Origin of the sequence: Paenibacillus sp. ACRRY (genome assembly GCF_022346995.1) — a bacterium.
Taxonomy (GTDB): Bacteria; Bacillota; Bacilli; order Paenibacillales; family Paenibacillaceae; genus Paenibacillus.
Window position 1 is genome coordinate 1 of the sequence record NZ_JAKRNM010000001.1, and the last position, 115,343, is coordinate 115,343.

Below are 115,343 nucleotides of genomic sequence, written 5' to 3' on the forward strand. Positions count from 1 at the left end.
AGATTTCCCAGTATGTAAGACCCCTTGAAGACGACGAGGTAGATAGGCTGGGGGTGGAAGTGCAGTAATGCATGGAGCTGACCAGTACTAATCGGTCGAGGGCTTATCCAAATTGCAGGTTGTAAGTCGCACGTTTCGTTTCGGATCTAGTTTTCAGAGAATAATCTCTGAGTGTAGCAGCATCGTTTGGTGGCGATAGCGGAGGGGTTCCACACGTACCCATCCCGAACACGACCGTTAAGCCCTCTAGCGCCGATGGTACTTGGACCGAAGGGTCCTGGGAGAGTAGGACGTTGCCAAGCGAAACCCTTTTGGGTGTTTTATAACTACATAATGTGGCGGCGTAGCTCAGCTGGCTAGAGCGTACGGTTCATACCCGTGAGGTCGGGGGTTCGATCCCCTCTGCCGCTACCAAAAAACGCCGGTGTAGCTCAACTGGTAGAGCAACTGACTTGTAATCAGTAGGTTGGGGGTTCAAGTCCTCTCGCCGGCACCATAATTTAATATGCGCGTGTGGCGGAATTGGCAGACGCACTAGACTTAGGATCTAGCGTCTTTGACGTGGGGGTTCAAGTCCCTCCACGCGCATCTCTGAATTGTCAGACAGGATTAAGAGAGTAAAGGACTAAGTACCTTTTTCACTCTTGATCCTGTCTTTTTATAATTAGAACTCTTGAGCCATTTCAAGGGTTTTTTCATGTTTTTATTTGCCCTGAAATGGGCTCCTGCAGAAATGGGCTCACGCATAAATGCCCAGGGCATAAGCTGGCGTTATAGGTTTTTACCTAAACCATGAGCGAAGGGCAGGCGTTAACTTTTGGCAACTTCTTATATGGATTATACGTTACCAACCACGCAGTTCACGTATGATGTGAACCAGAATCAATTGTTCAAAAAGGATGAAAATAACTACATCAATTCACTATCCATTAAACAATTAAATACATTGGGGAATGCGTCCCTGCTGGATATTTATTTGAGCACTGGTAACGTCGTTGAACCTCATATACATCAAAATGCAACAGAGCTGGTCTATTGCATCAGTGGTTCTGCTGTCGTTTCCCTGATCAATCCCTTTACCAACGAATTGTTAAACTTCCCCATTAACCCTGGCCAGGTAGCGAATGTTCCCCAAGGCTGGTGGCATTATGAAGTTGCGACAGTTGATCAGACTCACCTGCTGGCCATTTTCGATGCTCCGGTCCCAGAAGCGATATTTGGTTCAGACATTCTGCGTCTGACGCCTGCAAGTGTGCTGGCCCATACGTATTGTCTGGATGAGAACAAGGTTAAAGAGACTTTAGCTCCTATTCAAAAGACGGTATTCATTGGACCGCCTGCAGATTGTGCAACTCAAGTGTCACCAGCTGCTAATAACATGCCTAAACCGAACAGCCAGCCGAATGTGCAACCAAATGTCCAACCAAACATTCAGCCTTATGTACAGATGCAATACGCGCCAAGTCCGGAATATATTTACCCTGATCCAATGAATCCAACGTATGGGCAAAATCCAAATGCTGCTTATGTACCATCAGAGTCAGATTATATGCCGTACACTGTACAGCGTCCTATTATTGGTAACGGTTGGAGATACTAATTATCCCCCATAATTTTTTGAAATGAATGTCACAGATTCATCTGTTCATTTGTCTTCAGTATGTACACTATAATACGGAGGCGAATGATATGAGTTTGAGAATGAATTACAGAGCAGCGAATACGGGGGCTTTCAAGGCATTAATGGCCATGGAACAGTTTGTATCGGGTCAATTTGAAGATAAAGTTTTATATGAATTGTTAAAAATCAGAGTATCACAAATCAACGGCTGTGCTTTCTGTCTTGATATGCATGCCAAAGATCTGATGAAGCTTGGTGATTACGCAGATCATATCTTACTGCTTAGCGTTTGGCGCGAAGCTCCTTTATTTACGGAAAAAGAACGTGTTATGCTTGAACTGGCTGAAGCTGTGACCCGAATTTCTGAACAAGGGGTTCCATTGGAATTATACAATAAGGTCCGGAAATACTTTAGTGAAGCTGAACTGGTAGATCTGGTTATGGCGATCAATACCATTAACAACTGGAACCGAATTGCAATCACGACAGGCATGTATCCCGGCTGCTTTAATTAAACATTTCCAATAACCACTGCCAGAGGAGGCCTCCATATGAATCCTAATAAACTCACCACTGAACCGGAAGAGTCTTCTCTGGAAGTTGGTGAACTGTATCTCCGTTATAAAGCGTATGCTTTCTCCATTGCTTATCGAATGCTTGGGAGTGTAGTGGAGGCCGAGGATGTCGTACAGGACTGCTTTGCAGGGCTGCAAAGCAAATCTGACGAGGTTATCCGTAATCCCAAATCCTACATTGCCAAACTTGTAGTAAATCGGAGCCTGAATCTACTGAATTCAGCGCGCAATCAAAGAGAACATTATGTTGGTGAGTGGCTTCCTGAACCGATAGGCGATGCAGTGGATCTGCCTGAGCAAACCTATGAGCAGAAAGAAATGATCTCCTATGCCTATCTGGTACTGCTGGAACGTCTGACACCCGTGGAGCGGGCTGTATTTGTACTTCGTGAAGCCTTTCAATATGAGTACAGGGAGATTGCCGATTGGCTTGGCAAAACGGAGAGCAATTGTCGTCAGATTTTTAGTCGCGCCAGACGCAACCTGCCGGATCACCTTCCGGATAAAGACCAGACCACAGTAGATTATGCTACTAAAGAAAAATTGCTCGCGCGTTTTACTACTGCCTTTCTTGCTTATGACGTGACGGCCATGCTCGATCTGCTCTCTGAACAACCTGTATTTACTGCTGACGGTGGTGGGCGGGTACATACGGTGATGAGAACAATGAAGGTTCACAAGGGTGTCCTAGCTCTTCTGACTTCACGGCGTGTGCTTACCCGATTAAGGGAACGGGAGTGGGTGCCAACCATCATCAATGGAGAGGTTCAGGTTGCGCTTTTGAACAATGGTAAGGTAAGCGAGGTCATATGTCTACAACCCGACTTATCGGGACAACGAATTGACGGGGTCTATTTGGTCGTTAACCCAGATAAACTCAAGACAATTGCAGCAAGAAGTCATTGAACCAGAATGCAGAAATCCAACAATAATGATAATGAAAAAAGCGGCATGCTCCTGCAATAGGGACAGCCGCTTTTTCTGTTATACAAGATCAGATTCAAAAACAGATATAATGCTCTTACACGTGTTTCGTAGTGAAATCCGAATAGGTGTGAATTTGATTCTGGTTATGAGCGTGGTATGATTCTAATGTGGTGTTTGATGCCATTTCTAGGACGAGGATGGAAGCGATTATACGAAATTTCCGAAAATAAGTGGGGGAAGCTCTATTGAGACAGCTGAATTATTTTAAAGTTTTTATTTTCCTAAGCGTAGTTACTGTGGTGACAGTAGGACTGTACTTTGCAGCTGCTGATTGGCTGAATCAACGATATTACCGGTTTCTCATCTGGAATCTGTTTTTGGCCTGGATTCCTTTTGTCTTCTCTTTTATATCATATGGCTTCAGTACATCGAAGTGGAGAGCTGCTTCATGGCTTGCGGTGGCAAGTGGGCTCTTATGGTTATTGTTTTTCCCAAATGCGTCTTATATCGTAACGGATCTTGTTCATCTGACGGCGCGAAGCTCACGTTATTATGCTGGTAACGGTCTGGATTATAAGTACTGGTATGATCTGATTGTTTTGCTGATGTTTGTTTGGACAGGTCTGCTGCTTGGTTTTTTGTCCATGTATCAGCTTCAAGAAGTTATTTATCGGAAAATAGGAAATGTGGCATCGTGGGTCTTTGTAGTGGCGGGCTGTGCGTTGGGAAGTTACGGTGTATTGCTCGGAAGGGTCTACCGCCTTAATAGCTGGGATGCACTAACTAATCGTGATACGCTGTTTAACTTAATGATAGAAAGTATCAGTCGTCCATCGCTCGCGTTTTGCCTGTTTTTTGGCGTATTTATCCTTACGATCTATGTGACGCTGTATTATCTCGTTAATGCAAAATCAACAAATAAAAAGTGATGATTAACTGCCCGGGCTTTCGTCAGATGTCAAGAGAAAAGAATATACTCTGATTAATGTCGCTAATTTAGCGGCTTTTTTATTTTATCGGAAACATTCACCCAGAGAGCAGGATATTTTAGTGATAAAGAACAAACAAATCCATAAGAAATAGCGTTTATTAAATGATATCGTTTCTTAATAAAGCTATACTTGGGGAGTATGGGTTATTAAACTAAATGAGGTGAATATATGAAAAAGTTATTGTTAAATAACTTGTTTGTTTATTTGGGATTATTACTAATAATGGTCTTGGTCTTTATATTTGGGCTAAAATATCAACAATATTTACAGTTAGAAGCTCGCACGACGTATCAACCTCAAGCAAGTATTGTTTTTTCTGTTTTATTTCCAATGTTCTTTGGTGTATTACTTGGTTTGCTAAGATTATTTGATTTACTGCGAAAGCCTGGAGAATGGAAAATAAATTGGATTAAGCTCTGTATATTCGGCATACCTTCACTCTATGTCTCTTTATTTCCGCTGTTGTATTGGTCTGGTCTACCTATTTCTTATTATGATTTTCCCTTAGGTTATCTATTGATCACTTCTGGAACAACTCCTCATACCATTAGTGGCCTTATATTCGGTTTTTTATTATTTTACATCATCGAAAAAAAGATCATAGAAAGATAGAATTGGGAATATCTAAGTGGTGAGGAAAAGAGGAGAGCATGAAAAAAACAGACTGGTTTAAAATAATCTTAATATTCTCACTGCTCGGGAATTTGGCGTTTTTTCAAAATCATGAACGCGCAGGCAGGAAACAAGAAATTAAAAATGAATTATTGAATTCTTCCATTTACAGAGATCTAGCTCAACTAGAAGAGACGATTCAGTATCAAATCGAACATAATTGGCAAAATGAAACCCTTGTTACAGAGAAACTTGATGATGCCATTGATTCAATTCTCTTAAATCATGGATTGGAAGAAGACAATAATAAAGTTGATATGTTCTGGGAATTGTTCGAGTACTTGGATCAGTTCAAGTATAGTGAAGAACTTTTTGATGTGAGCTTAAACGATGAGCAACATGCTAATTTCATTTATTTAGGCGAGAAACTCCGTTCTAACGGGTGGAGCTTCGAAAAGGGGTTTGATTTAAAGTGGGATGTATTTGAGTCAAAAGTAAAGGGGCTTATAGCGGAATCATAATAGGATAGAGATAAGCTATAGAGTAAAGGTCTATATGGGGTGATATGGTGTTAAGGAAAGAAGCTATAAAGATAATCATAGAAAATGATATTACTAAACTTACTAGGGATGAACGTGAGGTTATGCTATGGAATTCTTGGGGAATCGATGAACATGACCCTGAGTTTCATCATTTTTCAAAAGAGTTGCAGGATGAACTATTAAGTTCAGGTGCACCAACAAATGATGTAATGGACATCCGTTATAATGAATTGTTAGTTAAGGTTACAGAAGGAAGTTTCTACGGAATGCCTAACGAATATTTATCTAAACTCGTCTCAGAAATCGTAGGAAGCCATATTGAGGTTGAAGGCTACGTAGAGAAATTATTACCCTGTCCCTGTTGTAATTACGAAACCTTGGAACAACGAGGGGAATATGATATCTGTCCAGTTTGCTTCTGGGAGGACGATGGTAACAATGTTCCAAGCAGGTATAGTGGACCCAACCATATGACCTTGTCAGAAGGTAGGAGTAATTACGAAAAGTATGGAGCTTGCTCTGAAAGAGGAGCTGAATTTGTAACTGCTAACCGATATGAAATTTATAACAAGGCTGATTAAGAAGGGATATTTTTTTGAAAAAACCAAGTCAGTAGGTGAATAATAAATGACGAATATAACGGATGTAGCACGTAAAGTGGAAGAAGTAATGAATTCTAATGATTTTTCAGGAGTAGTTTTGTTAAAACAAAACGGACAGACACTCTTGAATTTGAGCCGGGGATACGCGAATCGCAGCGATGAGCTTCTCAACCAGATCGATACCCGGTTTGGAATTGCTTCAGGGTGCAAAATCTTCACGGCAGTGAGCATATGTCAACTAATTGAACAGGGCAGGCTGTCATATGACACGAGGCTTGCAGAGGCATTAAATATTGATTTTCCTCTGTGGCATAAGGAGATTACCGTTCAACAACTTTTAACGCACACCTCAGGTATACCGGATTACTTTGACGAAGAGGTCATGGAGGATTTCGCTGAATTGTGGAAGGTGCTGCCCGTCTATTCCATGCGGAATGGGAGCGACTTTTTGCCGATGTTCCGGCATCTGCCGATGAAGTCAACTCCGGGTGGACGTTTCCACTATAATAATGCGGCATTTATCGTGTTAGGCTTAATTGTGGAAGAACAATCGGGACAAGCTTTCACGGATTATGTACAGGAACACATTTTTAAACGTTGCGGAATGACGAATTCCGGTTATTTTTTGACCGATCAGCTTCCACGAAACACAGCAATCGGATATATCGACATTGAGGATGGAACCTGGAACACCAACATATTCTCAATCCCAGTCAAGGGCGGGGCCGATGGTGGGGCATTTACAACAGCACCTGATATGATTCGTTTCTGGGATGGACTGTTAAAATATCAATTATTGAGTGAATCAACAACCCAACATTTGATTACACCTCATGTACATGAAGAAGGCGAGACTTACTATGGACAGGGTGTTTGGGTTGATCAAAAAGGTGAAGGGATTTTCAAAGTACATGTCATGGGATTTGATCCTGGCGTGTCGTTTATGTCTTCGGTATATCCGGAATATTCTACTCAACTAGTCGTACTTTCCAATAAGGAGTCAGGTCCATATCCTATAACACTTGCCATTGAAGAGACACTTTTTGAGTTGTAATAAAGTAAAATCAATGTACGCCAATAACCCCAACCGATCGGAGGGTATCCGGTCATGGTTGGGATTAAAATGTGTCTCACATAAACCGATAGATGCGGTCTACAATAGGCTAAGTAACTGTGGTGCGATCAATCTAGGGAAAACATCCAATGGAGGTTTTTCCTTTTTTCGTTTGTCGTTCGTCAGAACCGTAACAAGCTCCAGCTGAGGAACAATGTATACAAACTGACCGCCAAATCCACGAGCGTAATAATAGTCAAGTACAGCTTCGTTTCGGTCAGAGCTGTTAACGGAGGTGGACTCTGACACGGACGATGGTTTAGGTTCTCCACTAAAATCAGATGGTTCATCACTCTTGCAAGTATCGACCCACCAGTGCCAGCCGTAGCTTCCACGATTCGGTGGTGTTACAGCAATGAATGCTTCTGTAGAACGAGTAACCAGTTCACTTGACATCAAGCGCTCACCATGCCACTTGCCTTTCTGCAAAAAGAGCTGACCGAATTTCAGCAAATCATCGGGCAGCATCTTTAACCCGAAGCCTCCAGTATGCACACCCTGAGGATCACACTCCCACTGATACTCCGTAATCCCCAATGGACCAAACAAATATCGTTCTGCGAATCCAGCTACACTCATTCCAGTATGTTGCATAAGGATGGCCGCAAGGATTTGGGAGACTCCCGAATTGTATTCCATATGGGTTCCTGGTGTATGACTAAGACGTTGCTCCAAAGCAAAGTTTACCCAATGCTCCGTGCGTGTCATACGTGGAAACGAATTCTGTCCGCCAAACTCATCCCAGTTGAAACCGGCTGTCATGGTGAGCAGCTGCTCCAGGGTGATTTGCGGTTTCTGGGGGTCAGGATCTGAAGCCAGCGCCGGAAAAAAGGCAGAGAGTGGAGTAGATGCATCTGGCAGCCATCCATGATCCATAGCGATACAAATAAGTGCAGACAGCACGCTTTTGGTGCAAGAATTGACTTTGGCGATCTGACTTGCTGCGTCCTGATTGCGATAATGCTTGTATATGTTCTCACCTTGCATGCTAACGAGACAGCTTCGCAGATCCAATGGCGGAATCTGTTGTTGAAATATGGATTGTACGGATGAAGGATTCATAGTGTTCCTTTCTGAGGTTGTTTATAAAATAGGTGTTCATAATATTAGCATAGGAAAGTGCAGAGCTCAAATGTGGTAAAGGAGATAAGATCAGTTTAGGCAAAAAATATAGATTGAAGTTATAATAGAGTAGATCATTAAAAGTAGTTTTTTTATTAATATTAACCATTGGGAGGGTACACCTTTGTTCAAAATTGGAAGTCAAGGAACGTTTGAAACGCTGCCTGATTTCGCCATGGCGATCTATAAGGGAGATACTGCTGCTGTAGAAGAATCGATTAGCGAGGGTGTGGATTTGGAAGAATCGATCGCCCTCAGTAAATACATAGCTTTGACACCGCTAGAGCTTGCTTTGATCACCAATCAAAAGAAGATCGTAGAGTTATTCGTAGAGAACGGCGTCAATCTCAATATGAAAGGTAAGCCGGCTATTCTTACCGCAGCCCGATACGGAGGGGAAGAGGTCATCCGGTATCTGCATCAGAAGGGTGCGAAGTTGACTGGTTTAAACAAGGTGAAATCGAGTGCGTACGATGAAGCCTATTACGGCAACAAAAAGAATATAGCTGTGCTGAACGAGCTTGGACTGGATATTCGAAAATATGGTGGGAAAACATTGCGGACAGCAGTGTCTGACCATGATATGAAAACGATACAGTACTTGCTGGATGAAGGGGTAGACATTAACTATAATGAACCGGATATGGTGTACCCTTATAGAGCAACCCCGCTTACTGTCGCGGCTCGCAACAACAATATGAAGATGGTTCAATTTCTCGTGGAACAGGGTGCAGATGTGACCATTCAGGAAAAAGACGGGGAACGGGCATACACGATTGCGGTTAGTCAAAAAAATGACGAGATGGCTGATTACCTAAAGGCTCGAGAACCGAAGGAGTTCCATGATTTAAGCAACAAATTGCATGCGTTAAAGCCTTACAAGCTGCCAAAGGAACTTGTTCATTTTCTTAACGAAGGGCCACGGCGGGTGGAATTGCCGGATAACGAATCAGGTATTAAATATATAGACTTCTTTAGTCTACTAGACACTGTGGAGATGAAGATGGGAAGACAGAAACTGCTTCGTTTATCCGCCGATTTAGATCAATACTCCCATATTCATCTGGTCTGGAATCCCAGTAAAAAGCTCATTGGTTACGTTGATTTAGAACATCAGGAATATGCAAACCTCGGAACGTTTGATGCATTTATGGGAGAACCTGTACCATTTATCGAAGTGATTTTAAACTAGCAGACAATATGTATACTTTTCATAAAGGAATGACAATATTACATTTAAGCGTCTTTTGCATTCTACATGCCAAAAGGCGTTTTTTTTGCCTGGAGCAGATATAATTTTATTAGGAAAAATAACACGGGAAAAATGAACTATTTTGATGCGAAAAGAGGTTAGAAATGGTAAAATAGCAATGCTTAAACAAGAATTCCGTAGAATAATATATAGTCATTTAACTAGTTTGTTTAATAAATGAGATTTTAGAATCATAGTCTGATTGAGCTTTTGTAGTAATCATATACTGAAGTGAGGAATTGAACATGGCAATTATTGATGTAATTAAGTATGATGGTTCACCCGATGTTTTTGCCTGGAAGCATCCAGAGAATGAACTGGGAACATGGACCCAACTGATCGTGAATCAGTCACAACAAGCCATTCTTTTCAAGGATGGAAGGGCGCTAGATTTATTCGGTCCGGGGCGCCATACGTTGAGTACTGCCAATATCCCGATTTTAAACCGGATTGTTAACCTACCGTTCGGTGGGAAGTCACCTTTTGCAGCAGAAGTATGGTACATAAATCAAGTAAGCGCTCTGGATGTCAAATGGGGAACAGCGAATCCAATTCAGATTCAAGATCCCAAATATAACATTATCGTTCCTGTAAGGACCTTTGGACAGATGGGAATCAAGATTGCTGATTCACGCAAATTTCTGGTGAAGTTGGTAGGAACCTTGCCTGAATTTAACCAAATCAATTTGGTCAATTATTTCCGCGGGTTAATCATTATGAATATTAACTCCATGTTGTCTTCCTATTTAGTACATAGAAAAGTTAGTGTCTTGGAAATCAACGCCTATATCGCAGAAATATCCCGGCATTTTGCAGATACAATAGCTTCCACATTTGAAGAATTCGGCATCGAATTAATCAATCTGTATATTCATAATATCAATCTGCCTGAAGAGGATCCTTCGGTCATCCGGTTGAGGGAAGCATTGGCACGCAAAGCCGAGATGGATATTATCGGGTACACCTATCAGCAGGAACGTTCTTTCGACACGCTTGAAGGGGCAGCCAAAAATGAAGGAAGCATGCAGTCCGACATTATGGGTGCAGGGCTTGGTATGGGTATGGGGGTTGGTCTCGGAGGTTCTTTCAGCAGTGAAATGTCCCAAATGTCACGGGTAATGTCTACTACTGAAACGCCATCCATGCATATGTGCGAGCACTGCCACCATCCGAATCAGGAACAAGCCTCTTTTTGCAGTAAATGCGGTAAGTCTTTGAAAAAGGAAGCAGCATCAACGGAATGTAATAATTGTGGACATTCATTACAGAAGGGGACCAAATTCTGTCCTAATTGCGGTGACAAATATCATGCATGCCCTTCGTGCGGAGCAGATAATTCGGAGACCGCTGTAGAATGTATTCAATGTCATCAGCCCATGCCAAGTCCCTGCCCAAAATGTAGTCACATGAATTCTGGAAACACCAAATTTTGCGGCAATTGCGGTACCAGTCTGGCATTAAAATGCAGTCAATGTCAGCATGAGGTAAAACCGGGTCAGAAGTTCTGTCTGGATTGCGGACATAATCTGCAAGAGGGGGGACAGGTCTAGTGACTACGAAACAAAGTAATTTCCTGATTCTAAATGCAATCTATCTGATCTGTATCGTGGTAACCTCTGTCGTTTCATTCACGATATTTAATAATTCGGTTGGGTCGGTTGCATTTTGGATCAATCTGGTCGCTTCCTACGCCGCGATTACAGCTATCTGGATATATGTACGTTATATCATGAGGAATTTGGAACAGGTTAAGCGGTTTGTGCCTGGTTATACAGCATTGGGTGTAGTTGCAGTCATGTACCTTCTTTGCGTAGTCTTTTACTCTCTATTCACAAGCATAGCTCATCTTTCACTTCGCTTATTCACGTTAGCACATATCGTAACATTGGCGCTGGCATTGGTTCTGTGCGGCATTATTATGATTTATATACGAAATATGCAACGTCAGGAAGCAGGCGGGCAAACGAAAATGGTAACCCTGAAGCTAATCGAAAAAGCTCTTCAACAATTACATCATACGCTTGGAAATCCATCAACAGCAACCGTAGTTGAGCAGAGGAACGACGTGAAATCTCTCATCGAGCTCGTTAGATACAGTGATCCCATTACTCCAGATTCACTTACATATAACGATCACCAAATTTTGCTGGATATTGAATTAATGAATAGTGAACTTGCCAATCAGCATGCTTCCGGTGAAGGGGTTAACAGCGAGCGTCTTGCTGGGCAATTATCACAATTAAAACACCGGTTAACTGAACGAAATCAACAAATAATCGCTAGCAAATCATGAGTTTTCAGGAGGAAAAGCTATGAAGAAATTTTTTGGGATCATCTTAATTTTGATTTCATCGCTAACTATTCTTTTCTCGCTGTTTCTAGTATCAGAAGGCACGGATGTTGCCATCATTAGTACCATTATATTCTTTGTACCTGGTGTTATAGTGCTTGTAACGGGGATTAAAATGTGTAGTAAACCGAAATTTCACCCTCATGCTTATGGGGCTGATCCTTACCATAACGACTCCAATTATGAAGAGTATTACGAGGAAGAATATGATGAAGAGTATGAACAATATGAAGATGAGTTTGAGAAACCCCAGGAGGCTGTTTCGGTTAATTGCCCCGGATGTGGAGCTAAAGCAAAAGTATATCCAAATATGTCGACAGAATGTGAATATTGTGGAACGACAGTTCGAATATCCTGAACCTAGATATTCGATAACGATATGATTTAGTTCAAGTTACAATAGCAACACGGTTAGCTACACGAGTAATAACAGCTACACAAGCCACAACACCTATAATTTTAGCAACATGGATTTATCAAATATAGGAAATGATGGAGAAGCAGATAAAAAAGAAAAAGATGAAGAACCACAGGGACCAGTATCGGTGAATTGTCCAGGATGCGGGGCGAAAGCGAAAGTCTATCCTAAACAATCAACAGATTGTGAGTATTGTGGAACAACGCTGCGGGTATCTTGATCTGGCTTGACTGAAGTATAATTCAAGTCTCTAGGATAAAGTTTGCGTGCGCAAACCTAAAATAAAATATTATAGGCTTTCAAAAACGCCTCAGACCTCATTTTCATTCAGGTCGGGGGCGTTATTTATATTCAAGCCTGGGCTACAAGAGTGCTAGAAAAGCAGTCTTATCAGGGTACCCCTTGATCATGAACGATTCCGACAAGGGAGTGGTCCTGACCAATCTTTTCAAATACCAGACGCAGTGTGTGCCAATCTCTTTCGTCGGCATCTGAGCCGCCTTTAACATGGAATTCAACAAAATCATGATTGGCTTCAGGATATATTACGTGTATATTGCCGGGGTGAGCATTTTGGCCAAGAAGTACATTCACGGCGTTTTCGCCATCATGAATAAAGTCCTTGTTATACACATATTTAAGATGATAATCCGCATAGGTCATTTTGATTTTGTCCTCATCATAATCAGGTGCGATTCGCCATACGTATCTGGTGGGATCTTTCAGTAGATTGCTAATCTCGTCTGGTGTGAACACCAGATCATTTACTGGGTCAATGTTGGCAAAAGGGGAGAAGCGGACTCCATCCGCTGAAGCCCATGAAGCTACAGCCTCCATGTCTTTTTCTTGAAGAGCTTTAATAATGCTTGTGGATGCTTCGGTAACGGTCAGTGGCTGACCCTCCAAGGGGTCGCTTGACTTTTTGTTAGTTCGGGCTCCTTCTAATCCTGCTTCCTCCGCTGGATAGCTTCCCATCTGGATATTCTGTTGTTTCTGTATGGTCTCTGGGGTTTGAATCTCTGAACGCTTCTCAGGAGCTGAACTATAGGCTGCCAGAGCTAAAGTGACAATGATCCCTAGTGCGAGATATGTGACTGTATTCCACTTCAAATGATAACCCCACCTTTCCGTCCTTACTTGTTCTTACCCGCATATACGTCATGACTCACAAAAAAATACAGACAGACCAAGGAAGGACGTCATGCACAACTCCGTTTATAGCTGCATTATCTCTGTGCTCTGCGCATACATTACAATAATGAGATGTTCGCCCATAAGGAGGAAAAATTAGCATGATCAATCCGATTTTGCAAATCCCGAATATTCAGCTTGCGGGTGATTCCACTGCTGTACTGAATTATCAACGCGATCCGCGAAATTATGTTACGCAATTATTTGGAGAACAACTGCCAACCATTCAAAATGGCTTCTTCAATATACACATGAGCAAGGGGATTATAGTTCAGCCTCACTGGCATACCAACACGACAGAAATGATTGTTCTGATTAGTGGGGAGATTACAACTTCCGTGTTTGATCCCTTTGCCCGGAGGCGAATTAACTATCATTTGAAACCCGGCCAAGTCTCCATTTTCCCCAAAGGATGGTTCCACTGGTTTGTGGCAGATACGGACGATGTTCACTTGCTAACTATCTTCGATCAGCCGACGCCTGATATTGTGCTGGGAGCAGACTTCCTGGCTGCAACACCTCCTGAAGTAGCGCATAGAGCCTACTGCATTGACGAAGAAGCCTATGCCCAAGCGGTTGCATCCATACAAAATGATGCGATCTTGGGACCGCCAATCGGCTGTGTGGAGTCCGTTTCGGACCAAGTGAACCCAGCATCCAAAACCAAAGGATGACTTTAGTTTCATTTCAGCTCATGGCGAAGCCTGTGACCAGTACACGCGTCTGGTTGCGGGCTTTTGTTTTGCACAAATATACACAAGCAAGTTTCTTGGTTAATATAGATTTAACATGATTCATATATACGATTAAAGGAGGGGAGCATCCATGACAATGACGGATATGGCATTGCTAGAAACAGCAATGAGTTATGCGCCCATTTTGATGTTTGATCAGAACGAACCGTTTTATCCGGATCTGGTTGGTATTTCACTGTTAGAGAAACCTGGTCCTTCACCTTCATTTAGGCGGGAGATCCTTTTCCCGGTTGAGGCCGTACAATTTGTGATTGAGTATGCGATATGGTGGGATTATGAGATTGGGCACCTGTATGAAATGGAACATGTATGGATCTATGTAGGTCATGATGGAGAGGTAGTGGATTGTGAAGCCAGTTTTCACGGTAAAGTGCTGCGCGGGATGCTGAAGGATCGGGTAAATATGGTTGATCGTCACGTCTGCCTCTATTCGCAGCCAGGTAAGCACGCGTTCTCCCCGCTGCCTGTCGTGTTTGAGCTGCTGCCCGATTTGTATTCCGCTGCAGGTATCCAAGCCGGATGTGACGGCCTATTGGTAAACGACTTGTTCAAAAATGATTATGAGACTAATGAAATAATTAATGCCCGGGTACGGAAATATCTCCAGACAAAAGCCTTTGTGCCCGCAATGCAGTTCGAGGAGTATATACTTGGACCGGAAAAGTTTATGATATGGGACAAGTTATTTGAGACTATTCCACAGCGAATCAAGAGCCGTCTACTGGAACTGGAGCAAATGTACGGAGTGTAAAGAGAATGAAGCAGCGAAAAGTTTTTCACGAGTAAAAGTAGGTTTTTTAATTAGAGCAATATCAAGTCGTCAATAAACAAGTGCTTCTTGTTCCTAACCAGGAGTAGAAGCACTTGTTTGTGTTAAGGGAGTTATTTAACTTTTAAAAATAAGGTCCATAAATCGATTGGCTGCCAGGGAAATAGGCATATTCCGTTTGGTCATAATCCCCACATGTGAAGGGGGAAGAGGGACATCGAGCTGAATTTCAAACAGTGAACCTTCTTCCAGCTCCTTGGAGATAAACTCACGGGTTACATAGGAAATACCCAATCCCCGCCGTGCGAATTCAATGAGCAGATCCACGCTCCCGACCTCAATTTCAGGCTTCAGTGTGTAACCGTAGCTATTAAACAATTCCGTAATGGCCATCCGAACCCGGCTGTTCCGCGAGAAGAGAATAAGCTGGTGTTCAAGCAGCATATCCAGTGTCATGACTTTGTCCTTCAACTGGGCATAACGTTCGCCTGCGACGAAGCAATCCTTGAGCTGAATGCTTTCGCGGACCTCCAGCTGCGGATCAACAATCGGCATCCGTACAACACCGAGATCAATTTTGCCCTCTTTCAGAAAGGTAATGACTTCAGGCGTTGTCCCATGACTTAGATGCAGCTTAATGTTGGGATAGAGAGTATGGAATTCTTCCAGGTAGGCAAGCATGTAATGCTTGAACAAGGAGTCACTGCCGCCGATTCGAAGCTCTCCACTGTCGAGACTTTTCAATGCAGCCATTTTCTCTTCCGCAAGTGAGATTAGGATCTGGGATTGCTCAATATAGGAGTATAGGCTAACGCCTTCCTGAGTCAATGCCACTCCTTTGGAATTTCGATAAAACAACGTAAGGCCGAAACTCTCTTCCAGCTGCTTGATGGCATGGCTGACGCTGGGTTGGGTGATATAGAGTGCCTTGGCGGCTTGAGTCAAACTTCCGGTTTTGGCAGCCCAGTAAAAGACTTTATATAACTCATAATTTGTTGTCATAGATATTATCTATAGCTCCTGTGAAATATATTAATTACTTGTATGGCTATAAAACGTATTATAGTGTAACTACAGCAAAGAAACCAGAGTTACTTGGAAGGAGAACGGTGATATGGAACCAACGAGCATTATTTTATTTGGTGCTACTGGCGATTTAGCCAAAAGAAAAATATATCCTGCCTTATACAATTTATATATTGAGCAGAAACTTCCTGAAACCTTCTCACTGATTGGCCTGGGCCGTAGAGAATGGTCTGATGAATTTTTTCAGGCACAAGTTGAAAAGTCACTGAATGAATTCTCTAGACGCCAAGCGGATCCAGAACGTGTGAAGTCGTTCGTGCAGGCTTTTCGATACAATGTATTGAATATTAGCCATAAGGAAGATTATATACAGCTGTTAAAATTGGTTGAACAGAGAGAAGCAGAGCTGGGCATTCCGTCCAATCGCCTGTTCTATCTGTCTGTCGGACCAGAATTCTTCGAACCGATCGCAGAAAATATTCAAAGCAGCGGACTTGGATCCACCGATGGCTGGAAGCGCCTCGTGATTGAGAAACCGTTCGGTCATGATCTGCAATCGGCCCGTGATCTTAACCGCAAACTGAGTGAGGCGTTCACGGAAGAAGAGATCTATCGGATCGACCATTATCTTGGCAAACCGATGGTACAGCGTTTGGAAACCTTGCATCAGAGCAATCCGATCATGAAAGCATTATGGAACAACCGGTACATCTCCAACGTGCAAATCACAGCCAACGAGACTGTTGGTGTGGAGGAGCGTGCTTCCTATTATGATCATGTAGGAGCTGTGCGGGATATGTTCCAGAATCACATGCTGCAATTGCTCATGATGATGGCTATCCAGCTTCCATACAACAGCACGACCGAAAAGGTTGGACTGAAGAAAAAGCATATTATGGAATCGATCGAGCCGCTGCAGAAACAAAATGTGGGTGCCAACGTGATTCGTGGACAATATGCTGAAGGATCCATCCAAGGCAAAGCGGTGAGCGCGTATGCTGCCGAGCCGGGCGTTGCCGAAAATACAATGAACGATACATTTATTGCTGCGAAATTGCAGATTGATGACTTCTTCTGGCGCGGGGTTCCGTTCTATATCCGCACAGGTAAACGAATGAAGGAGAAATCAACACGTATCGTCATCGAATTCAAGGAACCGTCTGGTCAGTCAAATGCAGTGAAGAGCAATGGCTCCAAGCCGAATCTGCTTGTCATTGAAATGAGTCCTGATCAAAGCATGACGCTACAGCTCAATGCGAGTGACCCTCAGAACAAAGGGGAGTTCAAGCCGGTTCACATTGATTTGGCACCTGATCGGGGAGATCTTGCCGAAGCTTATGAGAACCTGATCCGTGATGCCCTTCAAGGGGATCCAACGTTCTTCGCTCATTGGGATGAAGTTGAATTGTCTTGGGCTTGGGTTCAACCGATCTTGGAGGCATTTGAGGAGAATCTGCTGCCACTTCATCTCTACCCTGCAGGTAGCTATGGTCCTGTGGAATCAGACGAGATGCTTGCTGTCGAAGGTCATCACTGGTGGTTTGATGAGCCGTCAGAACAATCTGCTGAAGATGTACTGGCTGCACCACTAGCTGTCAATTCAAACTTGTAATTCAAAACACAAATTAACTGGAGGGTTTTAACATGAAATTTTTCATCGATACAGCAAACTTGGAAGACATCAAAAAAGCATACAAAATCGGCGTCCTGTCTGGTGTAACAACTAACCCATCACTGGTAGCCAAAGAAGGCATTAAATTTGAAGATCGCATTGAGGAAATCTTGCGTGAAGTACCTGAAGTTGAATCCGTATCTGCAGAAGTAACACCGGATGCCCTTACAGCTGAAGAAATGATCGCTCAAGCGAACGAATTGATCAAAATCAACAATAACGACAAAAACATTACAATCAAGCTGCCTATGACACTTGCAGGGCTTGAAGCATGCCGTTACCTGACCAAAAAAGGCGTGAAAACGAACGTAACGTTGATCTTCACTGTGAATCAGGCCCTTTTGGCTGCACGTGCAGGTGCTACGTATGTATCTCCATTCCTCGGTCGTCTGGATGATATTTCGGAAGATGGCGTTCAATTGGTTGCCAAAGTAGCTGAATTGTTCCGTACACATAACCTGGATGCTCAAATTATCGCGGCTTCCGTAAGACATCCAGACCACGTTACACGTGTAGCGATGGCTGGAGCACATATTGCTACGGTTCCATTCTCTGTAATTGAACAAATTTCCAAACACCCACTGACAGATCAAGGCATGGATAAATTCGCAGCTGACTGGAAAAAAACAGTTCAATAAGGGTAACTTCCCGAATAGCGAATTCAATCAAACTAAACGTTTCTTATAAAACAAGGAGCATGGGGAGGACATAATGAGTAAACAACAGATTGGTGTTATTGGACTTGCAGTAATGGGCAAAAACTTGGCCCTTAATATTGAAAGTAAAGGATTTTCCGTATCGGTGTTCAACCGTTCCCCGGAGAAAACGAATGATCTTCTGAAAGAAGCTGAGGGTAAAAACCTGACTGGCGCGTTCTCCATTGAAGAGTTCGTGGCATCCCTGGAATCCCCACGCAAAATTCTGATCATGGTTCAAGCCGGTAAAGCGACTGATGCGACGATTGAACAATTGCTGCCTCATCTGGATGAGGGCGACATCATTATTGATGGAGGTAACGCCTACTTCCCTGACACGCAACGTCGCAGCAAAGAACTGGAAGAGAAAGGTTTCCGTTTCATTGGCGCTGGTGTATCCGGCGGTGAAGAAGGCGCATTGAAAGGCCCGGCAATCATGCCAGGTGGTCAAGAAAGTGCCTACGAACTGGTTGAACCGATTCTGACAGCGATCTCTGCTAAAGTTGGCGATGATGCCTGCTGCACGTACATCGGACCGGATGGTGCCGGACACTTCGTCAAAATGGTGCACAACGGTATTGAATACGGAGATATGCAGTTGATTGGTGAAGCGTATCACCTGCTCAAATCCGTACTGAATGTTTCCGTTGAGGAACTGCACGAAATCTTCACAGAGTGGAACCAAGGCGAATTGGACAGCTATCTGATCGAGATTACGGCGGATATCTTCTCCAAATACGATCCGGAAACCGGCAAACCAATGGTTGACGTTATTCTGGACGCGGCTGGACAAAAAGGAACAGGCAAATGGACAAGCCAAAGCGCGCTGGATCTCGGCGTACCATTGTCCATGATTACAGAATCCGTATTCTCCCGTTTCCTGTCCGCGATGAAGGACGAGCGTGTAGCTGCGAGCAAAATCCTGAACGGACCGAAGGCTGAAGCATTCTCCGGCGATAAAAAAGCGTTCATCGAGAGTGTACGCAAAGCATTGTTCGCAAGTAAAATCGTGTCCTACGCACAAGGCTTTGCCCAAATGCGTGCGGCTTCTGACGAGTATGGTTGGGATCTGAAATACGGTAACATCGCCATGATCTTCCGCGGCGGCTGCATTATCCGTTCGCAGTTCCTGCAAAACATCAAAGAAGCATATGACAAAGATGCAGAACTCAAAAACCTGCTTCTGGATCCATATTTCCAAAACATCGTGGAATCCTACCAGGATGCTTGGCGTGAAGTTGTAGCAGCTGCTGTAAAACAAGGTATTCCGGTACCTGGCTTCTCCAGCGCGCTTTCCTACTACGACAGCTACCGTACAGAGCGTTTGCCTGCAAACCTGCTGCAAGCGCAGCGTGACTACTTCGGTGCTCACACATTCAAACGTGTGGACAAAGAAGGTTCATTCCACTTTCAATGGATGGATACAAACGAGTAAGATATGTTGATTCAATGTACTGAATAGAACAAGCAAGCATGCTTGCATCGTTTAGGAGTGTTATACTCTAGGCGAATGCAGGCATGCTTTTTTATGTTAATAGGGACCCTATTATTCAATAGTATTGATTGCGAGTGGATGAAATTTAAGTATCCGCAAATTGTAATAAAATGTACGTATCTATGCTGGTGAAGGTGATGCCTCGACCCTGCAAACTGCGGTATACTGGTTCAGACAGACTACTCGTTTGTTAGGTGTAAATTCAGCAATCAACTTACTGACGTGGAGGTTAACCGGAGCATGTTCGTATTGGCAGGCATTTTGTTTTTGGTAGTATACGGTTTATTGGTGTTCTACATAGGCTGGAGCGGCTGGAGCTGGATGAAGCCCGTCGTGTCAGCCAGATTTCGATGGTTCTATATTGTTGCCCTAGCATTTCTTGCAGTTTCATTCATTCTGGCCCGGCTGTTTGGAAGTATATCCTTCTTAAGTGTAATTGGTTCTTACTGGCTTGCAATTTTTTCATTGCTGCTGCTGATCTTGCCAGTTATCCATTTAACCTTGTGGCTGCTCCGATTAACACGGATCCCCAGACATCACACGCAGAAGTGGGCGGGTGTAGTGACTTTGGTGCTACTTCTCTCTACGATGGCATACGGGATCTACAATGCGTATAGTCCGGTCGTCAGAGAGTACAGTATTCAGATTGATAAAAAGGTGGAAGGGATCGACAGTCTCAACATTGTTATGGCTGCAGACATGCATTTTGGACTTCTATCAGGACCGGCACATGCCAAACGCATGGTGGAGGAAATTAATGCTTTGAAGCCTGATCTGGTTCTCTATCCCGGTGACATTATCGATGACAATCTGGACATGTACCTGGGTAGTGGCATCGCAGATATTATCAGTGGTATCCAGGCGCCATACGGAGTCTACGCTTCATTGGGCAATCATGACAAATTCGACGGTCCGATTGAAGATCTGATTGCTGCGCTGGAGAAGAGCAATATGCAGGTTCTTTATGATGATAAAATCGTATTGGACGACAAAATTACCCTGATTGGACGTAAAGACAGAACGGAAGACGATCGTGCTGAAGTGGCAACGTTAATGCAGGATACCGACCTGAGCAAGCCGGTGCTGATGATGGATCACCAGCCGTATGATCTGGATATTGCGGAGCAGAATCATGTGGATCTGGTTGTGTCTGGTCACACCCACCGCGGCCAGATTGCACCAGCTCAGTTCATCACCCAGGCGATATACGAAAACGATTGGGGTTACTTGCAAAAAGGTTCGATGCACTCTATTGTGACCTCGGGTTATGGCTTCTGGGGACCGCCAATCCGCACGAGCAGTCGCTCAGAAATTGTTCAGATTCATGTGACATTCCAGCAATAATAGTAAAAGGCCCTTCAATTGAAGGGTCTTTCTTTATGGATGTCGTCTACTCTAAGCAAACCAAAACCATCTAACCTGTGTTTACATACTAGAGCTTATTTACTTCGGTATCTAGGATATTAACATACAATACTTCTAAGAAAGAGATGATCAGTTGAACACAAAAAGACATTCCCGAATACAAAAGCGATTAGTGCTCGTCATGGGTCTGATGTTGGTTATATTGGCCGGCTATTTCTACTGGATTAGAGACCAGACGCAGATTTCTGAGGTTGCTTTTGAGACGATTGAACTTGCTCAGGCACCATCTGAGGTCATGGAGGTAATTGAAGAACAAGCCAGAAAATTTGAAGTATTAGCTGCTGAGCATGAAGGGTGGATCTACGTCTATTATGGCATCGATGAAGGTGACTACAAGACAATAGACATGAACATATTGGATACATATGAGCATTATGTAGCACAGATTACCGTAAGAGATGCAGATAATGATCAGTGGATAAACAGCTACAAGCTCGTACGATTTAAATGTTTAGATAAAAAATCATTAATAACTGAAGTGACCGACAGAACCCAATTCGTAAGGCAAGTACACGTTGATAATTGAATATAGGTTTCACATCTCAAGTCGTTGGCAATACTTCTTAGGGTCTGTTCGTCTAATAGGTGAAATACCTGATATAAAGTGAAATTGCTAAGATTAAAGCCCTAATAAAAAGGATTTTTCTATCTAATAAATCGATGTAAATAAGACAGTGGTAGCATTTTTGGTTGACACCGTTTTCAGGTTGTGATAAATTATACCCGAGGCTTGTTACCGGTAATGCGGGCAAAACCACTATGGAAATGATTTTATTATTTCTATTTTGGTTTTGCCCTTTTTTAATCCTCAAAAAAAACGGGTGGTCCTAAATGATTATTAAACAGATATTTAATAACAATATTGTCAGTACCGTGGATGACAAAAATCAGGAACTGCTGATCCTCGGCCGGGGTATCGGGTTTAAGTTCAAAGTCGGTGATGAGATTGATGAGGAACGGATAGAGAAAGTGTTCCGTCTTCAGGATGCATCGATCTATGAGAAATTCAAGTCCATCGTCACTGAAGTGCCGATTGAAATTCTGCAGGCAACGGATGATATCGTAACGCTGGCGCGAACGCAACTGAATAAAACCATCAGTGACGGGATTTATGTCTCGTTGTCGGATCACATTCATTTTGCCGTCCAGCGTCTGGAAAAGGGCATGATTACGAGGAATCCGCTTTCCTGGGAAGTGCAGCACTTTTACAAGGCGGAGTATGATGTCGCCCGAGAAGCGCTCACGCTGCTCAAGGAAAGACTGGATATTGATTTTCCCAAAGATGAGATTTGCAATATTGCACTGCATTTCATTAATGCGGAAGTCAATGATTCCATGAATGATGTGACTCATCTCATGCAGCTGCTTCAGGAAATCATGAACATTATCAAATATCACTTCAATGTCGAATTGGATGAAGATAGCGTTAACTATTTCCGTTTTATCACACATTTGAAATATTTCTGCCAGAGAGTCATCACCCATTCAACGCATGATGATGCAGAGGAGTATTTATATGAGGTGGTTCGGAAAAACTATCCAGAAACCTTCAAATGTATTGGCAAGATCGAAACTTTTATCCATAAGAATTATCAATACGACATGACACACTCGGAACAGTTATATCTTACGCTCCATCTGGAGCGGTTAATGAAAACCAAGCGAGAAAATTAGATCTTAATTAAATATCCCATGGGCTTGTTACTGTTCAATCAGGCAATACCCGAATGAGATGGCGCGCACATGACGTGTCGTATTCGTTCGGGTATTTTTTATTGGAAAATACGAGGAGGAAAACATCATGAACCATCAAGAAACGGCGCAGGAAATTATCAAAGCCGTTGGGGGAACAAACAACATCAACTCGGTGTACCACTGTATTACCCGTCTTCGCTTTGAATTGAAAGACAATGACAAAGTGGATAACGGTACAATCAAGAAGCTGGATAAAGTCATGGGGACCAACATCTCCGGAGACCAATTCCAGGTCATTATTGGTAATGATGTACCAAAAGTGTTTGATGCGATGGTCAAAGAACATCCGGCACTGCAGCAGAGCCCGGAAAAGAAAGAGACCAAGTCGGACAACAAGAAAAATGTAATTCTTAAAATATTTGAAACGATTGCAGGGGTCTTTGCACCGATGCTGCCAGCGATCACCGCTGCAGGTATGCTCAAAGGTTTGCTTGCCCTGTTTGTATCTCTCGGCTGGATGTCGGCGGGTACGGACACCTATCGCATTCTCTCAGCCATCGGTGATGGCGTCTTCCATTACCTGCCACTGCTGATTGCAGTCAGTGCTGCTCGCAAGTTCGGCAGTAATCCGTTTGTTGCGATTGCGTTAGGTACGGCGTTGATGTATCCGGATATGAGCACGCTGCTCTCCAGCGGCGAATCCGTTGCTTTTATCGGCATCCCGGTAACGGCAGTAAGCTATGCATCATCGGTTATCCCGATCTTGCTGGCCGTATGGCTCATGTCCTATGTTGAGAAGTGGGTTGACCGCGTAATTCCAGCCGCTTTGAAGCTGCTGCTTGTTCCTTTGATTACTTTGCTTGTTATGGTTCCGGTTACGCTGATCGCGATCGGTCCATTGGGTACTTTCGTAGGTAATGGATTGTCTGGCGGTATTAACTGGCTGCTGAATGAAGGCGGATTGATTGCAGGTATCGTACTTGGCGGTGCAATGGCGCTGATTATTATGACAGGTATGCACTATGCGCTTGTTCCGATTATCCTGAGTAACATTGCTACACTTGGCTTTGATAAATTCTTGCCGCTGACGTATATCTCGAATATGGGTCAAGCCGGAGCAACGCTAGGCGTATTTTTCCGAGCAAAAGACAAAAAGCTCAAAACCGTTGCATTATCGACCAGCTTTACAGCCCTCATGGGTGTAACTGAACCGGCAATGTACGGGGTAAACATGAAATACAAAAAGCCATTTGCTGCAGCCATGATCGGTAGTGCTGTAGGTGGCGGATTCGCACTGGCCTTTGGAGCCAAAGCTTATGTACTTGCGGGTAACGGCGGACTTCCTGGACTGCCTTCCCTGATTGGACAAACGTTCTGGTATTCCCTGATTGGTATGATTCTTGCTTTCGTGGTAGGAGCGATTATGTCCACGGTATTTGGAATTAAGGAAGAAGAAGGAGACGCAGAAGCGCTTGCTCAATTCTCCCCTGGTGCTACTTCTACTCCAGCAGCAGCCCCTTCCAATGAGGCAGCAGCGGTGAACGTGGATGATATGGGTGCACCAACACCAACAAGTGATGCGACAGCTGTAGCTCCGATGACAGGAAAAGCGATTCCGCTGAAAGAAGTCAATGATCCAACGTTTGGCGATGAATTAATGGGTAAAGGTGTTGCATTTGTTCCAAGCGTGGGCGAGCTCGTATCTCCAGTAACAGGAATGGTTATGAATGTGTTCAAAACGAAACATGCGATCGTTGTCCGCAGTGATAACGGCATGGAACTCCTGATCCACGTGGGAATCAATACAGTCAAACTGCGCGGACAATATTTTGAATCCCATGTTGCTGCCGGAACTCGCGTACAGGCTGGAGACAAGCTGCTTTCCTTCGAACTCGATCAAATTGCGAAAGAATATGACATTACAACGGCCATGGTTGTTACTAACACGGCAGACTACAAAGACATTCAGCCAGTAAATTTGGGTGAGATCACGATGGGGCAAGAGGTATTGAAAGCCCAAATTTAATCTTAATCAACGAGAAGAGGAGAGATACGCATGATTAATCGACAAGGATTTCCGGAAGGTTTTCTGTGGGGCGGCGCCATTGCCGCCAATCAGGCTGAAGGTGGATTCGATGCAGGTGGCAAAGGCTGGTCCACGGCGGACATGGTTCCTTATTTTGAGAAAAAAGACTATACCAATCTAAGAGAGCTTATGCATGTGACGACTGCAACAGTTGAGAAAGCCATGTCCCACCACAGTGCGGAGGGTTATCCAAAACGCTACGGCATTGATTTTTATCACCGCTTCAAAGAGGACATAGCACTATTCGCTGAGCTTGGCTTCAAGACATTTCGTCTATCGATCAACTGGCCACGTATTTTCCCGAACGGTTATGATGCGGAACCTAATGAAGCAGGACTGCGCTTCTATGACGAAGTATTCGATGAACTGCGCAAGCACAACATTGAACCACTCGTAACACTTTCTCATTATGAAATGCCAATGGCACTGGTACTGAAATATAACGGCTGGGCTGGCCGGGAAGTCATAGGTCATTTTATGAGATATGCTGAAACGGTAATGTCCCGTTATAAAGACAAGGTTAAATATTGGCTGACGTTCAATGAAATCAACACAACCATCATTGAACCGTTCACAGGTGGAGGCATTATCGAAGACCGTGTGGACAATGTGATGCAGGCTTCGTATCAGGCGCTTCATCATCAATTCGTAGCCAGCAGTCTGGTTACGGAAAAAGCTCGTCAGATTAATCCGGAGTTCCGGATTGGCTGCATGCTTGCTCGCATGATTCACTACCCGGCTACTTCGAAACCGGAAGATGTATTACAGGCACAGATTGATAACCAACTGAATCTGCTGCATACCGATGTGCAGGTTCGCGGAAGTTACCCAACCTTCATGGCACGTTACTGGGCTGATCATGGAATTTCCATTGTCATGGAACCAGGCGATGAAGAACTGTTGAAAAAGCACACTGTCGATTTCATCTCGTTCAGTTATTACACCTCCTTGGTATCTGCTGTAAATCCAGAGGAATATGGAGTAACTGGAGGCAATCTGTACAGCACGATTAAAAACCCGAATCTGGAACGTACAGAATGGGGCTGGCAGCTTGACCCAATCGGACTCCGCGTAGTGCTCAAAGAGCTGTATGATCGTTATCAATTACCATTATTCGTCGTGGAGAACGGACTGGGTGCCAAGGATACGGTTGAGGCAGACGGTTCCATTAACGATGATTACCGGATTGACTACCTGAGAAAACATATTACGCAAATGAAGGAAGCCGTTATGGATGGTGTGGACCTCATGGGTTACACAAACTGGGGGGCGATCGACATCATCAGTGCATCTACCTCCGAGATGTCCAAGCGTTATGGCGTAATCTACGTCGATCAGGACGACAATGGACAAGGTACATTGGACCGTTATAAGAAAAAAAGCTTTGGCTGGTATCAAAAAGTCATTGCTTCCAACGGTGAAGATTTGGCTTAATTCAAATTGGCAGCCCCAGGCGCAGCAGAAGAGCGGCGCAGGGGGCGCCTTTTTTTTGGCCCAAAGAAGGAGATTGTAAAAAGAATAGCTTCATGACACCCGGGGTGATATACTGTGTTCGTACTGGGGAGGGATAACATGAAGAAACCAATTATTGCTGTAGACATGGATGATACGATCTGTCATCTGGTCCGGCGAGCCATTTATCACAACAACATCAACTTCCCAACCCATCCGCTGCGTTATGAGGATATGACTCATTGGGATACGTCTCACTTGCGTCATCCGGAGAGCACTCACGATGTTTTTTATGGTCGGCCGGGACTATTTGAGGAATTGGAGCTGTATGACGAGTACGTTGTGGACGAAATGCAGAAGCTGAATGAAGCTTATGATGTTATTATTGTGACGGCAGCAGACCCGAAGACGGTGGTGGAAAAGTGGAACTGGCTTCAACGCCATATGCCCTTTATCACGGCGGAGCAGTTTATCACATGCAAACGGAAAAATCTGATTAACTTTGACTTGTTAATTGATGACGGAGCACATAATTTAATTCCGGCTTGGAAAGAGGGAAAGAAAGTCATTTGTATCCCTCATCCGTGGAATGGGAGTGAGCGGGAACAGTATCCGTTTCCCTTGATGTCCAGTTGGAAAGGTGCCAAGGCGTACATAGATGATTTGTTTGAGACTGCAAGGGGCTAGACAACGTACCAAAAGGAAGGTCCAGGACTTCAGCTTCTGGACTTTTTACGGTACGTCAGCGGAGTTTCCCCTGTAATTCGTTTGAAGATGGTGTAGAATGTATCAACATCCCGATATCCGACAAGCTCAGCGATGAGACTAACTTTATGCTGTGAACTCTTCAGGAGTTCACAGCTTTTTTGTATGCGCAGGTGCTGCAGGTAAGAGCTGAACGTCTGTCCCGTATAGCTCAAGAACATGCGGCCAATTTGCTTTTCGCTCCAACCTGATCGGTGAGATAGATCACTCATGCGAATGCGCATGCCCAGATGCTGATCCAGATATTGAAGGATGTAATCAAAATCAGAAGAGGGCCCTTGTTCACCGTGCTTTTTCTGATGCAGCAGTCTGTAGGTCGTTACGATAAGCTGGGAGACGAGTGTGAATAACATACTGGAAGAACCGATTCCCGCAACTGAGGTTTCGCGGTAGAGCTTCACCATCAATTCTTCGATCTGTCGATTCTGATCACCAATAGATACATAAGAGATCTCATTGTTGGCCAAATCGATCAGGTGGTTTCGAATGTCCTCTTCCTGAATGGTGACGGACAGTTTATGTATCAGCTCTGTATGGAACAGACAGTTGTATATGATGAGCGGATGCTCTGAGATATTGGAGGATGATGGACGAAATACATGGGGAACGCCAACCGGAATGACAAACAGCATGCCTTTTTGAACCGGGACAATGTCCTGATCAATGTGATGGAAACCCGCGCCTTCCGCAACATAACTGTATTCCAGGAAATCATGGGCATGGAAAGGCAGGTTGAAGTCCTCGGTACATCTATTCACAAAGAGCTGCAGATCGGAGTTAAAGAAGAGTTCACTTTTTAACAGATGCACAGACGAATTCATGTCTTAACCTCCTTATAGTCATGGCCGAATTACCGGGTTAAACAGTCCTCATTACCGGGTATTTCCTTGAACGGGATCAGTATAATTATAGCGTAAGCCTGTGTTGGAAACCAAGATGGAAAGGAATGTTTATCCCATGTTGACCATCAATCATCTGCGTTGCGAGTATAAAGTAAATCCGATTGGACTGGATGTCAAGTCACCCAGATTAAGCTGGCAATTGCAGTCGGACCAGCGAAACTGTGTTCAATCAGCCTATCAAATTCAATTGTCTCTAACGGATGGCCATGAACAGACCGAATGGGATTCCGGGAAAGTAATCTCCGATCAGTCCATCCATGTGGAACTCGCTGATTGGGAGCCTCAGGCACGAACCCGTTATTATTATCGCATTCGAGTCTGGGACGCTGCTGAAGAGCAATCTGCCTGGTCAGAAACAGCCTTTTTCGAAATGGGACTGATGCTGATGGACAGTAGAAATGCTTGGCAGGCTGATTGGATTACCTCAAGTCCCGAAGACGAGCATGATACGGCTTGTCCTCGCCTACGTACCACTTTTGAACTGAAACAAGAAGTAACCCGTGCAAGAATCTATGTAACAGCTCTTGGACTGTATGAGCTGCACCTGAATAACAAAAGAGTAGGCCAGGATTATTTTACGCCCGGCTGGACCAGTTATAGTAAGCGGTTGCAATACCAAGTGTATGATGTCACTGATCTTCTTCAAGCAGGCGGGAATACTCTCGGTGCATACCTTGGAGACGGTTGGTACAAAGGTCATCTGGGATGGAAGAAGGAAAAAAGGATATTTGGAGATCAAGCAGCTTTACTGTTGGAACTTCATGTTCACTATGCGGATGGAACCGTAGAAACCATTCTGTCTGATGGGGACTGGAAGACGGCGAGTAGTGCCATACGTATGTCGGATATTTACATGGGGGAGACATATGATGCACGATTGGAGTCGGATTGGACCGACGACATTTCCAATCGTTGGTCACCTGTGGAAGTACTTGAATATACCAAGGATATTATCGTTGCTCAGGAGAATGTACCTGTTACCAAGGTGCAGGAGCTGGAACCTATCGCCATGATTACGACCCCACAGGGAGACCGCGTGCTGGACATGGGGCAAAATATGGTGGGATGGGTGAAATTCAACATAGAGGGCAAACAAGGGCATACCGTTGAGTTAAGACACGCTGAGATTTTGGATCATGAGGGTAATTTTTATACCGAGAATCTGCGCGGAGCAACCCAGTCCATTCGATATACCTTAAAAGGTGAGGGGGTTGAGTCATATGAACCCCATTTCACATTTCAGGGATTCCGTTATGTTAAGCTCATCGGCTTCGCGGAATCCATAAATCTAGATGACTTTAGGGGAGTGGTACTGCACTCCGATATGGAGCGAACAAGTGATTTCCAATGCTCCAGCCCGCTTGTAAACCAGCTCCATCACAACATACTTTGGGGACAAAAGGGGAATTTTCTTGACGTACCGACAGACTGTCCACAGCGGGATGAACGTCTTGGTTGGACCGGCGACGCCCAGATGTTTATTCGGACAGCTTCATATCTAATGAACACGGGTCCCTTCTTCACGAAATGGCTGCGGGATCTTCAGGCAGATCAGGGCGAGGACGGCGGTATTCCCTTTTTCGTTCCGGATCTAAGAAGTTCAACCTCCGAGGGATGGGGAGATACCAGTCATTCTTCGGCTGCTTGGGGCGATGCAGCGGTCATCTGTCCCTGGACCATTTACGAGATGTATGGTGATGTCAGACTGCTTGCCGAGCAATATGATAGCATGAAACGTTGGGTTCATTATATTCATGAGCAAGGTAACAATCCATATTTATGGAACACGGGATTTCACTTCGGGGACTGGCTGGGACTCGATTCCAAGCCGGACAGCTATATTGGTGCCACGGACAAGGATTTTGTGGCAACCGCGTTCTATGCCTATTCGGTCTCACTCCTGAGGAAGGCGGCCGCAGTTCTTGGGCGTGACGAAGATGAAGCGTACTATGAAAAGCTGCATGATCACATTGTAACTGCATTCCGCGAGGAATTTGTTACGCCTGCGGGGAAATTGGCGGTTCCTACACAGACAGCTCATGTTCTTGCCCTACATTTTGAATTACTGGATTCTAAGGCAAGACAGCGGGCCATTGACCAACTGGGAAAACTGGTTGCAGATGCAGGAAATCATCTGACAACCGGCTTCGTGGGCACGCCATATTTGAATCCTGTACTTAGCGATACAGGCCATCATGATCTGGCTTATACGCTGCTCTTTCAGGAAGACTACCCGTCGTGGCTGTATCAGGTAACGAAAGGGGCAACGACCGTCTGGGAACATTGGGACGGGATAAAAGAAGATGGAAGCCTATGGAGTGCAGATATGAATTCATTCAACCATTATGCGTACGGTGCCATTGGAGAGTGGCTATATCGTTATGTTGCAGGCATCCGTTCCGATGAGAATAATCCGGGCTTCCGTGTTGTGCGTATAGAGCCGAAGCCTGGTCCGGGTCTGGATTGGGTGGAAGCAAGTCTTGATACGATGTATGGACGTGTGGGTTCAAGATGGTATCGCCGGGAACACAATGAAATGGAAGTGCACGTAACCATTCCTGCGAATACAACAGGAACCGTTGTTTTGCCGCATGCAAGTCTTCAGACAGTTAGGGAGAGTGGTCTTCCTTTGCACAAGGTACCTCATCTGCAGGGTGTTCAAACGAAAGAATCTCACGTGAAAATTGATTTGGGATCAGGAAGTTACCAGTTCACATACAAGTGTGTGGAGGAATCGGAGCCGGTAATTTGAAGTAATATAGATAGGGGAACATAAGAACTTTGAGTAAAAGGGGTCTGCATTAACGCAGGTCCTTCTTCTTTTATATGTAAAGATTCGGATCCGCAATGTCGAATAATGTTGAATATGGTTGTGAATTGACGAAAATAATATAGATATCGATTGTATAACCCTCGCAGGCTGATTACAATGAAGCGTAGAATCTGGATTGCGGCCGGAAACTATCATCCCATATCAGTCATAAGTGAGGTTTTATCATGAATCAACCGGTTAATCGGCCCCGGCGAATTGAATACCTGGATCTCTTTCGAGCTTTTGCCATCATGGCAGTAGTTGCCATCCATGCAACATCCACAGCAGTTACACATTATCCCAATCACTCGCAGGGCCATGGTTTTTATTTTTTCTGGAACAGTATACTGCAATTTGCGGTGCCTGCGTTTCTGTTTTTGTCCTCCCTTGTTTTGTTCTACAATTACAGTGCCAGGGTGAAGGAAACGGGGTGGATGTTCGGATTTTATAAAAAGCGTCTGCTGTATGTGTTTGTACCTTATGTGATGTGGTCATTGATTTATTTTGGGGTCAAACAGCTGCTGGCACGTCATGATCCAATGTCTCATTTTACTTTTTTTCTTAAACAATTGCTTACAGGCACAGCCCATACGCACTTATACTTTTTCCTTATTATTCTTCAGTTTTATGCAGTATTTCCGCTACTCTTATCGTTAACCCGGTTTCATTTCTTTAAGCGTTATCTGCCCTTATTCTTTGTTGCAGCTCAGGCTGTCTTTTATGCGTTGCATCTTCAGTTTCACTTCGAGCGAATGGGAAGTCTTCTGCCGAGTTACCTGATCGTTATTGGATTTGGCGCATGGATTGGTCTGAACTTTAACGTTTCTCTGGGAAAACTGCGTTCATACCGCTCTGTCTTAATTATGTCCTTTTTAAGCGGAGCTTTTATATTTATCTATGGCAGTCTCTACATAAAAATGTCTTTAGCTGCGTCTCCAATCATGTTGTATACCTTGTTGTTTTTGTTCCGGAATTTGTTTACACTTTCTGCATGTTTATTATTGCTGATGGGATGTGAACGAATAGCGGCAAAAAAGCGGGATCGAGCACATCGGACTCATCGTCTCTTGGACTCACTGGGTACAGTAGCTTTCGGGGTATTCTTGATGCACCCATTAGTATTGTTATTTTGGAGACGGGAGTTCTCGGTGGAACTGGCCCAGCATTTTAGTCTTGGCATACTACTTTCATACGTCGTGGCCCTGCTGCTCTCATGGATGATCGCGATTGGATTACGGCGAATGAAATGGGGCTGGGTACTGATTGGGCGATAAATTTGAATAATATATTTAAGATAATGAATAAGAGATTCTAAGGCTCCTGATGAAAAAGGAGGAACTTGTATCTCTTTTTTATTTGCTTTTAAAGAGGTATTATGGATGAATGCCCAGAAAATTCAAATGGTATATTTCCAAATGAGGAGTGGTGGGATGAAGTTTATCATCATTTTTGGTCCACAAGCTGTCGGGAAGATGACCGTCGGCCAGGAACTGGAGAAGATTACAAATCTGAAGTTGTTTCATAATCACATGACCATTGAATTGGTATCTCCCTATTTCAGTTATGGTACACCTCAAGGTAAAAGACTTGTAAGTCTGTTTCGCCAGGAAATTTTTGAAGAAGTGGCGAAGAGCAATCTTCCGGGCTTGATCTTTACATACGTGTGGGCGTTTGATCTTAAAGAGGATGCAGAATATATCGGCAAAATCAGTGATCTGTTCACTTCTCAAGGGGGGCAGGTGTGTTATGTCGAATTGGAGGCAGATAGGGCGGAACGATTGACTCGTAACCGGAGTCCTCACCGGCTGCTGCATAAAGCAACGAAGCGAAATGTAGAATGGTCCGAACAGGATTTGCTAGATAGCATGAAGAAGCACCAACTGAATTCAACACCGGGAGAATTTACACATGAGCACTATATTCGAATCAATAACACAAATAAAAGTCCTGAAGCGGTGGCGGAAGCCATCAAGAAAAGATTTGATCTATAAGCAGCTAATCAAACAGAATTTAGAAGGATAGAAAGGACGTGGTCATGTTGACCAACAATATATTTAAAGACATCGTAGCATCGGAGGACGTTCTTCGAGAGATCTGCGGTACACCGGGAGAATTGGTGAAGAATAAATCGATTGCCTATCTGGATGAGCATTGTCAGCAATTCATTGCCCGTTCTGGCCTGCTCTTTATGTCAACCAGCGATCATTCTGGCTCTTGTGATGTGTCTCCCCGTGGTGACGGAGAAGGATTTGTACATGTCGTGGATCAGCATCATCTGGTCATTCCGGAACGGCCGGGCAACCGACGTTTTGACTCGTTGTTAAACATTTTGTCCAATCCGCACATTGGATTGATTTTTATTATCCCTGGACTTGATGAGACACTGCGTATCAATGGTAGAGCGATGATTATTCGGGATACGGACATGATGACGCAAATGCAGGCGCAGGGCAAAACACCCAAACTTGGTATCGCTGTAACGGTAGAAGAATGTTATATGCATTGTGGCAAAGCCTTTAAACGTTCGCATACATGGGAACCTGAGAACTGGCTCACCAAGGAGGAATTACCGAAACCAGCACGTATTATCGCTGCGCACGCTGGCAAATTGGGTGTTACGGAGGACGATGTCGTCCGTTCTATGCAAGAATCGTATGAGAAACGATTGTATTAATGTTTACAAATTCTAAGGAGTTGAATCATTTTGTTTGTTTTAGTCTTAATGGTTGCAGGAGCTGTTGTTAGTCTTTTGGTGCCGTACGGCACTGTCATCGTCATTGGCATTATACTCGGTCTTGTGGTGGATAATTATCGAAATACGTTGTATCTTCGTGAGGACATTCGTGCGATTAAAAATCATTTGGGGCTGATGAACAATAAGGAATCAAAAGAGTACGAATTCGATAAAGAGTTCAAACAAGTGGATCAACTTAGTTCCGATGAGATGAGTGTGATCAACAAGAGGATTGAAGCTGAGCTGGAGAAGGAAAATAGAAATAAGAAAAACTAGGCGTGCCGTCCGTTTCGTCCTGCAATTTAATGCAAAGAGCAGATGAATCTCCTCGGGCGGGCACATAATACAATTAACTTTCCCTAATTAACCATAGATGTCATGAAATATTGGCTATAATAGACCGACAATTAGATGAGTTGTGTTCTTTATTTTTGAGATTATTTTTTCAATTCAAGAGAAATTAATGCAAATGCTTTAAGAACATACGGGAGAGGTTGAATAAAATAAAACAGATGGAACCAAATTAAATTTATTGTTGCACATTGTAGAAAATTGTAATACCATGAACGCACATATCGTAGATATTGAAGTTGAAAAGGGCAGGACCTATGACCTCGTTGAAGGTGTGGCTTGTCTTTTTCTGTATATTGGGGTGGATAAAGTGAAAATCGAGAAGGTGCTGAACAATAATGCTGTAGTTGCCATTCAGGATGGGCGCGAAGTCATCGTCATTGGCCGAGGAATAGCTTTTCAGAAGCGGGCAGGTGATCGGGTCTCCGAGGAGCATATTGACAAGATCTTTACTTTACAGAATGAAGATATCCAGGAAAACTTCAAAACATTAATCGCCAGCATACCGCTGGAATACATGAAAGTTTCCGAAGAGATCATCGCGTATGCCAAACTGAAATTGGGCAAAAAATTGAATGACAGCATCTATCTCCATCTTACAGATCATATCCATTTCGCCATTGAGCGATATCGCAAGAACCTGCCTATACGAAATGGATTACTGTGGGAAACGAAACAGTTGTACAAGGATGAGTACGAAGTGGGACTAGAGGCCCTTAATATGATCTGTGATCAATTTGGTGTCCTGTTACCAGAGGATGAAGCTGGATTTATGGCATTGCATTTCGTAAATGCAGCACTTAACGAAGAAATGCCGAATATTCGAAGCATGACGCAGGTGATGCAAGAGGTGCTGACCATCATCAAATACCATTTCAAAATGGATTTTGACGAAAACTCGTTGAACTATTACCGATTTGTGACGCATCTGAAATTTTTTGCCCAGCGTCTGGTGAAAGGAAAGCACTACAAAAATAATAATGATGATGAATTGTTTGAATTGATCCAGAAGAAGTATCCCGAAGCGCACAAGTGCTCCGAAAAAATCAAAAAATTTATTGAAAATAACTACACGTATCAACTTACTAACGAGGAAATGATGTATCTGTCGATTCACATTGAGCGCGTCGTGCACGCCACTTCAGAGTAGTTCAGTTGAACCGAAATATTCTCTTAAAAAAACGCTTGCAAAAGTTCAGAAGTTATACTATTATGAATCCATAAAGTAAGCGCATACAAAATCGGATTGTAACTGTTCAATCAGGCAATGCCGATCACTCCAGGTCAGTAAAGACTGGTTGCAACTTACTTTAAGATGAAGTTGTTGAACTAACAACCGAATATCGCTGTGTACAGCCTTACAGGGTTGCAACCATTAAGGGCAAAACCTGAATTGCTGAATAACACGACTTGTTTCCGGATCATCCGGCACGTTGTGTATGTTCAGTAGTTCAGGTTTTCTTTGTTTCACAAGCATGGGGAGTCTACTTAGAGAGGGAGAATTACTATGAATTACGATCAACTGGCCAAAGACATCCTATCCCGTGTAGGTGGTTCTGGAAACGTGAACAGCGTTTTCCACTGTGTAACCAGATTACGTTTTAAATTAAAAAATGAAAGCGTTGCTAAAACAGAAGAGATTAAAAATCTGCCTGGCGTCATTACAGTTATGCAGAGTGGTGGACAATATCAGGTGGTCATCGGCAATGAAGTGCCGGATGTATATAAAGCAATAGTGAAGGTGGGCAACTTACCAACAGAAGGTCAGGTTGAAGAGACGAAGGAAGAATCGGGGAAAAAAGTAGGACTGTTCAGCCGATTTATTGATATGATCTCAGGAGTTTTCACTCCACTTCTCGGCTTGCTTGCTGCAACAGGGATGATCAAAGGTTTTACAGCCATGTTTCTATCCTTTGGCTGGTTGACGGACACATCTGGAACATACCATTTGCTCAATGCAACCGGTGACTGTCTGTTCTACTTCTTCCCAGTATTCCTTGGTTATACGGCTATCAAGAAGTTTGGCGGCTCACCATTCCTGGGTATGGCCATCGGGGCTACACTGGTTTATCCTACACTGTCCGGTTTGACTGCGGGAGATCCATTGTATACCTTGTTCGCGGGTACGCTGTTTGAATCACCGATTCATATTACATTCCTGGGTATTCCTGTGATCCTGATGAACTATTCATCGTCGGTTATTCCAATTATTATTGCTACATTCTTTGCCGTGAAGATCGAAAGATTTTTCAAAAATGTGATTCCTAAAGTGGTTAGTACGTTCCTAGTTCCATTCTTTACTCTGCTTGTTATCGTTCCGGCAACATTCCTTGTGATTGGTCCAGTATCCACTTGGGCAGGACAGTTAATCGGTGCAGGAGCAACCGGGATCTACGATCTGAGCCCACTTCTTACAGGACTCGTCATTGGTGGTCTGTGGCAAGTGTTATTACTGTTCGGTCTTCACTGGGGTCTGGTTCCAGTCATGCTGCTGAATCTCAGTACGTCCGGAGCTGATCCGGTGGTTGCCATGTCGTTCGCTGCTTCCTTTGCTCAAATTGGTGCGGTACTTGCAGTAATGTTGAGAACTAAAAATCCGAAACTGAAATCATTAAGTATTCCGGCCTTCATCTCAGGCATCTTCGGTGTAACCGAGCCGGCAATCTATGGTGTGACCCTTCCACTCAAAAAACCGTTTATTATGAGCTGTATTGCAGGTGGTATTGGCGGCGCCATACTGGGATTCTTCGGTTCGAAAATGTACATGTTTGGCGGACTAGGCGTATTCGGTTATCCGACCTTCATTAACCCGGCCACAGGTGTTGATTCTGCATTCTACATGGCACTTGTAGCAACAGCCGTTGCGTTCGTACTTGGTTTCGTTCTTACGTATGTGGTTGGTTTCAAGGAAGCTGCTGCACAAGCACCAACTCCGGCAGCTGCGCCAGTACCTGTACTCGATCCGAATCCGAACAGCAAATACGAAATCTTCAGCCCAATGGCTGGCGAAGTTATTCAATTGAAGGAAATTAACGACATTACATTTGCTGGTGAGCATATGGGTAAAGGGATTGCGATTCGACCAACAAGTGGCCGAGTGGTATCTCCAATCACAGGTGTCGTACAAACGGTTTACCGCACGAAACATGCCATTGGGCTAGTAACGGATGATGGTGTAGAAATGCTGATCCACATTGGACAAGATACGGTACAACTGAAAGGTCAACATTTCAATGCTCATGTAAAAGATGGTGACCGGGTCAACGTTGGAGATTTGATTATGGAGTTTGATCTGCAGGCAATCAAGGATGCCGGTTATGAGACGGTTACTCCAATTATTATTACGAATACTTCAAATTATCTGGATGTTGTGGGCACAGAGAGTGCATCGGTGAACGAAAAAGACAAATTGCTGACTGTGCTTGGTTAAATCAAGTTTGGATGAATAGGAGGAGTGCTTGATGTTTAAAAAGCCAACTTCCTTCCCGGAGAATTTTCTCTGGGGAGGAGCAACTGCAGCGAATCAGCTGGAGGGAGCCTATCTGGAAGGGGGGAAAGGATTGACTACGGTCGATCTAATCCCTACCGGGTCCCAGCGCTTCCCCATTGCGATGGGGAACCTGGATTCGTTCGAACCCAAGGAAGGCGAGTTCTACCCTTCTCATGAAGCCATTGATTTCTATCATCGGTACAAGGAAGACATTGCTTTATTTGCCGAAATGGGATTCAAATGTTTAAGACTTTCGATCGCCTGGTCTCGGATCTTCCCGAATGGCGATGATGCGGAGCCCAATGAGGCAGGCCTGCAATTCTATGATGATGTCTTTGATGAATTGTTGAAATATAATATCGAACCTGTCGTTACCATTTGTCATTTTGATGTACCTGTACATCTCGTACAAACTTATGGCGGCTGGAAAAACCGCAAGATGATTGGATTCTTTGAAGCCTATGCGAAGACGTTATTCCATCGATATAAGGACAAAGTAAAGTACTGGATGACGTTTAACGAAATCAACATGCTTCTGCATCTCCCGTATATTGGTGCAGGTATCGTCTTGCAAGAGGGAGAGGACAAGCAGCAGGTCCTGTATCAGGCGGCGCATCATGAACTGGTAGCCAGTGCACTTGCCGTCAAGGCGTGTCACGAGATGATTCCCAGTGCGCAGATCGGGTGTATGCTGGCGGCAGGTACGGTGTATCCCTACACTTCCAATCCGGAGGATGTATGGAAGGCGATGGAGCAGGATCGCGAGTCTTTTTTCTTCATTGATGTTCAGTCCAAAGGGGCCTATCCGGGCTACACCAAGCGTTTCTTCAGAGAAAACGGCATTCATATCAACATGCAGCCTGAAGATGCAGAACTTCTTAAGCAGAACACGGTGGACTATATTGGCTTCAGCTATTATGCCAGCCGCTGCACTAGCACGGATCCGGAGATTTTGAAGGACTCGACAGAAGGCAATGTATTTGGTTCTGTGAAAAATCCTTATCTTGATGCATCGGAATGGGGATGGACCATTGACCCGAAAGGTCTGCGAATTACCTGCAATCAGCTGCACGACCGCTACGGCAAGCCACTATTCATTGTGGAAAACGGACTTGGTGCTACGGATGTATTGCTGGATAATGACACGGTAGAGGATGATTATCGCATTGACTATCTGGACCGGCATTTTGCCGAGATGGCAGAAGCCATTCAGGACGGAGTCGAGATCATTGGATATACGAGCTGGGGCCCGATAGATTTGGTCAGTGCAGGTACAGGAGAGATGAAGAAACGGTATGGTTACATCTATGTAGACCGAAACAATGACGGCACGGGTTCGCTGAGAAGGGTGAAAAAGAAAAGTTTCCACTGGTACAAAGACGTCATTGCTACTCATGGTGCACAATATTTCTAAGTGCTGTCCAGTAAGTGGAATTCAAAAAAAGGGAGGAGCAATCCCGTCTTACACACGGAACTGCTCCTCTTTTGTTCAATTGAACAGAACTTTGGCAAGTTCACTTTTATATTTTCATATAAGTGAACCAATTAAGGGACTTGCAGGCTCCGATGTGCATTTAATCTGCCATACTGCCAATAGACCCCTGAACCGGATACGGGATCGGAGGCAAAGCACAACGCATCACGGATCTGGGCATTGGTTTTGCCTTGGGCAGCAAGCAAGGCAGCCGCGCCCGCGACCTGTGGCGCAGCCATTGATGTTCCGCTCATATAAGCGTATGAGCTACCGAGGTACGTGGACAGTATGCTGTCACCCGGAGCAGACATGTCAACCCATGAACCATAGTTGGAGAAAGTGGATTTCAGATCGGAAGGATTGGTGGAAGCGACGGCAATTACATTGGGGTAGGAGGCGGGCACAATTGGATAGGAAGTATTGTCATTGCCGGCAGCAGCAATAATGACTGCCCCGCGGTCCCAGGCATACTGTACGGCAGCTTGCAAAAAGGCATCGCCGACAGGTCCGCCCAGACTCAAATTCACCACTTGTATACCGTTATTGGCAGCATTGACCAGCCCGTTGCCGACATTGCCCATGGTCCCCATCCCGCTATCATCTAGGACACGAATGGGTACGATGGACGCCAGCGGAGCAACGCCAGCGATGCCAGCTCCATTATTCGTGACCGAAGCCGCAATTCCCGCCACATGTGTGCCGTGTCCGTTTCCATCCTCGGGGATGGTGTCATAACTGACATAGTCATAACCTGGAAGGAGTTTGCTGGCAAGCTCAGGGTGGTTTAGCTGCACTCCGGTATCAATAATGGCAATTTTGATGGAGCTGTTGCTTTGGCTAATATCCCAAGCCGCAGGTGCGTTAATTTTTTGCAGGTTATTCTGATAAGGGAAGTAGGGGTCATTCGGGGTATAGGATGCCTGAGCGAGGTAATTGGGTTCTACATGTTCAATGAGTTCATGATCCTTATAGTTCTTGAGCATGCGATGCATGACTCTGCTTGATTCTATTCGATACCAGCCGAGATCCTCATAGGTTTCAGCAACTTTGCATCTTCCTTTTTTATGCAGAGCGTGCATTTGTTCTGCTGTTGTGCCGTCTTTAAATTTGATCAGGAGCTGCTTGGGAGCATGGGGATGAAACTTTCGCGTTGCAAGGATGTCTTCTACGTAACGATATACAAATCCAAGCATGAGCAGAAATGCAGTAGAAATACCCAGCCATAGCCACATCGCTTTTTCCCCCTTGTGAGTTTGAAATGGTAATACGCCTTATCGTATGCAGAATCTCTCAAATCGCGCGGGCTTTCTATCATTTTGGATAGGAGTGTAGGTAGATTGATAGAAGAAAATAAATTGGGTAAGATGGATGGAAGAGAGCGAACTCGGAAAGAATGCGGGTTCGGGGTAGGTGCTATAAACCTGGCTCTAATCTAAAGGATAGGAATGAAAATATCGTGACACAGCTTCAGACAGTGCCCAAGATAATGAAGGTTCAGCTCAATCAGATTGAGCAAGCTGTTGATTTTGCCATGCGTGTCCGCAGAGAAGTTTTTCCAATGATGAATCATGAACAGATACCTGTGGATCTGATGCAATTTAGAGAACATTATATGGAGACAGCGGGTGCGGTCTTTCTGGTAGCCTTAACGGAGGAAGCGGGCATTGTAGGCTCCATCGGTATTTTGCCATATGATGGTCGGATTCAGGTGATCGAAGGTCGGTACCCGGAACAATCTGCAGCTGAAATTGTAAAATGTTATGTCGATCCTGCCTATCGCAGATACGGTATTGGTTCACTTTTGGTGAGGGAGCTGGAGCGTGTGGTAAGAAAGATGCCGTACAGCACGTTATACTTACATACCCACCGTTTCTTGCCTGGGGCTGTAGATTTCTGGCAGCGTCAAGGATTTACAATCGTGACCGAAGAGCATAATGAGTGGCAAATTGTGCATATGGAGAAGCCAGCTGGGAAGTAATCTTTACTGTAAAGAAGGTAGCAATGATCAAGTCGAAGCAAGCAAACGAGCGCAGTTGGTAACGGCCAAATCGAAAACGCCAGAGATCGGAGAGATGTATTTATGTATACAAGTCTGATTGAAAAACTGAAGCATACCGAGGCTATACGCTGGTTCCCCAATCATCAGGTTCAGGAGAGCTGGATTATCGAAGTAGAACAAGAACTCGGCTTCGCATTGCCTCCTTCCTATCGCTGGTGGCTCCTGAATTATGGTCAAGCGATGTTAAGCGGGACAGAAATTCTAACCGTTGCGCCTCCAGAGGACCGAGAATATGCAGACACGGATATTCTGTACATATACCGGCTTGCTGATGAACAGGCGAAGCAGGAAGGCAAGTTGGAACTGTTTATTCCGGATGAGGACGAGTATTACTACTTTGATACATTGACCGCTGATGACCGTGGGGAATACAAGGTTATGCGGCTGGATTATTTTAATGGCGAGCCTGAAGTGTATGCGGACTCCTTCGCCGAATTTTTGGAGAAGTTAATTGATCAACGAACCCCTCGGAATCCGTAATTTCACTATGCTGTTTATGTGCTAAGACCGGCTCGTTGGAAAACATAGACGAATAAGTGTTTTGCATGAATGAATGGATGAATGGATGGATACATCATGGCTTGAGACATAAGGGGGGCAGATTCAGATGAACACACGGACACGTAAGATAGTCTTTATCGATATTGATGGCACACTTGTGGATGATGATGGGAACATACCTGTTTCAGCTCAGAAGGCTTGTAGGCAGGCACGTGCGAATGGACATCTGCTCTATTTGTGTACAGGGCGTTCCAAGGCGGAGATCTATGATTCCATCTGGGACGTCGGATTCGATGGTCTGATTGGTGCAGGTGGCGGATACGTAGAATTCGGCGAGGATGTTCTCTATCATAAAAAGGTAACAGCTGAAGATGTTCGGCATATGGTCGATTTTTTCAATGAACATCAGATTGATTTCTATCTCGAATCCAATTCGGCCTTATACGCAAGCAGCAATCTTCAACCCCACCTCGAACGTCGCATATACGGTGATGTGGAGAATGATCCAGCAGCCAGAGCCAAAAAGGAACAGAAGCCACATCCGTTTATTGCGGGTCTAACCTACGGTGAAGCCGACTTATACAAGGATGATGTCAACAAGGTTTGTTTTCTGGAAAGTGCTGTGGTTCCGTTTGATCGGATTAAGCAGGAGTTTCAGGGCAAATTCGAGGTTATCCAGTGCACCGTACCCATCTTTGGAGAGGGAAGCGGGGAGCTCATGATTCCTGGCATTCACAAGGCAATTGCGATTGTAGATCTGCTGGAACACCTGGGCATGTCTCGGGAAGACACATTGGCCATCGGAGACGGCATGAACGATGCGGAGATGCTGGAATTTTGCAATATAGGCATTGCCATGGGCAATGCGAAGCCCGGTCTGAAAGCCATTGCCGATGACATTACCGAAACCATAGAGGAAGACGGGTTGTATCACAGTTTTGTGAAGTATGGCTTAATTCAGTCTTAACGCTCTCAAGCAATCCAAAATAGTAAGGCGATCAGGCAGCTCCTATAATGGAGATGTCTGTTTGCAATGTTAAGACTTAGAGATAAAGGTCAGGATCCAGAAGAGAAGCCCGCCAAGGCCGCCCACACACAGTCCGCATAGGAGCGTAAAAAGAAATACAAATTTTTTCCCGTTCATGAGATTTCTCCCGCTTAAATTGTAATAATGGTGCGTTAGATTACATAATTCCTGTACAGTATCCGATATATATTAGGTACGCTCATTTAATAGCTACATAAAGGAGTGCAGAACATGGATATTGCAGCATTATCAATGGCCATGAGTCAAACATCGCTGGCACAGTCGGCGAGTTTGCAGGTGATGTCAATGTCGAAAGACATGGCAGAACAACAAGGTCAACAGCTTACGGAAATGTTAAAATCAGTTCCAGCTCCACATCCGAATCTGGGAAGTAGTCTGGATATTTCCGTTTAGACATTTTCAAAGAAATACATGTTCAAAGACAGCTGCAGCAAGCGAACCCAAACCGTTTCAATTCATCGAATTGAGGCTGTTTGGGTTGTTTTACGACTAGGAATGCTGGAGGATCATACTCCCAAAAAGCTGACGGGCCTTGTCCCAATCCACACCGAGTTTACCTTGCCATCCAGCCCACGGCATCTCCATGTCGGAGCGGCCTTTCGTATTGCTGAGCACTAATTCGGCATTCAGCAGTTCTTCAATATTGGTCCAATGATCGGGACGAAGGGGGAGAATCTGGTTCGGTAGAACACCTACTCGGGATAACGATTTTAATATGCCTCTGCGGATGCCAGCCTGTCCTTTGATCAATTTCTCGGCTGTGAGCCGTTTCTCATATTTTCCCGGAGACTCATCACTCTCTGCCCGATCCAAACTATGAAGCAGTTGATTGAAGGTGAGAATGTCCTCTTCACTCGGTATAATGGATTCATGTTCAAGCAGGGAAACTAGCTCTGTCAAATCAGCATATGCCCCTAAACTAGTCGAGCTGTAATCATGTCCCAAATGAACGGCATAGCGAATAAAGGACAAATTATCCCATGAGTCATTGCTGTTACGGCTTAAACCGCAGTATTTACAACAATGGAATTGTTCCGCCTCTTCATAAGCATGGTGCTGCATGTGAATCATCATATGATAGCTTCCAAGTGTAGTTATGCCCCGGGGATAACTTCCACCAACACCCGCCACAAATGCATTAGTGATCGTGGTCCAGGATAGATGTTTACTTTGCTGCAAATCGATTAATTGTTGAATGATCTGATCATGGTCGATTCGCTCCAGATCATTCGGCACCCAGCCGTTCGTATGCAGTACTTCTTGTTCGTCAGCAGTTAGTGTATCTGTTTGATACGCCATCACTTGGCGCTCGCTGTCGTACTTTCCATTGGCATGTAGATACAGCTTTTTAAGCACTTTCATGCATTTTTTGTCCATGAGCATCTCCTCAAAAGTTAGTTGCTTATCCTAAGACTGTCGTGTAGACTTGATTGCTTCATTTCATTATAAGTGAGATGATGGCAATATTACAGATGAGAAGCGGTGAAGCATGCGAATTAATAAATACATAAGTGAAACGGGATTCTGCTCTCGGCGGGAGACAGACCGCTTAATTGCAGCGGGGCGCATTACGATCAATGGTAAGGTATGTGTAAAAGGGGCTGAGGTTGAGGCAGAGGATATCGTCCTTATCGACGGTAAGAAAATCCCTCAGGTTGCTCGTCAACCTGTGTACTTGGCTCTGAACAAACCAATAGGTATTGTCTGTACGGCAGCACAACAAGTCGAGGGGAATATTATACAGTATGTGAATTATCCATCACGTATTTTTGCCGTAGGTAGGCTGGATAAAGCCTCGGAAGGTTTGATTTTGCTTACGAACAATGGAGAGATTGTCAACAAAATGATGCGATCAGAGCATAATCATGAGAAAGAGTACGTGGTGACCGTGGATAAACCGGTGACAGACGAATTCATAAGGATGATGTCCCAGGGAGTCGAGATTCTGGACGTAATAACCAAGCCATGCAAAGTATATCGTCACAGCGAGAATGTTTTTCGGATTATTCTGACACAGGGGCTTAACCTGCAAATTCGCAGAATGTGCAAAGCCCTGGGGTACAGAGTTCTAAAACTGGAGCGCATCCGTATTATGAATATAACACTGGATCAGCTGGAACGAGGACAATGGAGGCATCTGGAGAAGCATGAACTGAATACACTGCTTGCCAGGCTGAATTAGGTAACTACTCCTAGCTCGAAGAATAACATTTTGTGCAAAAGGCAAGTCATTGTAACGCAAAGAAGGCACTTATCCCGAATGGATGGTGCCTTCTTTGCGTTCAAAACGACCAGCACCTAATGGATCTCGGACAGCTTCGATCCGGGGGCATGCTTCCGCACTTTTCGTTCTGAGATAATTGAACCCACGAGTGTTAACACCGCACCAAGCATGATGATCCAAGTAATGGGTTCATGCAGCAGCAGTGCGGAGGCTAACAGTGTAATCACAGGCACCAAATAAATGTAAACGCTGGTTTTCACTGCTCCCAGAAGGCTTACCGCCCTATTCCAGGTTACAAAACACAATGCAGAAGCGCCTACCCCGAGAAAAAGAAGATTGGAAAGGTTGGTCAGATCGGCTAATCGCTCCATGTTAAAACGGAATTCGAACAGGAATAAGGCAGGGAGCATGAACAAAAGCCCGTAAAAGAATACTTTGCGTGTTGCACCAATGGTGTGATAGTGAAGATCGCCTATTTTGCGCATAAGGACGGAATAGATCGCCCATACAGCAGGAGCTACAAAAGCAAGCAAATCGCCCAGTGGATTCAGCTGCAGGCTGTAACGCCCATTGAACGCAATGATCACAATGCCTGTCAAAGCAATACCAAAACCGACGACAAAACGCCGGGATAACGGCTCATCCTTCAGGAAGAAATGTGCAAGCACAGCGGTAAAGAAAGGTGCAATGGAAACAATGACACCTGCGTTGGAAGCCAATGTGAATACCAGTGCGATATTTTCGATTAAAAAATACAATGTGACCCCGCACAGTCCCGCAGCCATAAAAAGCAGCTCTTCCCGGATCGATGATGACCGCATCACACGTGGGTAGATCAGGAACAACACCGCATATCCAATCAGAAAACGGAACAACAAAATTTCCACAGGTGTAAAGTCGATGAGCAGAACTTTAGTGGAGATAAAGGTAGTCCCCCAGATCAAAATCGTAAGCAAAGCGAGCAGGTGACCGGCCTTATGTTTATTTTCACTCATCGTGAAACACGGTCCTGCAGCCGTTGGGACTCGTATTCGTGGTTAAAGATGCGGTGATATTGTTTGGGCGTCAAGCCGATGAGTTTTTTGAAAAAATTCGTGAAATGGCTCTGATCGCTGAATCCTGTCTGGGCGGATACCTCAAGCGGCAGCGTCCCTTGTTCCAATAAACGCTTGGCCTGATTAATACGAATGGTTTCCAGATAGCGATATGGTGAGATACCTTTTTGGCGAGTAAATAGACGCACCAGGTGATACTTGCTCATTCCACTTCGTTCGGCTAACTCACTCAGCGATATACTTTCCATGTAATGAGACTCTATGTATTCGCAAATACGCTTGACTTCGGTCGTCACATCCTGAGAGGAGACGGGAGAATCAGTATCTGCATAATCCCGAAGCAGCTGTTCCAGCAACAAGAGCAACAGTTCTTCTTTGCCAAAATCGGATTGCTCCTCCAAAATCATCAAATGCAGATCATGCAGAGACCCGACAAGCTCGTGCTGATAGAGTACGGGTGCTGTAAAGCGTGGCAAAAAATCTTGTCCAGTAATTTCCCGAGTGTATTCTCTCATGACCTCTGGCTGGATATTAATACAGCGATAATCGAGCGTTCTTCCGTCAATCTGTTCACAGGCATGGGGGTCATGAGGGTTAAATACGATCATGTCGCCTGTATTCAGCACATACTCCTGATTGTTGCAGACCAAATATCGCTTGCCCTGCTCAATAAAACCAATGACATAATAGTCATGAAAGTGATTGGGGAATTTCTGCATAATGCCCTGGAATTGATAAGCTTCAAGCTGCAGATCAGTATCAAATACAACGGTTCGTACTTCGCGAATCATGCTGCACCTTCTTTCTTGTAAGTTCTTGTCATTATAAACGGAAAAGAAGGTAAGTTCTTGGATGATATTGCTCCTTCGCATGCCATAAATAGCAGGGTAGCAGCAGAAAAAGAGCAGATTTCCTGCTCCTTTTCTGTTAACAACCTATAGAGTACTACTTATATAACCTCATGGGAAGGCTTGTCAGAGATTGTCCTGCTGCAGACGGGGTCAGGTGATCTTCCAGTATAAATCCGCTGACGGGTTCAATACTTGAGAAGGTTCTTAAAAATGTCGTCAAAACAATTTTGGCTTCCAGCCTAGCCAGAGGCGCACCCAGGCAGAAGTGTGTGCCGAAGCCAAAAGCGAGCTGTTTGTTATTGTTCGTACGATGAATATTCAAGGTAAAAGGATCCTCGAACATGTCCTCATCCATATTGGCTGCACTCATCCAGGCTACGATGGCATCTCCTTTTTTGAGTTCAACACCGAGCAGATGATTATCCGCCTTGACCATGCGGTCCATTTTACTGATATGGAAACGATACCGCAGCATTTCTTCCACTGCATTTCCAACAAGCTCTGGATTATCTCTCAGCTCCGTGTACAGTTCAGGCTTATCATAGAGCAGCGCATAGAAGGAATTGGCCAACAGGTTGCTTGTGGTTTCAATTCCTGCACCCAGAATAAACATGGTGGTACGCACAATTTCCTCATCCGTAAAATGTTCACCATCCACTTCCACCTGGATCAGGTCCGAGATAATGTCCTCGGCAAGATTTGTTCGTTTGGACACAACAAAAGGGTAAAGGTATTCGAAATATTGCTGACCCGCAATTTTCTTCATTTCATTGATGCGGCTAAAGGTTGCATCCGTTGTTGGCATGAAGAGAATATCTACCCATTCCTTAAATAGGAGCCTGTCTTTGGAAGGGATGCCAAGCAGATCAGACATAATGATTACTGGAAACATACTTGTGTAGGCTTGTACAATATCCACCTCGGGAAGCTGAGAAAATTCCGTGACTAACTCGTCTGCTGCGGCCTGTATGCGCGGTTCCCAAAGTTTGAGACTTCTTGGGGTAAATGCACTTGCCAATAGTGATCTTCGCTTGCGGTGTTCCGGGGGATCCACGTTGTGAATATCCAGCTTGTCCGGAATGTGGTGCTCGCTGTCCGCACCTTCCCCCTCACTTGAATATCCCACGTTAACAATTGATCTTTCTCTTACACTGGAGAAATGTTCATGATCGTTTAATACGGTTTTCACCAAATCATACTTGAACACATGCCAGGAATCTGTCTCTTCATTGTAAACGACAGGTTCCTGTTTGAGCATGTGGCGATACCAACGATAAGGGCTAAACTCTTCTTCTTTCGATTGGAATTTCGTGATTTCAGACAGAGAAATAATCGTGCTCTTCTTCATTCATCTTACCTCCTTAGTTGGGGTCATTGACAAATATAACAAACAAGAGTACTTTAATTCAAGTAGTTTAAATTATAATAATAAGGTGGAGTAGAGAGTGAAGAGCATGCTGAAGCATAAAGGAGTCAAAGCGGGTATATTCATGATTGTGTTCTATCAGATTGTGATGCTGACCGTTTTCATGTCCGGATATAGCGCCATCCCCAAAAATGTAACGAATCTTACCGTTGCTATCGTAAATGAGGACCAACAATCCGGTACTGAATTCGTTCAGAAGCTGCAAGAGCAGCTCCCGTTCAATATTGTAACCGATGAGTCGCTGGAACAAGCGAAGATGGGTCTGGAAGACCGTGATATTCATATGGTCATACGTATACCCGGTGATTTTACGGAAAAACTGTCTGAACAGAGCGGCAAAGCGCAGTTGGAATATTTGATTAATGAATCTAACCCAACCACAATTACCAGTTCGATGAAAAATGTAGCAACAGAAATTACGGCCCAGATTAGCGCTCAGGTTCAAGCTCAAAGCTTCGAAGCGGTATTAAACGGAATGCAGGTTCCGGCGGAGCAATCCAAGCAGATTGTGGAATCCACCACGGGCAAAGTCTCATCCAATATCGTGATGAGCAATCCGCAGCCTGCCGGTATGCAAAATCAGATGGCACCGATGTTTATCACAATGGCACTTTACGTCGGAGCCATGATCTATTCCATGCAGAGTGTGGGCGGGATGCAGCAGCTGCGTGCACAAATCGGAAAATGGAAAGCATTTTTTGCCCTGCGTGGGACGAACCTGCTCATTTCCCTGATTGCTCCTCTGGTTGGAATAGGCATCTACTTCATGGTTCAAGGATATGGGGTGGAAGTGTTTCTGAAAATGTGGCTTGTGCACAGTCTGCAATTATTCGTATCGATCGAATTTACAAGTATCTTCATCATGCTTCTCGGTCAGGGAGGTATGCTGATCAACATGGTATTCGTGCTTAGTCAATCCATTGCCAACGGTACGTCCATGTCACCGGAGATGATGCCTGGATATTTCAAATTCGTCAGTCAGATTACGCCGATGTTCTATTCCACCCATTTGGATTACAATATTCTCTTCGGCGGTGGAAGAACGGCCCATTATGCGATCGGACTCGCGCTGGTTGGACTGGTCGCGTTCGTTCTCAATGCAGCGATACACCATTTCAAAAGTGCCAAGCAAACCAATCCACTGCAAGAGTCTTCACAACAGCCCGCTATAGTATAAAATAAGAAATAAAGGGCTCAGGCGATATTCTGCAAGAAGCTGTGCCCTTGGTAAGAGCAGAATGGGGGCAGTCACATGTCAATTCAAATATTTATTCTCGGTGCATTAAGTGAAGGGAATTGTTATCCCTATGATATTAAGAAGCAGATTGGCAAACATCTGGATCGGACCGAGGCCAGAATTACAGAAGGTACGATCTATTACAATTTTGAAGTGCTGCATAAGAAGGGTCTGATCGAGAAGATTGAAACCATCCAGAGTGAGAATAGACCAGACAAGACGATGTATGGGATTACCGATGCAGGGCGGCTCGCGCTGGAAGAGAGCATCTATAAAGTGTTTCAGAAGTTCACGACCATTCAGTCCCTCTATGCAGCGCTGGTTAATTTGGATAAGGTGGATAATCAGAAGATCGCATACCTTATTGAAGATATTATCGTGAAAGAAAGAAAAAAACTCGAGTATATCGACCAGCAGAAACCAGAGGAGATTGAGGTAAGTGAGGATTTGATGGATGCACTGTGGCTGATGAGGGATCATGCTTATCACACGATAGAAAGCAACATTGCATGGTTGCAGAAGCTCCTTCACCATGTTCAGAGCAGAGCGTTAAGGCATTAAGCGCGTTTAGCGTCACCGTGCGAGCGAAGAGGTGCGTCAGGTCAGTGACAGTCTGGCTTTGAACGCACCTTTTTTGCATTTAAAGTGTGAGCAGGTAAGGAGCTGGAATTGAAACATGTGGAAAAAACATATAAAATCCGAACTATGTCATGATGAATATTTTTATAATGAGGGAGAGGAAATTTCATGTTTGAACATCTGGTGGTATTCAAATTCAACGATAACATTACGCCGGCAAAACAGCAGGAATTTGTCTCGCAATTACTCGCCTTACAGGACGAGATTCCTGGGATCATCGATCTGACTGCCGGGATCAATGTTACGGAAGAGACGGATCATATTCAGGGATTCACGCTTGGATTAAGAGTGACGTTTGAAGACCAAGAAGCCTTGCGTGCATATGGTCCACATCCCGCCCATCAGGCTTTTGTAGCTTCCCTTAACGGATGGGTAGAGAATGTTATTGTAACGGACTTTCCCATCCCTTCGAAGTAAGACAGGTAATGAAGGAGAACGCCGAGTATGAGTTTAAATATCAGACCGTATCGTTTGGAAGATTTAAGTGATCTTGAGTACGAGGTTCGTATCGGGAGCGTGTCAGAGGATTCCTATAGGAAGATCATGATTTTGAAATTTATAGGTGTCTACGGGTTTGGCAGTAGAGGCAACTCGGATGCCCGTTATATGAGTGCAATCGGCAAAGCTGTGCTGGAAGCATGGAGGCCGGACGGGCTCGTGATTGATCTGTCGGACATGCAGTATGATTGGGGAGATGAGTTGGATCTCGTTTTTGACGTAGGCAGTGAGATCTCAAGGTACCGTCCATTCCCGCTTGCGCTTACCGTTGGACCAAAATCAGAAGAAGCGGTCAGAACACTTCTATTTGGGGTTGGCAGTAAAGATGGAATCGAATCTGCAGGATGGGTGTTCCGGAGTGTGGAGGAGGGATGGGCCTACATTGCTTCCCAATTAGCCACCTAGAAGTCCTGATACCTCGGGTGAAATTATATTATAAATGAGTGAGCAGCAGGCCGGCACATGTAGTGCTGGCTTTTTTCTTTTCTCCTTATATACACTACAAAATTCAGCGATGTTAAATAATATCACATTAGGAATCCGATGTTTTGTTTCGTTTGCCCAAAATGATACGATCTCTTTATCTCTTGTAACAATTATCGTTCATGTATCATGGAAGTTCTCGAAATAGTTTATATAATGTGAATCAACATAACATGATTGTTCAGTGCGATGGGTTGATTCTAATTTCGGGGGCGAGTGCGGATGAACGAAACAAAAAAGATGAGAATTTTTTCACTGGGGATTCAACATGTATTGGCAATGTATGCCGGGGCCATTTTGGTACCTCTGCTCGTGGGGAGAGCTTTAAATCTGACTGCAGAGCAGCTGGCGTATCTGGTATCCATTGACCTGCTCACATGTGGTGTTGCAACGTGGCTGCAGGCTAGGAAAGGAAAGTATCTCGGCATTGGTTTGCCAGCGGTACTCGGCAGTTCTTTTGTGGCCGTTACGCCCATGATCGCCATCGGATCTCAGTATGGTATTCCAGCCATTTATGGGTCCATCATAGCAGCCGGATTATTTATCGTCATCTGTGCCGTATTTTTCAGCAAAATCGTCAAACTGTTCCCTCCCGTTGTCATTGGTACCGTGGTAACCATTATTGGTCTAGCACTTATTCCTACCGGTATTAAGAATATGGCTGGCGGGGCAAACAGTGAGAACTTTGGAAGCTTGGACAATCTGGCACTTTCATTCGGAGTACTGCTCTTTATTTTGGTACTGAACCGGTATGCTCGTGGTTTCGTTAAATCTCTTGCCGTCCTGATTGGCATCATCGCAGGAACTCTCATTGCGGCTTTCATGGGAAAAGTGAATTTCTCTCCTGTTCAGGAAGCGTCATGGTTCCACTTGCCACAACCGTTTTATTTCGGAATGCCAACATTTGAGCTTGGCCCGATTATTACAATGATCATCGTAGGAACTGTCGTGATTATCGAGTCAACGGGTGTATTTATGGCTTTGAGCAAAATTTGCGATCAACCCATCAATGAGAAGGATCTGGCGCGTGGTTATCGTGCAGAAGGCTTGGCTTTTGTACTTGGTGGTATATTCAATGCTTTTCCGTACAATACATTCGCACAGAATGTCGGACTCGTTCAATTATCCAAGGTGAAAACAACAAATGTCGTGGTTGCAGCCGGAGGCATTCTGGTCTTCCTCGGACTTATTCCGAAGGTAGCGGCATTTGCAACGATTATCCCAAGTGCAGTACTAGGCGGAGCAACAGTTGTTCTGTTCGGCATGGTCGTATCCTCTGGAATCAAAATGCTGCAATCCGTCGATTTTGGCAAGCAGTCCAACCTGTTGATCGTCGCTTGTTCGGTTTCGCTTGGGCTTGGTGTTACAGCCGTACCAGACCTGTTTGCTCAGCTGCCACAAAGCATTCGGATCATTGTGAGCGATGGCATTATCACAGGAAGTTTGTCAGCGATTCTCCTCAATATCTTTTTCAATCTTGGTTTCAAAAAGGAAAGTCTGCCTGTTCAGCCTGTAGCTGGAACTCAGGAGGCACATACCTAATTCCATCTTAACTGACTAATAGCGAATTAATCGAGTAAGCCCACATCGGATTCATTGCTGGAAAGAGTGGAATATATCCTTCTTCCTAAATGAATACCTTGTGGGCTTATTTGGCTGCCCTACACGATGAAACATGCAAACGCCCTACAAATATGCTAAAGTTTCCTTATGAACATATGATATGTTCATCATTTCGAAATTCCATGCGACTACATAAATGAGCATTGGTTCACACAGGCTAAAATGAATATAAACAGAGGAGTTCCTTTGTTGAGGAGAAGGAGTGGAGTGCACATGGAAAAGGATAAGTTAGGCGCAGGCTGGAATCTGGATAATAGTTATGCCCGGCTGCCGCAGACCTTTTATACGAGTCAGGGTGCAGCACCGGTACAGTCACCTGAGCTTGTCATCTTAAATGAAACCCTTGCTGCCAGCCTCGGACTGAATGCTGAAGCGCTGAACAGCAAGGAGGGAGCAGCGATTTTCGCAGGCAATGAAACTCCGCCTGGAGCCGAGCCTCTTGCTCAAGCCTACGCAGGGCATCAATTTGGCAATTTCAATATGCTTGGTGATGGACGGGCATTGCTGCTGGGTGAACAGATTACGCCACGGGGCGAGAGAGTGGACATTCAGCTCAAAGGTTCAGGAAGAACACCTTACTCCCGTGGAGGGGACGGTCGGGCAGCGATTGGACCGATGCTGCGTGAATATATAATAAGCGAAGCCATGGAAGCACTGGGAATCCCTACAACGAGAAGTTTGGCGGTAGTGACTACTGGAGAAAACATTATTCGTGAAACGAAACGGCCGGGTGCGATATTAACCCGAGTAGCCTCCAGTCACATCCGCGTGGCAACCTTTCAGTATGCAGCTAGGTGGGGTACTGTCGACGAACTGAGAGCACTGGCGGACTATACGCTGGGACGACATTTTCCTGACATTCCTTTAGATAATAACCGTTACCTGAACTTCCTCCGGGAAGTTATCAAACGACAGGCTTCACTGATAGCCAAATGGCAGAATGTTGGATTCATACACGGTGTCATGAATACGGACAATATGGCCATCAGTGGAGAAACGATTGATTACGGGCCTTGTGCTTTTATGGATGCTTATAATCCGGCTACAGTATTTAGTTCAATCGATACGCAAGGCCGTTATGCCTACGGCAACCAACCCTATATTGCGGGCTGGAATCTGGCTCGTCTTGCGGAGACATTGCTGCCGCTGCTGCATGAACATGAAGATGTGGCCATACAGATTGCACAGGATGCCATTGCCCAATTTTCGGAGCAGTATCATCATGAATGGTTATCCGGCATGCGTGCCAAGCTGGGACTGTTCGCGGAAGAGAACGAAGATGAAACGCTGATTAAAGATCTTCTGGAACTGATGGAAAAGCAATCGGCGGACTATACGAATACGTTCTTAGCTTTAACTTTTGATAAGTGGGAGAACTCGAATCTGAACGAAGCAACGGAATTTGCGGAATGGAACGAACGCTGGAAAGCGAGACTGGGCCGGCAGTCTGAATCAAGAGAAACTGTGGAGCAACGGATGAAGAGCAGCAATCCTGCAATAATCCCTCGGAATCACAGAGTGGAAGAGGCGCTCGAACGGGCAGAGAATGATGGGGATTATAGCGTAATGCATCAGCTGCTAGCCGTTCTCCAGAAACCTTATGCACATACACCAGAACAGGAAGAATACGCCACATTGCCGACGACCTGTGATCCATCTTATCGGACATTTTGCGGAACCTGATAGGGAATGCAGATTGTTTTAGATTGAAAATTTTCAGATTGAAAAAACAATCAAGAGATGCCTATGCAATAGATGCATTAGGAGTACAATCAACCTTGTGATCACGAAGAAGCTGCCACCGGCAGCTTTTTCATTATCATGCCACGGGGAATGCAATTTCAATGAATTACAGGTGGTGAGTAGCCATGTCAAATGTTTTAACGAAACAGGAATTAGTAGTCAAGCTGCTTGAATTATTATCACGAACAGACTTTGACGAAGAACAGAGCAATACATATGTTAACCGTCTATTGGACCCGTTTAAATGGGAAGGCGTGCCGTATGTTGAAACGGTGAATGGAACCTATATCGTTACCATCTATGAACGTGGAATGCCCATGTTGAAGAAAAAGTTGAAGCAGACCGAGATGGTTATCTACTGGCTGCTGGAGGACATTATTTTTACCACGGTGCATGTGGAGATGTTGAAAAAATACGAAGTAGATAATATCAACACTCATTTAAAATATACGAGCGAAGTAATGCAGGAAATGGACCGCAACATTACAAACGCTTTTCAGCAATTGGGAGAACCCTATTTGCATTGGCATCAAACCGGTAAGCGCCAGGAATTGGAGAGTGTGCAGCATAAGGGAGGGTGAAGGGCATGACTAATCAAGATATCAATGATGTATGGTATGATTATGCGTTGAAGTTTGTGGACAAAAAGAACAAACATGAACAGGGATGGTCCGTATTAACATCCGAGGAGCAGGAGATTGCAGCCTTATGGTTGTTCGAAGTAGACGTTTATAACGGTGGGTTCATTCAATTTTTCTGCAACTGGGGAGAAGAAGCATATCTACATGTTTTACGGGCATTACATATAACTGGTGCGAACCAGATGCTGGGCAATATTCAAGAGCAGTATAGCTGCATAGAGCATTTGGCGGATGATGAAAGACTGACAGCATTGTGGGATATTCCCCGCTTACTTACGACAGAAGACGAACAAAGGTTAGATACACTGGATCAGCAATTGTGGGATAACGAGGATCAGCTTGCGGAGAAGGCATATACGTATTATCATAGAAAGCTGAATATAGAGGCATAGTATAAGATCAGAGTCTCTTTCGCTGTACGGTCAGCAGATGATGAATACAGGCTCTTGCAATGAATTGAACGTTCCGCTATACTGGCTATAATCTAATACATGAATTACGTTGATGGAGCGCAGTAGCGGCTTTGTCCCTGTTACAGAAAGTCAGGGGTTGATGGAACCTGATACATACAAGGGCTGCGAATTACACTCTGGAGTACTTGGGTAATGCCAAGCGGAATGGGCAAACGATATATTGCCAAAAGCGGTATGGATAATGCGTAAGCATCTGTCCGTGCAAGTTGGGTGGTACCACGGTTATGATAATCGTCCCTATGTCTAATGAAGACAAGGAGGCGATTTTTTTGTGTCCAAAAAAGATGCTCCCGTCTGTATTTCTTTTACCATTTACGTAGTCCATGACTGAGAACGATTAGGAGAGAAAGGGGTTGTTTGGATTGAATATTATTGATGAACTTGAATGGCGTGACGCCATAAACCAACAGACGGATGCGGAGGGGCTACGTGAGCTGACCGAAAGCAAGTCGATATCCTTGTACTGTGGGGTTGACCCTACTGGAGACAGTATGCACATCGGTCACCTGATTCCGTTCATGATGCTGAAACGTTTTCAACTTGCGGGACATCGTCCGGTGATCCTGATTGGGGGGGCAACGGGTACAATCGGTGATCCAAGTGGACGTCAATCCGAACGTTCGCTGCAAACACTGGAACAGGTCCAAGAGAACGTCAATAAGTTGACTGCACAGATGAAAAAATTATTTGTAACCGAAGGCGACAACCAGGTTCGCATGGTAAACAACTACGATTGGACACATCAAATTAACGTCATTGAGTTTTTGCGTGATTACGGCAAAAACTTCAATCTTAACACGATGCTGGCAAAAGATGTGGTAGCGAGCAGACTGGAAGGCGGAATCTCATTCACCGAGTTTTCCTACCAGATCCTGCAGTCTCTGGATTACCATCATCTGTTCCAGAACGAGGATGTACAGCTGCAAATTGGTGGCTCCGATCAATGGGGTAATATCACGAGTGGTCTGGACCTCATCCGCAAAAAAGAAGGATCTGAAGCAAAAGCCTACGGGCTGACGATCCCTCTGATGCTCAAAGCCGATGGTACGAAATTTGGTAAAACCGCTGGCGGTGCGATCTGGTTGGATCCGGACAAAACGACACCATTCGAATTCTACCAGTTCTGGGCGAATACAGATGATCGCGATGTCATTAAATACCTGAAATACTTCACCTTCCTGAGTAAAGAGGAAATTGAAGCTTTGGCTGAAAAGGTGGAGACTGAGCCGCACAAACGTGAAGCACAGAAGGCACTCGCCGAAGAAATGACAAAATTCGTTCACGGCGAAGAGATGCTGGAGCAAGCTAAACGCATTACCGCAGCGCTCTTCAGTGGAGATATTCGCTCCCTGACAGCCGATGAGATCGAGCAGGGCTTCAAGGAAATGCCTACGTTTGAAACAGACGGCGAATCCAAAAATATTGTGGACTGGTTGGTGGATCTTGGCCTTGAGCCATCCAAACGCCAAGCACGTGAGGATGTCACCAAAGGTGCGATCTCCATGAACGGAGAGAAGATTACAGAATTGGAATTTACAGTTTCTGCGGAGCATGCTATTGGTGGCAAGTTCATCATTATTCGTAAAGGCAAGAAGAACTACAGCCTTGTGAAATTGAAGTAGGAACTTACAGTATCATAAATATCTTGGGAAGGACAACGATAGTTTCAATTCCCAAGATATTTAAATTCTCAAGGTGCACAAAAAAGGGCCGTCTCCACATATGTCAATGACATATGGAGACGGCCCTTTAACCATTTATCCGCAAATAATTGATTTGATTATTGATTCACAATGGCTGTAATCTCTTCGTCCAGATCAAGTCTGACGTTTTCACGGTAAGCCCGGATGTTGTATTCGCTGTGGAGGTAGCGCAGGATCGCTTCAATCATGTTGGATTCAACCAAGTATTGACTACGGCCTTGAATCCAGACTTCAGCGGAGTATCCCGTATCTTCTTCCCAGCTCAGTTCAACATTGACATCGGTCGGGCGCACACCTTTGCGTTCAGCCATGTGAAGACAGATTGCGTTAACAATCTCATCCATGCTTAGAACCATAATGATTAGTACCGTCCGTTTCTGTTGCGTTCATCATCATCACGATCACTGCGGCGGTCATAGCGACCATCTGCAGCCGGTTTACGGCGATTCGCAATTGCTCTGAAGAGTGCCATTGCCAGCATTACGATCAGCATGATTGCAGCAACGTTTACAAGCAATCCAAGGATGTTTCCGAGAGCTCCCATGCCACCGAACAATCCGCCGAACATCATACCGGCCAGACCACCCAGCATCATACCTTTCATGAATCCGCCGCCACCGCCGAAGAATCCGCCACGGTTAGTTGCAGCTGCGCCTGTACCCGAGTTGTTGTTCGAGTTGGACTGACTCACATTGTTGTTGTCGGATTTCTTAGGTGTATTGGTATAACTTTTCGTGCCGGATTTGAAACCGCCACCACGTCTTGCGTCAGCAGAATCCGGATTTGCTACGCCTACTGTTGCGAACAACAGAGTGAAAGCCATAAAAACCATCATCAGATGTTTAATTCCAAATTTTTTCTTCATTGTAAAGATCGTAACCCCCCGATTAAATTGTGTGATCAACCCTAAAAATGGGCCTTACTCATGTAATACGGACTAAATGCAGGAACGTTTCAAATTTTGTTTAATTTTCCGAAATAATCGGACAAGGGTCCTGAATGGCTGCCTGACCATCCAGCAGCTGAGTCACCCAGTTGCACCATTCCAGGCCGGTCTGGGCATTCATTAATCCCTTTTGAACCAAAATGTAGCTCCCAAATTCCCGGCTACCTACGCGGAGGTTATCCTGAGGGATGCGAGACTTCAAATCCTCGAAATAACGGATGCGCTCCATAAACCAGTTTTTGCGCTCATTCAGAATGCGTCTCATGCTTCCATCTTCGGCAATGCCGACACACAAAATACGCAAATTGAATTCGTCACGTGTTACCGGAGCGGTAACAGGAGTGATCATCCATCCGAGCAGTTTCTCGATACCTTTTTCCGTGACTGCATACATTTTTTTGTCCGGTTTGTCAGACTGTTGCACCCAGCGGGAAGATAATAGTTCATCATTTTCCATCTTGGACAGGAGCGGGTAGATCTGACTGTGTTTGGCTTGCCAATGCGGCTGAATTTTCAGCATCAGATCGTAACCAGACGACTCCTCGCGGGTAAGCAGCCCGAGCAATCCGTAGGAAAGTATGTTCATGCACATGTCTCCTTAATATTAGGGCTGGGTCAGTGAAAACAATCAATATTGCCATCAATGACCGCTTTCATAAAAGTGTACACTGAAACTGTATGGTTTGACAACCTGACAGCATAACTGCCTCAATTTAGACAAAAAAAGAGTGCGGACCCTTAGGTCCGCACCCAAAACCATTTAGAGAGATGCCTGTTACTCGTACCCTTCAACCACAAGCTCAAGCTGGCCTGTAGAGGAATCGATAATCATGCCGTGAACGGGTACTCCCTGTGGAAACAGGGGATGATTTTTGATGACTCCTACAGTATGTTTTACCCCTTCATCAACACTGTTAAACCCTCGAAGCCAATTGTTCAAATTGATTCCGGAGTTGTCCAGAGCATTTATGACTTCCTTGGATACACCGCGGTCAAGCATGTGGCCAATCATGGTGTCTGCTTGCAAAGATGCCATACCGCACTCGGTGTGACCGACAACAACAACTTCGTCTGCCCCGAGCTCATAAATAGCTACAAGCACGCTTCGCATAACAGAACCGAAAGGTTGAGAGATAATGGCGCCGGCCGTTTTAAGGATTTTAACCTCACCATTCTTCAAATTCATCGCTTTAGGCAGCAATTCCACCAAACGCGTGTCCATGCATGTGATAATTGCCATTTTTTTAGTTGGAAACTTACCAGCCGTATACTTTTCGTATTCTTTCGTCTCGACAAATGATTTGTTGTACTCCAAAATCTCTTGAATGTTGTTCATGTCCATTGCCTCCTGTTATCCAATACGATGAGCACGGCTGCTTGCATCGGTATGCAGCTTGTCCCACGCCTTGTCTTGATTATACCACGGTCAGCAAACGACACGATGTCTTAAAATAAGAATCAAGCCATTTACCTCTGTTAAAAGTTGATTATACGCATTGCAAAAAGTATCATCAATAGGGAGTCTAAACTTTTTTTGGAGAGGTGAACAATAACAATGGAAGAACAAACACTGAAACATCTGGAATCATTCCTTAACTTGGCCGGCAAAATCAAAAGTTATCACGAAGCCATTGGTTTGCTTCATTGGGATTTGCGCACTGGTGCGCCGAAGAAAGGCGTTCCGACTCGTTCGGAAACCATCGGCATGTTATCTACCGAAGCGTTCAAGCTTCAAACCTCAGATGAGATGAAAACTTATTTGGACACGCTGACAAAACCAGAGGTGTTGAAAGAACTGGATGATACAAACCGCCGTCTGGTAGTGGATTGCAAAAAGGAATACGATCGCAGTCAGTCCGTCCCGCCTGAGAAGGTTCAAGCGTATACGGTGCTCACAGCCAAATCAGAAACGGCATGGGAAGATGCCAAGCATAATAGTGATTTCGAAGGCTTTTCCCCTTATTTGACAGAGATCGTGAAACTCAAACAGGAGTTTATCGACTACTGGGGCGTGAAAGATACACGCTATGATACGCTGCTTGATATGTACGAGCCGGATCTGACCGTAGAGAAAGTAGATGCGGTATTTGCCCGGTTGAAAGCACGATTGGTGCCGTTGCAGGAAAAAATTAATGCTTCCGAAAACAAGCCGAGCACGGAGTTCTTAAACCAGCTGTTTGATACGGATCAACAGGAAAAGTTCAGTTTGTTCATTTTGGGACAGATGGGTTATGACTTTGATGCCGGAAGACTGGATGAGAGCGTTCATCCGTTCGCGACAGGACTTAACCCGGGAGATGTGCGAATCACGACGAACTACTTGCAGGATGATGTGACGAGCGCGGTATTCAGTTCTTTGCACGAAGGCGGACACGCGCTATATGAGCAAAATATTGACGGAAGTTTGGCAGGTACCCTTTTGGCTGAAGGAACGTCGATGGGTATTCATGAATCCCAGTCCCGTCTCTGGGAAAATATGATTGGCCGCAGCCGTCCGTTCTGGACTCGCTATTATCAAGACTTGCAGCAGCATTTTCCGCAATTGAGCGAAGTAGCACTGGAAGATTTCTACCGTGCGATCAACCGCGTCGAAAGTTCCCTGATTCGAATTGAAGCAGACGAGCTAACGTATAATCTGCACATTATCATCCGTTATGAAATTGAGAAGATGCTGTTCAACGAGGGACTGGAAGTTAAGGATTTGCCGGAAACCTGGAACGCCAAGTACGAAGAATATCTGGGCATTGTTCCTCCAAATGATGGTGTAGGCGTGCTTCAGGATGTTCACTGGTCCGGTGGCGATTTTGGTTATTTCGCATCATATTCACTCGGCAATATGTATGCTGCTCAGATTCTACATACGTTGCGCCAGGAACTGCCGGAGTTTGACTCTTATATTGCTGAAGGCAATCTAATACCGATCAAGGAATGGTTAACGGACAAGATTTATCGTTACGGCAAGAGCCGCACGCCTTCCGAATTGATTCTTGCAGTGACAGGTGAAGAGCTGAACCCGGATTATTTGGCTGACTATCTGGAAGCAAAATATACCGAGATTTATAAACTGTAGTTGTTAATCACATAACAGGAAGCAGGCACTAGAGAGAGCCGGGCATATGCCCGGCTCTTTTTTTGGTGTGCAAGTTCTTAACCTTTTGATGGGCAGCGGCATATTCATAGTAGAGAGAAACTGCTGAAACCAGCGAAGGAGGGAAACAGCATGAAATACACGCCCTGGTTCATCCGTGCCATCGTTATATTGCTGATTATCATTGTGGCGCTCACGAGCTGCAACAAAGAGAAAAACGAAGCGAAAATTACGATTGGCGAGGTGACGCGTTCTGTATTTTACGCACCGGAGTATGTAGCCGTAGCCCAAGGTTTTTTTGAAGAAGAGGGACTGGAGGTCGAGATCCAGACAACGGCTGGTGGTGACAAAACGATGGCTGCCTTGCTCGCGGGCTCCGTAGATATCGCTCTGGTCGGAGCAGAGACATCCATCTATGTCTATCAGCAGGGAGCTGAAGATCCGGTCATTAACTTTGCTCAGCTAACCCAGACAGACGGAACATTTTTGTTTGCACGGAGTGCGGAAGGCAGCTTTGATTGGGATCAGCTGAACCAAAGTACGTTTCTCGGACAGCGCAAAGGCGGGATGCCGCAGATGGCTGGAGAATTCACGTTGAACAAACACGGCATTGATCCGCAGAATGATCTGGAATTGATCCAAAATGTCGATTTTGCCAACATTGCTTCTGCATTTGCGTCGGGCACAGGAGATTATGTACAGCTGTTTGAACCACAGGCGTCCATCTTTGAACAGGAAGGCCGAGGGAAGGTCGTTGCATCGTTTGGAACGGAAAGTGGACATTTGCCTTACACAGTCTTCATGACGAAACAAAGCTACATCAACGACAACGAAGAAATTGTACAGAAATTTACAAACGGGCTGCACAAAGCACAGGTTTGGGTAGATTCCCATTCCGCTGAAGAAATTGCCGAGGTCATCCTACCTTACTTTAAAGACATTGATCAATCCATTCTCGTAAGTAGTATTAATCGCTATAAGGAACAGGGGACGTATGCAACAGATCCGATTATTGATGATGAAGAATGGAACAACCTACTGGACGTCATGAGTGCGGCTGGAGAACTTGAACAACGGGTGGATTCCAAAGCGATTGTTGATAACACCTATGCGGAACAAGCAGCATCTGTGAAGTAACCAGGCATTCAGGAAAGGAAGTGATCGTCATGCCTGAATCCGATACGGTGATTAGACTGGAAGGAATTTCGCAAGTTTATGTCAATGAGCGTGAAGCCTCATTGGTCATCGAAGACCTGAGCCTTCAGGTTAAGCAAGGAGAATTTGTCAGTCTTGTCGGTCCGAGCGGGTGTGGCAAAACGACATTGTTGTCCATCATTGCCGGACTGCTTACTCCAACCGCGGGAGATGTGAAAATTAAAGGGAAACTGGTTGAAGGTCCTTCTGCCCAGATTGGCTATATGCTGCAGCAGGACTATCTGTTTCCATGGCGTACCATTTTGGATAATGCACTGATCGGACTTGAATTGACGGGCAGGCTGGATGAACGGAGTCGTAAACGAACAAGCGAGCTGCTTGCTGAGATGGGGCTTGCTGGAACAGAGAATTTATATCCTTCCGAACTATCCGGGGGCATGAGGCAGCGTGTCGCGCTTGTGCGGACGCTAGCAACCGATCCATCCCTGCTGCTTCTGGATGAACCATTCTCTGCGCTGGACTACCAGACCAAACTGCAGCTGGAGGATCTGGTGTCGGATACGCTCAAGGAAACGGGGAAAACCTCGGTGCTGGTCACACATGACCTGTCCGAAGCGATTGCTGTGAGTGACCGCGTTATTGTGCTGGATCGCAATCCAGGACGAATTCGGAAAGAGTTCATCATTCCTGAAGCCATTCGGAAATCCCAGCCCTTCTATGCAAGGGAACAGGAAGGTTTTAATGAGCTTTTTCAGGCGCTATGGAGCGAACTGGAACAGTCCGGAGGAGGTGAGAAGAACGGGTGAATCAGACGAGAGAGAAGCAGGAAATGCGCCGTGATGAATGGATGCAGAAGCTGCACCAAGGCCACATGAAGCAGGTCGCTGAGTGGCGCCGCAAGGTACTTGCGGTTCAGCTGTCCCTGCTGGTCTGCATGTTTTTGTTATGGGAACTGGCTGGCAGGATGCGCTGGATTGATGTGCTGCTGTTCAGTTATCCGAGTAAAGTTTTTGCCCAGATCGGCAAGGACATCGCCAGTGGTGAATTGTGGATACATGTCGCAGTCACCGTTGGGGAGACGGCAGTTGGCTTTTTGCTGGGGACGCTTGTCGGAACGCTGCTTGCGGTCCTGATCTGGTGGTCTCCTTTTTTGTCCAAAGTGCTTGATCCCTACATGGTTGTATTCAACAGCATGCCAAAGGTGGCGCTAGGCCCTATCTTCATCGTCATGTTCGGTGCAGGCTTTACGGCGATTGTCATGACTACGTTGTCCATTACGGTAATTATTACGACCCTGGTCGTGTACAACAGTTTCAACGAAGTGGACAGCAATTATGTTAAGGTCATTCGTACGTTCGGGGGCGACCGGTCCGTGATTTTTACCAAAGTTGTACTGCCGGCATCGTTTCCAGCGATTGTTTCTACGTTGAAAGTCAATGTGGGCATGGCCTGGGTCGGGGTGATTGTTGGTGAGTTTTTGGTTGCCAAACAGGGACTCGGGTATTTGATTATCTACGGATTTCAGGTCTTCAATTTTACTCTGGTATTATCAAGCCTGCTTATTATCGCGGCCGTAGCTACAGCGATGTATCAGCTAGTGGTGTATGTGGAGAGAAAATTGCTGGCAGGGCGCAGGTAGTGCCGCAAATACGATTAATAGAACATGATAGATCGTCTTATGTATACAATTTCACAAGGGGTGTCACGTTGCCCGCTTACCGAAAATCAAGTACCATACTAATACGAATATTCCGTGCAGTCCTTCATGTATGCGGTGATTGGAGAGATGGGCCATCGCCCGCATGGATCAAAATTGCCAGCGTCCCACATCCGGGACGCGATGTTGTGACCGGCATGCATGGGCATGTCGGTTGATGCCGTTTATTCATTCTGATGTGATTGCATATGTCTGTGTCACCCCTTCAATCGCTTCTTTTTTATGAAACGTGAAATGGTTTGCCTCAGGCTGTGTAATACTACATATTGCGGAACTAGGCTATCTCAGATTTATTAGAGGTATGAAGCAGGACATGCATTCAACCGGATGGGACGAAGAGCTGGCTTGGACATATAAGCAGCTTAGAGGAGAGGAAATGAGAAATGGGTTTTAGAGTAATCAAAACTGCAATTGCTGCACTGATGGCTGTGCTGATTGCGGACTGGTGCGGCTTGCCTGGGCCAACATCGGCAGGCTTGCTGGCCATTCTGGGTGTCGATGTTACGAGGAAAAGGAGCATTCGCACGATATCGGCGCGTTTCTTTGCTTCCGTGGTAGGTCTTTTGTTTGCAAGTGTACTTTTTCACTTTCTAGGCTTCCATTATTGGGTTCTAGCCGTGTACATACTGATTGCATTTCCTGTAATTGTTCGGGCCGGATTTAAGGAAGGCATTGTGACGGGGTCTGTCGTGGTTTTTCGCGTCTTCAGTGGCGGGGAGATGGATGTTCAAGTCATTTTGATACAAATCGGGTTGTTGCTGATTGGTCTTGGATCTGCGATGGTCGTTAATCTGGCTTACATGCCAGCGGCCGATCCGCAAATGCTTCAGATTCGCAAAAGGATTGACGAACTGTTCTCCGTGATCTTCAAGGAGTTTGCCGCGACTCTTCGTAATCCGAATGAGATCTGGGCAGGGAAGGAACTGATTGAAGCGGACAAGGCTGTTTTGGGCGGCATTGAAGCAGCCAAGCGTTCACTTGAGAATCAGGTCATTCATCCGAACGAAGAATGGAGTGTATACTTTTACATGCGAAAAACGCAGCTGGACTCCATTCAGCATATGATGCATCTGGTATCCCAAATTTATCAGAAGATGCCACACGCCGAAATGGTGTCGGAGCTGTTTGACCAGCTAAGTCAGGATGTGCTCACGGAGTCTTACACTGGACGAACCGAAAAACTTCTCGCAGATGTGCAAGAAGAATTCAGGCGAATGGACCTGCCAGATACAAGGGAAGAATTCGAGATTCGTTCCGCGATTCTCCAGCTGTGCCGGGAACTCGCGCTGTATCTGAAAATTGCGAAGAAGGACAAAGCGCCGTCCCCAATTACGGACCGGTCCCAATCTACAAACGAATAATAGAAAATAGTTGTCACCCTAGACGGATGCCCTGCATACACTTGTAGTGAATGATTGTATGGAGGAGGTTTAAAGATGTCATTGAGTCATAAACATCAATGTAGAGAGATCATCACGAAGGCGATCTGCGGCAAAGGTCGTAAGTTCTCTACCGTAACACATACCGTGACTCCGCCTAATGGTCCGACCAGTATTTTGGGGGCTTGGATTATCAACCACCAATATGAAGCCGTATCAGCGGGGGACGGAATTGAAGTTATTGGTACTTACGATATCAACATTTGGTATTCCTATGACAAAAATTCGCAGACAGATGTAGCCAAAGAAACGGTGTCGTATGTAGAACATGTGCCTTTGTCTTACCTGGATCCGAAACATCGGGCTTCCACAGTAGAGGTAGCTGCGGATGCAACGCAGGAACCAAGCTGTGTGGAAGCCACTGTATCCGCAGGTGGAGGCAGCGTAATTATCCGGGTAGAACGGGAATTCGCTGTTGAACTGGTTGCCGAAACCAAAGTTTGCGTGAAGGTATGCACAGATGGTTGCGGAGACTACGAAGACAAGGATTATGACTTTGGCAGCACGGATGAAGATTATGATGATCTTGATCCGGACCTGCTTGACGAGGAACTGTAATTTCTTCGTCTCTTGTATCCTTAGCTAAGGTATCATATGCGCCGCAAGCGGCATTGAAGAGGGCGCAAGCCCTCTTTTTTCTTTTTGGGCGGTGGAAAGGAGGAACCGAATGAATGTGATGGAAGAGGCAGAGCAAGCGGTTAAGCGTTACGAACGCATGCTGGCAAGAGAACGGACAGGACGATTGGAGCGAGCCGGTATCGAAGTACTTGCCTCACGTGATAGGCAAAAAAGGGAGCCCGGCCTGAGAGTGCGTTACGATGTCGAGATATGCTGCCTGTACGCGCTTCGGATTAAACGTCGGGATACGAGCGGCATGGGCGGTGCGCAGGAAAGCATACTGGACCGGGAAGCGGCATCGACGCTGTTCAAACGAATCGAGCGGCTCGCTGTTAAAACCTTATATACCCTTGGACTGGATCACGGCGCTGTACGGCTGGAAGCTTCGGGGAAAAACGGATGCACTGTTGTTTCGATTGACCCGCGTCCGTGGAAGGGCATGACAGATCTATCCGTCATGTACCGGGAAGGCTGGAAGCAGCTGCAGTCTCTACTGGATGAGGAAAGTCACAACAAAGTAACGCCCGTTCTTGGAATGGACCCGGAGTTTCTGCTCGTTCAGATGCCGGAATCCAAGATTGTACCTGCCTCAAGGTTTCTGGGACGCACGGGAATGGTGGGCTGCGATTCTGTGACTATCGGGGGGAGGCGGATCTATCCGGTTGCTGAACTACGTCCTGCTCCCAGTTCGGAACCGCGAGAGCTGCTAACCCATTTACTTAGAGCTTTTGACGTTGCATCCCGCAGCATAACCGACCATTCGCTCATTTGGCAGGCCGGGGGAATGCCGCAGCGTGGATTGCCACTTGGGGGACATGTCCATTTCAGCGGAGTAACTCTTAATGGGGATCTGCTGCGTGTGCTTGACAATTATCTGGCATTGCCGCTTGCGTTTCTGCAGGACCCACGTGGTTCGGGCAGGCGTCCAAGGTACGGAGCGCTGGGTGATTTTCGACTGAAGAACTATGGCGGATTCGAGTATCGAACACTGCCCAGCTTTCTAATTTCTCCACTCGTTGCCAAAGGAGTCGTCGCTCTCGCTGGACTTATTGCTGCCTCCTACCCCAGTCTTCCCCTTCGTCCTTTGATGAACACAACCGTGCACGCTTCCTTTTATGAAGGAAACCGGGAACACATGAAGGAGTACATTCCAGCGCTTATGGATGATCTGGTGGGTTTGGAGGAATACGCAAAATATGAAAAGTATGCCGCTCCGCTCATACGTCACCTGAGAGAGGGAAAGACGTGGGATGAGAGCCGGGACATTCGCAAAGTCTGGAATATTCGTGCAGGTTCATGAAGAGTGGATGATTTTTTGTTATAATAGAAATCAAGTCAATTTTGGATCTGATTACAGCTATGGAAGACATGCAGACAGCGGTCTGTGAAGGAAGCGGCAGATGGCCGAAACATGAGGCGGAGGCACGAAGATGTGCCTGACCGCCTTATTGTTCCTTCTAGGGCAGGGACTCTTCCTGACAACATAGGAACGGATGGAGGATATTCATGGCTCAGTATACGCCAATGATTCAACAATATTTGCAAGTGAAGGCCGAAGCGCAAGACGCTTTTCTTTTTTTTAGATTAGGTGATTTCTATGAGATGTTCTTCGATGATGCTGTCAATGCAGCACGTGAGCTCGAAATTACGCTGACTGCACGTGCAGGCGGTGGGGAAGAGAAAATCCCGATGTGCGGTGTGCCTTATCATTCGGCGGACAATTACATACAGCGTCTGATTGAAAAAGGATATAAGGTCGCCATCTGTGAGCAGATGGAAGATCCAACCGTAACAAAAGGCATGGTACGCCGGGAGATTGTACGTGTCATCACGCCTGGAACGGTGATGGAAGGCAAGACGCTTGGGGACAAATCCAACAATTATATGGTCTGCCTGACGGGGAACCAAAATACACTGGCACTGGCAGCATGTGACCTGTCAACGGGTGAATTGTACGTGACGTCCGTGCCATATTCCAAGGAATGGCTGAAAGACGAGATCGGCATCTACGAACCTTCCGAATTAGTCGGCGATGCGCCTCTTCTGGATACCGTCGCTGCGCAGTCTTCACCAATTGGGAGACCTGTTGTATATACTCCGTGGACCAAGAGCAAGGAAGACCTTGTTCGGCAACAATTCGGTGAGGCTGCATGGGCAAGACTGGAGCCGGAACGTCAAGCGTGTGTCGCGCGTCTGTTCTCTTATCTGAGTGAAACACAGAAACGTTCTCTGGGGCAATTGACTCAAATCTCGACTTACGAGCCGGATCACTTCATGATTCTGGATCCATTCACCAGACGTAATCTGGAACTTGTGGAAACGGTTCGCGAGCGTTCCAAAAAAGGCTCGTTGCTATGGCTGCTGGACAAGACGGAGACATCCATGGGTGCGCGGATGCTGCGGCGGTGGGTAGATAAGCCCTTGCTGCAAAAAGGGAAAATTAATGAGCGGCTTGAAGCAGTGGACACGCTATACAATCAGTTTATTTTGCGTGAGGATCTGCGTGCTGAACTGAAGGATATCTATGATCTGGAACGACTGGTGGGACGGATTGCCTTCGGGAATGCCAACGGACGCGATCTGAATGCACTCAAGCTGTCGCTGGATAAAATACCTGGACTGCGCCAGTATTGTGCAGAGTCTTCTTCTACAACGCTGCAGAACATTGCGGAGATGATGGATGACTGTAGTGACTTAAGGGATGCTATCGGGCGTGCCATTGTGGACGAGCCTCCGGTTTCCGTAAGGGACGGAGGATTAATCCGTGAAGGTTACCATGAACGACTGGACGAACTCAGGGAAGCTTCGGTTAATGGCAAACAGTGGATCGCTGAATTGGAAGCAAAAGAACGTGAAGCTACGGGCATCCGCTCCCTGAAAATTGGCTACAACAAAGTGTTTGGCTATTATATCGAAATTACGAAGTCCAATCTGGCCTCCTTGCCGGAAGGCCGTTATGAGCGGAAACAGACGTTGGCTAATGCAGAACGTTACATTACGCCGGAGCTGAAGGAAAAGGAAACATTGATTCTTGAAGCACAGGACAAGATGGTCGATATTGAATACGGATTGTTTGCTGAGCTTCGGGATCGGTTGAATCAGGAAATAGCAAGACTGCAAAAACTGGCTGAACAGGTTGCGGAGATTGATGTGTATCAATCCTTCGCAGTAATCAGTGCAGAGCGGAATTTTGTGAGACCAACACTGACAGATGGTTATGACTTTGTTGTGGAACAAGGACGTCATCCCGTGGTGGAGGCTGTTATGCGAGATGGTGCCTTTATCGCCAACCACACGGCAATGAAAAAGGAAGAAGCACGGATTCTTCTGATTACTGGCCCGAATATGGCCGGAAAAAGTACGTATATGCGACAAGTTGCCCTGATCTCAATCATGGCCCAGATCGGTTGTTTTGTACCTGCAGGTCAGGCAGAGGTACCTATCATGGATCGTATCTTCACACGAATTGGGGCAGCCGACGATCTGATTGGCGGTCAGAGTACGTTTATGGTGGAGATGGCGGATATTCAGGTGATGACCGACAAAGCAACGCCGCGGAGCCTGATCATTATTGATGAACTGGGCCGGGGTACGTCAACAAGCGAGGGGATGGCCATTGCCCAATCCGTCATTGAGTATGTGCATGACATTATAGGCTGTAAAGCACTCGTATCAACGCACTTTCATGAACTGGCTCACCTGGAAGAAAGTCTGGATAAGCTGGCGAACTACTCCATGGCTGTACAAGAGAGCGGGGATAAAGTAAACTTCCTGCGCAAATTGATTCCGGGTGCAGCCAGCAGCAGTTATGGTATATACTGCGCACGACTTGCGGGTCTGCCGGATAGCATCATTGAACGAGCGAATGGTTTACTGCACGGCTTCGAACATGCGGCCGCACAGGTGGCGGTCGGCAGTGAGTTTGCCGGGAAGGAAAGCCGCATTTCGGGATCGGACTACAATAATACACTTGGAACGGAAAATGCCGAAAGTGTCACAGTAGTACGCGAGGAAGCTGTAGTTTCAGTACCTAATACGGTGCCATACATGGAGAGAGAGCCGTCCAAGGAGCAAGGCAATAAGAACAAGGCTGGTTCCAAACCACAGGACGTTGTCCAACTGTCGATATTCGGTGATGATGAGCCCAGCGTGGGAAGCAAGCCCGATGCTGTGGTCGCAGTGGATAAACCAGCGCGAGATTTTATACGCAACATGAAAGACATTGATGTTATGAATATGACGCCTCTGCAGGCGATGCAAATATTGAACGAGCTTAAGCTAAAGGCACAGCAATTATCCTGATATGATGGGAGGGGAAACCTGTGGCGAAAATACATGTCCTTGACGAACATATTGCCAACCAGATTGCAGCAGGTGAAGTAGTTGAACGGCCTGCTTCGGTTGTAAAGGAATTACTGGAGAATTCCGTGGATGCTGGGGCTACCAAAATTGAAGTTTCCGTTGAAGAGGGCGGATTGCTCAGTATTCGTGTGAAAGACAACGGTTCAGGCATTGAGCCAGAGGATCTGGAAACAGCATTCTATCGTCATGCAACAAGCAAAATTACGCACGGCCGTGATCTCTTCCAGATCACAAGTCTTGGTTTTCGGGGAGAGGCTCTGCCGAGTATCGCGGCTGTCTCCAAGGTCGAAGTGCTAACGGCTAGCGGAGACGACGGCCGAGGGCGCCGGATTGTGATTGAGGGTGGCAAACTGTGTACACATGAGGATGCTACTTCACCTCAAGGGACAGAGTTTGTTGTCAAAGAATTATTTTATAATACTCCTGCACGGTTGAAATATATGAAAACGATCCAAACCGAGCTGGGACATATCTCGGATGTGCTGTACCGGATGGCTATGTCCCATCCGCATATTTCCTTTACGCTGCGGCATAATGCCAACGTGCTGCTGCAGACGCTCGGAAACGGCGACCTGCTCCAGGTGGTTGCAGCAATCTACGGAACGAGTGCAGCCAAAGCCATGCTGCCCATCCAGGGCGAGAATCTGGATTATCGGGTAAGTGGATTAATCAGTCTTCCGGAATGGACACGGGCCAATCGAGGCGGCATGTCAACGATTGTGAATGGTCGTTTTATTCGCAATTATGGTCTTAATCAAGCCATTCTTAAAGCGTATCACACGTTACTGCCGATCAATCGATTCCCGCTTGTTGTGGTGCAGCTTGAGATGCATCCTTCACTCGTGGATGTAAACGTTCATCCGGCAAAACTGGAAGTGCGGTTCAGCAAGGAAGCCGAGTTGTACGAATTTATTGAAACGACAGTACGGGGAATTCTGCGGCAGGAAGTGCTTATACCTCAAGTGACCAAACAGCAGATCCGACGTGGAGACGACAGTTCATTTATACAGGAACAGTTTCTGTTTCCGCGAGGACCATACAAGGATGAGCCAGCGATAGAAGATGAGGGTGCACAGTCCAAAAAGAATAACACCCCTCTGCCTGGAAACACGTCTGTGGAAGAGGACGATCTGGATGCCCCCGCTGATATTCAACCGGGACAGGCTGCAGAACTTTTTCCAGAGGTACCTCCCTTGCCTGACGCTCCGCCGCCAGATCAGCTCAACCCGATGAATCCGTTTCATGCCATTGTTGGTGAGCGGATTCAGGCAGATGAACGCGAAGTGAAAGCTCAGGACACAGCGCCGACATATCGTCCCACCAACGTGAATGCTCCAGTTAGAGAAAACCGGCCGTCATATCAAGCGTCTAATCGTTCCAATATGGAGCGCAGCTGGAAGGGTTCAGGTTTACCTGATACTGCGAAGCTGGCAGCAGCGGTGAAGTCGGATGCGACGTTGCCGGCGTTTCCTGAGCTTAGCCTGATTGGTCAGCATCACGGTACGTATCTGATAGCCCAGAATGAAGATGGCCTCTATCTGATTGATCAGCATGCCGCCCATGAGCGGGTGAATTATGAGTATTATTATGAAAAGTTTGGCAATCCGGCTCAAGCCTCACAGGAGCTTTTGCTGCCAATCACACTGGAGTTTACACCGTCCGAAACGGAAAAACTCAAGTCAAGGCTGGCCTGGTTTGAACAGGCTGGGGTCTATCTGGAGCATTTCGGTGGACAGACGTTTCGTGTACGCTCCCATCCGTTCTGGTTTCCCAAAGGGGACGAGAAGGATATTATTGAGGAAATGTCTGAATGGGTGCTAAGCGAGCGCAGCATTGATGTGGGGAAAATGCGGGAAGCTGCTTCCATCATGTGCTCTTGCAAAGCTTCAATTAAAGCCAATCAAAAGCTGACAGAACAGGAAGCAGAGACGCTAATTCAGCGACTCGGTTCCTGCAGGCAGCCATATACTTGTCCACACGGGCGACCGATAGTGGTTTCATTTTCAACCTATGATCTGGAGAAATTGTTCAAGCGGGTCATGTAGCTGTTTAGGAGGAAGTTATGTATATTACAACCGGTGATACAGAGGCGCCTTCGCTTGTGGAACGCGCGCGCAAGCTCGCGGAAACGACGGGTGGCACCTATGTGCCGCGCAATAAAAAGTCTTTGCCCAGGCTGATTGAACGTTATGGCGTTAACGAAATCATGGTCGTGCTTCAGGGCAAGGCGCGCTTGTATCGCAAGAATGCGCCGCAGCTTGAATTTCATCCAAGCATGGGATTTGTACGTGCGAAGCGTGTACTGCGCGGAGAGCCAGATCCTATGCTGGAAGCGGGAGCCGTACTTGAAGGAGATACCATCATTGATTGTACAGCCGGATTGGGAACGGATGCGCTGGTGTTCTCCGTAGCAGCAGGTAAGCAGGGGCAGGTTATTGCTTGTGAAAGCTCGCTGCAGCTCTATACGCTATTGGTTGAGGGGATGTCCTATTACGAGAGTAATCAGCCCGAAGTCGATGAAGCCTTTCGCAGAATTGAATTAAGACATGCCAATCATCTGGATCTCCTTCGTTCAATGCCGGATCGAAGCTGTGATACAGTATACTTCGACCCCATGTTCCGCGAGCCGATGATGGATTCAAGTGCGATTCAGCCCTTGCGGGATTATGCAAACTCCCATGCACTGGATATTCAAAGTATCATGGAGGCCAAACGGGTAGCCCGGAAGCGGGTTGTGATGAAAGAAAAGCGCGGCAGCGCGGAGTTTATGAGGCTTGGATTCGAGGTGCTGGATCGCGCCAATGCAAAAACACTGTACGGAGTGATAAATGTTGAAAGCGGAAGTTAAACCGAAACTGCTTGTATTGGTCGGACCGACAGCAGTAGGTAAAACAAGGATGAGTATCGAGCTCGCAAAAGCATTTAATTGCGAGATTATTTCGGGAGATTCGATGCAGGTCTATCGTGAGATGGACATCGGAACGGCCAAGATTACCCGTGAAGAGATGAAAGGGGTACCCCACCATCTCATTGATATTCATGAACCGGAATATCCATATTCAGTGGCGGAATTTCAGGAGTGCTGTACCCGTCTGATCAGTGAAATACAGGATCGCGGTAAGCTGCCCTTTATTGTTGGGGGAACCGGTCTGTATGTAGAGTCGGTCTGTTACGGATTTCAATTCTCGGAAAGTGGGTCGGATGAGGCTTTTCGGGAGGAACAGTTCCGCTATGCGGAGTTACATGGTGCTCAGGCACTGCATGACAAGCTGAGGGAAATAGATCCAATTAGTGCGGACCGGCTGCATGTGAACGATCAGCGGCGAATTGTTCGGGCTCTTGAGATTTACCATCTGACAGGGGAGAAGTTATCTGAACAACTGGCGTCACAGAAAAAAGAATCCCCGTATGATCTGAGTATCATAGGTTTAACAATGGATCGTCAAAAGCTCTATGCCAGGGTTGAAGAACGTATTGACCTGATGATTGAGCAAGGTTTGGTAGAAGAAGTGAGGTCACTGCTGGAACGCGGTGTGGCCAGAGGACATATCTCCATGCAGGGACTGGGATACAAGGAAATCGCGGCGTATCTTCAAGGCGAAGTCAGCTGGGATGCAGCGGTGGAATGGCTGAAGAGGGATACCCGCCGCTTTGCCAAACGCCAACTTTCCTGGTTCCGGCATATGAAGGACATTGAATGGGTGGATATGACAGATACCGAAGATTTCGCAGGGAACTATGAACAGGTATGTGCATTAATTAATGAAAAGTTTAAATGATTTCCAGACGTGTGAATAGGTCCCCTATGGGACGTTTGAACCTCTATCTCTTGATTTCGAAAAGAGTAGAGGTTTTTTATTTTGAGTATAAAACTTAGAAAATAAAGGGATAGAATCAATAAAATGATTGTAAAAAAATAACATTGTCATTAAGATGAAAACACATAACAACATGAGACAATGACGATGTGTTCAAATGAGAAAGGAGGAATCTGAATGGACTCAAGTGTAAGTGGAGTGACGAGTTTATATCTCTTTTTGTCCGGAATATATGGAGTTGCCGTTGCCATTCTGGGTCTTATTGCCCTAATTTGGGTAATTATCGTTCTGTCTAATACCAATACATACCTGAAAATGCTGATACATGATCGAAAAGAACGGCAGAAAATTCCGTTAACAAAAGCATTGGCTAACCCGTTGGTTGACCAGGAACGTAAGGAATAAAGCGCTCTAAAACGATGATTTTGTCCCTCTTTTGCATTTTAGACAAGCGGTGTATAATGGATAAGTCTTCTAACTGCACGTCAGGCTGATTCCGAGATGCAAATTAGTAGACAAGGGGTTTTTGTGGATTATATGAAACTGTTCATGATATAATAGCACGAAAGCTACTCAGCGATATTGAATACTATCTTAAACACGAATTCAAATGAACCAATGGGGGTACGGCTAATGAACAAGTCCATCAACATCCAAGATACGTTCTTGAACCAACTGCGGAAAGAAAACATTCCTGCTACGGTCTATCTGACCAACGGCTTTCAAATCCGTGGAACGATCAAGGCATTTGACAATTTTACGATCGTCATTGACAGCGACGGACGCCAGCAAATGGTCTATAAGCACGCCATCTCCACGTTCACGCCGCAACGCAGCGTATCGCTGATGCAGCAGGATAACAGCGGCGAAGCTTAAAAAATTTCGAAACCTTTTCTACAACCATTTCGTCTACAAGTATAGGAATTGAAGCAGAGCAACCTTAACAAGGGTTGTTCTTTTCATTCCGGGCAAAAAAGGGTTATGATAAGCCTTAGCCAATACAGGCGAATAGAAATTACGCAACCGAAAGGGAGTCAGGAGGTAACATGCCAAACGATCCGTTGTCGAGGTCTAACAATCGCAACAACAATAACAAGTCAACCAAAAAAGCGAAGTCAAAGACCTCTAAAAAGAAAAAAATTACGGGTAAACGCGTTGGGTGGACACTATTTTTCACAATGGCAATCGCCATCTTTTGTGCACTTGGCGGGTATCTGTTCATCATGGTAAGTGGTGAGCGGCTGCTTACAGCCAACATGGACAAAACAACAATTAATGAGACGTCGAAAGTATATGATCGCAATGGGCAATTAATGGGGGAGCTGTCGATTCAGAAGCTGGAACCCGTTGATGAAGATGAGATTCCCGAATTGGTAAAGGAAGCTTTTGTCGCAACAGAGGATAGACGATTCTATGAGCATCAGGGTGTGGATATCTGGTCCATAGGACGTGCGGCTGTTAAAGACGTCATGGCCCGTTCCATGGTGGAGGGCGGTAGTACGCTAACCCAACAGCTTGCGAAAAACATGTTCCTGTCCCGTGACAAAACATTCTTCCGGAAAGCGACGGAAGTATCCATTGCGATGGCTTTGGAGCGCAAGTACACAAAAGACGAGATTCTGACCATGTATCTGAACCGAATCTTCTTCGGTCATCAGCGTTATGGTATTAAAGCCGCATCCGAATTTTATTTTGGCAAGGATAAGCTTGAGGACCTTGATTTGTGGGAAATTGCCACGCTGGCAGCGATGCCTAAAGGGCCGTCCGCCTATAACCCGCTGAGCAACCCGAACGATTCCAAAGCACGCCGCGGTGTGGTGCTGCAGCTGATGTACGAACAGGGCTACATCACGAAGGAAGAAATGGATGAAGCGAAAGCGGTGGATTACGATTATACCCCACCGGAAAAAGAGCAAAAATATCAAGCCTTTATTGATTATGTTCTTCGTGAAGCGGAACGCGTAACAGGCAAAACAGAAGATGATCTGAACATCGGTGGTTACAAGATTTATACAACCATGGATGCCCAGGCACAGACGGCGATGGAAAGTGCATTCTCGGATGACAGTTTATTTGAGGAAAGCAAGGATGACCAGAAGGTTCAAGGATCCATGGTTATCATGAACCATGAAAATGGCAGTCTCGTTGCTCTCTTGGGTGGACGTGATTATCAAACGAAGGGGTACAGCCGGGTAACACAGAGCCGCAGACAACCGGGATCGGCATTCAAGCCCATCGTATCGTATGCCCCTGCACTGGAGTCTGGCGACTATAACGCCAACTCGCCGCTGAGCAATCAGAAGCAGTGCTTCGGCAATTATTGCCCGGGAAACTTGCACGGATACTCTTCAACAATTAGTATGACGGAGGCCATCACGAAGTCGGAGAACATTCCTGCTGTATGGCTGCTTGATAAAATAGGTGTAAATACAGGCGTACAATTTGCGAAGAGTGTAGGCATACAGCTTACAGATGAGGATAAAAACCTCGCGATCGCCCTGGGTGGTCTGAGTAAAGGTACAAATACACTTGAAATGGCTCAGGCTTATAGTGCATTTGCAAACCTAGGTGAATATCAAGATGCATACTCGATCAAGGAAATCAAAGACAGCTCGGATAAGTCTGTTTACAAGCATGACAAGTCGGACACGACACGTGTCATGAGTGAACAAAATGCATACGCATTGACACAGATGCTTCAAAACGTAGTTAATGATGGTACAGGACGTTCAGCACGACTGGATCGTCCAGTAGCAGGTAAAACCGGTACGGTGCAAAGCGGCATCGCTGGCAACAGCGCGAACCGTGATGTTTGGTTTGTCGGTTATACGCCTGAATGGACTGCTGCAGTCTGGATGGGATACGATAACCCGGATGCAACCCATATGCTCAAAAATAGCAGTAAGTTATCCGCTGCTTTCTTCGCTAAAGTTATGACTGATGCTCTGAAGGGTGTACCTGTGAAGGACTTTGAAGCACCTAAAGGTGCGCAGGCGCCACCACCGGAAGAAACGCAACCGGAGCAGCCGCAATTGTCGGTTAGTGGATTAAGCGGAGCGTATGATCCGAATTCTCAGACAGTTTCGCTTAACTGGACAGGTACGGGAGACGCAAATACTCAGTATCGTATCTATCGTAAAGAAACGTCCGAAGCGCAATTCACGCATCTGATTGATTCAGTGGGATCGACTAGTGCGCAGGATCTGAGTGCACTTCCAGGTCTGACTTATGAGTATTATGTTACAGCGGTTGATCTGGCCTCCGGACTTGAAACGGATCCTTCCAATACGATCTCACTTATGATTGAAGCCCAAGAGATCGAACCAGTGGAACCAGAACCGGGTACAGACCCAGGAACGGATCCAGGAACGGAACAGCCGGGTATAGAGAATCCAGATAACGGTTCACCGGATAATGGAAATTCGGGTGAAAACAACGGTAACAATGGGAATAACGGCAACAACGGTAACAATGGAAACGGTAATGGAAACAATGGCAATAATGGTAACGGTAATGGAAACAATGGCAATAATGGTAACGGTAACGGCAACAATGGAGGACAGGGACAAGGAAACGGCCAGTCGGGTGATGGAAGTACATCCCCTGGAACGGGTACTACCGAACCTGGTGGAAGCAGTGATGGCTCCAGCGACGGTTCGGTTACGACTCCTGGCGAAGTTGTTACACCGGATGCCGGAACAGAAAGCAATACAGGCGAAAATGATGGTTCGGTTGAAACACAGACCGGAAACGAGGGTTAATTTTAACTAAATATCATTAACGCAGCTCATAACCTGCTTCCCGAATGATCGGTGAAGCAGGTTTTTTTGTTTTAAACTGCCGTATTTTAACTCAATTCATATTGAGTAATTGGTGTGGCAACGCTTAATTTTGAGTGTATAACTTAAATATGGTAAGCTGTAGCTATCGTAATACGTTGTGCAAAACTGATTCGTAAGTCATGGAATCGGATATGCGGACGTTATTCAGTGTTCACCAATATGAGAAACAGGTCAAGGACCTGTAGTCGGCAAAGAGGGGTTCGTATGAAACGGAAATTCGGGGACCGCGCGAACTGGCGCCGGATTACGAACCGACAATTTACATGCCGGTTCGTACAATCCAAAGTTTTTACGGGTTACATTACGTTGTATACCATACAGGATTTGAAAGAACCCTTGTGGAAAACCTATGGGGGGAGTACGTTCTGCATCGCCGATAAAGGATATTCATGGTTGCAGTATTATCCGAAGGGAGAGCACTTCGTGGTAACGGCCATGTTTGACGATCAGGAACGGATCGTTGAATGGTACATTGACACCTGTCGAAGCCAGGGTATCACGGATCAGGGGGTTCCTTGGTTTGATGATCTCTATCTGGATGTAGTCGTCCTGAAAGATGGAGAGGTATTTTTGCTGGATGAAGATGAGCTTGAAGACGCCCTTTCGCGTAAGCATATTACAACCGGTGATTATGATCTGGCTAACCGAACGGCCAAGGAATTGCTGCATGCCATTGATGCTCATGTGTTTCCTTATTTTCAACTATCATTGAAGCATCGGCAAACCTTGTTTGAAAACGGAGAGTTTCGGAAAAACGTTCAAATCTGAGTTTTGACCAAGCAGAGAATTACTTCGCCATCCTTCTAATATTGGAGCATCTGATAGAATACATTAATAATCAGGAGAGATCAGCCCGATAAAATAGAGGTGATGGCGAATGAACGGACGGGTCATGGCTGCAGGAGGGCAACCGGGAGGCAGACCATCCAGACAAATTAATGTTGTATTGCGCAACCAGGAGCCTCAGATGTTGGCCAAGGAAGAGGAGACACCACTTCAGGCAGTAAAGGGATTAGCTAAGCATAGCCATTTTCAGGAGATTCAAGGTGAGCTGGAGCAGTTAGTTGGGCTGGAAAACATCAAGGATCTCGTATTTGAAATCTATGCATTTTTGCAAATCGCCCAGATGCGTTCTGAGGCAGGGCTAATCAGTGGAGCACATGTGTATCATATGATTTTCAAAGGAAATCCAGGGACCGGAAAAACAACGGTTGCGCGGATTGTGGCAAAGCTGTTCCAAAAGATGGGCGTGCTCAGTAAAGGTCATCTTATTGAGGTGGAGCGGGCCGATCTGGTCGGAGAGTATATTGGACATACGGCACAGAAAACCCGTGATCTGGTGAAAAAGGCACTTGGAGGCATCTTGTTTATCGACGAGGCATACAGTTTGGCTCGCGGTGGCGAGAAGGATTTTGGCAAGGAAGCTATTGATACACTTGTAAAATCCATGGAAGATCACAAAAATCAATTCATTTTGATTCTGGCAGGATACTCTGAAGAAATTGATTTCTTTCTGCAGACCAATCCGGGATTACCATCCCGATTTCCTATCCAGGTTGAATTTCCGGATTACAGTATAGATCAGTTGATACAGATTTCAGAGATTATGGCAAAAGAGCGAGACTATATTTTAATGCCACAAACTATCCTGAAGTTGAAGCAGCATTTGCTGCAAGAAAAAAATGAATCTCAGCATGCCTTCAGCAATGCTCGGTATGTTCGAAATGCAATTGAGCGGTCCATACGTCATCAGGCTGTTCGATTGCTGGAACAGTATACCCAGGGTAGTCCGGGAAAATTGGAACTGATGACGATTCGGACAGAGGATTTGAAGTTTGAGCGAAAGTAAGCGATAATGGTTTTTTTGGAGCAGCCGGCCGGGTTAACCGGTTCGGCTTAAAGTACGCTGTGAGGGAACAATAACCGTAATAGATGAAGCTGAGTTTTAGAAGGAGGTCACATTAAATATGACAACAACCCATGATACAGATCAAGTCAAGAAAGACCGCGCCGTATTAGTAAGCTTGATTACAGATGAAGTGAAGCGCTCAGGTATTAATCCGGAGTATTCTTTGGAGGAATTGGTGAAGCTTGCAGAGACAGCAGGCGTTGAAGTGCTGAGTGTGTTGTCTCAGAACCGTGAAACCCGGGATACGAAATGGTTTATCGGAAAAGGGAAAGTGGAGGAGCTTCGTGCCATCGCAGAGGAATTGGGCGCTACCACAGCCATCTTCGATCAAGAGTTGTCCGGAGCTCAGGTTCGTAACCTGGAAGAGACACTGGATCTCAAAATTATCGACCGTACCCAATTGATTCTGGATATTTTTGCTCAACGTGCAAATACAAGAGAAGGTATCATTCAGGTCGAATTGGCCCAACTTAGCTATTTGCTTCCACGATTATCGGGGCATGGCAAAAACCTTTCCCGGCTTGGAGGGGGAATTGGGACACGTGGACCGGGGGAAAGCAAGCTGGAGACGGATCGCCGTCATATCCGGGGTCGCATTGATGATCTTAAACGGCATTTGGAAGAGGTTACACGCCACCGCAAACTTCACCGCGAGCGTCGCAAAAAGACAGGCATTGTACAGGTTGCACTTGTAGGATATACGAATGCAGGCAAATCAACATTGCTTAAACAATTAACTGCCGCTGACGTATATATTCAGGATCAGTTGTTTGCAACACTGGATCCGACTTCACGTACGATGGAGCTTCCAAGCGGTAAAGAAATCGTACTTACGGATACCGTAGGGTTTATTCAAAACCTTCCACATGATCTGATAGCAGCTTTCCGTGCAACATTGGAAGAAGTGAACGAAGCCGATCTTATTTTGCATGTTGTGGATGCATCCTCGGCAATGCGGGAAGATCAGATGAGAACTGTGCATGAAATCCTCCAGCAGCTTGGATCCGGGGACAAGCCTCAATTGGTGCTCTATAACAAAAAAGATGCATGTACACCGGAGCAGCTGGAAATGCTTCCTTTGGACAAAGACCACATGAAGGTAAGTGCACTGGAAGAAGCGGACCTGCTGAAGATTAGGGAGCGAATTCAGGAAGAGCTGACGGGCGATACGAAGCGGTTCCGTATTCCAGCAGAGCGGGGAGATCTTACATCCGTTCTTTATAAGGTAGGAGATGTTGTTGAAACAACTTTTGAAGAAAACGATGTGATCTATCAAGTTGAACTGCAAAAAGGAGAATATGAAAAATTCGGTTATTTACTTGAAGATTTCATTGAATTGTAATATACATGACATATTGGTATGGTAAGTTGACACGATAATCAATATTATGCGTTAGATTAGTGCAATGAAGGGGAATGAAGTAAGATGGTAAGCTTGGATACACAGATTGTGGAGCTGCAACAGCAAGTTGAGGCCCAGATTGAACAACAGATGAAAATGATTGACGGTATTACGGATTACAACCAGTGGAAGGTCATTGATGCATTCCAACGCAAACAAGTCAGTGATTATCATTTTGCCGGATCAACGGGTTACGGATATAATGATCGTGGCCGGGAAGTGCTGGATGAAGTATATGCGGACGTATTTGGCGCAGAAGCAGCGTTAGTTCGTCCTCATTTTGCCTCAGGTACACATACGATTGCTACCGCTCTCTTTGGCGTACTGCGCCCAGGTGACGAACTGTTATACATCACAGGTAAACCTTATGATACATTGCACAAAGTAATTGGAAGTCCGGAGGATGGAACCGGATCTCTTCGGGACTTTGGAATAGGATACCGTGAAACCGCTTTGCTCGCAGATGGTAGTGTCGATTGGGACGCCGTTAAAGGGAACATTACTGCTTCAACCAAAGTCATTGGTATCCAACGTTCACGTGGATATGACTGGCGCTCTTCCTTCTGTATTGATGAGATAGAAGATATGGTAAAACGGGTGAAGGCCATTAAAGAAGATGTTATCGTTTTCGTGGATAACTGTTATGGTGAATTTACTGAGAAACGCGAACCGACAGAGGTCGGGGTAGATCTGATGGCAGGTTCACTAATCAAAAACCCTGGCGGAGGCCTTGCTGAAACCGGGGGTTACATATGCGGGAAGGAAAAGTATGTACAACTGGCAGCATATCGTTTGACTGCACCTGGCATAGGTGGTGAGGTTGGTGCCATGTTGGGAACAACCCGTGGGATCTACCAGGGACTTTACATGGCTCCGACAATTGTGGGACAAGCCATTAAGGGCAGTACCTTTGCCGCTGCAATGTTTGCTGCTTCGGGGTTTGTAACCAAACCTGCTTGGAATGAGACACGCACAGATCTGATCCAAGCTGTGCAGTTCTCCTCCGCGGAGCATCTGATCGCTTTTGTACAGGGAATTCAGCGGGCTGCTGCAGTAGATAGTCATGTCGTTCCTGAGCCATGGGACATGCCTGGTTATGAACATCCCGTCATTATGGCGGCAGGTACGTTTATACAGGGCGGAAGCCTGGAGTTGTCAGCGGATGCACCTATCCGAGAGCCATATATCGGCTACATGCAGGGGGGATTAACATACTCTCATGTTAAATATGGCGTTTTGATGGCGCTCCAAACAATGAAAGATCGTAAATTATTGTGAGTTTATCTAACACGTCATTGACACTTGGTAATAACTAAATGTACAATAGGGTGAAGAATAGATGACTGGAAGGTTGATGAACATGGGTGACGAAATTCGCAGAAATATGGCCTTATTCCCGATAGGTATTGTTATGAAACTTACGGATCTGTCCGCTCGTCAGATTCGATATTATGAGCAACACAGCTTGATTGTACCGGCAAGAACATCAGGTAACCAACGTTTGTTTTCCTTTAACGACGTAGAACGATTGCTGGAAATCAAGGCTCTGATTGAAAAAGGCGTTAACATTGCTGGCATCAAGCAGGTTATGAATCCAGTATCCAAGGAATCCGAAGAAGCGACAGTCATCACCGCAGATACAGAAGTGAAGCGCAGGGAACTGTCGGATACACAGCTGCACCGTTTATTGAAGCAACAACTGGTTTCGGGTAAGAGACCTGGTCAAGTATCTCTCATTCAGGGAGAGCTTTCTCGATTTTTTAATAAAAAGTAAGTTCGCATAACTTGGCGAGTGAGGGAAACCATGCAGTTGTGATGGCAGACTCCTTGACCCGTGGAACTTTCTAATGTACAAATATAACAGGCAAGCCAAATACGCAGATAAGAAAGGGAGAGGTTATAGTGAGTTATACAAAAGAAGACATTCTCCGCATTTCGAAAGAAGAAAACGTACGATTCATTCGATTGCAATTTACTGATTTGCTTGGAGCTATCAAAAACGTTGAGATTCCTGTGAGCCAGTTGACTAAGGCTCTGGATAACAAAATGATGTTCGATGGATCTTCCATCGAAGGTTATGTACGTATTGAAGAGTCCGACATGTACCTCTATCCAGATCTAGATTCTTGGCTTATTTTCCCATGGGTAGCAGAGAACCGTGTTGCTCGTCTGATTTGTGACGTATATCTTCCGGATGGTAATCCGTTCCCAGGAGATCCACGTGGTATCTTGAAACGAAACCTCAAGGAAGCAGAAGAAATGGGATTCACTTCTTTCAACGTCGGTCCCGAACCAGAATTCTTCTTGTTCAAAACAGATGAAAAAGGAAACCCAACTAATGAACTGAACGACCAAGGTGGATATTTCGACCTTGCACCTACGGATCTTGGTGAAAACTGTCGTCGCGACATCGTTATCACACTTGAAGAAATGGGCTTTGAGATCGAAGCTTCGCACCATGAGGTAGCTCCAGGTCAGCATGAGATCGACTTTAAATATGCTGATGCTCTAAAAGCAGCAGACCAGATCCAAACGTTCAAACTCGTTGTTAAAACGATTGCACGTCAGCATGGTCTACATGCTACTTTTATGCCGAAACCGCTGTTTGGTATGAACGGTTCCGGTATGCACTGTAACCAATCTTTGTTCCAAGGCAAAGTGAACGCATTCGTTGACGAGTCGGACGAGCTGGGTCTGAGCAAAACTGCACGTCACTTCATGGCTGGAACTCTGAAGCATGCGCGTGCATTTGCAGCAATTACTAACCCAACTGTGAACTCATACAAACGTCTTGTACCAGGTTATGAAGCACCTTGTTATGTAGCATGGTCCGCAAGTAACCGTAGCCCAATGATCCGTATCCCAGCTTCCCGTGGTCTGAGTACACGTGTTGAGGTTCGTAACCCGGATCCGGCTGCTAACCCTTACTTGGCTTTGGCTGTTTTATTGAAAGCAGGTTTGGACGGAATCAAACGTGAGCTTTCCTTACCAGCTCCAATTGACCGTAACATCTACATCATGTCAGAAGAAGAGCGTGTGGAAGAAGGCATTCCAAGCTTGCCAGCTGACCTGAAAGAAGCTTTGAACGAATTGATCCGTAGCGAAGTCATCTGTGATGCACTTGGCGATCATGCCCTGGCTCACTTCTACGAGCTGAAAGAAATTGAGTGGGATATGTACCGTACACAAGTCCACCAATGGGAACGCGATCAATATATCACGCTGTACTAGTATGGAGAGCCCTTGGCGCAATAGCGCCAAGGGCTTTTTTTGATGGATAACATAATGGGACAGCGGTGTGTAATATTCTTAAAAAATAGCAACGTTAAATAGTATACATATAATAGGAAGAGAGAAGATACATATTTTCCAAAGAAAAGATATTTCAATATGTTGATAATTTCATATAAACAAGTTATAATTCAATTATATTTTTAGCAATTTAATTTTAAATCATTAATTGGAGATGTTAATATGGATCAAGCGAAACAACTCGTTGCAAATCAGCGGGCATTCTTTTATACAGGACAAACTAAAAATATCGAGTATCGGATTAATGCTCTTCAGCAACTAAGACAAGGGATAGAGAAATATCAGCAACGGATCTTGGACGCACTGCATGCAGATTTGAATAAATCGGAAACAGAGGCATATAACTCTGAAATTCGCATCGTTTTGGGTGAACTGGATTTTGCACTAGAACATCTTAAGGAATGGGCGGCTCCTAGAGTAGTGCCTACAAGTGCTGTTATACCTGATGGTACAAGCACGATCTATCCAGAACCTTATGGAGTTGCTCTTATTATTGCACCATGGAACTATCCGTTCCAATTGGCCTTTGGTCCTTTGATTGGAGCAATTGCGGCGGGTAACTGTGCTGTTATTAAGCCTTCTGAATTGACGCCGGCAGTGTCACGTCTGACGTATGATCTGATTACGGATATTTTCCCTGAGGAATATGTAGCGGTCATGGAAGGTGAAGTCGAAACCAGCACAGCCTTGTTGAAAGAGAGGTTTGATTATATTTTCTTCACGGGCAGCACAGGTGTTGGCCGCATCGTCATGAAAGCAGCAGCTGAGCATCTAACCCCCGTGACGCTTGAATTGGGTGGTAAAAGCCCTGTAATTGTTCATAAAGACGCGGATTTGCAGTTGGCAGCCCAGCGGATCGTTCGTGGCAAGTTCTTGAATGCTGGTCAGACCTGCGTTGCTCCGGATTACTTGCTTGTACATCAAGACGTACATGATAAACTACTTGAAGAGATTGACACGGAGATTCAAGATAAATTCGGTAAGGATGTCATGGGAAATCCTAATTTTCCGCATATCGTCAACACACGTAACTTTCATCGACTATCTGTTTTCTTAGAAGGTGGTCATGCTCTGATTGGTGGTCGCTCTGATCGTGATCAACTGCTAATTGAACCTACCTTGGTAGGAAATGTGGATTGGGGTTCACCTGTTATGCAGGAAGAGATATTTGGTCCAATTCTTCCGGTAATGACTTACGATGATCTCGATCCTCTGCTCACTGAGATTGTGCGACGTCCTAAACCGCTGGCACTTTACCTGTTCACGCAGAATGAGGAGCTCCAGAATCAGGTTTTGGAACAAGTATCCTTCGGTGGAGGGTGCATCAATGATACGTTGTCACATATGACTTCACACTATTTACCGTTTGGCGGTGTAGGAGAGAGTGGTATGGGGTCTTATCATGGTCAACAAAGCTTTGAAGTATTCTCCCATCACAAAAGCATTCTTAAACGATAAGAAATGGAAGTCAGCAAAGCCGACTGAATAGCAAAAAAAGAGGTTGTCCTGTTGAACAGGGCAACCTCTTTTAGTCGTTACGGTTCATCTGACTTGCTGTTGGAAGAAAGACTAGTGAATATCACGGAAAAGGCCAATCACTTTACCCAAAATGCTAACATGTTTTAAACGAAGTGGTTCAAATGTTGCATTCTCAGGCTGTAGACGAATGTGGTCTTTCTCTTTGTAGAATGTTTTAACTGTAGCTTCGTCATCTTCAGTCATCGCAACGACAATATCTCCGTTATCTGCTGTTTGCTGCTGGCGCACGATAACGTAGTCTCCATTGACGATCCCTGCTTCGATCATACTGTCACCAACAACAGAGAGCATAAATACTTTCTGTTCTCCAACATAATGTGTCGGTAGCGGGAAGTAATCCTCGATGTTCTCAGTTGCGGTAATTGGTACCCCTGCAGTGACTTTACCTACGACGGGAATGCGAGCAACACTGTGTGCAAACTGATGGGAGTGTTCTGATTCCTCCTGGCTTAACAACTCAATGGCTCTCGGTTTAGTAGGGTCACGTCTAATGAGACCTTTCTTCTCCAAGCGGTCCAGATGTCCATGAACCGTAGAACTGGAAGCCAGTCCAACCGCTTCTCCAATCTCACGTACGGAAGGAGGATATCCCTTCAACCGGACTTCATTGCGTATAAACTCCAGAATAGCTTGCTGCCTGCTGGATATCTTCGACATACCGTATCAACCCCATTTTAGTAACGTTTGGGAAAATTATAACATAGAACCTCCGTTCGTACAAACATAAGTTCTAAATAAAATCCGTTAAAACCAATGTTTTTGAGTGATTTCTTTGTCTAGTGCATCAATTGAATAGAATAGTAGTATTTGATTTGAATTCACCTAGAAACTTTCGGGAAATAAGGGGTTTAAAATAAAGCGAACAATTGTTCTAAAAATCTGTTGTACAAAACAAGTGTTCGTGTTATATTGATTTTAACAGATAGGAACAAACGTTTGGAGGACGATTAATTATGAGATATTCCACTTATCAAAGTATTTATGAACCGGTGAACTCGGAAGCGGTCAAGTCTAACATAGGTAACTTTAAGAACTGGTTTGCAAAAGCTAAGATGCCAACATGGATGTTGAAGATGATTATGGCATCGTTAATTATATTTATTGGCTGCAGCACTGTATTGACTGTGTTTGCAGGAGACGAGAATAATGTTCTTCCTGGCAGCAAAATAGCAGTGTCCCAGGGCGAGACGCTGTGGAGCGTGTCATTGGAACATAAACCGGAAAATATGGATACGCGTGTATATATAGAAGCAATTAAGAAAGTGAATCAGCTTCAAACCACTTCAATTCAAGCTGGACAAGTCCTAATTTTGCCTCAGTTTACACGTTAATACCATGATTCATTCGAGCGAGTAAGTAGCAGCCTTGACAAGCCGCCTCGATCATGTCAAAGTTAGTATGACTTTGTATTTTTGGAGGGGACAAGATTGGATATAGATAGCCTGGTAGCACGCATTAACGAATTGGCTCGTAAACAAAAGTCCACTGGACTTTCAGAGGAAGAACTTGCCGAACGTGCTAAACTTAGAGAAATTTACTTAAACAACATCCGCAGCAACTTCAGACAGCAACTGGATTCCATTGAAATTGTAGATGATGAGAAAGATCAAGGCCACCAAGGCAAACTCAAACACTAAGGAAACCTAAAGATATCATTATGATATTTAGGTTTCTTCCTTTTATTTTGAGAATGCAAATTTATAGGGGGAATGTCGGTTTACGATTTTTGTAAGCCGATACAAAGATGACATAAGGGGGATTCTCATGGCTCGTTCGTTCGAGAGAACGGTTCGGAAAAATTCAAAGCAGTTGAATCAGCAACGCAAAAAAAATGGTCAACCGATTTCGGGTACGCCCGGTGAGGACATTTTCAAAGGACGCAGTCTTCTGTTTCCTATTTTCCTCATTGGACTTGCGTTTTTGTATCTGTTTATGAGCACATTTCTTGTTAAAGCTCCGATGACAACATGGGACTGGGTAACGATGCTTTTGTATGTATTTTTGGCTGTGATTTTTATGCTTCGTCGTCCATACATTAAAATCGGTAGCAACCGGATTATAACAACCAAAGGGAATCGGGAACGCTCCATTGGAGTAGATGACATCGTTAAGTTTAGATTTGAGCAGGGAACGGTAGTTATCGAGCATAACAGCCGTGGAAAAAGATGGGTGTTCACTAAACTGCTGAACCGCTATGACACAGATGCCATTTCTGAACGACTTCTGAAATTTGCCAAAGCACATCAGATTACTGTGGAAACAGACGAGAAAAAGTAATTATTCACAAAGGGGAAGATGACCGGAATGGCATTAAAAGCGATTTTGTTCGACCTGGATGATACTTTGTTGTGGGATGAGCGCAGTGTGCGGGAAGCGTTCCATGAAACTTGCCTGATCGCTTCGCAAGAAACCGGCATTAATGCTGAGGAACTGGAAGAAGCTGTTCGTAATGAAGCTCGTAGTTTATATGAATCTTATGAAACCTTTCCATTCACCAAAATGATTGGCATCAATCCGTTTGAAGGACTATGGGCTAATTTTACAGGTGGTGATCAGCCGGAATTCCGTCAATTGGAACAGCTTGCCCCTGTATATCGTAAGGAGTCATGGCGTCGTGGCTTATTGAAGCTAGGAGTGGACCGTGAAGATTTGGCTGAGCGTCTTGCTTCACAATTCGGAGCAGAGCGCAGATCCAGACCTCATGTGTATGAGGAAACGATGGACACACTACGTCACTTGCAAGGGAAATTCAAACTGTTGCTCTTAACGAATGGTTGTCCTGCTCTGCAACAAGAGAAGTTGGATGGTGTGCCTGAACTGGCTCCTTTCTTCGATGAGATCATCATCTCGGGTTCTTTTGGAAAAGGAAAACCGGATCCGTCTATCTTTGAACATGCACTCAGCAAACTTGGAGTGAAACCAGAAGAAGGCTTGATGGTAGGAGATAAACTTACGACCGATATCCGCGGAGCTTTGTCAGCTGGAATTCAGTCTGTCTGGATTAATCGTGAGAACAAAGTAAACTCGGAGTCGTATGTACCTGACCATGAGATTAAGCACTTATCAGAATTAGAACGTATCATCTCTAATTTCTGATTAATTCATAATTCAACAATATTTCAGTTTAAAACATTGATACTCTCGGTGAATGATGCAAAATCATTCATCGGTTATCAATGTTTTTTGTTTGGTTGAAAACTTTAAAACAACAGCGTATTGAGGAAATATCAAAAATAATAAAAAAAGGTATTGAAATGTAAGAACTGCTGTTTTATTATATAACTAACATACTAGTATGACTAGTATGGAAATTATCTAAAGCAGTTATCTTTTGACATATCCAGGTTTTGGAATCAGGAGCTATTGCTTTATTATTTTTATTTACATTGTAAGCGCTTTACATAGTTTTGGGAAATATTAATTTTGGAATACAACAGGTACCCGTGAGATTGAGCAATAAGATCACAATATGAACCTAAGTGTATCCATTAACATTAGTTTAAATTGATATCGCTTACATTACCAAATGTCTATTATGCAGTGGGGGTGAAATTTCTGTAAGGTCTTCGGTAGAAAGAAGAGAAGATGGGAGTTGTCATGAAGTACTTTTGATTTTATCAAGTTTATTTGATCGGAGTGAATCAGATATGAAGTCAGAAACTGCTAAAACCACGCTTACGATGACCTCATTACGGAAAGAAAGCAGGTTAAGAACGGCTGGAGCCTTACTCCGCAAAGATTGGCAGCTGTATTCACTATTAATACTTCCAGTGATCTATCTGATTATTTTTAAATACGGACCGATGATTGGTAATGTGATCGCCTTTAGAAGATTTGTACCGGGAGGCAGCATTTTTGGTGAAACTTGGGTTGGGTTAAGGTATTTTCAGATGTTCGTTCAGGATCCAACGTTTTGGAAAGTATTTGGAAATACACTGATGCTGGGTGGACTTGCCTTACTCTTCACTTTCCCGGTTCCCATTATCTTTGCTCTACTTTTGAATGAAGTAAAAAGTAAACGCTTCAAAAAGTTTGTTCAGACTGCATCCTATCTACCGCATTTCTTATCGATCGTTATCGTAGCCGGTATGATTTTGCAATTAACGGCAGTGAATGGATCAATCAATGGCTTGGTTTCATTCTTTACTGGAGACAACATTCCTTTTATGCAGCGTGCCGAATGGTTCAGAACAATCTATATTACTTCTGAAATTTGGCAAGGCATGGGCTGGGGAGCCATTTTGTATCTTGCTGCATTAACTACGATCGATGATTCTTTGTATGAAGCTGCACGGATTGACGGTGCGAATCGCTGGAAACAGACAATCCATGTAACCATACCAGGCATTTTGCCAACAATCGTTACATTGTTAATTCTGAATATGGGTAATTTTCTTGCTGTCGGATTTGAGAAAATTCTCCTCCTTTACAATCCACTTATCTATGATACATCAGACGTGATTTCCACTTATCTGTATCGTGTAGGTTTGCAATCCAGCAACTTCAGTTACGCGACTGCGATTGGATTATTCGAATCACTCATCGGACTGATCTTGGTATTCTCGGTTAATGCAATCTCACGCAGACTAACACAACGAAGCTTGTGGTAAAGGAGGGGTAACATGCAGGAATCAAAATCATACAAAGTCTTCAAAGTATTTAACACCATCTTTTTGTTGCTCGTGGTGTTTATCACACTCTATCCATTCCTGAATGTCGTTGCACAATCTTTTAGTAGTGAATCCTATATCAATTCCGGGAAAGTCAGCATCATCCCACGAGGTTTTAATGTGGAAACCTACAAGACAATCTCGCGTGACAGCATGTTCTGGACCAATTACAAAAATACGATTATCTACACTGTGGTAGGTACGTTGATATCCATGTTCATGACAACCATTTTCGCGTATGCGATCTCCAAAAAGAGATTAATGGGACGCAAGTTCTGGACGATGTTTGCCGTGTTCACTATGTTTTTCAGTGGCGGATTGATTCCAAACTACGTCTTGATTAATTCCCTTGGCATGAATAATACGATGTGGGCGTTGGTTGTACCTGGAGCAATCAGTATTTATAACATGTTAATTATGAAATCATTTTTCGAGAACATGCCCGAGGAGCTGGAGGAAGCTGCAGCCATCGATGGTTTGAACACATATGGTATTTTACTTCGTATCATATTGCCGCTAAGTAAGGCTGTAATGGCTACAATGGTTCTGTTTTATGCAGTGGGTCACTGGAACTCATGGTTTCCGGCTTTCCTGTATCTCGACAAAAAAGAGCTGTTCCCTGTGACGATTTATTTGCGCAATATGATTGCGGGTGCAACAGGAGGAGCTTCTGCTGGAGCGTCGGCTGATAATTTGACTCAAATCTCTGCTAATATCAAGTCGGTAACAATGGTACTGACGATTCTGCCAATACTTACGATTTATCCGTTTGTGCAAAGATACTTTGTAACCGGTATCATGTTGGGATCTGTCAAGCAGTAATTCCAAGTGCATATAGTTAACATCTCTAAGACGCAAGGCCAATCTAAACCACATGCAGGGGGACAAAGGAATGAAGAAGAGACCACGCAAGCTTGTAGGCAAGATGGTTTTGGCAACAATGATGAGTGTCGTTTTGGCAGCATGCAGCAGCGGAGCGGGAACAGAGAAAGCAGAACCGGAATCCAAAGGGGCTATGGAGTCATACAGTGTCGGTGAGACGTTTAAAGCCTCAGAGCCGTTTAACTTATCCATACTTTATAGTGATCAGCCAGCATATCCATACAAGAAAGATTGGTTGCTGTTCCAGAAAATTACTGAGCTGACTGGTGTGACATTGGATCCTACCATCGTACCGATGTCCGATTATCCTCAGAAAAGATCTCTTTTGATCAGTTCAGGAGATGCACCTCTTGTTATCCCTAAAACCTATCCGGGAGAAGAATCTGCCTTTGTATCATCCGGTGCCGTTTTACCAGTAAGTGATTATGTTGACTTGATGCCTAATTTCAAGGACAAGGTAGAGAAGTGGGGGCTTGAGGATGAACTGGAGGGTCTCCGTCAGGAAGACGGGAAGTATTATGTTCTCCCTGGTTTGCATGAAGAAGTATGGCCAGACTATACACTGATTGTTAGAACAGATGTCTTCGAGGAAAACAATATTCCTATTCCAACGACATGGGATGAATTATATGATGCTGCCAAGAAGTTGAAAGAGATCTATCCAGATTCGATCCCTTTCTCGGACCGATTTGAATTTAACAGTACGTTAAATATTGCCGCTGCTGGTTTTGGAACAAAGGGCGGTTGGGGCTTCGGCAATGGTCTAACGTATAAGGAAGACAAGGATGAATTCGTATATACATCCACTACACCTGAGTACAAAGAGATGCTGACATACTTTAACAAACTGGTGTCAGAAGGGTTGCTGGACAAGGAAAGTTTAACTCAAGACGATGATCAAGCGATACAAAAATTTGTCTCTGGCAAATCGTTTATCATTAACGGTAACTCTCAAACGGTAGTACTGCATCGCAATGATATGAATAAAACATTGGGCGAAGGAAAATTCTCCATTGCCAAAATTACGGTTCCAGGTGGTCCAAAGGGTCAATTAATGTCTGGATCGAGACTTGAAAACGGTGTCATGATTTCCGGTAAAATCAAAGATAGTGAAAACTTCAAAGCAACAATGCAATTTATTGACTGGTTATACTACAGCGATGAAGGACAGGAATTCACCAAATGGGGAGTTGAAGGAGAGAACTACACGAAACAGGATGGGGTTCGCAAGCTTGCGGATGATGTGAACTATAATGGATTGAATCCTAAAGGCACAAAAGATCTGCGTATTGATTACGGTTTCTCTGGTGGTGTGTTTGCTTATGGTGGAACAACTGATCTGCTGCACTCCATGTTTAGTGAAGAAGAATTGAAATTCCAGCAGGACATGAAGGATACCAAGGAAGTTATTCCTGCTGAACCTCCAATCCCGTATTCAGATCTTGACCGTGAACAGGTGACATTGCTTAGTACTCCACTTAAGGACTACTCGGACCAAAATACCCTTAAATTTATTCTGGGTGAACGCAGTCTTGACGAGTTCGATGCTTTCGTAAAAGAACTGGAAGGACAAGGGTTGTCTCAGTACTTGCAGATTTCCAACGATACGTACAAAAAGTATAAAGAGAACAAACAGCAGTAGCATGATAGACAAAGTTTAATCGATTGCCGTTTCGCTGAGCTCATTTTAGTGAAGCGGCAATTTATGCTAAGATGAATGAATACGGCTGAGAGGAAGAGGTTAAGGAATGTCACTTAATCAAAAGATTAGAGGTTCGACCCGGGCTTATTCATACGAGCTGATAAAAGAAAGAATTTTGCACCTTGAGCTGAAGCCTGGTACGAAGATTTCAGAGAAAGAAATAGCGGATGAACTTGAGGTTAGCAGGACTCCCGTTCGCGAAGCTTTCATGAAGCTTGCTGAAGAGGAACTCTTGGATATTATCCCGCAGAGCGGAACCATTGTCTCACATATAAATCTGGAGCATGTGGAAGAAGGCAGATTTATGCGAGAAAAAATAGAAAAGGAAATTGTAGCGCTGGCATGTACCTCATTTGCAGAAGAATTCAAATTTAGATTGGAAACCAATATCGCCATGCAGGAAGTGTGTATGGATAAGAAGAACTTCTATCGACTGTATGAACTGGATGAGGAGTTTCATCAGATCCTGTTTCAGGGAACTGGCAAAATGAGAACATGGAAAATGCTTCAGCAGCTTAATATTCCGTTTAATCGTCTGCGCATCCTTCGCTTGTCCGAAGACATTAATTCCGAAATTATTATCTCCCAACACAAAGAAATCTACCAGCTCATCAAGGAGCGCCAAACTGAACAAGCGATGAAGGTGATGGAAGCTCACCTTAGACTTGTCGTCGTTGAACAGGAGACAGTCAAAGCAAAGTATCCACATTATTTTATATAATCAATCTAATGTTGTATAATGATCCAAACTGCAACAAACCCCTGTTCAAATGGACAGGGGTTTGTTGAATGAAAGATATCATTAATATAAGATTACGCCTGTTTAATAAAAGTAGGATCCGGGTATGGGTCAGCAACCCAACCGTCTTTTTCAATAAAGAGACGAACAGCAATAATCTGTTTGTTCTCCATCAAAGTGAAGAAATGCGGTGTGTTTTCGGGTACGGAAATGACGTCTCCAGGAGACAATTCTACATTAAAGTAGCCTACATCATCTGTGCCTTTGATAACAAAGATCCCTTTACCCGCTACAATAGCACGGATTTCATCTTCGGCATGTGTGTGGATTTCTTCGAACTTGGCCAATTTCTCTTCGATATCTGGCGTTTGTTCAGAGAGGGTGATGACATCCCAGATCTGATATCCGCGACGTGCAGCGAGGTCTTTGATTTCATAATCGTAGGTTTCTAGAACCTGATTTTTTTGATCATCAGTCAATCCAAAGTTATTTTGTAATTCAGCACTTAATTTGGATGCGTCCCATTTTTCATAAAGTACTTCATATTTGTCCAAGAAATTTCGAACATTTTCGTCTCCAGTGATACGTTCGTTCGTATTTCTGATAACAATTTCAGCCATGTTCTTTCCCTCTTTTCCACTTGGTTTAATAGATATTATATCGGATGTCTACCTTTTTGTCGATTCGCAAATTCGACCTTGATCGTCTGAAACCCGCCATACAGCTGAATAAAACCGATCTTTCACAATAAGTAAGTTTCTGTTAAACTAAGATTTAACGTTTTGCGGGGGTGAAGATATTGGATAAGCTTAGTCTACATGATGCATTAAAACAACGAATATTAATCCTCGACGGTGCGATGGGGACCATGATTCAACAAGTTGATCTCACTGGTGCAGATTTTGGCGGAGATGATCTGGATGGATGTAACGAAATGTTGGTACTTACACGTCCAGAACTCATCCAGCGCATTCATGAAGAATATCTGGAAGCTGGTGCAGATTTAATCGAAACCAATACATTTGGAGCTACTTCGGTTGTATTGGCCGAATATGACATCCAGGATCGTGCTCGCGAGATTAACCTCGAAGCTGCTCGAATTGCGAGAGCTGCGGTAGATCGCTTCTCGACTCCAGATTCTCCAAGGTATGTGGTAGGTGCGATGGGACCTACAACGAAGACGCTCTCGGTTACGGGTGGCGTAACGTTCCAGGAGCTCATCGACAGTTATTCCGAGCAAGCGCTCGCTTTAATTGAGGGAGGCGTTGACGCGCTACTGCTTGAAACTTCGCAGGATACTCTCAATGTCAAAGCAGGCAGCATTGGTATCCAGCAAGCATTTGAGCAGAGCGGAATTAAGCTCCCTTTGATGATCTCTGGGACAATAGAACCGATGGGCACAACTCTTGCGGGTCAGAACATCGAATCCTTTTATATATCCCTAGAACACCTTAACCCAATTTCAGTGGGACTAAACTGTGCTACAGGCCCGGAGTTCATGCGTGACCATATTCGTTCTCTTTCCGGAATGGCTTCAGTAGCAGTCAGCTGTTACCCGAATGCGGGTCTGCCCGATGAAAATGGTAATTATCATGAGTCACCTGATTCACTCGCTCAGAAAATTGGAGCGTTTGCCGAACAGGGATGGTTAAACATCGCCGGTGGTTGTTGCGGAACAACTCCAGCACATATTCGGGCGATGCGTGATACGCTTGCCAAGTACCCCCCAAGAGAAATGAACGGAACACATCCGCCTGCATTATCCGGTATTGATCCGGTATATATAGAGCAGGACAATCGTCCGTATATGGTTGGTGAACGGACCAACGTGCTTGGATCTCGGAAATTCAAGCGCTTGATCGTTGAAGGAAAATATGAGGAAGCTTCCGAAATTGCACGGGCACAGGTGAAAAATGGTGCACATGTTGTCGACGTTTGTGTGCAGGATCCGGACCGCGAAGAAGCTGAGGATATGGAAAAATTCCTCGAACTGGTCGTCAAAAAAGTAAAAGTTCCGCTGATGATTGATACAACCGATGCAAAGGTTATTGATCTTGCACTTCAGTACTCCCAAGGTAAAGCGATAATTAACTCCATTAACCTTGAGGATGGGGAAGAGAAATTCGAGCTTGTGACTCCTCTTATCCACAAATATGGCGGAGCCGTTGTAGTTGGTACGATTGATGAACGTGGACAGGCAATCAGTCGGGAAGATAAATTGGAAGTTGCCAAGCGTTCATACGATCTGCTGGTGAACAAGTACGGATTGAAGGCAGAAGACCTGATTTTTGATACATTGGTGTTCCCTGTTGGTACCGGGGATGAGCAGTATATCGGTTCTGCCAAGGAAACCATTGAAGGTATTCGGGTTATTAAGGAAGCCATGCCTGAGTGTCATACCATTCTGGGTATCAGTAACATCTCATTTGGATTGCCTGAAGCTGGCCGGGAAGTCCTGAACTCTGTGTTCTTGTATGAATGTACGAAGGCCGGACTTGATTACGCGATTGTAAACACGGAGAAACTGGAACGTTATGCTTCCATCCCAGAGGAAGAACGCAGATTGTCGGAAGAGCTGCTCTATAATACGAATGATGAAACACTCGCTGCATTCGTAGCGGCATTCCGTAACAAAAAGGTTGAGAAGAAAGAAAAGATTTCGAATCTTTCATTAGAAGAGCGTCTGGCCTCTTATGTTGTCGAAGGCAGCAAAGAGGGATTGTTGCCAGATCTGGAACAGGCTCTTGCCAAATACTCAGCGCTTGAAGTCATCAATGGGCCACTTATGCGAGGGATGGAAGAAGTAGGGCGACTGTTTAACAACAACGAGCTGATCGTTGCCGAGGTTTTACAGAGCGCGGAAGTAATGAAGGCTTCAGTTGCTTATCTGGAACAATTTATGGAGAAGAATGAAACATCGGTGAAGGGTAAAATCATTCTGGCAACAGTTAAGGGTGATGTGCACGACATCGGTAAGAACCTGGTGGAGATTATCCTATCCAATAACGGTTACCGAATCATTAATTTGGGTATAAAAGTACCACCAGAACGAATCATAGAAGCATATCGAGAAGAAAAAGTGGATGCGATTGGTCTGTCCGGTTTGCTCGTCAAATCAGCACAGCAGATGATCGTCACTGCACAAGATTTGCGTACAGCGGGTATCGATGTACCTATCATGGTGGGTGGAGCAGCACTTACGCGCAAATTCACCAAAAACCGGATTCGTCCAGAGTATGACGGAATGGTTGTATATGCAAAAGACGCCATGGACGGTCTGGATCTGGCAAACAAGCTGATGAACCCGGCTTCCCGTGAAGTCATGCAGCTGGAGATGGAGGCTGAAAAAGAAGCAGACGCTTCCAGTGCAGAAACGGTTAAACCGCTGCCGGAGCTAACGCGAGTCGAACGGTCGGATATCGCAATCGATAATCCTGTTCTAGTTCCTCCGGATCTTGAGCGGCACACGCTGCGTAATTATCCATTGTCACATATTTTACCGTATGTAAACATGCAGATGCTGCTTGGTCATCATCTTGGCCTTCGTGGTTCTGTGGAGCAGCTGCTCGCTTCGGGTGATCCCAAAGCAACCGATCTCAAAGCGGTTGTAGACGGGATTATGCAAGAAGCTGTCCGGGATGGAATTATTCAGGCACATGCGATGTACCGTTTCTTCCCGGCACAGTCCAGCGGCAATAGCATCATCATTTACGATCCGGAGAATACAAGCAACATTCTGCATACCTTCACATTCCCGCGGCAAAAGGTTGAACCTTTCCTGTGTCTCTCGGACTTCCTGAAGCCAGTGGAGTCTGGAGAAATGGATTACGTTGGATTCATGGTTGTAACAGCCGGTCACGGTGTACGTGAGCTATCAACGGCCTGGAAAGAGCAAGGGGATTACCTTCGATCACATGCTCTGCAATCTGTAGCGCTTGAAGTGGCAGAGGGATTAGCTGAGCGGGTTCATCATATGATGAGAGATATATGGGGCTTCCCGGATCCGGCGAACATGACCATGAAACAGCGTCATGGCGCGCGTTACCAAGGGATACGGGTTTCATTTGGATATCCGGCTTGTCCGGATTTGGAAGATCAGGGGCCACTCTTCAAGCTGATGCAGCCTGAGGACATTGGTGTGGAACTGACGGAAGGCTTTATGATGGAGCCAGAAGCTTCCGTGTCCGCGATGGTGTTCAGCCATCCGCAGGCCAAGTATTTTAATGTTGAAAAAGCATAATTAATAAGAGGTCAGGCAGAGCCCTCCGCATCGTCGGAGGCTTTTTGCTGGCAACAGAAAGAGGTGCAATCCGGATGGAACTATATTTCCTGGGAACTAACGCTGGTGTACCTACACTGCAGCGGAATGTAACTTCCATTGGGCTCCGCATGTTGGATGAGCGAAGAGCTTTGTGGTTGTTTGACTGTGGGGAAGGAACCCAGCACCAAATTTTGAGTTCACCACTAAAACTGAGTAAATTGGAGAAAATCTTCATTACCCATCTTCATGGAGACCACGTATTCGGGCTTCCCGGCCTGCTTTCGAGTAGAGCTTACCAGGGAGGGACGACACCCCTTACGGTTTATGGACCGCCTGGGACAGAACGTATGATTACAACCGTAATGGAATTAAGTCAGTCTCGGATTAACTATGAGTTGAAGATTATTGAGCATACAGGTGGTTTGCTGTTTGAAGACGAGAGTTTCATTGTAGAGTCTGCATTGCTGGAACACCGAATCGACAGCTACGGCTACCGAATTACGGAGAAGGATCGTCCAGGCAGTCTCGATCAAGCCAAGCTGGCTGAGTACGGTTTGAAGCCGGGTCCTCTTTTTGGTCGGCTTAAACGGGGAGAGACAATAACCTTGGATGACGGCAGTACAGTTCGTCCGGAGGATGTGTTAGGAGCTCCCAAACGCGGCAAAGTGATAACCATTTTGGGAGATACACGACCGTGTGCGAATGTATTGCCCCTCGCTAAGCATGCAGATGTACTTGTACATGAAGCAACATTTATGAATGATTTGGCCGATACAGCTCATGAGTATTATCATAGTACTGCTAAGCAAGCGGCCGAGGCGGCTAGAGCAGCAGATGTTGGAGAATTGATTATGACTCATTTTAGCTCTCGCTATAAGGATGAAGAACAGCTGCAGCCCCTTTTGGAGGAGGCAAAGGCCGTTTTTCCTAACTCCAGATTGGCGAATGAGCATCAGTTGATACCTGTCATTCATCATCAGAATGGAGCTCAGTTATAGTTAAGGCAGTTTGGCTCCAAAAAAGTTTGGTTTAAAGATGGAAATTCAGGCGGGACTGAAGGGGATAGGCCCTGAGGTCCCTTTTGCAATCTGATCGGAAAGCGTGTAGGATGGGCAATATGAGCAGGGAAATGAGTCAAATTATTTTCCGGGAAAGCGCAGGAAATGACAAGCTTGTACAGAAGGCGCGCGAGTCAAAACGTCTGGGTTCGATTCGGTTCGACGTGTTGCGTGTTCATACGAGCGTGCCCATATTATTTTTTGAAATACATAGCTATGGATCAAAAAATCATCAAAAGTAATTAAGGACATGAATTGTTAATGGTCTAAAAGAAAGGAAGTGCTCTGTATGATTAAGGCCTATCTGATCGATCTGGATGGAACACTCTATCATGGCAGACATCGGATTGAAGGGGCAGACAAGCTTATTCAGACGCTGAATGAACAGGCTGTACCTTATTTATTTGTAACAAATAATTCTTCCCGTACACCACAAGGGGTTGCAGATCACTTGAACGAAATGGGAATTCCAGCGGAAGCTTCTCAAGTATGCACATCTGCAGTTTCTGCTGCTGAATATGTAGCTGAGGAATCTCCTGGTGCGAAGGTTGCCTGCATTGGAGAAGCTGGTTTACTTCAGGCTATCGATGAAGCAGGATTGCAAAGGACGGAAGAAAAGCCGGAATACGTTATCCAAGGCATTGACCGAGAATTTTCCTACCAAAAACTAACCAAGGCACTGCGGTGGATCAATGACGGAGCAAAATCAATCCTGACCAATCCAGATCTGCAGCTCCCATCTGATGATGGCTTGACCCCCGGAGCAGGAACCATTGGTGCTGCGATCGAAGCGGCTACAGGTGTTTCACCAACCGTAATCGGCAAGCCTTCAAGTATAATTATGAAATCAGCGATTGAGCGTTTAAATCTAAGGGCTGATGAAGTCGCTGTGATCGGGGACAATATGCGTACCGATATTGCAGCAGGAGCTGCGGCTGGATGCGAGACATTGCTCGTATTGACTGGAGTCACAACGAAAGAAAATATGGACAATCATATTAGCGCTACCAAGATACGTCCTGATCATGTGTTTGATAATTTGCATAAACTGATTGAGTGGTTGTCGCAACACGCGAGCCAAGCATCCAAGAAGGGATAGATATAGATGCCGGAACTGCCGGAAATGGAAAACTATCGGACATTATTGTCCGCAGAAATACTTGATTTACCTATTACTGGTGTTGTCGTTAATCGGGAAAAATCCATCAACAAGGATCCAGAGGAATTTACACGCGAACTTACAGGCAATCGTATTATTTTTGTCGAGCGCCGGGCTAAGCATCTTATTTTTCATTTGGCAAGCGGTAAACGACTGGTGCTCCATCTCATGCTGGGTGGCATGATTTACTGGGGTACTGAGGCAGATCGTCCCGATCGGTCGACACAAGTTGAGATTCAATTTGGTGATCGTATCTTATTCTTTATTGGACTCCGATTGGGTTATTTGCACTTGCTTACATCCAAGGAAACGGAAGAAGCCATGTCCGATCTCGGACCTGAGCCGCTTGATCGGCGCATGAATCCTGAGCGTTTTGCTTCATTGCTGAAAGGACGCCGTGGAACGCTCAAAACGACCTTGGTTAATCAGCACATTATTGCTGGTATCGGCAATTGTTACTCGGATGAAATTGCCTTTGCTGCAGGTTTGAGACCAAGTTCCAAAACGCAGAATATCGCCAGTTCTCCAGAACTTACAGAGCGTTTGTTCCGTTCTATGCAATCGGTGCTCCGTGAAGCAGCTTCGGAGGGCGGTTATATGGAAATGCCGCTGATGCAAGGGGACACGAAGACAGGAAGTTTTGATGAGCAATGCAGGGTATACGATCGCGAAGGGGAAAGCTGTCCACGTTGTGGAGGCACAATTGAACGAGTAGAAATTACGGGGAAGAAGGCTTTCTTCTGTCCGAATTGTCAGCATGAGGCCTAATTACGGAATCGGTGCACACGTCAGCACGAGAGGTGGATTTTTACAAGCAGCCAAGAGGGCATATGATATGGGGGCTACGGCATTTCAATATTTTCCGAAGAACCCCCGGAGTCTTGGTTTGAAAGATCTTGACCTTAAAGATGCTGAGCTGTGCAGGGAATGGTGTGAGGAGAAAGGCATCGCGTCCATTGCACACTCACCCTATCCGACGAATCCGGCTTTGGGCATCACCCGTGGAGAGGCGGGGTTTCATGCTACTGTAGCTTCCATAAGGAATGACCTGCATATTGCAGATGCGTGCGGCTCAGTAGGCACTGTGGTTCATTTTGGTCATCTTAAGAGTGATCAACCGCTTGAGGGGTATCAGAATCTCATCCATTGTCTCGATACAGTTCTGGAAGACTGGAATGGACAGGCAAAAGTTTTGCTCGAAAATCAGGCAGGTGACCACGGGCCAATGGGCACGACCATGGAAGAAATGATTCAGATTCGCAAGCTGAGCCAATTTCCGGATCATATTGCTTTTTGTTTTGACACATGTCATGCTTTTGCTTCAGGGATGTGGCACAGCAATATGGAACTGGATATGCTTCAAAAAGGCAGACAGCTCGGGTACTGGGATGCACTTGCTGCTGTGCATTTTAATGACTCCAAATATGCTTCCGGCTCGTGCAAGGATCGACATGCACGAATCGGTCAGGGATATATAGGAAGCAAAGCGATGCAAGAATTGTTGAGTTCGCCTGAGTTCCAACCGGCTGTCGTTGTGTTGGAAACCGAGACAGGTGAGGATGGGACGCATAAAGAGGATATTGAGGTCATGCGTTCCTGGATGTAAACGGGGAGAGGAGTGGTTGTATGCATGTTTTCTTGGATGATTACCGGTCATGTCCCAAGGGATTTGTCCTGGCTACCAATGCTGAAGAATGTCTGATGCTGCTCAGGGAAGGTGATGTGGATATCCTGTCTCTGGATTATGAATTGGGTCCGGATTCGCCAAATGGCGGAGAAGTTGCAGCTGCCATTGTACGGGAAGGGCTGTTTCCGCGCGAAATTTATCTACACACATCCAGCATGTACGGCAAACGTCAGATGTACGAATTGTTATATACCAATAAACCTGACACTGTAAAGGTACACAACGGTCCGATGACAGGTGAGGTTATGCTGCGGGTTGCCGCTGGAAAGCATAGCTTATGAAGCCCATCCATTCGAAGCTTTTGATGCGCGGTGTGTGGGAAGGCATTCCTCAGGCTGTATTTATCTACACCCCTTTATGCGGTACATGTGCTGCAGCGAGAAGAATGCTGGAAATTGCGGAGCATTTGCTGCCCGAGAACACATTATTTGAAATGAACATCCATGATATTCCGGATCTTGTGCAGCAGTTTCAAATTTCAAGTGTACCTGCAGTGATGCTGTTTGATGGAGAACAGGATGTACCAAAAATGATTTATCGAATGTCCTCGGTGGAGCATCTGCTAAACGAAATTCGAAAGGCGGTCCTAAAATGAGGATTATTTCGATGGAGCATGTTTCTCTCCGCCGTGAGGACAATCAGATCCTGGATGACGTTCATCTGCATATTGAGCAGGGCGAGCATTGGGTCATTCTGGGACGTAATGGTTCAGGCAAAACAACGCTGCTGGAAATGATGAATGGATATATGTTTCCCAGTCAAGGGCGTATTGAGGTGCTGGGGAACTTATATGGGCAATGTGACGTTCGTGAGGTCAGAAAAGAGATTGGTTATATCAGTCAAACGCTGATTGAGAAACTGACATTGCGAGATCCGGTCTGGGAGGTCGTTGCGACAGGTGCATTTGCCTTTTTGCGTTTTTATCAGACGATTCCCGATGAAGTAAAAACCAAAGCCTTGAATCTTCTGGATGACATGGGATTTGCTAAACTGGCTAACCACCCGCTGGGTACACTTTCCCAAGGCGAGCGAAAAAAAGTCATGCTGGCACGTTCATTGATGGCGGATCCTAAGTTATTAATTATGGACGAGCCGTGCGCTGGACTCGATCTGTATGAACGGGAAAAAATGTTGGCTGAAATCGACCGACTTCGTCAGCGTAATATAACAGTAGTATATGTAACGCATCATGTGGAAGAGATCGTGCCGTTATTTACACATGTAGCATTGATTCGCGAAGGTCGTATTGCTGCGGCGGGAACCAAATATGAAGTTTTGACACAGGATACAATTAAGCATACGTACGACATTCCGGTCGACATCCAGTGGGATCATGATCGACCGTGGATTCGCGTACGTTCTGGAGGGTAACACAAGTTGAGTACACAGTCGTCTTGGGGAGAAGGTAACTTCTCCCGTTTTATCTGCACAGCTAATCATGGCTTTGCACCTTATGCTCAGGAAGAATTGCGCCGTACATTCGGTGCTGTTAAAAGCACGGTACTCGTACCGGGTGAAATCCTTCTTGCCGGCTTGCCGGTAACAGAGGAAGAGGTATCGATCAAACTCCTTGAGGAAAATCCAACGTTTTTACGTCACATTCAGCCTGTTCAGTTTCAAGAGAATACGGAAGATTCTGATCAGACGATGGAGAAACTGATTGCCTATATTACAAATCATACGGAGTTGACCGGAACCAAAGTGGCATTACAGGTTCGCAAAACGGAAGGTTCATTTTGGCTGGATAACGCCGCTTCATTGAAGCAATTGTTGACCGAAAAGCTGGATGCTCTAGGCTGTGAGTGGGTTGTTCGCGATGCAGACACTGTTATTTCTGTGTTTGCGGCAGATGATGCATTGTATGCTGGTATATCACGACCTGAACAGAACCTTTCCGACTGGTCCGGGGGAGCTGTACGCTTTCAAAAAGAGGAAGGCCAGATCTCACGAGCGAAATTCAAGCTGCTTGAGGCAGAGCAGACATTTGGCATTGATTTTGCATCGTTTCACAAAGCGCTTGATATTGGTGCGGCCCCTGGTGGTTGGACTTCCTTTCTGCTTGAACGTGGTCTTGAAGTCACAGCAGTGGACCCGGCTAAAATGGATGCCACGCTTCTGGAATCACCCAAATTAACTTTTTTAAAAAAGAATGCAGGTGATGTCCGGTTCCGTGAAGGTGAATTTGACCTGCTTGTCTGTGACATGAGCTGGAGTCCTAAACTGATGAGCCGACTCGTTTCGGACTTGTTATACAGTCTTCAATCTGGTGGAACAGCGGTTGTTACAGTAAAATTGCTTCATAAGAAACCACTCGCGCTGATCAAGGAAGTCATTGATACGTTTGAGCGTTCACGGATGCAGATTCAACGATCCAAACAATTGTTCCACAATCGTGAGGAAATAACACTTTATATGATTAAATATTAAGCCGATAAAGATTTTAAATTTACTACTTTACAATATCTTATGGCGTATACTATAATGATACCAATATTAACCATAATGATTCCAAGGGAAAGCATCCCGAGGTGGACAAGTCCGGATAACCGGTCTGTTCTACTTCGGTAAGCTTTCCCTTTTTTGTTATGCAGGGAGGAGGATTATAAATGAGATATCCGGCGAGGCTGGAACACGGAAGCCTGCTGGGAGGACGATATCGGATCGAGTCCGTACTAGGTACAGGTGGAATGAGTCACGTATATAAGGCAGAAGATATGAAGTTGCCAGGTAAGACCTGGGCGATTAAAGAAAGTGTTGCAACGATCCCTTACGAATCCAATATGGAGACGGAGGCTGCTCTTCTGACATCACTCAGGCACCCCAGATTACCGCTGATTGTTGATTTTTTTGTGCCGGATGAAGAGGGCTACACGTATCTGGTAATGGAGTACATTGAGGGTCAGACACTGAGTGACTATCACAAGCAATGTCGCGGAAAGATCCCCCTCGAACATATGACAGATTTTGTACTTCAACTACTTGACGTGCTCAGTTATTTGCATGGTCTGAATCCAGCAGTGATCTATCGCGATCTGAAGCCATCCAACATTATGATAACTCCAGACTATGAAGTCAGGTTGATTGATTTTGGCATTGCTCGCAGCTTCAAAGCTCAGCATACAGAGGATACGGTGAAACTGGGTACGGCAGGGTTTGCTGCTCCAGAACAATACGGTACGGGACAGACGGATGCAAGGTCGGATTTGTATGGGCTCGGAGCATTGCTGCTCTACCTCATGACGGGTGGTACGTATACGGAATGGATACAGGGCGTCGAAAGTTCTATACGCAGTGATGTGCCACGCACTTACATTCCGGTTGTACGAAGATTGCTGAGACAGAACCCGGAGGAGCGCTTCCAAACTGCCGATGAAGTCCGCAAAGAACTGCTTCGAAGACCTGGAATAACGGAGAGCAATGAATCGACAACATTGACAATTAGCGGCGGAACTAGAGTTATTGCTTTGACAGGAGCATCTTCAGGTGTTGGGGTTACGCATACCGCTATAGCCATTAGCCATTACTTAGAGAGACAACAGTTTAAGGTGGCAGTCATCGAGATGTCTCCGCGCTCCCAATCGTTTGCAAGAATTCAGCAAGTTGCCCAGGCTGGGAAGCCGTTATCGGCAGGCAGACAGTTTGCAGTGGACGGAGTGCACTATTGGAAACAGTCCGGACGAGCAGATATTTTGTCTCTGCTGGGTGGCAGCTATCAATTCATTGTTATGGATCTGGGTAGTGGTCAGGATCAGAATCGACTGGAGGAGTTTCTGCGTGCAGACCTGCCCATTGTTGTGGGTTCAGGTGCTGAGTGGAAACAGGCAGAGATCAATGCATTTGTTCGTTCGCATCATCGTTATCCGAGAGACAAATGGATATATTGTCTGCCGCTTGCAGCCACTGATGCTGTTCAGCGTGTACGTAGAACATTGAATACATCAAGTGTGTACGGACTTCCACTGCACATCGATCCTTTTGACAGGGAGCCTCAAACAGACAAGGTATTAGCCCATATCTTGAATCATTTGATCGGGCAGCTGCCCAAGAAGCGTTCGTTTTTTGCAAGAAGAATAAAATCATGATTAGAGGAGCTTGGGAAAGGAGAGCCTTTTTTGTCCAAATTAAGAAAACAAAGCCGACAAATGATCTATGCCGGACTAACCGGTGCGGGAGCAGTAGGATTGTTGTTCGGGGGATATGTCATCTACAACGTGATTACAATGAATGACACCAAATCTGAAATGGAGTCCCAGTATGCTTCAGCTTATGAGCAAAAAGAGGCAGAACTAATGCAGCAATGGAACACAGGGGCACAAGGCTGGGTAACGGTACGCGACGTTGAAGCTGGAGAACCGATCTTGCCCGAGGATATTAAGCTTATTGCAGTGCCTGATGCTCAAGCACCACGTAATTTATGGTCCAGCACCAAACAGATGGAAGGCCAAGTAGCCAAAATAGAACTGAAAAAAGGAACAGCGATAACAACCGAAATGGTGTACGAAGACACGCCAGCACCGCCAGATCTAAGAAATCGTGAACTGCAGGTCGTTTTATTACCCTCTTCACTTGCACAAGGTGATAATATAGACATTCGCATCCAATTCCCAACAGGTCAGGACTATATCCTTCTGTCCAAGAAGAAAGTAGAGCGCCTGAATGAAGCGACGTTGTGGATTACCATGACCGAGGAAGAGATCCTGTCGCTGTCTAGCGCCATTGTAGATGCCTATTTACATAAAGCTTCAATTTATGCACTCACGTATGTTGAGCCTCAGTTTCAGACAGCTGCAATTCCAACGTACCCTGCCAATAATGAAGTGCTGAAACTGCTTGAAAGTGACCCGAACATTGTTCGCAGGGCAGAGCAGGAGTTGTCGAGACAGGTAAGGAGTTCACTTGAGAGCTCTCTGGCTGCTTCCATAACAGCGCCGTCCCAAAGTGTTGAGCAAGATGTTGCACAATCATCCGTTTCCCATAACAGCAGACCTCGCTCTAACAATACCTCGGACGAAGTCATATGGAATGATGGATCAGGAAGCAATCAGCAAACGACAGATGAAAATAATCAATCCACCGAGTCCTCCGCATATACGGATGAACAGAAAAGCCTGTTGACCGGTGGAGAATAGTAGACATTCAAAATGTAAAAATATAATGCTGATAACAACGAATTAATGCTTTATAGGGAAGGGGTTGAGTATCAATTGCAAACTTGGATTTTTGCTGGATTATGTGAAAAAAATGATCTTATGTTATATCTGTGCAAAATCTTAGCCACTTCAGGCAAGCGGGTTTTGCTGGTTGACGGAACTTTACAACAAAAGTACGGGTATGGGGTTGGAGAAGGACAACATTCTCTGCGCATCACTGAATTTGAGGGTTTTGATATTGCCTGTCACTTTGTAACTTCGGCCGCGGTTGAGAGTCATCTGGAGGCTAGTGGAGAAGGTTTGGAATCCTATGATTATGTCTTGTATGACATGGAAACCTCCCATTTCGCCTCCAGAGAATTATGGCTAACGGCTGATATTCGAGTCTGGGTGAGTGATTATGAACGTTACAATCTGGAACGAGGAAAGGGTTGGTTAATGCGGCTTCTTGAAGAGCAGTCTTTACCAACAGAGCTTTCATTTCAGCGCATACTGATTAATGCAGTTGACTGCAAATTGGAAGAACGCTACCTATGGGCCTATCTGGAGGAAAGCCCTTTTGTTTGGACAGGTGAATCTTTGATACTTCCATGGGATGAACTGACTGCTGCGGTGAAATTAGAAAATGAACATCATCGTCGGGTGAGGTTAGGGCCTTTGTCACGGAGCTACAAAAAATCACTATGTCGTTTGTTCGAACAATTGACTGGATGGGAAAGTGTTCGAAGTCGCCGAGCTATAAAGGAAGCGGAAAGGATGAGAGCATGAGCAACATTTTATTTTGGAGTCCTTTTGCAGGCTCGGGTAGTACGTCCAGTGCAGTAATTAGCGCCTACGCCATGGCACTTCAATACAGGACTCGGATTTTATTAGTAAACACAGGTCCAGTCGGCAGCGGTATTGAATCACCGCTTCCATCTATGGAGTCAGGGCATTCTGACGCGCTGTTCAGATTTGAAGAGGGTGGATGGGATGCAGTAGAACGTTTACATATAAGCGGAAGTCTAGGCAAGCATAATTTGAGAGATTACGCGAAGCCGCTATTACGGGAAAGATTAGATTTATTGACAGGAAGAATTAACCAGATGGAACGTACGCCAAAAGAACATATAGAAACGTTGAAAGCACTGCTGGAAGTGGCGAATGAGTACTACGATATGGTATTGCTGGATGTTGACCGTGAGGGAATGGATGCGACGGTTCTACTGGCTCAAGCTGATTATGTTGTAGTGAATTTGACACAGAATATGCGGGATCTGGAATTGTTTTTTGAACACATCAAACCTGATAGCTTGAGTAACCAAAACATGCATGTTGTCATCAACAAGTATGATCCGCATGCAAGGGCAACCGTTAACAACATTCGCCGACGTTTCCGTTACAAAGGATCCATATCCATTGTGCCTTACACAACTGCATTTCTGGATGCTGTGAATCGGCGGGATACGGCTACGTATCTGCAACTTGAAGGGTTGAGTGACAGTAGAGATCTTCGAAAAGGGAGCATGGCCGCCAGTATGGCTGAACTTGCTCGCCTGATTATGGACGGTGCAGGTATGCGCACTGTTCTGAAAAGGCTGGAAAGGGGAGCCTGAACCTCCAATGCTCTGGAATACGATAGGGATCAGTATTATTGTAATAGCCGTTTTGACATATATCTGGATCAAAACGAAATCATCTAATCGGCAAAAAAATGCAGGAACTCCTGAACGCGAGGCATTTACGGTTGAAATGCTAACTGAACAGGTGAAGAACTCGCTGCATGAATTAAGTCATAGTCAGCTTGCAGATATCGGTCTTCATGAAGAAGAATATCGCAGGAGAATCAATCAGCGTGCCGAGATGAGAAAAGCGCTGAAGGGTTGCGTCTCTGGCAGCATAAGTGACAAAACCTATGTAAAGAACCTGATCGCTGATTTACTTACTCGAAACATAGGTCTGAACAAAACGAATGTGGATGAAGTCATCCTTTTTGCGGAACCCGAGCTGTTATCCGTTCAAGATCAGTTTGAAATTGTCTTTTACCTGTACCGACAGCAGTTCGGCGTCGATGCCTTGTCACGTTTGATTGACACTTACGATCTGGGCAGACTTCGGTTGGAGGATGGTGCTGAGGATGGCGGTGGATATTATGTTTCTGAGGAAGATATCCGGTATGTATTTGAATGCGAGTACCGTGAACTTGGATTTAGAGAGAAAACGGATATTATCGTCCAGCGGATATACCAGCACTACAAGGGTTTCTCGGTTGTAGATGAAATCAGAGACCAGCGAATTGACGGGGTTAGCGGTGGGGTTAGCGGTATGCTGGATGCCATGCAGGATATGGGAGTTCAGCACCCAGCTTCCTGGAATGATCTGTTGGAAGATGGCTTGGAGGATACACCAGTTGAAGTTCCGTTAAGTGGTATGGAAAGTGTTTGGATTTTTTACAAAGGGAAGTCGATCCATCTATCATTTCTATCGTTTGGCAGTACACGGGAACTGAAAAGGGTTTGTCAAAATATTTATAAATATAACTACCCTGGTCAGCTATCTGAAGCGAATGGATATAAGGTTAACGAAATGAAGGATGGCTCTCGTGTAGTTGTGGTGCGGCCTCCTTTTGCAGAATCATGGGCGTTTTTTGTCCGGAAATTCGATATTCCCAATGCGTCACTTGAGCAATTAATAACTGGGAGCAATGCCGAACTGCCAATTACATTGTTGCAGTATCTCATGAAAGGAAGCCGTATTACGGCTGTGACGGGTGCTCAGGGATCTGGTAAAACGACGCTGCTAATGGCGATGGTCAAGCATATCTATGCCTCATACACCCTGCGTGTACAAGAAATGGCATTCGAGCTGCAGCTCCGTCGAATCTACAGTCGTCGTAATATTTTGAGCTTTCGGGAGACGGAGCATATATCAGGTCAACAAGGACTGGATTTACAGAAAAAAACAGATGGAACAGTCAATATACTTGGAGAGGTTGCGAGTGATGAGGTTGCTGCCTGGATGATTCAAATGTCGCAGGTGGCGAGTTTGTTCACTCTGTTTACCCACCATGCCAAGACGTTTCGGGATCTGGTATTCTCGCTCCGCAACTCTTTGCTCAAAACAGGCATGTTTCAACATGAGCACATTGCTGAGGAACAGGTCGTCAGTGTCATCAATTTTGATGTGCACATGAAAAAGGATCCCGAAGGACGCAGATACATAGAGCGAATAACAGAGTGCTTGCCTCGTGCTGATCAGGTGGACAGTGTGGAAGAGCGGGCAGGGTTTGCTTTTCGGAATGTCATTGAATACAAGGATGGCGAATATGTGGTAACCGCTCCCTTGTCTACAGGCAGCATCATGGATATGCGGGACCAAATGACATTGCACGATGCATCACTTTTTGAACAGTTTATCGAGCGGCACTGGGGTGATATGCATGACAACTAAATCGTGGCTTATCCTTTTGCTGGGGATATGTATCTCGGGGCTCGTGGTTACGTTCCTAGCTCTCCATTTCTTTCAAAAGAGAGGAAAGGGATTAAGCGGTAGAGCTCCTGGAGCATTAACTCCTGTTGCCAGTCGAACGGTGTGGGTGAGGTCATTTTTGCTGCAGTCCTATCGCTGGGGGGTGAGGGTGCCGCTTTTGTCATCTTACATCTATTTAATACAGAAACGGATCTCATTCAGACATGTTGGAGACGAAGCATCATTACGACGGATAACGATGACTGTTGTTCTGATTGTTGCGGGAGGATACGGAAGTATTAGTATCGTGCTGTTTTTATTGCAACCGGGGATTGCTTTCGTTATTTTGTCTGTACTTTGCGCGGTCGTGATCAATAGTCTTGTCGTGGACTTGTGGCTGAATCGCACAGAGAAGCGGCTGCTGGTCCAAATGTTGGATCTGTTCGCGGATGTGAGACATCGATACCATCAGCACGGGATGATCGAAGAAGCACTCTATGAAGCTGGAGAAGCTGGTGTGGGTGAAGCAGCCGATCAGGTGCTGCTGATCTATGAGGCGCTAACTTCACCAGATCCCAATGAAGCGTTGGAGAGGTATTACGAGATAGCCCCCAACCGATTTCTGAAGGCTTTTGCTGGCATCTCCTTTATGGTCATGGAGTTTGGGGACAAAGACAGGGCTCAAGGTTCAATATACCTGAAAGGCTTGGGAAACCTGACTCAGGAAATCCACCTGGAAATTTTGAGGCGGGACAAGTTGGATTACCTTTTAAAAGGATTGAATATGATTGCGCTGGCTCCAGTATTGTTTACCGCCCCCATTGAACGCTGGGCTAGAGGCAGTTTCCCGACCATGGATGAGTTTTACCGCAGCAAGCTTGGATTTGTTACCAAAATATCAATTTATATTATCATTATTTTGGCCTACTTGCTGTTGCAGAGACTTCAGCATTACGATGAAACGCGATACCGATCAGGGCGCAAACTTTCCATCATAGACCGTTTTTTGTATAACCAAAAATTCATTCGTAAATTGGCCATGTTGTTTGCTGCTAAACCAGGAAGTACAAATTATACCCAGACCGTAAGGTTGATGAGGGAGAGCAGCGCTGAATTAAAATACGAGTGGCTGGCAATCCGCAGACTGATGTTGTTTGTGTGTTCCTTTGCACTGGCTATCGGTTGTATATTGCTGCTTCATCATATCGAACGAAATCATGTTCTTTTCGATCCTGTAAGAGATGACCGAATGTTTGGAGCGATGGCTGAAGCGGAACTGAAACAGGCTGTTGAAAAAACAGCTTTGGACCGAGAGGTGATGGAACGATTAGGCATGAAACGTGGAACTAGCTACGATGATGTGTTTAACATGTTACAACAGGTTTCCACCATCCCACTAGACTCCGATACGCACACTGAAACGAGTCTGCGCATTATTCAAAAGCTCGAAATATACAACAAGCAGTATATGCACTGGTGGGAGCTGCTGATTGCCATTTTTATCGGTGCGGCCGGATATTACATGCCAATATGGCTCATGATTTTTCAGCGTAAAATGCGAAGTATGGACATGAAGCATGAAATTTACCAATATCAGACGGTGATCTCCATTTTGCGTGAGATGGACCGAATGTCCGTTGAAGAGATTTTGGAATGGCTTAATCGCTTTGCCGTCATTTTCAAACGCCCCCTTCAAAAATGCCTGCTGCACTTTGAACATGGGCCAGAAAATGCGCTTGAGCAATTGAAAGAGGACGCGGGCCTGCCTGAGTTTCAACGTTTGGTAGACAAACTGCAGCTTGCGCTGGGTAAAATATCGATCCGGGAAGCATTTGATGATCTCGACAGCATGATGGCTTTTTACTTTGATCAGCGGAAGCAGGAGTATACCAGAATGATAGATATGAAAGCCTCGTGGGGCAGAATGATTGGTTTTACCCCGATGTATGCCCTTATATTTCTCTATCTGGTGATCCCGCTTGTTGGTATGAGCTTCTTGCAAATGAACATTTATTATGAACAAATTCAGAAACTGTAGAGGTTCAGGTTGAACCTGTTCCAGTCTGATATACATTTATTTATCAAAACATAGGAGGATTTAACATGAACAATGCTTCAAGTGCTTTAAAGGTAGCCGCAGGGATCTTTTTGACGATTGCCCTTATTACGATTGTGGTACTGTTGTTTATTTCTGCTCAGGAGGCGACCAAAACGGCGCAAAACAATTTTGCGGACATTCAGACAGAATTGTCTCAGGCAGCATTTACGGTGTATGACGGGACAACGATCAGTGGCTCCCAAGTTACTAACGCACTGCGCAAGTATGCGGACAAAGATCAATTTGGTATCCAGGTTATTACAGGGAAAAACAAGGGTGGTCAGTGGTATGGAAATGAATTGAATATTTCTCAGGATATCAATAATGCGGACTACGGTTCAGTTGTTGCTCCAGATAACAAAGTGGGTAGTATTAATCAGACAATGAGCGAAAAGGAGAATCAATACGTTAATCCAAGTGGAAAGTTCAAGGCTGTTATCGTTAAAGACAAATCAAATGTGGTGAGAGGACTTATCTTCCAGCAATCCTGACAGGAGTTGGTTTCCATTGTCCCAGAATACACAGCAGCTCATGTTGTTTTGCACCGCAATAGTCCTGTTTGTAACAGCCTGTCTGTATGGACAACAAAGCGTTAGCGTATTGGCCAGTGCTTTGAGTTCCAGCGTGCACACGAATGAAGAAATGGAAGGAAGAATAAATACGACATTAAGAATAAGCAAACCACTTCGTTACAGCGGAGCTGAGGTTTTACATACGGTTAGACAAATGACTGGTACAGCGGTCGATGTGCAGGTTGACGGGGCAAAGTATACGATAGACCCGCTTATCAACAGAAGTGCGACCATACCTGTTCACGTGTCTGCATTCTATAAACCGGAGTTTATAAGAGATGATAGCGGGGAATTACTTCGAATTGCATTTTGGAAGGAGGCCAGTATCAATTGATAAATGCTGTATCCAAGCTGCTAGCAGTTATGCTGGCAGTACTTCTGCTATATGTATATCCGACTGCGGAAACGGCAGATCGACAAGATGATATAGCGCGAATGGTCACTTATCAGACGGTTACCCGTTTTGTGGATTCGGTCAGAACAAAAGGTTACATCTCTCCTGGGATGTATGCCGAATTTGAAGAACAGCTGGCGCGAACAGGCAATGTTTATGAGATTACCATGGAGCATTTGCACAAAAAATATGTTCCTCATTACACGGATCCTATGGTTCAAGATACATTTACAGGAACGTATGAGACGGTACAGGATGCATATTACTCAGCGCAAATTTTGGAAAAGATGTTTCCTGTCTCGGGTACATACCAAGCCGATGATCCACTTCGTAGATACACACTGACCATGGGTGACTTTTTCACGATTACACTTAAAAATACCAATCGGACCCCAGCCATGCTGATTCGCGAGTGGCTGAATGGTACGGCTCCTGCGGCAGCAGTGTTTACGACTTATGGAGGCATGGTTCTGAATGAAGATTACTGATTTGTCCATTGTGTTTGTTCTAATATTTCTACCCTTTTTTTGGATGGTTTCTCGGAGTACTCATGATGCGGATGAAGCTCAGCTTCTAAATCAAAGGTATAGATCAGCCCTCCAAACAGCTGTGTTGGACGCGGGAAACGTAATGCACCAGAATGAGAGGCAAAACAGTGAGGCAGGTTATGATTCCACCAAATTCGTAAAGGCAGATAAAGAGCTGGCGCTTCAGACATTTACTCAGACGATGGCCTTGAATATGGGCATACATGATGATCCTAATGCGATACATGCACTGTTCGATTATATTCCAGCCATAGTTGTACTTGATTACGATGGTTATTATATCTTAGCTAAGGAAGCGGAGATGACTGGTGAGACTGATGATTCGTACCACCAGGTATGGAGTCCCAAAATGCCCTATACATATTCAGATTCAGACGGCAGCAGCATTAATTTTACACTTGATGGATATGTATATGCTTATGATGCCGTTCAGGGTAAATGGATTGAAGGTTTTCAAAGTGAACTGGCTTCAACTAGTGGAATTCCATTGCTGCAGAATTCAGATTCGTTTGAGCAGGTTAGACAAACTCGTATCGTGATGAGCGTGCAGGAAAATCTTGCCGAAGTCATTAATCGGCATAATGAGTTTGCAAGAAGAAATGGGATATCCTATACGTTTACGCTGCCCCTTATTTCTCAGGAAGATTGGTACAATACGATTACTGATACAGGTATCATGGCCTTTATTCAGGGCTTGCCTGTAGGCAGC

The 115,343-nt window shown here is 45.2% G+C and carries 109 protein-coding genes, 3 tRNA genes, 2 rRNA genes and 1 other annotated feature (1 of these 115 running past the window's edge); of the genes, 99 read left to right on the top strand and 15 right to left on the bottom strand.

What is annotated here, in order from left to right; genetic code table 11:
• From MH144_RS00005 to MH144_RS00065, 13 genes are all read left to right on the top strand, one after another.
• Window positions 1-111: ribosomal RNA gene (locus MH144_RS00005) — 23S ribosomal RNA — on the top strand; the annotation flags it as partial.
• 74 nt (window positions 112-185) lie between these two features.
• A 5S ribosomal RNA gene (rrf, locus tag MH144_RS00010) occupies window positions 186-302 on the top strand.
• Between the two features lie 35 nt (window positions 303-337).
• Window positions 338-414, top strand: a tRNA-Met gene (locus tag MH144_RS00015).
• A 6-nt stretch (window positions 415-420) separates the two neighbouring features.
• Window positions 421-496: transfer RNA gene (locus tag MH144_RS00020), tRNA-Thr, on the top strand.
• A gap of 11 nt (window positions 497-507) precedes the next feature.
• Window positions 508-588 (top strand) — tRNA-Leu (locus MH144_RS00025).
• A gap of 229 nt (window positions 589-817) precedes the next feature.
• A complete protein-coding gene (locus tag MH144_RS00030; protein WP_239296007.1) occupies window positions 818-1,600 on the top strand; it encodes a cupin domain-containing protein in 783 nt (260 codons plus the stop codon).
• A gap of 89 nt (window positions 1,601-1,689) precedes the next feature.
• Window positions 1,690-2,136 (top strand): carboxymuconolactone decarboxylase family protein, encoded by a 447-nt coding sequence (locus tag MH144_RS00035; RefSeq protein ID WP_239296009.1) that lies wholly within the window; start codon window positions 1,690-1,692, stop codon window positions 2,134-2,136.
• Between the two features lie 36 nt (window positions 2,137-2,172).
• Window positions 2,173-3,102, top strand: a complete 930-nt coding sequence (locus MH144_RS00040; protein WP_239296011.1) for a sigma-70 family RNA polymerase sigma factor — start codon at window positions 2,173-2,175, stop codon at window positions 3,100-3,102.
• A gap of 266 nt (window positions 3,103-3,368) precedes the next feature.
• On the top strand, window positions 3,369-4,052 hold the full coding sequence (locus tag MH144_RS00045) for a DUF1361 domain-containing protein (RefSeq protein WP_239296013.1): 684 nt from the start codon (window positions 3,369-3,371) through the stop codon (window positions 4,050-4,052).
• 231 nt (window positions 4,053-4,283) lie between these two features.
• Window positions 4,284-4,727, top strand: a complete 444-nt coding sequence (locus tag MH144_RS00050) for a hypothetical protein (protein ID WP_239296015.1) — start codon at window positions 4,284-4,286, stop codon at window positions 4,725-4,727.
• Window positions 4,728-4,765: 38 nt separating this feature from the next.
• Window positions 4,766-5,248, top strand: coding sequence for a hypothetical protein (locus MH144_RS00055; RefSeq protein ID WP_239296017.1), 483 nt, complete (start codon window positions 4,766-4,768; stop codon window positions 5,246-5,248).
• Window positions 5,249-5,295: 47 nt separating this feature from the next.
• Window positions 5,296-5,850 (top strand): CPCC family cysteine-rich protein, encoded by a 555-nt coding sequence (locus MH144_RS30925; protein ID WP_239296019.1) that lies wholly within the window; start codon window positions 5,296-5,298, stop codon window positions 5,848-5,850.
• A 46-nt stretch (window positions 5,851-5,896) separates the two neighbouring features.
• A complete protein-coding gene (locus tag MH144_RS00065; protein WP_239296029.1) occupies window positions 5,897-6,925 on the top strand; it encodes a serine hydrolase domain-containing protein in 1,029 nt (342 codons plus the stop codon).
• Window positions 6,926-7,024: 99 nt separating this feature from the next.
• Here the strand turns inward: MH144_RS00065 and MH144_RS00070 are convergent, their stop codons facing one another.
• Window positions 7,025-8,047: a serine hydrolase domain-containing protein gene (locus tag MH144_RS00070; protein ID WP_239296031.1), complete on the bottom strand. Its 1,023-nt coding sequence runs from the start codon at window positions 8,045-8,047 to the stop codon at window positions 7,025-7,027.
• Window positions 8,048-8,231: 184 nt separating this feature from the next.
• On the opposite strand from MH144_RS00070, the gene MH144_RS00075 reads away from it, so the two are divergent.
• The 5 genes from MH144_RS00075 to MH144_RS00095 all read left to right on the top strand — a co-directional run bounded on the left by MH144_RS00075 (window position 8,232) and on the right by MH144_RS00095 (window position 12,347).
• Complete coding sequence (locus tag MH144_RS00075) at window positions 8,232-9,299, top strand: ankyrin repeat domain-containing protein (RefSeq protein WP_481857305.1); 1,068 nt, start codon at window positions 8,232-8,234, stop codon at window positions 9,297-9,299.
• Window positions 9,300-9,604: 305 nt separating this feature from the next.
• Entirely contained in the window at window positions 9,605-10,909 is a 1,305-nt protein-coding gene (locus MH144_RS00080; protein WP_239296033.1) for an SPFH domain-containing protein, read from the top strand.
• Window positions 10,909-11,652: a hypothetical protein gene (locus MH144_RS00085; protein ID WP_239296035.1), complete on the top strand. Its 744-nt coding sequence runs from the start codon at window positions 10,909-10,911 to the stop codon at window positions 11,650-11,652. Before MH144_RS00080 ends, MH144_RS00085 begins: the two co-directional genes overlap by 1 nt.
• Before the next feature lie 19 nt (window positions 11,653-11,671).
• The gene (locus MH144_RS00090; RefSeq protein ID WP_239296037.1) at window positions 11,672-12,067 is read left to right on the top strand and encodes a hypothetical protein; all 396 of its coding nucleotides are present in this window, start codon (window positions 11,672-11,674) and stop codon (window positions 12,065-12,067) included.
• A 109-nt stretch (window positions 12,068-12,176) separates the two neighbouring features.
• A complete protein-coding gene (locus MH144_RS00095) occupies window positions 12,177-12,347 on the top strand; it encodes a hypothetical protein (RefSeq protein WP_239296039.1) in 171 nt (56 codons plus the stop codon).
• Between the two features lie 170 nt (window positions 12,348-12,517).
• On the opposite strand, the gene MH144_RS00100 is transcribed toward MH144_RS00095, so the two are convergent.
• Window positions 12,518-13,237 (bottom strand): hypothetical protein, encoded by a 720-nt coding sequence (locus MH144_RS00100; protein ID WP_239296041.1) that lies wholly within the window; start codon window positions 13,235-13,237, stop codon window positions 12,518-12,520.
• Between the two features lie 182 nt (window positions 13,238-13,419).
• Here MH144_RS00100 and MH144_RS00105 point away from each other — a divergent pair, with 182 nt between their 5' ends.
• Window positions 13,420-13,992: a cupin domain-containing protein gene (locus tag MH144_RS00105; protein ID WP_095286384.1), complete on the top strand. Its 573-nt coding sequence runs from the start codon at window positions 13,420-13,422 to the stop codon at window positions 13,990-13,992.
• A 151-nt stretch (window positions 13,993-14,143) separates the two neighbouring features.
• Window positions 14,144-14,824, top strand: coding sequence for a hypothetical protein (locus MH144_RS00110; protein ID WP_239296043.1), 681 nt, complete (start codon window positions 14,144-14,146; stop codon window positions 14,822-14,824).
• Window positions 14,825-14,959: 135 nt separating this feature from the next.
• Here the strand turns inward: MH144_RS00110 and MH144_RS00115 are convergent, their stop codons facing one another.
• The gene (locus tag MH144_RS00115) at window positions 14,960-15,844 is read right to left on the bottom strand and encodes a LysR family transcriptional regulator (protein WP_095286386.1); all 885 of its coding nucleotides are present in this window, start codon (window positions 15,842-15,844) and stop codon (window positions 14,960-14,962) included.
• Between the two features lie 112 nt (window positions 15,845-15,956).
• Between MH144_RS00115 and zwf the strand changes: the two genes are divergently transcribed.
• The 9 genes from zwf (at window position 15,957) to MH144_RS00160 (ending at window position 27,075) form a co-directional block, all read left to right on the top strand.
• Window positions 15,957-17,480 carry a glucose-6-phosphate dehydrogenase gene (zwf, locus tag MH144_RS00120; protein ID WP_239296045.1) on the top strand — a complete coding sequence of 508 codons (1,524 nt, stop codon included), beginning with the start codon at window positions 15,957-15,959 and terminating at the stop codon, window positions 17,478-17,480.
• A gap of 32 nt (window positions 17,481-17,512) precedes the next feature.
• Complete coding sequence (gene fsa, locus MH144_RS00125) at window positions 17,513-18,178, top strand: fructose-6-phosphate aldolase (protein ID WP_095357317.1); 666 nt, start codon at window positions 17,513-17,515, stop codon at window positions 18,176-18,178.
• Between the two features lie 73 nt (window positions 18,179-18,251).
• The gene (gene gndA / locus MH144_RS00130) at window positions 18,252-19,670 is read left to right on the top strand and encodes an NADP-dependent phosphogluconate dehydrogenase (protein WP_239296047.1); all 1,419 of its coding nucleotides are present in this window, start codon (window positions 18,252-18,254) and stop codon (window positions 19,668-19,670) included.
• 300 nt (window positions 19,671-19,970) lie between these two features.
• Window positions 19,971-21,074 (top strand): metallophosphoesterase, encoded by a 1,104-nt coding sequence (locus MH144_RS00135; protein ID WP_239296057.1) that lies wholly within the window; start codon window positions 19,971-19,973, stop codon window positions 21,072-21,074.
• Window positions 21,075-21,276: 202 nt separating this feature from the next.
• On the top strand, window positions 21,277-21,681 hold the full coding sequence (locus MH144_RS00140; RefSeq protein WP_239296059.1) for a hypothetical protein: 405 nt from the start codon (window positions 21,277-21,279) through the stop codon (window positions 21,679-21,681).
• A gap of 305 nt (window positions 21,682-21,986) precedes the next feature.
• Window positions 21,987-22,829: a BglG family transcription antiterminator LicT gene (gene licT, locus MH144_RS00145; protein WP_239296066.1), complete on the top strand. Its 843-nt coding sequence runs from the start codon at window positions 21,987-21,989 to the stop codon at window positions 22,827-22,829.
• Window positions 22,830-22,956: 127 nt separating this feature from the next.
• A complete protein-coding gene (locus MH144_RS00150; RefSeq protein ID WP_239296079.1) occupies window positions 22,957-24,876 on the top strand; it encodes a beta-glucoside-specific PTS transporter subunit IIABC in 1,920 nt (639 codons plus the stop codon).
• Between the two features lie 30 nt (window positions 24,877-24,906).
• Window positions 24,907-26,370, top strand: a complete 1,464-nt coding sequence (locus MH144_RS00155; protein ID WP_239296081.1) for a glycoside hydrolase family 1 protein — start codon at window positions 24,907-24,909, stop codon at window positions 26,368-26,370.
• A gap of 138 nt (window positions 26,371-26,508) precedes the next feature.
• A complete protein-coding gene (locus tag MH144_RS00160) occupies window positions 26,509-27,075 on the top strand; it encodes a 5' nucleotidase, NT5C type (protein WP_239296083.1) in 567 nt (188 codons plus the stop codon).
• A gap of 29 nt (window positions 27,076-27,104) precedes the next feature.
• On the opposite strand, the gene MH144_RS00165 is transcribed toward MH144_RS00160, so the two are convergent.
• Window positions 27,105-27,974 (bottom strand): AraC family transcriptional regulator, encoded by an 870-nt coding sequence (locus tag MH144_RS00165; RefSeq protein WP_239296085.1) that lies wholly within the window; start codon window positions 27,972-27,974, stop codon window positions 27,105-27,107.
• Between the two features lie 136 nt (window positions 27,975-28,110).
• Between MH144_RS00165 and MH144_RS00170 the strand changes: the two genes are divergently transcribed.
• The 8 genes from MH144_RS00170 (at window position 28,111) to MH144_RS00205 (ending at window position 38,856) form a co-directional block, all read left to right on the top strand.
• Window positions 28,111-30,807, top strand: a complete 2,697-nt coding sequence (locus MH144_RS00170; protein WP_239296087.1) for a glycoside hydrolase family 78 protein — start codon at window positions 28,111-28,113, stop codon at window positions 30,805-30,807.
• A 245-nt stretch (window positions 30,808-31,052) separates the two neighbouring features.
• The gene (locus MH144_RS00175; protein WP_239296089.1) at window positions 31,053-32,141 is read left to right on the top strand and encodes an acyltransferase; all 1,089 of its coding nucleotides are present in this window, start codon (window positions 31,053-31,055) and stop codon (window positions 32,139-32,141) included.
• Between the two features lie 156 nt (window positions 32,142-32,297).
• Complete coding sequence (locus tag MH144_RS00180; RefSeq protein ID WP_239296091.1) at window positions 32,298-32,858, top strand: AAA family ATPase; 561 nt, start codon at window positions 32,298-32,300, stop codon at window positions 32,856-32,858.
• A 44-nt stretch (window positions 32,859-32,902) separates the two neighbouring features.
• On the top strand, window positions 32,903-33,541 hold the full coding sequence (locus MH144_RS00185; RefSeq protein WP_239296093.1) for a pyridoxamine 5'-phosphate oxidase family protein: 639 nt from the start codon (window positions 32,903-32,905) through the stop codon (window positions 33,539-33,541).
• A gap of 30 nt (window positions 33,542-33,571) precedes the next feature.
• A complete protein-coding gene (locus tag MH144_RS00190) occupies window positions 33,572-33,877 on the top strand; it encodes a hypothetical protein (RefSeq protein ID WP_239296095.1) in 306 nt (101 codons plus the stop codon).
• 385 nt (window positions 33,878-34,262) lie between these two features.
• Entirely contained in the window at window positions 34,263-35,102 is an 840-nt protein-coding gene (licT, locus tag MH144_RS00195) for a BglG family transcription antiterminator LicT (protein ID WP_095357330.1), read from the top strand.
• A gap of 357 nt (window positions 35,103-35,459) precedes the next feature.
• Window positions 35,460-37,382, top strand: a complete 1,923-nt coding sequence (locus MH144_RS00200; RefSeq protein WP_239296107.1) for a beta-glucoside-specific PTS transporter subunit IIABC — start codon at window positions 35,460-35,462, stop codon at window positions 37,380-37,382.
• Between the two features lie 31 nt (window positions 37,383-37,413).
• A complete protein-coding gene (locus MH144_RS00205) occupies window positions 37,414-38,856 on the top strand; it encodes a 6-phospho-beta-glucosidase (RefSeq protein ID WP_239296117.1) in 1,443 nt (480 codons plus the stop codon).
• Between the two features lie 131 nt (window positions 38,857-38,987).
• Here MH144_RS00205 and MH144_RS00210 read toward each other — a convergent pair whose 3' ends face one another.
• Complete coding sequence (locus MH144_RS00210; RefSeq protein WP_239296119.1) at window positions 38,988-40,148, bottom strand: S8 family peptidase; 1,161 nt, start codon at window positions 40,146-40,148, stop codon at window positions 38,988-38,990.
• Window positions 40,149-40,372: 224 nt separating this feature from the next.
• Between MH144_RS00210 and MH144_RS00215 the strand changes: the two genes are divergently transcribed.
• The 4 genes from MH144_RS00215 to MH144_RS00230 all read left to right on the top strand — a co-directional run bounded on the left by MH144_RS00215 (window position 40,373) and on the right by MH144_RS00230 (window position 42,917).
• On the top strand, window positions 40,373-40,894 hold the full coding sequence (locus tag MH144_RS00215; protein ID WP_239296121.1) for a GNAT family N-acetyltransferase: 522 nt from the start codon (window positions 40,373-40,375) through the stop codon (window positions 40,892-40,894).
• Between the two features lie 102 nt (window positions 40,895-40,996).
• Window positions 40,997-41,455, top strand: a complete 459-nt coding sequence (locus MH144_RS00220; RefSeq protein ID WP_239296123.1) for an SMI1/KNR4 family protein — start codon at window positions 40,997-40,999, stop codon at window positions 41,453-41,455.
• A 127-nt stretch (window positions 41,456-41,582) separates the two neighbouring features.
• A complete protein-coding gene (locus MH144_RS00225; RefSeq protein WP_239296133.1) occupies window positions 41,583-42,443 on the top strand; it encodes a Cof-type HAD-IIB family hydrolase in 861 nt (286 codons plus the stop codon).
• 291 nt (window positions 42,444-42,734) lie between these two features.
• Window positions 42,735-42,917 (top strand): YjfB family protein, encoded by a 183-nt coding sequence (locus MH144_RS00230; protein ID WP_239296135.1) that lies wholly within the window; start codon window positions 42,735-42,737, stop codon window positions 42,915-42,917.
• Between the two features lie 96 nt (window positions 42,918-43,013).
• Here the strand turns inward: MH144_RS00230 and MH144_RS00235 are convergent, their stop codons facing one another.
• Window positions 43,014-43,901: a hypothetical protein gene (locus tag MH144_RS00235; protein WP_239296137.1), complete on the bottom strand. Its 888-nt coding sequence runs from the start codon at window positions 43,899-43,901 to the stop codon at window positions 43,014-43,016.
• Window positions 43,902-44,013: 112 nt separating this feature from the next.
• On the opposite strand from MH144_RS00235, the gene MH144_RS00240 reads away from it, so the two are divergent.
• Window positions 44,014-44,706: a pseudouridine synthase gene (locus MH144_RS00240; RefSeq protein WP_239296139.1), complete on the top strand. Its 693-nt coding sequence runs from the start codon at window positions 44,014-44,016 to the stop codon at window positions 44,704-44,706.
• A 116-nt stretch (window positions 44,707-44,822) separates the two neighbouring features.
• On the opposite strand, the gene MH144_RS00245 is transcribed toward MH144_RS00240, so the two are convergent.
• From MH144_RS00245 to MH144_RS00255, 3 genes are all read right to left on the bottom strand, one after another.
• A complete protein-coding gene (locus MH144_RS00245; RefSeq protein WP_239296141.1) occupies window positions 44,823-45,743 on the bottom strand; it encodes a DMT family transporter in 921 nt (306 codons plus the stop codon).
• On the bottom strand, window positions 45,740-46,594 hold the full coding sequence (locus tag MH144_RS00250) for an AraC family ligand binding domain-containing protein (RefSeq protein WP_239296151.1): 855 nt from the start codon (window positions 46,592-46,594) through the stop codon (window positions 45,740-45,742). The genes MH144_RS00245 and MH144_RS00250 overlap by 4 nt, the downstream gene beginning before the upstream one ends.
• A gap of 154 nt (window positions 46,595-46,748) precedes the next feature.
• Entirely contained in the window at window positions 46,749-48,002 is a 1,254-nt protein-coding gene (locus MH144_RS00255) for a cytochrome P450 (protein ID WP_239296161.1), read from the bottom strand.
• Between the two features lie 106 nt (window positions 48,003-48,108).
• Between MH144_RS00255 and MH144_RS00260 the strand changes: the two genes are divergently transcribed.
• From MH144_RS00260 to tyrS, 9 genes are all read left to right on the top strand, one after another.
• A complete protein-coding gene (locus tag MH144_RS00260) occupies window positions 48,109-49,257 on the top strand; it encodes a YhgE/Pip domain-containing protein (RefSeq protein ID WP_239296163.1) in 1,149 nt (382 codons plus the stop codon).
• A gap of 75 nt (window positions 49,258-49,332) precedes the next feature.
• Window positions 49,333-49,878, top strand: a complete 546-nt coding sequence (locus MH144_RS00265) for a PadR family transcriptional regulator (protein ID WP_239296165.1) — start codon at window positions 49,333-49,335, stop codon at window positions 49,876-49,878.
• Between the two features lie 186 nt (window positions 49,879-50,064).
• Complete coding sequence (locus tag MH144_RS00270) at window positions 50,065-50,373, top strand: Dabb family protein (RefSeq protein ID WP_239296167.1); 309 nt, start codon at window positions 50,065-50,067, stop codon at window positions 50,371-50,373.
• Window positions 50,374-50,400: 27 nt separating this feature from the next.
• A complete protein-coding gene (locus MH144_RS00275) occupies window positions 50,401-50,859 on the top strand; it encodes a hypothetical protein (protein WP_239296169.1) in 459 nt (152 codons plus the stop codon).
• A 300-nt stretch (window positions 50,860-51,159) separates the two neighbouring features.
• On the top strand, window positions 51,160-52,479 hold the full coding sequence (locus MH144_RS00280; RefSeq protein WP_239296171.1) for a nucleobase:cation symporter-2 family protein: 1,320 nt from the start codon (window positions 51,160-51,162) through the stop codon (window positions 52,477-52,479).
• Window positions 52,480-52,773: 294 nt separating this feature from the next.
• Complete coding sequence (locus MH144_RS00285; RefSeq protein ID WP_239296173.1) at window positions 52,774-54,243, top strand: protein adenylyltransferase SelO; 1,470 nt, start codon at window positions 52,774-52,776, stop codon at window positions 54,241-54,243.
• A 185-nt stretch (window positions 54,244-54,428) separates the two neighbouring features.
• Entirely contained in the window at window positions 54,429-54,884 is a 456-nt protein-coding gene (locus MH144_RS00290) for an Imm63 family immunity protein (RefSeq protein ID WP_239296175.1), read from the top strand.
• Between the two features lie 5 nt (window positions 54,885-54,889).
• On the top strand, window positions 54,890-55,336 hold the full coding sequence (locus tag MH144_RS00295; RefSeq protein ID WP_239296177.1) for a DMP19 family protein: 447 nt from the start codon (window positions 54,890-54,892) through the stop codon (window positions 55,334-55,336).
• 100 nt (window positions 55,337-55,436) lie between these two features.
• Window positions 55,437-55,659 (top strand) — a binding site (T-box leader).
• A gap of 120 nt (window positions 55,660-55,779) precedes the next feature.
• The gene (tyrS, locus tag MH144_RS00300; RefSeq protein WP_239299196.1) at window positions 55,780-57,039 is read left to right on the top strand and encodes a tyrosine--tRNA ligase; all 1,260 of its coding nucleotides are present in this window, start codon (window positions 55,780-55,782) and stop codon (window positions 57,037-57,039) included.
• A gap of 158 nt (window positions 57,040-57,197) precedes the next feature.
• On the opposite strand, the gene MH144_RS00305 is transcribed toward tyrS, so the two are convergent.
• From MH144_RS00305 to MH144_RS00320, 4 genes are all read right to left on the bottom strand, one after another.
• Entirely contained in the window at window positions 57,198-57,476 is a 279-nt protein-coding gene (locus MH144_RS00305) for a YxcD family protein (RefSeq protein ID WP_095286418.1), read from the bottom strand.
• A 5-nt stretch (window positions 57,477-57,481) separates the two neighbouring features.
• Window positions 57,482-57,985, bottom strand: a complete 504-nt coding sequence (locus MH144_RS00310) for a hypothetical protein (protein WP_239296179.1) — start codon at window positions 57,983-57,985, stop codon at window positions 57,482-57,484.
• 100 nt (window positions 57,986-58,085) lie between these two features.
• Entirely contained in the window at window positions 58,086-58,652 is a 567-nt protein-coding gene (locus MH144_RS00315; RefSeq protein WP_095286420.1) for a PadR family transcriptional regulator, read from the bottom strand.
• A gap of 189 nt (window positions 58,653-58,841) precedes the next feature.
• The gene (locus tag MH144_RS00320; RefSeq protein WP_239296181.1) at window positions 58,842-59,402 is read right to left on the bottom strand and encodes a beta-class carbonic anhydrase; all 561 of its coding nucleotides are present in this window, start codon (window positions 59,400-59,402) and stop codon (window positions 58,842-58,844) included.
• 219 nt (window positions 59,403-59,621) lie between these two features.
• Between MH144_RS00320 and MH144_RS00325 the strand changes: the two genes are divergently transcribed.
• The 21 genes from MH144_RS00325 to MH144_RS00425 all read left to right on the top strand — a co-directional run bounded on the left by MH144_RS00325 (window position 59,622) and on the right by MH144_RS00425 (window position 86,186).
• Window positions 59,622-61,136 (top strand): carboxypeptidase M32, encoded by a 1,515-nt coding sequence (locus MH144_RS00325; protein WP_239296183.1) that lies wholly within the window; start codon window positions 59,622-59,624, stop codon window positions 61,134-61,136.
• Between the two features lie 150 nt (window positions 61,137-61,286).
• A complete protein-coding gene (locus MH144_RS00330) occupies window positions 61,287-62,291 on the top strand; it encodes an ABC transporter substrate-binding protein (protein ID WP_239296185.1) in 1,005 nt (334 codons plus the stop codon).
• A 29-nt stretch (window positions 62,292-62,320) separates the two neighbouring features.
• Window positions 62,321-63,115 (top strand): ABC transporter ATP-binding protein, encoded by a 795-nt coding sequence (locus MH144_RS00335; RefSeq protein ID WP_095286424.1) that lies wholly within the window; start codon window positions 62,321-62,323, stop codon window positions 63,113-63,115.
• Window positions 63,116-63,156: 41 nt separating this feature from the next.
• Window positions 63,157-63,948 carry an ABC transporter permease gene (locus tag MH144_RS00340; RefSeq protein ID WP_481857326.1) on the top strand — a complete coding sequence of 264 codons (792 nt, stop codon included), beginning with the start codon at window positions 63,157-63,159 and terminating at the stop codon, window positions 63,946-63,948.
• 461 nt (window positions 63,949-64,409) lie between these two features.
• A complete protein-coding gene (locus tag MH144_RS00345) occupies window positions 64,410-65,387 on the top strand; it encodes an aromatic acid exporter family protein (protein WP_239296187.1) in 978 nt (325 codons plus the stop codon).
• Between the two features lie 75 nt (window positions 65,388-65,462).
• Window positions 65,463-66,023: an outer spore coat protein CotE gene (locus MH144_RS00350; RefSeq protein WP_183518944.1), complete on the top strand. Its 561-nt coding sequence runs from the start codon at window positions 65,463-65,465 to the stop codon at window positions 66,021-66,023.
• Window positions 66,024-66,132: 109 nt separating this feature from the next.
• Complete coding sequence (locus MH144_RS00355; RefSeq protein WP_239296197.1) at window positions 66,133-67,383, top strand: putative amidoligase domain-containing protein; 1,251 nt, start codon at window positions 66,133-66,135, stop codon at window positions 67,381-67,383.
• Between the two features lie 206 nt (window positions 67,384-67,589).
• Window positions 67,590-70,385 (top strand): DNA mismatch repair protein MutS, encoded by a 2,796-nt coding sequence (gene mutS / locus MH144_RS00360; protein ID WP_239296207.1) that lies wholly within the window; start codon window positions 67,590-67,592, stop codon window positions 70,383-70,385.
• A 20-nt stretch (window positions 70,386-70,405) separates the two neighbouring features.
• Window positions 70,406-72,490, top strand: coding sequence for a DNA mismatch repair endonuclease MutL (gene mutL, locus MH144_RS00365; protein WP_239296209.1), 2,085 nt, complete (start codon window positions 70,406-70,408; stop codon window positions 72,488-72,490).
• 17 nt (window positions 72,491-72,507) lie between these two features.
• Window positions 72,508-73,293 (top strand): class I SAM-dependent methyltransferase, encoded by a 786-nt coding sequence (locus MH144_RS00370; protein WP_239296211.1) that lies wholly within the window; start codon window positions 72,508-72,510, stop codon window positions 73,291-73,293.
• Window positions 73,277-74,224 (top strand): tRNA (adenosine(37)-N6)-dimethylallyltransferase MiaA, encoded by a 948-nt coding sequence (miaA, locus tag MH144_RS00375; RefSeq protein WP_481857327.1) that lies wholly within the window; start codon window positions 73,277-73,279, stop codon window positions 74,222-74,224. The genes MH144_RS00370 and miaA overlap by 17 nt, the downstream gene beginning before the upstream one ends.
• 216 nt (window positions 74,225-74,440) lie before the next feature.
• A complete protein-coding gene (locus tag MH144_RS00380) occupies window positions 74,441-74,668 on the top strand; it encodes a hypothetical protein (RefSeq protein WP_239296215.1) in 228 nt (75 codons plus the stop codon).
• Window positions 74,669-74,896: 228 nt separating this feature from the next.
• A complete protein-coding gene (hfq, locus tag MH144_RS00385; protein ID WP_017687918.1) occupies window positions 74,897-75,139 on the top strand; it encodes an RNA chaperone Hfq in 243 nt (80 codons plus the stop codon).
• A 170-nt stretch (window positions 75,140-75,309) separates the two neighbouring features.
• Window positions 75,310-78,024 carry a transglycosylase domain-containing protein gene (locus MH144_RS00390; RefSeq protein WP_239296217.1) on the top strand — a complete coding sequence of 905 codons (2,715 nt, stop codon included), beginning with the start codon at window positions 75,310-75,312 and terminating at the stop codon, window positions 78,022-78,024.
• A gap of 285 nt (window positions 78,025-78,309) precedes the next feature.
• Window positions 78,310-78,873, top strand: coding sequence for a ribonuclease FAU-1 family protein (locus tag MH144_RS00395; protein WP_095286432.1), 564 nt, complete (start codon window positions 78,310-78,312; stop codon window positions 78,871-78,873).
• 109 nt (window positions 78,874-78,982) lie between these two features.
• Window positions 78,983-79,954 (top strand): AAA family ATPase, encoded by a 972-nt coding sequence (locus MH144_RS00400; RefSeq protein ID WP_095286433.1) that lies wholly within the window; start codon window positions 78,983-78,985, stop codon window positions 79,952-79,954.
• 118 nt (window positions 79,955-80,072) lie between these two features.
• Window positions 80,073-81,356, top strand: coding sequence for a GTPase HflX (hflX, locus tag MH144_RS00405; protein ID WP_239296230.1), 1,284 nt, complete (start codon window positions 80,073-80,075; stop codon window positions 81,354-81,356).
• Between the two features lie 84 nt (window positions 81,357-81,440).
• Window positions 81,441-82,694 carry a methionine gamma-lyase family protein gene (locus MH144_RS00410; protein ID WP_239296232.1) on the top strand — a complete coding sequence of 418 codons (1,254 nt, stop codon included), beginning with the start codon at window positions 81,441-81,443 and terminating at the stop codon, window positions 82,692-82,694.
• An 82-nt stretch (window positions 82,695-82,776) separates the two neighbouring features.
• Window positions 82,777-83,190, top strand: a complete 414-nt coding sequence (locus MH144_RS00415; protein WP_095286436.1) for a MerR family transcriptional regulator — start codon at window positions 82,777-82,779, stop codon at window positions 83,188-83,190.
• A 128-nt stretch (window positions 83,191-83,318) separates the two neighbouring features.
• A complete protein-coding gene (gene glnA / locus MH144_RS00420; RefSeq protein WP_239296243.1) occupies window positions 83,319-84,647 on the top strand; it encodes a type I glutamate--ammonia ligase in 1,329 nt (442 codons plus the stop codon).
• A gap of 243 nt (window positions 84,648-84,890) precedes the next feature.
• Window positions 84,891-86,186: an aldehyde dehydrogenase gene (locus tag MH144_RS00425; protein ID WP_239296245.1), complete on the top strand. Its 1,296-nt coding sequence runs from the start codon at window positions 84,891-84,893 to the stop codon at window positions 86,184-86,186.
• A gap of 111 nt (window positions 86,187-86,297) precedes the next feature.
• Here the strand turns inward: MH144_RS00425 and lexA are convergent, their stop codons facing one another.
• The gene (lexA, locus tag MH144_RS00430; RefSeq protein WP_056689962.1) at window positions 86,298-86,924 is read right to left on the bottom strand and encodes a transcriptional repressor LexA; all 627 of its coding nucleotides are present in this window, start codon (window positions 86,922-86,924) and stop codon (window positions 86,298-86,300) included.
• Between the two features lie 296 nt (window positions 86,925-87,220).
• Here lexA and MH144_RS00435 point away from each other — a divergent pair, with 296 nt between their 5' ends.
• The 8 genes from MH144_RS00435 to MH144_RS00470 all read left to right on the top strand — a co-directional run bounded on the left by MH144_RS00435 (window position 87,221) and on the right by MH144_RS00470 (window position 94,242).
• The gene (locus tag MH144_RS00435; protein WP_239296247.1) at window positions 87,221-87,598 is read left to right on the top strand and encodes a LysM peptidoglycan-binding domain-containing protein; all 378 of its coding nucleotides are present in this window, start codon (window positions 87,221-87,223) and stop codon (window positions 87,596-87,598) included.
• Between the two features lie 96 nt (window positions 87,599-87,694).
• Entirely contained in the window at window positions 87,695-87,904 is a 210-nt protein-coding gene (locus MH144_RS00440) for a DUF896 domain-containing protein (protein WP_095357365.1), read from the top strand.
• Between the two features lie 127 nt (window positions 87,905-88,031).
• A complete protein-coding gene (locus MH144_RS00445; RefSeq protein WP_095286441.1) occupies window positions 88,032-88,544 on the top strand; it encodes a hypothetical protein in 513 nt (170 codons plus the stop codon).
• A 27-nt stretch (window positions 88,545-88,571) separates the two neighbouring features.
• The gene (locus MH144_RS00450; protein WP_239296249.1) at window positions 88,572-89,363 is read left to right on the top strand and encodes an HAD family hydrolase; all 792 of its coding nucleotides are present in this window, start codon (window positions 88,572-88,574) and stop codon (window positions 89,361-89,363) included.
• A 584-nt stretch (window positions 89,364-89,947) separates the two neighbouring features.
• Window positions 89,948-90,877 carry an ABC transporter permease gene (locus MH144_RS00455; RefSeq protein WP_481857328.1) on the top strand — a complete coding sequence of 310 codons (930 nt, stop codon included), beginning with the start codon at window positions 89,948-89,950 and terminating at the stop codon, window positions 90,875-90,877.
• A 12-nt stretch (window positions 90,878-90,889) separates the two neighbouring features.
• A complete protein-coding gene (locus MH144_RS00460; protein WP_183518968.1) occupies window positions 90,890-91,759 on the top strand; it encodes a carbohydrate ABC transporter permease in 870 nt (289 codons plus the stop codon).
• Between the two features lie 70 nt (window positions 91,760-91,829).
• Window positions 91,830-93,461, top strand: coding sequence for an ABC transporter substrate-binding protein (locus tag MH144_RS00465; protein WP_239296276.1), 1,632 nt, complete (start codon window positions 91,830-91,832; stop codon window positions 93,459-93,461).
• Window positions 93,462-93,567: 106 nt separating this feature from the next.
• A complete protein-coding gene (locus MH144_RS00470; RefSeq protein WP_239296278.1) occupies window positions 93,568-94,242 on the top strand; it encodes a GntR family transcriptional regulator in 675 nt (224 codons plus the stop codon).
• 92 nt (window positions 94,243-94,334) lie between these two features.
• Here the strand turns inward: MH144_RS00470 and MH144_RS00475 are convergent, their stop codons facing one another.
• Window positions 94,335-94,880 carry a cupin domain-containing protein gene (locus MH144_RS00475; protein WP_239296289.1) on the bottom strand — a complete coding sequence of 182 codons (546 nt, stop codon included), beginning with the start codon at window positions 94,878-94,880 and terminating at the stop codon, window positions 94,335-94,337.
• Between the two features lie 179 nt (window positions 94,881-95,059).
• Here MH144_RS00475 and metH point away from each other — a divergent pair, with 179 nt between their 5' ends.
• From metH to MH144_RS00570, 19 genes are all read left to right on the top strand, one after another.
• Window positions 95,060-98,500, top strand: coding sequence for a methionine synthase (gene metH, locus MH144_RS00480; RefSeq protein ID WP_239296291.1), 3,441 nt, complete (start codon window positions 95,060-95,062; stop codon window positions 98,498-98,500).
• Window positions 98,501-98,574: 74 nt separating this feature from the next.
• Window positions 98,575-99,519, top strand: coding sequence for a ribonuclease Z (rnz, locus tag MH144_RS00485; protein WP_239296293.1), 945 nt, complete (start codon window positions 98,575-98,577; stop codon window positions 99,517-99,519).
• Window positions 99,520-99,868: 349 nt separating this feature from the next.
• Window positions 99,869-100,678 carry a TIGR01457 family HAD-type hydrolase gene (locus MH144_RS00490; protein WP_239296295.1) on the top strand — a complete coding sequence of 270 codons (810 nt, stop codon included), beginning with the start codon at window positions 99,869-99,871 and terminating at the stop codon, window positions 100,676-100,678.
• Window positions 100,679-100,684: 6 nt separating this feature from the next.
• Window positions 100,685-101,506 carry an Fpg/Nei family DNA glycosylase gene (locus MH144_RS00495; RefSeq protein ID WP_239296297.1) on the top strand — a complete coding sequence of 274 codons (822 nt, stop codon included), beginning with the start codon at window positions 100,685-100,687 and terminating at the stop codon, window positions 101,504-101,506.
• Window positions 101,496-102,344 (top strand): deoxyribonuclease IV, encoded by an 849-nt coding sequence (locus MH144_RS00500; protein WP_239296299.1) that lies wholly within the window; start codon window positions 101,496-101,498, stop codon window positions 102,342-102,344. Before MH144_RS00495 ends, MH144_RS00500 begins: the two co-directional genes overlap by 11 nt.
• Window positions 102,345-102,364: 20 nt before the next feature.
• Window positions 102,365-102,706, top strand: coding sequence for a cyclic-phosphate processing receiver domain-containing protein (locus MH144_RS00505; RefSeq protein ID WP_239296310.1), 342 nt, complete (start codon window positions 102,365-102,367; stop codon window positions 102,704-102,706).
• The gene (locus MH144_RS00510; RefSeq protein ID WP_239296312.1) at window positions 102,703-103,020 is read left to right on the top strand and encodes a thioredoxin family protein; all 318 of its coding nucleotides are present in this window, start codon (window positions 102,703-102,705) and stop codon (window positions 103,018-103,020) included. Before MH144_RS00505 ends, MH144_RS00510 begins: the two co-directional genes overlap by 4 nt.
• 2 nt (window positions 103,021-103,022) lie before the next feature.
• On the top strand, window positions 103,023-103,796 hold the full coding sequence (locus MH144_RS00515; protein ID WP_239299198.1) for an ABC transporter ATP-binding protein: 774 nt from the start codon (window positions 103,023-103,025) through the stop codon (window positions 103,794-103,796).
• A 6-nt stretch (window positions 103,797-103,802) separates the two neighbouring features.
• Window positions 103,803-104,852 carry a 23S rRNA (cytidine(2498)-2'-O)-methyltransferase RlmM gene (locus MH144_RS00520; protein ID WP_239296322.1) on the top strand — a complete coding sequence of 350 codons (1,050 nt, stop codon included), beginning with the start codon at window positions 103,803-103,805 and terminating at the stop codon, window positions 104,850-104,852.
• Between the two features lie 179 nt (window positions 104,853-105,031).
• On the top strand, window positions 105,032-106,507 hold the full coding sequence (locus tag MH144_RS00525; protein ID WP_239296324.1) for a serine/threonine protein kinase: 1,476 nt from the start codon (window positions 105,032-105,034) through the stop codon (window positions 106,505-106,507).
• 30 nt (window positions 106,508-106,537) lie between these two features.
• Window positions 106,538-107,554, top strand: coding sequence for an SAF domain-containing protein (locus MH144_RS00530; protein ID WP_239296326.1), 1,017 nt, complete (start codon window positions 106,538-106,540; stop codon window positions 107,552-107,554).
• A gap of 75 nt (window positions 107,555-107,629) precedes the next feature.
• Window positions 107,630-108,343, top strand: a complete 714-nt coding sequence (locus tag MH144_RS00535) for a hypothetical protein (protein ID WP_239296335.1) — start codon at window positions 107,630-107,632, stop codon at window positions 108,341-108,343.
• A complete protein-coding gene (locus MH144_RS00540) occupies window positions 108,340-109,170 on the top strand; it encodes a CpaE/TadZ family protein (RefSeq protein WP_239296337.1) in 831 nt (276 codons plus the stop codon). Before MH144_RS00535 ends, MH144_RS00540 begins: the two co-directional genes overlap by 4 nt.
• Before the next feature lie 7 nt (window positions 109,171-109,177).
• On the top strand, window positions 109,178-111,004 hold the full coding sequence (locus MH144_RS00545; protein ID WP_239296354.1) for an ATPase, T2SS/T4P/T4SS family: 1,827 nt from the start codon (window positions 109,178-109,180) through the stop codon (window positions 111,002-111,004).
• Complete coding sequence (locus tag MH144_RS00550; protein WP_239296356.1) at window positions 110,994-113,060, top strand: hypothetical protein; 2,067 nt, start codon at window positions 110,994-110,996, stop codon at window positions 113,058-113,060. The genes MH144_RS00545 and MH144_RS00550 overlap by 11 nt, the downstream gene beginning before the upstream one ends.
• A gap of 65 nt (window positions 113,061-113,125) precedes the next feature.
• Window positions 113,126-113,611 carry an ABC transporter permease gene (locus MH144_RS00555; RefSeq protein ID WP_239296358.1) on the top strand — a complete coding sequence of 162 codons (486 nt, stop codon included), beginning with the start codon at window positions 113,126-113,128 and terminating at the stop codon, window positions 113,609-113,611.
• A 16-nt stretch (window positions 113,612-113,627) separates the two neighbouring features.
• The gene (locus MH144_RS00560) at window positions 113,628-114,026 is read left to right on the top strand and encodes a hypothetical protein (RefSeq protein WP_239296360.1); all 399 of its coding nucleotides are present in this window, start codon (window positions 113,628-113,630) and stop codon (window positions 114,024-114,026) included.
• Complete coding sequence (locus MH144_RS00565; RefSeq protein ID WP_239296362.1) at window positions 114,023-114,574, top strand: hypothetical protein; 552 nt, start codon at window positions 114,023-114,025, stop codon at window positions 114,572-114,574. Before MH144_RS00560 ends, MH144_RS00565 begins: the two co-directional genes overlap by 4 nt.
• Window positions 114,561-115,343, top strand: partial view of a hypothetical protein gene (locus MH144_RS00570; RefSeq protein ID WP_239296364.1) — the 5' portion only. Its footprint extends 213 nt past the window's final position; the window shows 783 of its 996 coding nt (coding positions 1-783); its start codon is at window positions 114,561-114,563; its stop codon lies off the right edge, out of view. Before MH144_RS00565 ends, MH144_RS00570 begins: the two co-directional genes overlap by 14 nt.

Excerpts from the sequence above, each read along its gene's own strand:
- MH144_RS00035 (WP_239296009.1), top strand. The coding sequence starts at position 1,690 with ATGAGTTTGAGAATGAATTACAGAGCAGCGAATACGGGGGCTTTCAAG.
- MH144_RS00040 (WP_239296011.1), top strand. The coding sequence starts at position 2,173 with ATGAATCCTAATAAACTCACCACTGAACCGGAAGAGTCTTCTCTGGAA.
- MH144_RS00050 (WP_239296015.1), top strand. The coding sequence starts at position 4,284 with ATGAAAAAGTTATTGTTAAATAACTTGTTTGTTTATTTGGGATTATTA.
- MH144_RS00055 (WP_239296017.1), top strand. The coding sequence starts at position 4,766 with ATGAAAAAAACAGACTGGTTTAAAATAATCTTAATATTCTCACTGCTC.
- MH144_RS00065 (WP_239296029.1), top strand. The coding sequence starts at position 5,897 with ATGACGAATATAACGGATGTAGCACGTAAAGTGGAAGAAGTAATGAAT.
- MH144_RS00070 (WP_239296031.1), bottom strand. The coding sequence starts at position 8,047 with ATGAATCCTTCATCCGTACAATCCATATTTCAACAACAGATTCCGCCA.
- MH144_RS00080 (WP_239296033.1), top strand. The coding sequence starts at position 9,605 with ATGGCAATTATTGATGTAATTAAGTATGATGGTTCACCCGATGTTTTT.
- MH144_RS00090 (WP_239296037.1), top strand. The coding sequence starts at position 11,672 with ATGAAGAAATTTTTTGGGATCATCTTAATTTTGATTTCATCGCTAACT.
- MH144_RS00095 (WP_239296039.1), top strand. The coding sequence starts at position 12,177 with ATGGATTTATCAAATATAGGAAATGATGGAGAAGCAGATAAAAAAGAA.
- MH144_RS00105 (WP_095286384.1), top strand. The coding sequence starts at position 13,420 with ATGATCAATCCGATTTTGCAAATCCCGAATATTCAGCTTGCGGGTGAT.
- MH144_RS00110 (WP_239296043.1), top strand. The coding sequence starts at position 14,144 with ATGACAATGACGGATATGGCATTGCTAGAAACAGCAATGAGTTATGCG.
- MH144_RS00115 (WP_095286386.1), bottom strand. The coding sequence starts at position 15,844 with ATGACAACAAATTATGAGTTATATAAAGTCTTTTACTGGGCTGCCAAA.
- zwf (WP_239296045.1), top strand. The coding sequence starts at position 15,957 with ATGGAACCAACGAGCATTATTTTATTTGGTGCTACTGGCGATTTAGCC.
- fsa (WP_095357317.1), top strand. The coding sequence starts at position 17,513 with ATGAAATTTTTCATCGATACAGCAAACTTGGAAGACATCAAAAAAGCA.
- gndA (WP_239296047.1), top strand. The coding sequence starts at position 18,252 with ATGAGTAAACAACAGATTGGTGTTATTGGACTTGCAGTAATGGGCAAA.
- MH144_RS00135 (WP_239296057.1), top strand. The coding sequence starts at position 19,971 with ATGTTCGTATTGGCAGGCATTTTGTTTTTGGTAGTATACGGTTTATTG.
- MH144_RS00140 (WP_239296059.1), top strand. The coding sequence starts at position 21,277 with ATGGGTCTGATGTTGGTTATATTGGCCGGCTATTTCTACTGGATTAGA.
- licT (WP_239296066.1), top strand. The coding sequence starts at position 21,987 with ATGATTATTAAACAGATATTTAATAACAATATTGTCAGTACCGTGGAT.
- MH144_RS00150 (WP_239296079.1), top strand. The coding sequence starts at position 22,957 with ATGAACCATCAAGAAACGGCGCAGGAAATTATCAAAGCCGTTGGGGGA.
- MH144_RS00155 (WP_239296081.1), top strand. The coding sequence starts at position 24,907 with ATGATTAATCGACAAGGATTTCCGGAAGGTTTTCTGTGGGGCGGCGCC.
- MH144_RS00160 (WP_239296083.1), top strand. The coding sequence starts at position 26,509 with ATGAAGAAACCAATTATTGCTGTAGACATGGATGATACGATCTGTCAT.
- MH144_RS00165 (WP_239296085.1), bottom strand. The coding sequence starts at position 27,974 with ATGAATTCGTCTGTGCATCTGTTAAAAAGTGAACTCTTCTTTAACTCC.
- MH144_RS00170 (WP_239296087.1), top strand. The coding sequence starts at position 28,111 with ATGTTGACCATCAATCATCTGCGTTGCGAGTATAAAGTAAATCCGATT.
- MH144_RS00175 (WP_239296089.1), top strand. The coding sequence starts at position 31,053 with ATGAATCAACCGGTTAATCGGCCCCGGCGAATTGAATACCTGGATCTC.
- MH144_RS00180 (WP_239296091.1), top strand. The coding sequence starts at position 32,298 with ATGAAGTTTATCATCATTTTTGGTCCACAAGCTGTCGGGAAGATGACC.
- MH144_RS00185 (WP_239296093.1), top strand. The coding sequence starts at position 32,903 with ATGTTGACCAACAATATATTTAAAGACATCGTAGCATCGGAGGACGTT.
- MH144_RS00200 (WP_239296107.1), top strand. The coding sequence starts at position 35,460 with ATGAATTACGATCAACTGGCCAAAGACATCCTATCCCGTGTAGGTGGT.
- MH144_RS00205 (WP_239296117.1), top strand. The coding sequence starts at position 37,414 with ATGTTTAAAAAGCCAACTTCCTTCCCGGAGAATTTTCTCTGGGGAGGA.
- MH144_RS00210 (WP_239296119.1), bottom strand. The coding sequence starts at position 40,148 with ATGTGGCTATGGCTGGGTATTTCTACTGCATTTCTGCTCATGCTTGGA.
- MH144_RS00220 (WP_239296123.1), top strand. The coding sequence starts at position 40,997 with ATGTATACAAGTCTGATTGAAAAACTGAAGCATACCGAGGCTATACGC.
- MH144_RS00225 (WP_239296133.1), top strand. The coding sequence starts at position 41,583 with ATGAACACACGGACACGTAAGATAGTCTTTATCGATATTGATGGCACA.
- MH144_RS00230 (WP_239296135.1), top strand. The coding sequence starts at position 42,735 with ATGGATATTGCAGCATTATCAATGGCCATGAGTCAAACATCGCTGGCA.
- MH144_RS00235 (WP_239296137.1), bottom strand. The coding sequence starts at position 43,901 with ATGGACAAAAAATGCATGAAAGTGCTTAAAAAGCTGTATCTACATGCC.
- MH144_RS00240 (WP_239296139.1), top strand. The coding sequence starts at position 44,014 with ATGCGAATTAATAAATACATAAGTGAAACGGGATTCTGCTCTCGGCGG.
- MH144_RS00245 (WP_239296141.1), bottom strand. The coding sequence starts at position 45,743 with ATGAGTGAAAATAAACATAAGGCCGGTCACCTGCTCGCTTTGCTTACG.
- MH144_RS00250 (WP_239296151.1), bottom strand. The coding sequence starts at position 46,594 with ATGATTCGCGAAGTACGAACCGTTGTATTTGATACTGATCTGCAGCTT.
- MH144_RS00255 (WP_239296161.1), bottom strand. The coding sequence starts at position 48,002 with ATGAAGAAGAGCACGATTATTTCTCTGTCTGAAATCACGAAATTCCAA.
- MH144_RS00260 (WP_239296163.1), top strand. The coding sequence starts at position 48,109 with ATGCTGAAGCATAAAGGAGTCAAAGCGGGTATATTCATGATTGTGTTC.
- MH144_RS00265 (WP_239296165.1), top strand. The coding sequence starts at position 49,333 with ATGTCAATTCAAATATTTATTCTCGGTGCATTAAGTGAAGGGAATTGT.
- MH144_RS00270 (WP_239296167.1), top strand. The coding sequence starts at position 50,065 with ATGTTTGAACATCTGGTGGTATTCAAATTCAACGATAACATTACGCCG.
- MH144_RS00275 (WP_239296169.1), top strand. The coding sequence starts at position 50,401 with ATGAGTTTAAATATCAGACCGTATCGTTTGGAAGATTTAAGTGATCTT.
- MH144_RS00280 (WP_239296171.1), top strand. The coding sequence starts at position 51,160 with ATGAACGAAACAAAAAAGATGAGAATTTTTTCACTGGGGATTCAACAT.
- MH144_RS00285 (WP_239296173.1), top strand. The coding sequence starts at position 52,774 with ATGGAAAAGGATAAGTTAGGCGCAGGCTGGAATCTGGATAATAGTTAT.
- MH144_RS00290 (WP_239296175.1), top strand. The coding sequence starts at position 54,429 with ATGTCAAATGTTTTAACGAAACAGGAATTAGTAGTCAAGCTGCTTGAA.
- MH144_RS00295 (WP_239296177.1), top strand. The coding sequence starts at position 54,890 with ATGACTAATCAAGATATCAATGATGTATGGTATGATTATGCGTTGAAG.
- MH144_RS00305 (WP_095286418.1), bottom strand. The coding sequence starts at position 57,476 with ATGGTTCTAAGCATGGATGAGATTGTTAACGCAATCTGTCTTCACATG.
- MH144_RS00310 (WP_239296179.1), bottom strand. The coding sequence starts at position 57,985 with ATGAAGAAAAAATTTGGAATTAAACATCTGATGATGGTTTTTATGGCT.
- MH144_RS00315 (WP_095286420.1), bottom strand. The coding sequence starts at position 58,652 with ATGAACATACTTTCCTACGGATTGCTCGGGCTGCTTACCCGCGAGGAG.
- MH144_RS00320 (WP_239296181.1), bottom strand. The coding sequence starts at position 59,402 with ATGAACAACATTCAAGAGATTTTGGAGTACAACAAATCATTTGTCGAG.
- MH144_RS00325 (WP_239296183.1), top strand. The coding sequence starts at position 59,622 with ATGGAAGAACAAACACTGAAACATCTGGAATCATTCCTTAACTTGGCC.
- MH144_RS00330 (WP_239296185.1), top strand. The coding sequence starts at position 61,287 with ATGAAATACACGCCCTGGTTCATCCGTGCCATCGTTATATTGCTGATT.
- MH144_RS00335 (WP_095286424.1), top strand. The coding sequence starts at position 62,321 with ATGCCTGAATCCGATACGGTGATTAGACTGGAAGGAATTTCGCAAGTT.
- MH144_RS00340 (WP_481857326.1), top strand. The coding sequence starts at position 63,157 with ATGCAGAAGCTGCACCAAGGCCACATGAAGCAGGTCGCTGAGTGGCGC.
- MH144_RS00345 (WP_239296187.1), top strand. The coding sequence starts at position 64,410 with ATGGGTTTTAGAGTAATCAAAACTGCAATTGCTGCACTGATGGCTGTG.
- MH144_RS00350 (WP_183518944.1), top strand. The coding sequence starts at position 65,463 with ATGTCATTGAGTCATAAACATCAATGTAGAGAGATCATCACGAAGGCG.
- MH144_RS00355 (WP_239296197.1), top strand. The coding sequence starts at position 66,133 with ATGAATGTGATGGAAGAGGCAGAGCAAGCGGTTAAGCGTTACGAACGC.
- mutS (WP_239296207.1), top strand. The coding sequence starts at position 67,590 with ATGGCTCAGTATACGCCAATGATTCAACAATATTTGCAAGTGAAGGCC.
- MH144_RS00370 (WP_239296211.1), top strand. The coding sequence starts at position 72,508 with ATGTATATTACAACCGGTGATACAGAGGCGCCTTCGCTTGTGGAACGC.
- MH144_RS00380 (WP_239296215.1), top strand. The coding sequence starts at position 74,441 with ATGGACTCAAGTGTAAGTGGAGTGACGAGTTTATATCTCTTTTTGTCC.
- hfq (WP_017687918.1), top strand. The coding sequence starts at position 74,897 with ATGAACAAGTCCATCAACATCCAAGATACGTTCTTGAACCAACTGCGG.
- MH144_RS00390 (WP_239296217.1), top strand. The coding sequence starts at position 75,310 with ATGCCAAACGATCCGTTGTCGAGGTCTAACAATCGCAACAACAATAAC.
- MH144_RS00395 (WP_095286432.1), top strand. The coding sequence starts at position 78,310 with ATGAAACGGAAATTCGGGGACCGCGCGAACTGGCGCCGGATTACGAAC.
- MH144_RS00400 (WP_095286433.1), top strand. The coding sequence starts at position 78,983 with ATGAACGGACGGGTCATGGCTGCAGGAGGGCAACCGGGAGGCAGACCA.
- hflX (WP_239296230.1), top strand. The coding sequence starts at position 80,073 with ATGACAACAACCCATGATACAGATCAAGTCAAGAAAGACCGCGCCGTA.
- MH144_RS00410 (WP_239296232.1), top strand. The coding sequence starts at position 81,441 with ATGGTAAGCTTGGATACACAGATTGTGGAGCTGCAACAGCAAGTTGAG.
- MH144_RS00415 (WP_095286436.1), top strand. The coding sequence starts at position 82,777 with ATGGGTGACGAAATTCGCAGAAATATGGCCTTATTCCCGATAGGTATT.
- MH144_RS00425 (WP_239296245.1), top strand. The coding sequence starts at position 84,891 with ATGGATCAAGCGAAACAACTCGTTGCAAATCAGCGGGCATTCTTTTAT.
- lexA (WP_056689962.1), bottom strand. The coding sequence starts at position 86,924 with ATGTCGAAGATATCCAGCAGGCAGCAAGCTATTCTGGAGTTTATACGC.
- MH144_RS00435 (WP_239296247.1), top strand. The coding sequence starts at position 87,221 with ATGAGATATTCCACTTATCAAAGTATTTATGAACCGGTGAACTCGGAA.
- MH144_RS00445 (WP_095286441.1), top strand. The coding sequence starts at position 88,032 with ATGGCTCGTTCGTTCGAGAGAACGGTTCGGAAAAATTCAAAGCAGTTG.
- MH144_RS00450 (WP_239296249.1), top strand. The coding sequence starts at position 88,572 with ATGGCATTAAAAGCGATTTTGTTCGACCTGGATGATACTTTGTTGTGG.
- MH144_RS00455 (WP_481857328.1), top strand. The coding sequence starts at position 89,948 with ATGACCTCATTACGGAAAGAAAGCAGGTTAAGAACGGCTGGAGCCTTA.
- MH144_RS00460 (WP_183518968.1), top strand. The coding sequence starts at position 90,890 with ATGCAGGAATCAAAATCATACAAAGTCTTCAAAGTATTTAACACCATC.
- MH144_RS00465 (WP_239296276.1), top strand. The coding sequence starts at position 91,830 with ATGAAGAAGAGACCACGCAAGCTTGTAGGCAAGATGGTTTTGGCAACA.
- MH144_RS00470 (WP_239296278.1), top strand. The coding sequence starts at position 93,568 with ATGTCACTTAATCAAAAGATTAGAGGTTCGACCCGGGCTTATTCATAC.
- MH144_RS00475 (WP_239296289.1), bottom strand. The coding sequence starts at position 94,880 with ATGGCTGAAATTGTTATCAGAAATACGAACGAACGTATCACTGGAGAC.
- rnz (WP_239296293.1), top strand. The coding sequence starts at position 98,575 with ATGGAACTATATTTCCTGGGAACTAACGCTGGTGTACCTACACTGCAG.
- MH144_RS00490 (WP_239296295.1), top strand. The coding sequence starts at position 99,869 with ATGATTAAGGCCTATCTGATCGATCTGGATGGAACACTCTATCATGGC.
- MH144_RS00495 (WP_239296297.1), top strand. The coding sequence starts at position 100,685 with ATGCCGGAACTGCCGGAAATGGAAAACTATCGGACATTATTGTCCGCA.
- MH144_RS00500 (WP_239296299.1), top strand. The coding sequence starts at position 101,496 with ATGAGGCCTAATTACGGAATCGGTGCACACGTCAGCACGAGAGGTGGA.
- MH144_RS00505 (WP_239296310.1), top strand. The coding sequence starts at position 102,365 with ATGCATGTTTTCTTGGATGATTACCGGTCATGTCCCAAGGGATTTGTC.
- MH144_RS00510 (WP_239296312.1), top strand. The coding sequence starts at position 102,703 with ATGAAGCCCATCCATTCGAAGCTTTTGATGCGCGGTGTGTGGGAAGGC.
- MH144_RS00525 (WP_239296324.1), top strand. The coding sequence starts at position 105,032 with ATGAGATATCCGGCGAGGCTGGAACACGGAAGCCTGCTGGGAGGACGA.
- MH144_RS00540 (WP_239296337.1), top strand. The coding sequence starts at position 108,340 with ATGAGCAACATTTTATTTTGGAGTCCTTTTGCAGGCTCGGGTAGTACG.
- MH144_RS00545 (WP_239296354.1), top strand. The coding sequence starts at position 109,178 with ATGCTCTGGAATACGATAGGGATCAGTATTATTGTAATAGCCGTTTTG.
- MH144_RS00550 (WP_239296356.1), top strand. The coding sequence starts at position 110,994 with ATGACAACTAAATCGTGGCTTATCCTTTTGCTGGGGATATGTATCTCG.
- MH144_RS00555 (WP_239296358.1), top strand. The coding sequence starts at position 113,126 with ATGAACAATGCTTCAAGTGCTTTAAAGGTAGCCGCAGGGATCTTTTTG.